This window comes from Streptomyces sp. S.PB5, from assembly GCF_030403745.1.
Lineage (GTDB): Bacteria > Actinomycetota > Actinomycetes > Streptomycetales > Streptomycetaceae > Streptomyces.
Genome location: NZ_JAQMWP010000015.1, coordinates 1 through 113698, shown reverse-complemented (window position 1 = coordinate 113698; position 113698 = coordinate 1). Strand labels below are relative to the sequence as shown.

Below are 113698 nucleotides of genomic sequence, written 5' to 3'. Positions count from 1 at the left end.
CCGTGCCGAGGGGTGCGACATGCGGGGTCAGCTTGCGGCGGATGTCGTCGAGGAGGCCCTCCGTGCGGGCGCCCGCACGGTCGACCTTGTTGACGAAGATCAGCGTGGGCAGCCGCAGCCGGCGCAGGGTGCGCATCAGGACGCGGGTCTGCGCCTGGACGCCCTCCACGGCGGACAGGACCAGGACCGCGCCGTCGAGGACCTCCAGGGCGCGCTCGACCTCGGCGATGAAGTCGGAGTGCCCCGGGGTGTCGATGAGGTTGACGCGGGTGCCGTCGACGGTGAAGGAGGCGACCGCCGAGCGGATGGTGATGCCGCGCTGCCGCTCGATCGCGCCGTCGTCCGTCCGGGTGTCACCGGTGTCGACGCTGCCGAGCTGGTCGATCGCGCCGTGATCGAAGAGCAGTCGCTCGGTGAGGCTGGTCTTACCGGCGTCGACGTGGGCCAGAATGCCGATGTTCAGGGTGTGCATGCGGGGTCGCGTCCTCGAGAACCGTGGGCCTGTGGAAGGGCTGGGGGATTCCGAGGAGTCGGCGCATGCGGGTGATCCTGACGTGAGAGAACACGGACGTCGCCATGATGGCGGACGGCGGGTGCGGGGACGCAAGTGAATTTCGCGGCCGGATTTCGCGCTCAGTAGCATGAGCCGCGCAGCCCGTGATGATCATGCGAGGAGCGGATCGTGCGAGACATCGCCGTGTTCAGCGGTAGCGCCCACCCCGAGCTGGCGGCGGAGGTCTGCGCGCATCTCGGCGTACCCCTCAGTCCGACCCGGGTCAGCCGGTTCGCCAACGACTGTCTGGAGGTGCAGCTCCAGGCCAACTGCCGGGAGCGGGACGTCTTCCTGATCCAGCCCCTGGTCAAACCGGTCCAGGAGAACCTCGTCGAACTGCTGCTGATGTGCGACGCGGCCCGGGGTGCCTCGGCCCGCCGGATCACCGTCGTCATGCCGCACTACTCCTACGCCCGCTCCGACAAGAAGGACGCGCCCCGGATCTCGCTCGGCGGGCGGCTCGTCGCCGACCTGATGGTGGCGGCGGGCGCCGGCCGTGTCCTGGCCATGACGCTGCACTCGCCCCAGGTGCACGGCTTCTTCTCGATTCCCGTCGACCACCTGCACGCGCTGCGTGAACTGGCCGCGCACTTCCACCGGTACGACCTGTCCCGGACCACCGTCGTCTCCCCGGACCTCGGCAACGCCAAGGAGGCGGCCGCGTTCGCCCGGCTCATCGGCGCCCAGGTGGCCGCCGGGGCCAAGCAGCGGTTCGCCGACGACCGGGTCAGCATCAGCGATGTCATCGGCGAGGTCACCGACCGCGATGTCATCGTGCTGGACGACGAGATCGCCAAGGGCAGCACCGTCCTCGAACTCCTCGAAAGGCTCCGGGAGTTGAAGCCGCGCTCGATCCGGATCGCCTGTACGCACGGACTGTTCGCGGCGGGGGCGCTGGGGCGGATCGGGGAGCAGCCCGACGTGCTGGAGATCGTCTGCACCAACACCGTGCCGGTGCCGGAGGAGGAGCGCACCGACAAGCTGCGGATCCTGTCCATCGCCCCGGCACTCGCCGAGGCCGTGCGCCGCATTCACAACGGTGAGTCCGTCAGCGCCCTGTTCGACGCACCCAGGAGCGAATAGACATGGAGGGGCAGCCGGGCCACGCACGGCCCGGCATCACTCAGGTGACCTGGAGGCCCCAGTGGCGAAGGCGAAGTTCGAGCGGACCAAGCCGCATGTGAACATCGGCACCATCGGTCACATCGACCACGGGAAGACGACGCTCACCGCGGCCATCACGAAGGTGCTGCACGACAGGTTTCCCGACCTGAACCCGTTCACGCCCTTCGACCAGATCGACAAGGCGCCCGAGGAGCGGCAGCGCGGCATCACCATCTCGATCGCCCACGTCGAGTACCAGACCGAGCACCGGCACTACGCCCATGTGGACTGCCCCGGGCACGCCGACTACATCAAGAACATGATCACCGGCGCGGCCCAGATGGACGGCGCGATCCTGGTCGTCGCGGCCACCGACGGGCCGATGCCGCAGACCATGAGCATGTCCTGCTCGCCCGGCAGGTCGGGGTGCCGTACATCGTCGTCGCCCTCAACAAGACCGACATGGTCGACGACGAGGAGATCCTGGAGCTCGTCGAGCTGGAGGTGCGCGAGCTGCTCACCGAGTACGAGTTCCCGGGCGACGACGTCCCCGTCGTACAGGTGTCCGCGCTCAAGGCGCTGGAGGGCGACGCGCGGTGGACGCAGTCGGTGCTGGATCTGCTGGAGGCGGTCGACACGGCGGTGCCCGAGCCGCAGCGGGACGTGGACAAGCCGTTCCTGATGCCGATCGAGGACGTCTTCACGATCACCGGGCGCGGGACGGTCGTCACCGGCCGGATCGAGCGCGGTGTGCTGCACGTCAACAAGGAGGTCGAGATCATCGGCATCCATGAGACGAAGACGAAGACGACCGTCACGGGCATCGAGATGTTCCGCAAGCTCCTCGACGAGGGGCGGGCGGGGGAGAACGTCGGACTGCTGCTGCGCGGTATCAAGCGGGAGGACGTGGAGCGCGGGCAGGTCGTGATCCAGCCGGGCACGGTCACCCCGCACAAGGAGTTCGAGGCGCGGGCGTACATCCTGTCCAAGGACGAGGGCGGCCGGCACACGCCGTTCTTCGACAACTACCGCCCGCAGTTCTACTTCCGCACGACCGATGTCACCGGAGTGGTGACCCTGCCCAAGGGCACCGAGATGGTCATGCCGGGCGACAACACGACGATGCTCGTGCAGCTGATCCAGCCCATCGCGATGGAGGAGGGGCTGAAGTTCGCCATCCGTGAGGGCGGGCGGACGGTCGGCGCCGGTCAGGTCACCAAGATCGTCAAGTAGCCGTCCTCAGAGCGAGCCGGACGTGGCCTCGGACTGTCCCAGGGCCGCGTCCAGCGTCGCGTGCGGGGGCAGCAGCCGGTGCAGGCCGGTGACCCGCATGATGCGCAGGGTCAGGGGATGGACGCAGACCAGGTGTAACCGGCCGTCCTGGTCGAGCACCCGGGCCCGGGCCCGGTAGAGCAGGCGCAGTCCGGAGCAGTCGAAGAAGTCGACCTCGCTCAGGTCGATGACGATCCGGGAGCCGGGGCGTCCGGTCACGCGGTCCAGATACGGGACGATCTCCAGCGCCGCCGCGATGTCGATCTCACCGCGGAACTCCAGCACCGTGTGTCCTCGGTCCTGGTGGATACGCAGATGCCGACTGGGCGGTGCAGGTTCCTGCTGCACTACGACATCCCCTCCAACCGGCTCCTCAACTGGCAGGGCTGCAGGTCACCGGGGGCCGGGGTGACATCGTGCTGCGAGCGTACGAGGCGCAGCCGTGTCACCGGGCCCGGAGTGAGAGCAAATCCTTTCCCCGCCCTGCAAGTTACCCTCGATGGAGTGAATTTGAGCATGTTCGATTGACATATGTCTGTGAATTGCGGCCGAGTCCTACGACAGGGCGTGCCAGGCACGGGACAACGCCTGGCGGAACTGCTCCGTCTGGTGCGCCGTGAGATCCCGGACCATGCGCTCCTCCAGCTCGCGCACCGGCCCCTCGTACTGCGCGAGCAGCTCCCGGGCGTCCTCGGTCAGCAGGATCAGCAGCTCCCTGCGGCTGTGCGGATTCCGCTCCCGGCGCACCAGCCCGCGGTTCTCCAGTGACCGCACGAGATCGGCGATGGACTGGGCCGTGACGAAGGAGTCGCGGGCTAGCTGCGCGGCCGACAGCCCGTCGTGCCGCTCCAGGACGGTCAGCGCGGTGTACTGCAGCGCCGTGATCCCGGACGGCTTGACCAGCTCGTCCAGTCGGGAACGGACGACCAGTTCCACTTGTTTGACCATGTAGAGCAGTGACGGAGGTGCCTTGGTCGCCTGGGAGTCCAGCATGGGTTCACCCTAGAGCATTGACAGGAAACCTGTCTGTAATGAGACTTTGAACCAACAGGAATCCTGTTTGTTGAAATCTTGGCGATGGAGCTGAGGAGTGGGGATGACCACCTTCGAGATCGAACCCGGGCAGCTGTTCATCGGGGGCCGCTGGCGCGAGGCGGCCGACGGAGCACGCACCGAGGTGGTCGACCCGTCCCGGGGCGCGGTCGTCACCACCGTCGCGGAGGCGGGCGCCGCCGATGTGGACGCGGCCGTGCGGGCCGCGCGGGAGGCCTACGACGACGGCTCCTGGTCCGGACTGAGCGGCCGGGAGCGCGGCCGCGTCCTCCAGCGCGTCGCCGAACTCATCCGCGAGAACGCCGACGACATAGCCCGCCTGGAGAGTCTTGACGTCGGCAAGCCGATCACGCTGGCGCACGCCGTCGACGTGACCAACGCCGCCAACGACTACGAGCACTTCGCCGCCCTCGCCCACTCCCTGCACGGGTCCAACCGCGACACCCCCATGAACGCCCTCGCCTACACCCGGCGCGAGCCGCTCGGGGTCGTTGCCGCGATCACCCCCTTCAACTTCCCGTTGATCCTGGCCGGCTCGAAGATCGCCCCGGCGCTCGCCGCGGGCAACACGGTGGTGCACAAGCCCGCCGACGAGACCCCGCTCAGCGCGCTCTACATGGCCGAGCTCTTCCGGCGGGCCGGGGTCCCCGACGGCGTGGTGAACGTCGTCACCGGCGCGGGACCCGTCGCCGGCGAGGCACTGCTCCGCCACAGCGGCGTCGACAAGATCGCCTTCACCGGCTCCACCGCGGTCGGCCGGCACGCCGCGAGCGTCGCGGGCGAGGCCCTCAAGCCGGTCACCATGGAGCTGGGCGGCAACGCGGCCCACCTCGTCTTCGAGGACGCCGACCTGGAGGTCGCCGTCGGCGCGATCATCAAGGCCTTCGTCTTCAACTCCGGCCAGTTCTGCATGGGCGGCCCGCGCCTGCTGGTGGCCCGCTCCGTCTACGCCACCCTGCTCGGCATCCTCGAACAGGCCGTCCCCGGCGTGCCGTTGGGCGACCCGCGGCAGCCGGAGACCGTCGTGGGGCCGATGGCGGGGGAGAAGCACCTCAAGAAGGTCGAGGAGTACGTCGAGCTGGCCCGCAAGGAGGGCGGCCGCATCGTCTGCGGCGGCGAACGCCTCGACCTCGACGGCGGCTTCTACTACAAGCCCACGGTCATCGCCGACCTCCCCAATGACTCCCGGGTGATCCAGGAGGAGATCTTCGGCCCGGTCCTCACCGTGCAGCCCTTCGACTCCGAGGAGGAGGCGATCCGGCTCGCCAACTCCACGCCCTACGGCCTGGCTTCGGGCATCCAGACGAGCAACCTCGCCCGCGCCCACCGCATCGCCGACAAGCTCCAGGCGGGCATCGTCTGGGTCAACGACTGGGCGATGCTCGACCCCGCGGTCCCCTTCGGCGGCGTCAAGGACTCCGGGTTCGGGCGCGAGTACGGCCCCGAGGCGCTCGCCTCGTACACCAAGACCAAGTCCGTCGTCGTCTCGCTCGGCTGAACGCGCCCGAAGGCAAAGGGAGTCACCGCGATGCCCATCTCCACCCGTGCCGCCGTCGTCGAGTCCGGCGGAGCCCCGTTCACCCTTGCCGACGTCCAGCTCGACGAGCCCGGTCCGCACGAGGCCGTCGTACGCATGGTGGCCACCGGGTTGTGCCACACGGACCTCGGTGTCGCGAGCGGCGGACTGCCCTTCCCGCTGCCCGGCGTCCTCGGCCACGAAGGCGCCGGGGTCGTCGAGGCCGTCGGTGCGGCCGTCACCGGTGTCGCGCCCGGCGACCATGTCGTGCTGTCGTTCACGTCCTGCGGGGAGTGCGGCAACTGCAACGGCGGCCATCCGGCGTACTGCGCCACCTGGTTGCCGCTGAACCTGATCGGCGGTCGCCGGGCCGACGGCAGCAGCACCATCAGCCGGGACGGCGAGGCGCTGGGCGGGCACTTCTTCGGCCAGTCCTCGTTCGCCGAACGGGCGTTGGTGGACGAGCGCAGCCTCGTCAAGGTCGACCCCGAGGTGCCGCTGGCGTCGATCGCCCCGCTGGGCTGCGGGGTGCAGACCGGCGTCGGCGCGGTCTGGAACGTGCTGAAGCCGGTCACCGGCAGCACGGTCGTGGTCCTCGGCGCCGGAGCCGTCGGTCTCTCCGCGGTCATGGCCGCCGCCCTCACCCCCGCCACGACGATCGTCGCCGTCGACCGGGTCGGCGAACGCCTCGCCCTGGCGCGGGAGTTGGGGGCGACCCAGGTGGTGAACGCCGGTGACGAGGACCTCGGTGAGGCCCTCGCCGCGATCACCGGCGGGCAGGGCGCCGACGGCATCGTCGAGACCACCGGCAACGTCGGCGTGCTCCGCCGGGGCGTGGACGCGCTCGGCGCCCGTGGCACCCTGGTCGTCGTCGGGGCCCCGCCGTTCGGCACCGAGGTCGCCCTGGACGTCAACGGGTTGCTCGGCGGCAAGCGGATCGTCGGCCTCACCCTCGGCGACGCCGAGACGCAGTCCTTCATCCCCGCCCTGGTCGAGCTGGTGAAGGCGGGGCGGCTTCCGCTGGACCGTCTGGTCAGCACCTATCCGTTCGCGGACATCGACCAGGCGGTACGGGACATGGGAGCCGGCAAGGCGATCAAGCCGGTCCTGACCTTCTGACCCGGTCCGTCTCAGACCGACTCAGCCGACCGTGAGGACCAGCTTCCCCGTGGTCCGGCCGGTGTCGCCGAGGGCGTGTGCCTCGGCGGCGTCGGCCAGCGGGAAGGCCCCGGCGATCGTGGGGCGCAGCTTGCCCGCCTCCACCAGGTCGGCGATCGCCCGCAGACCGCTGTGCGAGGCGTCGACCAGCATCCGCAGCGACCGGACACCGAGCCGCTCGGCCTCCTCGAAGAACTCGTTCGAGCCGACCGGCAGGATCGACACCACGATCCCGCCCGGCCGCAGCACCCGCAGCGAGCGCAGGGACGTGTCGCCGCCGATCGTGTCCAGCACGACGTCCACGTCCTTGACGGACTCGGTGAAGTCCGCCTCCCGGTAGTCGATCGCCTCGTCCACGCCCAGCCCGCGCAGGAACTCGTGCTTGCCCGCGCTCGCCGTGCCGATCACATACGCGCCCCGCGCCTTGGCGATCTGCACCGCCACATGCCCGACACCGCCGGCGGCCGCGTGGATCAGCACCCGCTGCCCCGGCTGCACGTCGGCGTACTCCACCAGCGCCTGCCAGGCGGTCAGCGAGACCAGCGGCAGCGCGCCCGCCTCGGTGTGGTCGAGCGAGGCCGGCTTGCGCGCGAACCAGCGTGCCGGGGCGGAGACGTACTCGGCGTGCGAACCGTGGCCCCACGGGTAGGCCAGCATGCCGAAGACCTCGTCGCCGGGCTCGAAGCGGGCGACGCCGATGCCGACGGCCTCGACCACGCCGGAGACGTCCCAGCCCAGGACGAAGGGCGGCTCGCCCAGGAAGCCGCCGCCCGCGCGGTGCTTCCAGTCGGTGGGGTTGATCCCGGCGGCCCGCACCCGGACCAGTACCTCGTTCGCACGCGGCGCGGGCCGCTCCAGCTCCACTTCCTTGAGGACCTCGGGACCGCCGAGAACGTCCTGGCTGATGGCTCGCATCGTGTTCACAGTGCTCATGGTCATTCAGCCTGCCGGGGCCCGCCTCCCCGGGAAATGGCATGATTGCCAACCTTCGATAGAATCGTGCCATGAGTGCGCAGCGGCGGGTCGAACGAGTCGTGGTCCTGGCCCTGGAGGGCGTCTACCCCTTCGAGCTGGGCATCCCCAGCCGGATCTTCGGGGCGGCCGACGGGCACTACGAGGTGCTGACGTGCAGCGTCGACGGACGGCCGGTGCGCAGCAATGCGGACTTCACGATCGGGGTCGAGCACGGCCCGGAGATCCTGGCCACGGCCGACACCGTGGTGGTCGCCCCCATGGCTCACCCCCACGTCCCCGTCGAGCTGCCCGCCGAGGTCGCCGCCGCGCTCGCGCTGATCCGGCCGGACGCCCGCATCGTGTCGATCTGCACGGCGGCCTTCGTGCTCGCGGCGGCGGGCCTCCTGAAGGGCCGCAGGGCCACCACGCACTGGCAGGTGACCGAGCCGTTCCGGCGTCTCCATCCGGACGTCGACCTGGACCCGGACGTCCTGTTCGTCCATGACGGCCGCATCCTCACCTCGGCCGGCGCGGCCTCCGGCGTGGACGTGTGCCTGCACATCGTCCGCACCGACCACGGCAGCGAGCTGGCCAACGCGGTGGCCCGGCGCTGTGTCGTACCGCCCTTCCGGGACGGCGGTCAGGCCCAGTACATCGAGCAGCCCGTGCCGGAGAGCGGGGCGACGAGCACGGCCGCCACCCGCGAGTGGGCCCTGACCCGCCTCGACGAACCCCTCACCCTGACCGACCTCGCCGCCCACGCCCGGATGAGCCTGCGCACCTTCGCCCGCCGCTTCAACGACGAGGTCGGCCTCAGCCCCGGCCGCTGGCTGATCCAGCAGCGCGTGGCCCGCGCCCGGCACCTGCTGGAGTCCAGCGATCTGTCGGTGGACCAGATCGCCGGCCAGGTCGGCTTCGCCACCGGCGCCTCGCTGCGCCAGCATCTGCACGCCGCGATCGGGGTGTCGCCGCAGAACTACCGGCGCACCTTCCAGGCGGCCCACTGAACGTTTCCGGGCCTGCCCGCGTCGGAGGAGGCGAGGACGGCGTTCGGGGACAGGGGGCGGGATGCGCAGGGGCTTCGTGGCACTGACGGCACTGGTGGCCGTCGCGGCCGTCGGGTGCGGGACCGAGACCGGCGGGGACCTGGTCGTCGAGGGGGCGAGCCCGCCGCCGTCGCCCTACAGCGGGCCGCTCCACATCCCGGGCCGGGACTGGGACGAGGAGAAGGACGACCGGTCCGAGCTCATCGACACGGGCGCCGCGGCCCGGGCGCTGGAGTGCGACGGGGAGATCTACGCGGCGGGCGGCGGCGAACCGTGGAGCGAGGGCGACGGGGGCGAGACGCCGGAGGAGGGCCTGAAGGCGTATTTCGAGATCGAGCAGCCCGACAGCCCGCGCGAGGGCTACCGCGTGGAGCGGCAGGAGAGCGACCGCGTCCTGTTCTCCTACGACGTCGAAGGCCGCACCAAGGTGGCGGTCATCGTCGCCAAGGACCAGAAGAACCGGCCCGGTTGGGGACCGGAGACCAGCGCCTCCTGCGACCCGGCCGAGTTCCCGGCGAGCTACACCGACTCCCAGGGCTACGAGGTCTGGACGGACCGGAACGGCAAGCGGGTACCGATCACCGTCATCAGCAGCAACGCCGGACCCTCGCACTGCGACTGGCAGCAGGCGCACTTCCTGGAGCTGGGCGAGGGCAAGGACCGGAGGCTGTACGCCCGTGATCCGGACGGAGTGCTCGGCGACGACATGCTGGAGGCCCCCTACCGCGGGGACGTGACCGTGCCCGCCGGTGCCGAGGACACCGGATACCGGCTGCGGGACTGGCAGTTGTGGCTGACGGACGACAAGGAGACGGCGTACGTGCGCACTTCGGACGGGGTGGAGGCCTGGCCGCAGGTGAAGAAGGGGATGGGCTGCGCGTGAGGCGTCAGCGGCTGGCGTGCAGGGCGACCAGCAACTGCCAGACCTGGTCGGCGATGTCCGCCGGGCCGCCCTCCAGCAGGCCGTGCAGCCAGTCGGCCAGCACGCCCGCGAACGTGGCGGCGACCGCCGAGGCCACGAGGGGAGCGTCGGCGGCGCCCGCGAGTTCCCGCTCGCGCAGGCTGTAGGCCCGCAGGTCCCGGTGCAGGACCCGGCCCAGCGGACCGCCCCCGCCCGGGCTCAGCAGAGCCCGGTACAGCGCCGCGTGCGGGGCGAGCGAGGCGAAGAACTCCGGCAGCGCGGGCGGTGCGTGGACCGGGTCGGGACGCCCGCGCCAGGCGTGCAGCGCCTCCACGGCCTCGCGTACGACGTCGGCGCAGGCGTCTACCGCGAGTGCCTCCAGATCGGCGTAATGCACATAGAACGTGGCGCGCCCGACCCCGGCCCGGCGCACCAGGGCGGCCACGCCGACCTCCGCCAGCGGGCGCTCGGCGCACTCCGCGAGCAGGGCCTCGCGCAGGCGGGCCCGGGTGCGTGCCGCGCGCGGGTCCTCGGCCGCGGCCCGGGTCACCGGGCCAGCAGGACCGCGCCCAGGGCGAGCGCGCCGGGCAGTGCCTGCGCCGCGAGGATGCGGATGTTGGCGGTGACCGCGCCGTAGACGCCGGCGACGATCACACAGGACAGGAAGAAGACCTGGGCGCGGAAGCCGGTCGGATCGGCGGCGATCAGACCCCACACCAGACCCGCCGCGAGAAAGCCGTTGTAGAGCCCCTGGTTGGCGGCCATCGCCGCGGTGGCTCTCGCCATCTCCCGGTCGAAGCCGTGAAAGGACATCCCCGGCTTCTTCTGCCACAGGAACATCTCCATCACCAGGATGTACACGTGCAGCACGGCCACCAGGCCCACCAGCACATTCGCGACCGCTTCCATGATCTCCCTCAGTTTCTTGGACGGGTGTCCACTATACCTGGACAGCTGTCCAGGAAGTCAGAGGGGTGCCCGTCGGTCCGCGGGCATGGTCGAGTCCTTGCGCAGTTGCCGTGCCCGAAGCGCCAGCTGCATCTCGAACTGGGCCGCCGGGTCGTGGAGTTGGCCGCCGAACAGTTCGTCCAGCTGGCGCATGCGGTAGCGCACCGTCTGCGCGTGCACCGCGAGCCGCACCGCGACCTCGCTCGCGTTGTGCCCACAGCTCAGCCAGCTCAGCAGTGTCTCCGCGAGCCGCTCCCGCTGCGGGGGCCGCACCTGCTCCAGGGGGCGCAGCCGCCGTTCCACCAGGGCGTCGACCAGGTCGTCGTCCCGCAGTAGCAGAAGTGTGGCCAAGTGGTCCTGGCAGTGGACCAGTTCGGTGTCCGGCAGGACGCCCCGGCGGATCAGCTCCAGCGCCTCGCACGCCCACCGCAGGGACCGCGCGCCCTCCTGCAGGGGGACGGTCGGCCCCATCGCCGCCCGCAGGCCCTGCAGCGCCCCGGCCACATCCCGAGCCCGCCCCGACCCCTCGGGATCCGGGACCACGATCACCGCCGGCCGCACATCGAACCGGGCGAGGAACTCGGGCGGCACGATGGGGACACGGCCGGGAGGAGACGTGGGCGGACGCGCGGTGGGCCAGGCTCCCGGCGAGGGTGGGACGGGGCCGCGCTCCGGCGGGGGCGCCACCGCTCCGGGGCCGGACGGGGGCGGCGCCGCCCCCGTCCCCGGCGGGGCCGTGACACGCGTGCGCCCCAGCGGGGGACCGTCGGCCGGTGACGTCGTGGCGGGCCCGCTCCCCGGCTGGACCGGGGCCTGTCCGGTCCCCGTCGGCGGCATGCCGGGCTCGCCGCCCCATGAGGGCGCCGCGGGACCACCGGCCGTCGGTGGCGCGGCCGGGGCGCCCAGGTCGACCGTCACCACCGCCATCGCCCGCGGTACCGGCCACCGCGCGCTGTGCGCGAGCTCGGTGATGGCCTCGGCCGACGCCGGCGGGTCGGCGGTGAGGAGGTCGAGCAGCCGGGTTCTTCGTTGCTGGAGTTCGCCGGCGGCGTGCAGACGGGCCTCCGTGTAGCCGGCGGTCGTCGCGGCGGCCATCTCGTCCAGGTGCAGGAACAGGGCCTCGCCGAACGCGCCCAGCACGTTGCGCGGCAGCAGCCCGGCGTCCACCAGGGCGTTCACCCGGCGCCAGGTCATCCGGGCGCCGAGTCTGAGCGCGGACTGGAAGGAGTCGAGGCTGCGTCCCTCCTCCGCCTCCCCGCGCCCGATGCGCTGGTAGGTCGCCTGGACCGGCTCCCAGTCGGTGTCCGGATCGGCCATCCGCTCCAGAAGTCCCCGCAGCGCGTGGTCCACACCCCGGTGCACGGCCTGCATGTAGGTGCCGTCGGCGGGGCGGGCGTACTCGGGGATCTCGGTCCTGATCGCCCGTACGACCTCCTCGGTGATGTCGCTGAAGAACGGCCTGAGGTCGTGGTGCAGACCCGGGGGCAGGGCCTGGAAGGGGCCGCCCCCGTCGTCGGTCACTATCGCGGCTCTCTTCGACACGGCGGCGACGATACCCGTCAGTAATACGTCAGGGCTTATCAACGGCGAACAGGTGTGGGCGGGCCTTTTGTCACCCGCTGATAACGTCCGTTTTCACAACTGTGCTGGTCAGTATGGGGATTTGTCGATGTTCGTTTACTGGCTGAGAGTGACGGAACCCTCACCTCCGCCGGACCAGGCGGTTGATCCTTTCGGGTTCAAACCCGATAAGCTCCCCTCCGGCGCTGCGAGTTGACTCGATCGCAATCGGTCCCTTCGCGGTGCGTTCTGTTCAGTGCGCTTCCCCCTTGCACACCCCCCCTGTTCGATCGTGTTGCTTCGAAGGATGCAGATGGAACTCGCCACTCCGCCCCCGGCGGCGCGGGCCCCTGTCGCCTGGTACAGCTGGTGGTTGATGCCGCTGGCCTTAGGAGGCGGGACGGTTGCCGCCACGTTCATGAGCTCGGAGCGGATAACCGCGGCCGTGGCCGGAGCTGCCGCGACCGCGGCGAGTTCGGTCTGCGTCCGGCTCCTGGTCCGCACCCGCAAGCAGCTGCACCAGGCCGAGAGCGGCTTCCGCGCCTCGCAGGCCGAGCACTCCCAGCAGTGGCAGCAGCATGTGGCCGGTCTGGAACGGAAGTTCGCCGCCGAGCACGCCGCCCAGGACTCCCGGCTCGCCGAACAGTCCGCCGCCTATGAGGCGCAACTGGCCGAGCAGACCTCCGGCTACGAGACGCAGCTCGCCGAGCAGTCCCGGGCGTACGAGGAGCGGCTGGCCGACCAGGCCGCCTCCTACGAGGCCCAGCTCGCCGACCGGACCGCGATCTGGGAGGAGCAGCTGGCCCACCAGCTGTCCGCGGTCGCCCGGCTCGCCGACGAGCAGCTGCCCGAGGCGCTGGAGCAACTGCGCGCCGGTGACGCCATCGACGACCTGCTGCCGGCCGCCAACCAGTGCGCCAAGGTGAGCTCGGAGCTCCAGGCCGAGCTGCGCAAGGTCCTGCGGACCTCGCTGATCGCCGTCGAGCAGGAATTCGACCGGTCCACCTCGGCCGAGCAGGCCGTGATCAGCATCGGCAACCGTATCCACGTGCTGACCAGCAAGCTCCGTGGCCGGCTGCACGAGATGCAGGGCGAGCACGGACGGCTGCCCGCCGTCGCGCGCGGTCTGATGGAGCTCGACCAGGAGATCGGCCCCGCCGACTGTCTCGCCGCCAGCATCGGCGTGCTGGGCGGCTCGGACCGTCCCGGCCGCCAGTGGCAGGAGCCGCAGCGACTGCTCAGCGTGGTCCGCGGCGGCATCGGCCGGATCAAGGACTTCCACCGGGTCGACGTACGCCATCTGCCCGAACTCGGCGTCGACGGCGGTCTGGTGGACCACCTGACGCTGATCTTCGCGCATCTGCTGGACAACGCCGCCCGCTACTCGCCGCCCACCGAACCGGTGGTCGTCTCCGGCAAGGAGGTGCCCAACGGGGTCGGCATCGAGATCCAGGACTCCGGCAAGGGCCTGAGCGAGGAGAAGAAGCGCGAGGCCGAGCACGCCCTCTCCGGCACCGCAGGCGGACCGGGACTCGGCGGCGTCACCGAGGACGCCACCATCGGCCTCAGGGTTGTCGGCATCCTCGCCCGACGCTACGGCATCCGCGTCACCTTCGCGGACTCGCCCTGGCTCGGCACCTCGGTGGTCGTGGTGGTCCCGCACAAGTACTTCAGCCCGCTGCCCACCGCGGCACCGGTGGTGCAGGCGGCCACGACCGCCCCCGTCAGGGAACCGGCTCCGGAGATCCCGGAGACTCCGGAGACCCCGGAGGTGACGATCGAAACTGTGGACACGACCCCCGGCGGACTGCCCCGGCGCCGCAGCAAACGCGGTGAGGAGCACCGGCAGCAGCCGGCCGAGCGGACCACGGAGACCACCGTCGCCGCCGTCCCGCCGGACGCGTCCTTCGCCGGCCTGGCAGCCTTCGCCACCGCCGGACGCGAGTCCGACGAGGCGACCGGCACGTCCGACGGCCGCGAGTCCACCGAGCACCGCACTGAAGAGAGCGACTAGTCCACATGACGCAACAGGGAACCGACGTGAGCTGGGCGCTCCGCGATCTGGTGGAGTCCATCCCGGAGATCCGTTTCGCCCTCGTGGCCTCGAGTGACGGCAAGGCCATCACCTCCTTCGGCGCCGAGGACCCCGACGACGTGGACCGCTTCGCGGCGGTGGTGGCCGGGCTGCAGGCGCTGGCCCAGCCCGTCGCGGAGCAGTTCCCCAAGTACGCGGGGCAGCTGCGCCTGGCGATGATCGAAGTCGACGGCGGTCACCTCTTCGTCGTCCGCGCGGGCGTGGAGACCTACCTCGGTGTGCTCGCCCGCGAGGGCCTCGACCAGGGGCTCCTCGGACACCAGATGCGAGACCTGGCCCGCAGGATGGGCGAGCTCCTCGGCACCACTCCGCGCCTGGAGGAGCACTCTGGATGAGTGCTCCCCGCCGGCCCACGGACCCGTCCGGTCTCGAGCGTTACTACGTCCTCACCGGGGGGCGCAGCGGACCGGGCGGTTCGGCGTCGAGTCTTGACGTGGCGACTCTCATCGTCTCCCTGGCCGCCCCCGTTCCGGGCATGCAGCACGAGCACGAGGACATCCTCCGGCGCTGCCGTGATCCGCTGTCGGTGGCCGAGCTAGGTGCCCATCTCGGACTGCCCTTCAACATTCTCGCGGTGCTGCTCACGGATCTGCTCGAGGCAGGTCGCGTCGAAGCCCGTGACCCCATCCCGGCGCACGGCGCCGGTCGCGGGCCCGACCTCGCGCTCCTTGAGGAGGTACTCAGTGGACTTGAAAGGCTTTGACCAGCCGGGCCGGCCCGGCGGGTCCGGCCCCCGTTCGGTGAAGGTGATGATCGCCGGCGGCTTCGGCACCGGGAAGACCACCCTGGTCCGCTCCGTGAGCGACATCAAGCCGCTGACCACCGAGGAGACCCTCACCCAGGCCAGCGTCGACGTCGACCATCTGATCGGGGTCGCCGAGAAGACCGAGACCACCGTCAGCCTGGACTTCGGCAAGATCAGCCTCAACGACAGCCTGATGCTGTACCTGTTCGGCACCCCGGGCCAGGAGCGGTTCTGGTTCCTGTGGAACGGGCTGTTCAAGGGCGCGCTCGGCGCGATCGTGCTGGTCGACACCCGGCGCCTCGCCTCCAGCTTCCGGGCCATCGAGGAGATGGAGCGGCAGGACGTCCCGTTCGTCGTGGCGCTGAACGTCTTCCCCGACTCCAAGGACTATCCGGTCGAGGAGATCCGCGACGCCCTCGACATCCCCGAGCACATCCCGGTCGTGGCCTGCGACGCCCGCGACCGGGCCTCCAGCCGCGATGTGCTCGTCGCGCTGATACGTCACCTGAAGGACCGCTCTGCCGTCGCACTGGAGTCCCGATGAACGACCAGCCCTTAAACGATCCCGACACCCCGCGCGGCTGCCCGGTCGCCCACGGGGCCGACCTCACGCGGCTGTTCGGTCCCGAGGCGTCGACGGACCCGTACGGCATCTACGAGCGGCTGCGCAAGGAGCACGGGTCCGTGGCGCCGGTGCTGCTCGAGGGCGACGTCCCCGCCTGGCTGGTGCTCGGCTACCGCGACAACCGGCGGGTGCTGGACAATCCGCGCCAGTTCAGCCGGGACGCGCGGATCTGGCGGGACTGGCGGGAGGGACAGATCCCGGAGACGCACCCGCTGATTCCGATGGTCGGCTGGCGGCCCGACTGCGTCTCCCAGGACGGCGAACCGCACCGCCGGCTGCGGGGCGCGGTCACCGACGGGCTGCTCGCGGCGTCCAGCCGTGGTGTGCGGCGGCATGCCACGTTCTTCGCGAACAAGCAGATCGACGCGTTCGCCGACACCGGGCGTGCCGACCTGGTGGCCGAGTACGCCGAGCACCTGCCGATGCTCGTGCTCACCCGGATCCTGGGCCTCCCCTCGGCCGACGGCCAACACCTGGTCGAGGCGTGCGCCCAGGTCTTCAAGGGAGGCGAGGGCGCGCTGGAGGCCAACGGCCAGATCATGCAGATCCTTTCGGAACTCGCCGAGCGCAAGCGGTCCGAGCCGGGCTCCGACTTCACCACGGCCCTGCTGGAGCACCCGGCCGGCCTCGACCACGACGAGGTCGTCAGCCATCTGCGGCTGGTGCTGATCGCCGCGCACACCACCACGAGCAACCTGCTGGCCCGCGTCCTGCAGTCGGTCCTGACCGACACGGGCCGGCTGTCCGGTCTGGTCAGCGGTCAGCTGACCGTCTCCTCGGTGGTGGAGGAGGTCATGTGGGACACCCCGCCGCTGGCCGTGCTGCCGGGCCGGTTCGCGGCCTCCGACCTGGAGCTGGGGGGCCATCACATCCAGGAGGGCGAGATGCTCGTCCTGGGGCTGGCCGCAGGCAACCTCGACCCGGAGGTACGGCCGGACGCGGGCGTCGCCGTACAGGGCAACCAGTCGCACCTGGCGTTCAGTTCCGGACCGCACGAGTGCCCGGGGCAGAGCATCGGCCAGTCCATCATCGAGATCGGCGTGGACGTACTGCTGCACCGGCTGCCGGGCCTGCGTCTGGCCCTGCCGCCGGAGGAACTCTCCTCGACCGCCTCCACCTGGGAGTCCCGGCTGGACAGCCTGCCGGTCGAGTTCGCCGTCTAGCGACCCCAGTGGACCGCTGTCCGGCCGGGATCCCGGCCGGACAGCGGTCCACTTGGGGTGTGCGGTCGGGGCCGGGCCGTCAGCCGTCGAGCCAGTCGCCTTCGACGCCCGTCGGACGGTATCCCGTGGCGTTCCAGAGGAAGTGCGGGTGCGCGCCGGCGAACATGTAGGCGAGCAGTGCGGTGTCCTCGCGCCCGGTCCGCGGGTCGTGCAGGGTGTGGAACTTCTCGGAGCCCACCACACCGGCGTCCTGCTGGACCTCACGAGCGCGGTCCTTCGACGGTGCGGCGCGGGACGCCTCCACGGCGGCGACGTAGGTGCGGCGCAGGATCTCCCACGCGCTGTCGACGTTGCCGTACCAGGGGCCGTGCAGTGCCTCGAAGGCATGGAGCTCGGCGTCGAACAGGGGCCAGGTCTCGGGGAACCGGGCCCGGCACAGCGCGGACAGCTCGGCGGCCCGGGGGCTCAGTGCCGGTACGGCGGCCCGCGGTGCGAGGGTGAGCGTGGTGCCGCTTGTGAGGATGCCGGTGCAGGGGTTGGGCTGCAGGTCGCACAGCGGGCAGTCGTCGGTCGGCGGGAGACCCTGGGTGATGCCGTCGAACCACAGGGCGTGGCGGCCGGTGAGCCCCATCCACACGATGGTGGTCGTCATCAGCCAGGTGTTCCACATCGAGTCGTGCGCCTCGGGCATGCAGCCGTACTTGACGAGGGCTATCGCGCAGGCGGCGTAGAGGGCCTTGGTGTGGGTGGGCATGTCGGCGAGCCAGAAGTTGCTGATCTCACCGGTGAGGGCGTCGGCCCGGACGTCGGTCATGTCGTCGATGACCCGGCACAGCAGCAGGGAGGCGAGGTTCTCCTCCTGCCAGAGTTCGCCGTCGGGTGCGACGTGCCAGAACAGACAGTCCAGCATCTGCAGGATCGAGTAGGTGCTCTGGTCGAGCGGGTTGCTCTGGGGGAGCGTGACGCGGCCCGAGGCGTGCTGCTGGAGCCAGTACTCGTCGACGGCTCGCTTGTGGGCCGCGAACAGGCCGCTGACGAGAGCCCGCGCGCTGTTGGTGCTGAAGTTCTCGGCCAGACGGCCTTCGGCATGCCGGGTGAGGCGCGCGGTGTCGATGGTGTCGATCACGCGTTTGTACTCGTGGAAGACGAGGATGTCGTCCTCGAAGCGGTGACGGTGGCCCAGGTCCCGTTCGAGGTCGTTCATCTGCCGGGTCCAGGACCAGCCGCCGGTCAGCACGCTGTCGAGTTCCCGGCGGTACGGCCAGGTCTTGACGGTGAGGGGACGGCCGGCGCTCTGCCGCCAGCCGTAGTCACCCAGGGTGCGGGCGGGGGGCGTGGGTATTCGGCGGCACAGAGCGCAGTCACAGGCGGCTGACTGCTCCACCTCGGGGGGCGGGGCGAGCGCCCGGCTGCGCCAAGCCCCCTCCAGCATCAGGCAGGTCAGCCGGCACAGCTCGGCGTCGGTGCCGATCTGGGGGAAGGCCGACTCGATCGTCCGCAGGTTGGCGTCGAGGTGCCGCAACCTCGCGTAGCCCTCCTCGTCGGGAGGCAGGAACGCGGGCTGCGCCAGCCGGAAGGCCCCCTCGACACGGAGCGTGGTCCCGGAGCGGCCGGATCGGAGCGCGTCCAGCCGCTGTTCGGCGGCGCTCTGGCAACTTCGGTACTCCTCCGTGATCCCCTTGACACGTTCCAGGAAGAGGCGGGCCAGGATGTGCCCCGCCTCCTCCGTCGGAACACCACTGGCGGCGTGAGTGACGGTGTGAGGCATGTGGTTCCTTTCGGGAAACGGCGCGCAGAACCCCCCACGCACGCACTCGAACTCCGCTTCGGCGTACGAAAGTTGAAGCGAGAAGCGGAACGAGACTTCCCAGAGCGTAAATGATCTACACCGTGACCCGACCGTGATGTCCGTTACTGCTCATGCCTCTTGAGCTGCGTATACTCGCGCGCCCCCCACGTACGTCAGGGCGACGCGGGTCTCCGCGATCGCCTCGGGCGCAATCGCGAACGGATCGCGGTCCAGGACGACGAGATCCGCCAGCGCCCCGGCGCGCACCCGGCCGGTGTCGTCGAGATGGTTCACATAGGCCGAGCCCGCCGTGTACGCGGTCAACGCCTCGGCGAGTCCCAGGCGTTCGGCGGGCAGGAACACCGGCGCGCCGTCGCTGTCCGGTGTCACCCGGTTGACCGCGACATGGATGCCCTCCAGCGGATCGGGGCTGCTCACCGGCCAGTCGCTGCCCGCGGCGAGTGTGGCGCCCGAGCGCAGCAGCGCACCGAACGGGTACTGCCACGAGGCCCGTTCGGGACCCAGGAACGGAATGGTCAGCTCGTCCATCTGGGGCTCGTGCGCGGCCCACAGCGGCTGGATGTTGGCCGTGGCGCCCAACCGGGCGAAACGCGGTACGTCCGCGGGGTGCACGACCTGAAGATGTGCCAGGTGGGGTCGCGTGTCGCTCGGTCCGTTGGCGGTGCGTGCGGCCTCGATCGCGTCCAGCGCGTCGCGTACGGCGCGGTCGCCGAGGGCGTGGAAGTGGCACTGGAAGCCGAGCGCGTCCAACTCGGTGACGTACTTGGGCAGTTGTTCCGGGTCGATGAAGCTCGTGCCCCGGTTGGCGGTGGCGCAGCCGCACTTGTCCAGATACGGGTCGAGCAGCGCGGCCGTACCGGTCTCGGCGACCCCGTCCAGCATCAGCTTCACCGTCCCCGCCCGGAACCGGCCATGGCTGAGCGCGGCCCGCTTCTCCACGAGTTCGGGGATCTGCTCGGCCCCGCGCTCCCGGTCCCACCACAGCGAGCCGACGACGCGCGCGGTGAGCGAGCCGTCCCGGGCGGCCGTCAGATACGCCTGCGACGGGTCGTCCATGCCGAGGAAGGAGCCCACCAGCGCGTCCTGCCAGGCCGTGATGCCGAGCGAGTGCAGATGGCGCTGCGCGTGCAGGAGGGCGGCGAGCCGGTCGGCGGGTGTGGCCGGGGGAGTGAGACGCCCGACGAGCTGCATCGCGCCTTCCTGGAGCGTGCCGCTGGGTGTGCCCGAGCCGTCCCGGTCGATCCGCCCGTCGGCCGGGTCGGGCGTGTCGCGCGTGATGCCGGCGAGTTCCAGGGCGCGGCTGTTCACCCAGGCGCCGTGATGGTCGCGGTTGGGCAGATAGACCGGCCGGCCGGGTACGACGGCGTCCAGCAGCTCCTTGGTCGGCGTACCGCCCTCGAAGGCCTCCATCGACCAGCCGCCGCCGGTGATCCACTCCCGTTCCGGATGCGCGTCGGCGTAGGCGCGCACGGCGGCGAGGGTCTCCCCGGCCGTCCTTGCGCCGGTCAGGTCGCACTGGGTGAGCTCCAGACCGGCGGGCACCGGATGGATGTGCGCGTCCTGGAAACCGGGCAGGAGCAACCGTCCGGCCAGGTCGACGACTTCGGTGCGCGGTCCCGCGAGGTCCAGGACCTCGTCGTGTCCCACTGCGGTGACGCGCTCGCCGGTGACGGCGACCGAGGTGGCCGTACGGCCCTCGGGGGTGAGGACGGGGCCACCGGTGAAGATGAGGTCTGCGTACATGGTCCGTTTCCTGAGGGGTCATCGAGAGGTGGCGAGGAGCTGCGGCGCGTCGGCGTCCGTGCCCTTGCCGGTGCGGAAGTAGGGCGACCTGCGCACCCACCTGGCCCACGCGGCGGCCACGAAGCCCGACGCGATCATCGCCAGCGGGGTGCTCAGCAGGAACCAGCCGTTGTCCGCCCGGAGTTCGAAGTGGTCGGTGGAGGTGTAGAAGGACCAGCCGAGATAGCCGCCGAGCCCGAGCAGCGCGAGCGCACTCAGCGTGGGCAGCACCACGGCCCGGATCCCCTGCCGCCAGTCCTCGCGCAGCAGCGACCGGAAGCGCACGGCCGCCGCGAGGGCCGTCAGGGAGTACGACAGGGCGACCACGATGCCGACCGCGCTCACCGTCGCCATGATCATGTCCGCCAGTCGCGGGATGACCAGGGCGAGCGCCGCGACGGCGGCCGCGAGCGTGCCGATCAGCACGGTTCCGGCGGCGGGAGTCCCGTACCGGGGGCTGACCTTGGACCACACCGGCCCGAGCGTACGGTCCCGGCTCATCGCGAACATCGACCGGGCCGTCGGGATCACCCCGGCCTGCAGCGAGGCGACCGCCGAGAACATCAGCGCCACCAGGGGAAGCGCGGCCAGTGGCTGCGAGGCCAGCCGGTCACCGAAGAAGGCCAGCCCCTCGGCGCCGTGACCGGCCAGCTCCTCCTCGGACAGCACGCGTTGGAAGGCGACCGAGCCGATGAGGAACAGCACCAGCATGGTGATCAGGGTGGTGAGGCCGGCCCGGGAGGCGTCCCGGGGGTCGCGGACCTCCTCCGAGACGCTGAAGGCGCTCTCGAACCCCCAGTAGCAGAACACCGACAGCAGCAGGCCCTGCGCGAGGGCCGTCGCCGAGGGGATCGCGAACGGGTCGAACCAGCTCAGGCTGAAGGGATGCGGGCCGGTGACGATGCCGTAGCCGCAGAAGCCCAGCAGGACGACGTACTCGAAGACCAGCAGTCCGCCCTGGAGCCGGGCCGCGGTCCGCACCCCCGTGACGGCGGTGATCGTGACCGCGACCAGGACGAAGACGCCGAGCGCGGTGGTCTGGGCGGTGGAGCCTGGGTCGAGCGTGAGGCCGCCGAGGCGGTGGAGCCCGGCGTCACCGGCCAGCTGGATCAGGGCGGAGCCGGTGACGGCGGTGGTGTAGGCGAGGAAGGCCACCGTCGCCACGATGTTCACCCAGCCGACCATGAAGCCGAGCCACGGGTTGAGCGAGCGGCCCACCCAGACATAGCCGTTGCCCGCGTTGGGCTCCACGCGGTTGAGGCGGGAGTAGGCGCCCGCGATGCCGAGCACCGGCAGGAACGCCAGCAGCATGATCGCCGGCAGATGCAGGCCCACGACACCGGCGGTCACACCCAGGCCGATGCCGATGCTGGTGGTCGCGGCCGTGCTGGAGGCGGCGATGGCGACGCCGTCCAGGACACCGAGGGACTTGCGCAGGCTGGGCCCTGAAGAGGGAGCGTGGTCGGACATGGGCGGTTCTCCGCTCGCACCTGGGGGCCTGGTCGGCCCCGGTGAGGCGACATGAAACTGTCCTGGGGGTTAACAGGTCAACGGTGTTGTCATAAGGTGCGGCCACCGGGCACCGGCCCCTGGCCCCCGCCACCGGCCCCCCGGCTCCAGGAGGCAGCCTTGACCGACCGTGTCGTCGCACCCGCCGCCCGGCGCCGCAGGCGCCCCACCAAACAGGGCGTCGTGCTCTCCGAGGAACTGATCGTCGAGACGGCCCTGAGGCTGATCGAGGAGCACGGCGCCGACGCCCTCTCGGTCCGGCGGCTGGGCCGCGCGCTCGGCGCCGATCCCAGCTCGCTGTACCGCTACTTCCGGCACACCGACGACCTGATGCTGGCCGTCGCCGACGAGCTCATCGGCCGGACCCTGCGGATCTGGCGGCCCACCGGGGACTGGCGCGCCGATCTGCGCGACCTCGGCCTGCGGATGCACACGGGCGCGCTCGCCCACCCCCGGGCGGCGGTCCTCAGCTCGCACCGGGTCACCGGCCGCGGCCACGAGATCCAGGCCGTGGAGACGATCATCGGCGTCCTGCGCGACGCGGGTTTCCCCGACGCCGACGCGGTGCGGATCTACCACGCCTTCGTCGACCAGGCCCTCGCCTTCGCCGCCCTCGACTCGGCGAGCACCGCGCTGCCGAGACCCGCCCGCGAGGCCGAACGGGCCGTGTGGCGGGCGACGTACGCCCGGCTGCCCGCCGAGACCCATCCGCACATCGCCGCGACGGCCCGCCACCTCGTGGCGGACATGCCGCGCAGCTCCTATCCGGCCGCCCTCGACATGCTGCTCGCCGCGGCGGCGGCGCGGCTCGCGGAGATCCGTGCCTGACGGGACATCGCGAGGTCACACTGGACACAGCCGTCAACACCGCCCCGACAGGAGGCCGTTCACCCATGACCAACCCGCCCGCACGCCCCGCCGAGCAGCGCATGCAGGACACCCTGAACCGTCTGGAGAACGACGCGGACGTCTGGGTCGCCACCGCGAACGCCGAGGGGGGAGTCCCGTTCCTCGTGCCGCTGTCCTTCTTCTGGGACGGCTCCACGCTGCTCCTCGCCACCCCGGCCACCAGCCCCACCGGACGCAATCTCCGGGCCACCGGCAGGACACGGCTCGGGCTCGGGCCGACCCGGGACGTCGTGATGATCGAGGGCACGGTCGAGACGTACACGCCTGCCGAGCTGGGCGAGGAGGAGGCCGACCGGTTCGCGGCCGCCACCGGTTTCGAACCGCGTGAACTCGCCACGCCCTACCTGTACTTCAGGGTCCGGCCGACCAGGGTGCAGGCCTGGCGGGAGGCGAACGAGCTGGCCGGGCGGGAGCTGATGCGGGACGGGAAGTGGCTGGTCGCGGAGTGAAGCGGGCGGTTCGGGATATCCGGGAGGTACAGGGCGGCGGGACAGGAACGTCCCGCGCCCCGGACCGTTCGGAGGAGACATGGCACTGGTGAAAGCGGGCGTCGTGGTGCTCGACTGTGCCGAGCCGGAGCAGCTCGCCGTGTTCTACAAGGAGTTGCTGGAGGCCGAGGAGACCGACGCGAGCGCCAACCGCGTGGAGATCCAGGGCGCCCAGGGAACCCGGCTGGCCTTCCGCCGGGACGTGAACGCGACGCCGCCGAGCTGGCCGCGCCCCGAGAACTCCCTCCAGGCCCACCTCGACTTCGTCGTCGACGACCTGGACGAGGCCGAGCGCAAGGTCGTCGGCCTCGGCGGACGCCCGCTCGACACGAAGGACGCCTCGGGCCCGTTCGAGGAACGCGGCTACGCCGACCCGGCGGGCCACTCCTTCACCCTGCGCCGTGTCCCGTCCACGGCCCCCAAACAGGGCTGAGACTCCGCTCGGACGCCGGTCGGGGGGAGCACCTCCCCCCGACCGGCCGCGCTCTCAGTCCCGGCCGGACTTGTCGTCGGCCGGCCAGACGCCGGTGGAGCGTTCGATGGCCTTCGCACCCGTACGGTCCACCGCGCTGCGCACCACCGCGAAGATGGCACCCTGGACGGCAGCGGCCAGCAGGACCTCGCCCCAGCCGCGGTCCCGGTCCAGCGCGTCGGGTGCGTCGTCCTCGTGCCGTATCACCTTCCACGTCTTCTGGAAGGCGAGCCCCGCCAGCCACCCGCTCGACCAGCCCAGCACGAACCCGACGGGCTTGTAGGCGAGGGGGAGCTTCAGCTTCTTCTTGTTCTTGGCCATGTACGTCTCCTGATCCTGAGTCGGTGCCGTTCAGTTCCGGTCCGGCGGCGGGCCCGGCGGTGTCCCGTCGCCGAACGGCCGGCCGCCCAGCTCCTCGCGGTGATGCGGGGTGAGCCAGCCCGCCAGGTCCGGCCCGAGCGGCACGATGCCGGTCGGATTGATGCCGGAGTGCACCTGGTAGTAGTGCCGTTTGATGTGGTCGAAGTCGACGGTGTCACCGAAGCCGGGCGTCTGATAGAGGTCGCGGACGTACGCCCACAGCACCGGGTTCTCCGTCAGTTTCCAGCGGTTGCACTTGAAGTGGCCGTGGTAGACGGCGTCGAAGCGGACCAGCGTGGTGAAGAGCCGGATGTCCGCCTCGGTGATCGTGTCGCCGACCAGATACCGCTGCCCCGCCAGCCGCGGCGTCAGCAGCTCCAGCCGCCGGAAGACCCCCGCACACGCCTCCTCGTACTCCTCCTGCCCGGTGGCGAACCCCGCCCGGTACACCCCGTTGTTGACGTCCTCGTAGACGTCCGTCATGAGCGCGTCGATCTCGTCGCGCAGCTCCCTCGGATACAGGTCAGGGGCGCCGTCGCGGTGCAGGGCCGTCCACTCGGTGGCGAGGTCCAGGGTGAGCTGCTGGTAGTCGTTGGTGACCAGCCGCCCGCTCGGCACGTCCACGACCGCGGGCACGCTCACCCCGCCGGGATGGCCGGGCTCGCGCCGGTCGTACGCCTCGCTGAGGTAGCGGATGCCGAGGACCGGGTCGCGGCCGTCCGGATCGAGGGTGAAACGCCAGCTGCGGTCGTCCTGGATCGGGTCCGCGACGGCCAGCGACAGGGCGTCCTCCAGGCCGAGCAGCCGCCGGGAGACGAGGGAACGGCTCGCCCATGGACAGGCCCGGCTGACCACCAGCCGGTAGCGTCCCGCCTCCACCGGCCAGCCGTCGCGGCCGTCCGCGGTGATCCGGTCCGTGAAGTGGGCCTTGGACCGGCGGAACGTCTCGTTGCCGTATGCGCGGTTGCCGCCGCTCATGGGTTCCTCCTGTCTGCGCGGGTGTTTGCCCGGCCGCGGTGCCCGGGCCGCGCGGGGCGCGGTCCCGCACACCGGGCGGCGCGGTCCTGCACACCGCGTTCCCAGAATTCGGCGTGTGAGCCGCCTCGCCGGGGGCAGTCGGCGGAGGTGAGCGGGACACCCACGGAGAAGAAGGCGGACCGGCGGACCAGGGTCACCGTGCTGGTGGCGCTCGCGGCCAACCTGGTGATCGCGGTCGCCAAGGCGGTCGGCGGCCTGCTCGCCCACTCGCCGGCCCTGCTGTCGGAGGCGGCCCACTCCGTCGCCGACAGCCTCAACGAGGTCTTCCTCCTCGCCGCGCTGCGCCGCAGCCGCCGCCCCGCCGACAGACGCCATCCGTTCGGATACGGCAAGGAGCGCTACTTCTGGTCGCTGCTGGCCGCGGTCGGCATCTTCGTCATGGGCGGCTGCTTCTCCTTCTTCCAGGGCATCGAGGCGCTGCGAAACGGCGCCGAGGAGGAGCTCAGCGGGTACGTCGCGGGCCTGATCGTGCTCGGGGTCGCCTTCCTCGCGGAGGGTGCGTCCCTGGCGCGGGCCCTCCACCAGATGCGCCGGCAGGGCGGTACCGACGGCGGTCTGCGCGACCCGGCGCTGCGCACGGTGGTCGCCGAGGACGGCACGGCGGTGCTCGGCGTGACCCTCGCCGCGACGGGCATGGCCCTGCACATGGTCACCGGGGAGGTCGTGTGGGAGGCGTCCGCCTCGCTGGCGATCGGGGCACTGCTCGTCTACGTCGCCTACCGGCTGGGCCGCGACGCCCGCGACCAGCTGATCGGCGCGGCCGCAGACCCCCGGACCAGCGGCCGGATCCGGGAGCTGCTGGCGGCACAGCCCGAGATCGACAGCGTGGAGGCGCTGTTCACGATGCAGACCGGGCTGGAGTCGTACCTGGTGGCCGCGCGGGTCGACCTGGTGCCGGGCATCGACAGCGAACGGGTCGAGGAGGTCGCCGTCCGGATCAAGCGGTCCGTCGCCCACACCTTCCCCGAGGCCGACCAGATCTTCCTGGACATCACCGACCGCCCGGCCCGGGAGGCAGAGGAAAGCCCCGCCGCGACGGGGGAGCGCGGCGGGGCCTGAGCCTCAGGTGCCCGGCGGCCGGAGCTTCATGCGTCCCCGGAACAAGATTTTTCCCCGGAGCCGGGAACGCCCGCCCGCACCGGCACCCTCCGGCCGGTCCGGGTCAGTCCCCGTCGACCGGTTCGAGCACGAAGACCGGGATCTCCCGGTCCGTCTTCGTCTGGTAGTCGGCGTACGGCGGGAAGGCGGCGACCGCCCGCTCCCACCACTCGGCCTTCTCCGCGCCGGTGACCTCACGGGCGGTCATGTCCCGCTTCTCCGCGCCGTCCTGGAGCTCCACCCGGGGCTCGGCCTTGACGTTGTGGTACCAGACCGGGTGCTTGGGCGCCCCGCCCAGCGAGGCGACCGCGGCGTACCGGCCGCCGTGCTCCACCCGCATCAGCGGCGTCTTGCGGATCTTGCCGCTCCTGACCCCCAGGGTGGTCAGGACAATGACGGGCATTCCCGTGTCCCGCAGCGTGGTCCCCTCGGTGCCGCCGGAGCTCTCGTACAGCTCCACCTGCTCGCGCACCCACCCCGTCGGACTCGGTTCGTACTCGCCCTCGAGAGGCATGTCATCCGTCCCATCGTCGTCGTACGGCTCACTGACACCGATCGTCAACACCGGGGCGCCCGGGAATCATCCGCTCCGGAGACCGGGACCGGACGGACTCCATGACCCCGGCGATGACCTCGGAGGTAATCGCCGCGGTCCGGCCCTCTCGGGCACGGTGGGAACCGGCCGAAGGAGAGGACGGATCACCGATGACCGCCACCACCGCGACGACGACCCGTGCCGTGATCGAGGAACTGCTGCGCCGGATCGGCCAGGGCGACCCGGAGCGGATCGCCGAGCTCTACGCCGACCACGGCGACTGGAAGCTGAACTGGCCCGAGGACGAACACGGCCGCCCCGCCACGCCATGGATCCGGCACCGCTCCACCCAGGCCGACGCCGCGGCCCACTACCGCGAACTGGCCCTCCAGCACCTCCCCGGCGAGGCGGCCACCGAGATCGAGCGCATCCTCGTCGACGGCGCCGACGCCGTGGTCCTCGGCGAGATCCGGCAGACCGCCCGGGCGACAGGGCGGCCGTATCGCGCCAGGTTTGCCCTGCACTTGACCGTCGAGGACGGTCTGATCGTCCGGCATCACGTGTACGAGGACAGCCTCGCCGTCGCCCGGGCCTTCGCACCGTGACCGTCACGGCGGCAGCATCATCTGCACGGCCAGCCCCGTGATCACACCGCTGGACACCACCGCCGTCACCAGCCGCCCCCGTCTGCCCGTCAGCAGCCGGCCGAGCAGCGCACCGCCCCCGGCCAGCAGCAGCTGCCAGCTCGCGGACGCGACGAACGCCGCCAGGACGAACACGGCCTGGGCCGGCGGCGAGACGGACTCCGTCGTGCGGGTGCCGAGGACCAGGGCCGCGAAGTAGATCACGGTGGTCGGGTTGAGCAGGGTGATCCCGAGCAGTGCCAGATAGGCACGTGCGGGACTCGGAGGCGGTGCATCGGCGCGCGCGGCGAGCCGACGGCCGCGGTAGTGGCGTACGGCCGTGATCGTGCCGTGTGCCGCCAGCACGAGCAGCAGCAGGGCCGAGGTCCAGCGCAGTGGTCCGAGCGCCGGCCGGAGCGCGGCGGCGAGGGCGGAACCGCCGAGCGTGGCCAGCAGGGCGTAGAGCCCGTCGGCCGTGGCCACGCCGAGCGCGGCGCAGACACCGGTGCGCAGGGACGTACGGGCGGTGAGGGAGACGAGATAGGTCCCGACCGCCCCGACGGGCACGGCGATGCCGTACCCCGCGATCAGCCCCGCGACGAGCGCCCCGGTCATGACGTCGGGAGCGTCGGCCTCCACGGTCGGCGGGACTGCTGCTGGAACCGCACCGGAGAGACGGCGGCGGTCGGCGGCAGCAGGGCATCGAAGGTAGACATGGCCGGATTCTGGGGGCGGCAGGGCGAGGGCGACAACCGAATTACCGGTTCGCGGGGCCGGCGGGACTCCCGCACCGGGGTCGATCCCCGGCCAGATCGCGCATCCGGGGGATCTGGCCGAACTTGCGGTCCCAGAACTAGATGCCCGGGGCATCCAATGAGGACAGGCAGAGAACCAGCACGGCACCTTCGTCTGCGAGGTCATCCATGACGGAAACGGAACCCGTCGCCTTCCCCCAGGACCGGACCTGCCCCTACCACCCGCCCACCGCCTACGACCCCCTGCGCGCCGCCCGCCCGCTGACCCGGATCCGGCTCTACGACGGCCGTTCCGCCTGGCTGGTGACCGGACACGCCCTCGCCCGGGCCCTGCTCGCCGACCAGCGCCTGTCCACCGACCGCACCCACCCCGACTTCCCGGCGCCCACCGAACGCTTCGCCGCGGTGAAGGACCGGAAGGCCGCGCTGCTGGGCTACGACGACCCCGAGCACCACGCGCAGCGCCGCCGGATGATCCCCGCCTTCACCCTCAAACGCGCCGCCGGACTGCGCCCGCGGATCCAGCGGATCGTGGACGAGCGGCTGGACGCGATGATCGAACAGGGGCCGCCCGCCGAACTCGTGAGCGCCTTCGCGCTGCCCGTGCCCTCGACGGTGATCTGCGCCCTCCTCGGGGTCCCGTACGCCGACCACGAGTTCTTCGAGGGCCAGTCACGCCGGCTGCTGCGCGGGCCGAAGGCCGCCGACACCCTGGACGCGCGGAACCGGCTGGACGCCTACTTCGAGGACCTGATCGACCGCAAGCGGCGCGACCCGGAGCCCGGCGACGGCGTACTGGACGACCTCGTCCACGACGGCACCCTGGGCCGCGGAGAGCTGATCGCCCTGGCGACCATCCTGCTGGTCGCCGGTCACGAGACCACCGCCAACATGATCTCGCTCGGCACCTACACCCTCCTCCAGCACCCCGACCGGCTGGCCGAGTTGCGGGCGGATCCGGACCTGCTGCCCGCCGCCGTCGAGGAGCTGATGCGGCTGCTGTCGATCGCGGACGGGCTGCTGCGGATGGCCGTCGAGGACATCGAACTCGACGGGACGACGATCCGGGCGGGGGAGGGAGTCGTCTTCTCGACCTCCGTCATCAACCGCGACGAGAGCGTCTACCCCGCCCCCGACACCCTCGACTGGCACCGGTCCGCCCGTCACCACGTCGGGTTCGGCTTCGGCATCCACCAGTGCCTCGGCCAGAACCTGGCCCGCGCCGAGATGGAGATCGCCCTGCGCACCCTCCTGCACCGGCTGCCCGGGCTGCGCCTCGCCGCCCCCGCGCAGGAGATCCCCTTCAAGCCCGGCGACACCATCCAGGGGATGCTGGAACTCCCCGTGACCTGGTAAGAGGCTGAAGGCCATGCACATCGACATCGACAGGGACGTCTGCATCGGGGCCGGGCAGTGCGCGCTGGCCGCCCCGGGAGTGTTCACCCAGGACGACGACGGATTCAGCGAACTCCTGCCGGGGCGGGAGGACGGCGGCGACCCGATGGTCCGCGAGGCGGCGAGGGCCTGCCCGGTGAGCGCGATCAGCGTGGAGTAGCGCTCAGCAGCACCCCGGCCGCGTCCCGTGCCACCCGCGCGGGCTCGGTGCTTCGGGTGATGCCCGCGGTGACCATGGCGCCCTCCGCCAGCAGGAACAGCTGCCCGGCCAGCGCGCCGGGCAGCCCGGCGTCCGCCACCAGAGCGGCGAGGTAGTCCCGGAACGCGGCCTTGTGCGCCTCGACCTGAGCCGTCACCGGTTGCGACGTCGCGCCCAGCTCGCCGTAGGAGTTGATCCACGCGCAGCCGCGGAAGCCGTCCTCGCCGAACCACCCTTCCAGCCAGTCGAAGACGGCGAGGATCCGCTCCGGTGGATCCTCGGTCCGCTCCACCTGCGCGGCGAGCCGTCCGCGCCAGCGCTCGTCGCGCCGCTCCAGATAGGCGACCACCAACTGCTCCTTGGCCGGGAAGAGCTGGTAGAGCCGCTTGAGCGACACCCCCGAGGCGGCCCGGATGTCGTCCATGCCGACGGACTGGATGCCGCGTCCGTAGAACAGCTCCTCCGCGGCGTCGAGTGCCCGGTCCCGGGCGGTCGCGCTGTCCATACGGGTCTCTCCTTGCCTCTCCTTGACGTGAGAACGAGCGTTCTCCTACGGTAGCAGGCAGACGGAGAACGCACGTTCTCCCCTGCTGTTCACGGAGGACCACATGACCGACCGTCCGCCCCTGCCCCCGTTCACCCGTGAGACCGCGGCCCGCAAGGTGCAGGCCGCCGAGGACGCCTGGAACACCCGCGACCCGCACAAGGTGGCGCTCGCCTACTCCGAGGACTCGGTGTGGCGCAACCGCGGCACCTTCGTCACCGGCCGCGCGGAGATCGTCGGGTTCCTCACCGCGAAGTGGGCACGCGAGCAGGAGTACGCCCTGCGCAAGGACCTGTGGGCCTTCGACGGCAACCGCATCGCGGTCCGCTTCCAGTACGAGTGCCGGGACGACGCCGGCCAGTGGTGGCGCAGTTACGGCAACGAGCTCTGGGAGTTCGACGAGCACGGCCTGATGACCCGGCGCGAGGCCAGCATCAACGACGTACCGATCGAGGAGAAGGAGCGCCGGATCCACGGCCCGCGCCCCGAAGCCGAACACGGGCGGAACTCCCCGCTTCAGTAGGGTCGTCGGGTGACAGAACAGGCCGGAAAACCCTTCCTCTACGTCGTCGTCTGCGCCGCCGGGATCGCCGCCGGCGTCGGCGAACTGATCACCGCCGCCCAGGAAGAGGGCTGGGAGGTCGGAGTTATCGCCACGCCCGTGGCGATGAACGGATTCTTCGACACCGCCGCCGTCGAGGGGCAGACCGGCCGCCCGATCCGCTCCGCCTGGCGCACCCCCGCTGACCCGCGGCCCTTCCCGCCGCCGGACGCGGTGGTCGTCGCCCCCGCCACCTTCAACACCGTCAACAAATGGGCGGCCGGGCTGGCCGACACCCTCGCCGTGGGCACCCTGTGCGAGGCGTCCGGGGTCGGCGTCCCCATCGCCGTACTGCCGTGTGTGGCCGACGCGTTGGCCGGTCATCCCGCTTACCAGGACAGCCTGATACGGCTGCGCGGGATGGGGGTGCGGTTCGGGCCGCCCTTCGCGGGGGAGCCGGGGGAGGAGTTCGGGTGGGAGCGGGCGCTGGAGCTGCTCAGACGGTGAGCTGCCACGGGGTGCCGAGGGGCAGCCAGTGCACCGGCGGGCCTTCGGCGAGCAGCTTCTCGGCGGCGGGGCGGCCCTCGCGGAAGTGCGACCAGCCCTCGTAGTGCACGGGCAGCACGGAGTGCGGTCGCAGCAGGCGGCACAGCTCGACCGCCCGGGCCGCGGTCATCGTGTAGCGGACGGGGCCGGTCACCGGGAAACCCACACCGCCCAGGTGGAGCACGGCCGTTCCCACGTCCACGCGACGGGCGACCTCGCGCACCCCGTCGTACAGGACCGTGTCGCCCGAGATCCACAGGGCGCCGTGCGACTGCCCCTCCCAGCGCAGCGCGAACCCCGTCACCTCGCCGACGACCGGACGGAGGAACCGGGGGCCGTGCCGGGCCGGGGTGGCCGTGACCTCGATCGCCGGACGGCCCGGGGACTGCAGGTGCCAGGTCGTCCACGGGTCCAGGCCACGGGAGTTGCCGCCGAGCCGCCGCGCCCCGGACGGTGTCGTCAGTACGACGTCCGCCCTCGGCAGCAGCGCGCGGCCGGCCGTGTCCAGGTTGTCGGCGTGATGGTCATGGGTGAGCAACACCGCGTCCAGCGGCGGGAGTTCGGCCGGGTCCACGGCCGGTCCCGTGGTCTTGCGCGACGAGGTGCCCCAGCCGAAGGAGTAGCGGCGGCCGGGCGCATCGAAGGTCGGGTCGGTCAGCAGCCGCCACCCGCCGACCTCGATCAGCGTGGTGGGACCGCCGATGTGCGTGATGCGGATCTCGGTCATAGACGGTCCCCTCCTGAGGTCCGGGGCGGTGCGCGGCAACCGCCCCGGACTGCGGGCTACTTGGCGTGCGAGACGGCCCAGTCGAGGGCGAAGTCGGCGACCTCCTCCCAGCCGGGCGCCGCGGGCAGCAGATGCGGTCGGCCCGCGTACTCCTTGACCTCGGTGACCGTGTTCGACTTGTAGTGCCGGGCGTTGGACTGCTGCACCTTCGGTGGCATCAGATGGTCCTGCTCACCGGCGACGAACAACAGGGGTGCGCGGTCGTCGTTGTGGTAGTTCACGTAGGTGCTCTGGTGGCCGGGCCGCAAAGTCGCGAGGGCGCTGTCCCAGAAGATGCTCCCCGACGCGGGCACCGCGTACCGCTGGTACAGCGCGCGGGACTCCTCCTCAGGGAAGGTGTTGGTGAAGGCGTAGTGCCACTGCTCGAAGGTCAGACCGACCGCGCGATGCCGGTTGGCCGGATTCTTCAGCACCGGGAACGCCGCCTTGATCTGGGTCAGCGGCACCACCGCGACGCCTTCCGTGGGCGCCGAGTTGAGGGCGACGCCCGCCGCCCCGTACCCCCGGTCGAGCAGGAGCTGGACGAAGACGCCCCCGGCCGAGTGGCCGATCAGGACGGGTGGTCGGTCCAGGCCGCCGACCAACGACTCCAGACTGTCGATGATCTGTCGGACCGTCACCTTCTCGATCGGTGCCGGGTCGGCGTTGAGCGACTCGACCTCCACCTCGAAGCCGGGGTAGGCGGGGGTGAGGACGCGGTAGCCGCGCTTCTCGTAGTGGGCGGACCACTGCTCCCAGCTCCGTGGGGTGACCCAGAAGCCGTGGATGAGGACGATGGTGTCCGGAGCGTTCATGGCTCCTCCTTCGTGGAGATGTCAGCGGATGGCGCGGTGCGCGGCCCGGATCTGCCGGACGACGGCGTCCGGGTGCGACATCATCACGACGTGCGAGGCCCCCTTGACCTCGACGACCCTGCTCCCGGCGCGCTCGGCCATGAACCGCTGCGCCGCGGGCGGGATGACCCGGTCGGCGCCGGCGACGACGTACCAGGACGGCAGTGACTTCCACGCCGGTGCGCCGCTGGGAGCGCCCAACCCGCCGACGCTTCCCGGGCGTTGGGCCACCGCCATCACCCGGGTCAGCGAGCGCGGGAGATCCTGGGCGAAGGCGTCGTGGAACTTCGCCGGGTCGATGTAACCGTCGATGCCGGGCTCGCTGCTGCCGGGGACCGGGTACGCCCGGGTGAGCAGCGCGCCCGGCAACTGGCTGCCGGGGAACCTGCCCGCCAGCTCCAGCGCGGTCTCGCCCTGGTCGGGCGCGAACGCGGCCACGTACACCAGTGCCTTGACGTTCGGGTTGGCGAGCGCCGAGTTGGTGATGACCTCGCCGCCGTAGGAGTGGCCGACCATGATGACCGGGCCGGGGAGCGTGGCGACGACGGATGAGATGTACTGCGCGTCCTGGGCGAGGTCGCGCAGCGGATTGGCCGGGGCGATGACGTCGTGACCCGCCTTGAGCAGCCGGGCGGAGACCTCGTTCCAGCCGGAGGCGTCCGCGAAGACGCCGTGCACGAGGACGACGGTCGCTCTGGTGCCGGAGGGGGCGGAGGCGGCCGAGGCGGGTGTCGCCGCCGTGCCGAGGGCGAGGGCGCCGCCCGCGGCGACGAGGCTGCCGAGGACACGGCGGCGGGACTGGCTTTCGGAGACCATGCCTGGGGAGTTCCTTCCGGGGTCAGGAGTTGAGGAAGTCCAGCAGGTCGGCGTTCAGCTGGTCCTTGTGTGTGTCGGTGATGCCGTGCGGGGCGCCCGCGTAGACCTTCAGCGTGGCGTTCTTGATCCGGGCCGCCGACGCCTTGCCGCCCACCTCGAAGGGCACGACCTGGTCGTCGTCGCCGTGGACCACCAGCGTGGGCACGTCGAAGGCGTCCAGATCGGCGCGGAAGTCGGTCGCGGAGAACGCCCCGATGCACTCGTACGCGCCCCGGTGCCCGGCCTGGAGCCCCTGCCGCCAGAAGGCGTCCCGAGTGCCCTGGGAGACATCGGCGCCGGGCCGGTTGTTGCCGAAGAACGGGCCGTCGGCCAGATCCCGGTACAGCTGCGACCGGTCGGCGAGCGAACCGGCGCGGATCCCGTCGAACACCTCGACCGGCACACCGCCGGGGTTGTCGTCGGTCTTGAGCATGAACGGCGGTACGGCCGAGACCAGCCCCAACTGGGCGAGCCGGCCGGTGCCGTGCCGGCCCACGTAGCGGGCGACCTCGCCGCCGCCGGTGGAGAAGCCGATGAGCGTCGCGTCCCGCAGGTCGAGCGTGTCGATCAGCGTGGCGAGGTCGTCGGCGTAGGTGTTCATCTCGTTGCCGTGCCAGGTCTGCGTGGAACGGCCGTGGCCGCGCCGGTCGTGCGCGATGACACGGAAGCCGTGGGAGGCGAGGAACAGCTGCTGGGCCTCCCAGCTGTCGGAGTTCAGCGGCCAGCCGTGGCTGAGCACCACGGGGCGGCCCTGTCCCCAGTCCTTGTAGAAGATCTCGGCCCCGTCGGCTGCGGTGACGTACGGCATGGGAGCGCTCCCGTCTGCGAGACGTTGTCCGACGCCACCGATCCTCGTCCGGCGGGCGGTGTCCCCGAACCCCGTGAAACGCGTAGTCGTGACCTGTCTCGGGGCCCGGGCGTCTCCCTCAGCTGCCGCCGGGACCGCACATCGAGCTTCCGGAAGATCTTCCGCAGGCGGTGGTCGACGGTGCTCGCGCTGATGAACAGCTGCACGGCGATCTCCGCGAGGAGGGTGAGGGTGGTGAGCCCCATCAGGAACCGGTCCGGCGGCGGTCCGTCGGCGAGCCCGCACGCCCCCGGAGCGCCTTGTGCTGGGCGGCGGGCGGTGCGACCTTCCCGTTGCCGGCGTCACCGCGCAGCAGCACGACCCGGCTCAGCCCATCCCGCGGGGCGGACACCAGAGCTTCGAGCTCTTGCCGTTCCCTGACCCGCCCGTCAGGGATCACGTGAACGCCCTTCAGGAAAGCCCGAGGCGCCGACGGCAGGTTGAACCCTGGGCCCCGGTGACGCCGTACGCTCCTTTACCTACCACCGGGAAAGGCGGGAGCAGCAACGATGCAGTACGTGAAGCTCGGTTCGACCGGCCTGGACGTGTCGCGGATCTGTCTGGGGTGCATGACCTACGGCCTGCCCGACCGCGGCGTCCACGAGTGGACCCTAGACGAGGAGGCCTCGCGTCCCCTGATCCGGCAGGCACTGGACGCCGGCGTCAACTTCTTCGACACGGCGAACGTGTACTCCGACGGCACCAGCGAGGAGATCGTCGGCAAGGCGCTGCGGGACTTCGCGAACCGCGACGAGATCGTCCTCGCGACCAAGGTGAACGGCCGGATGCGCCCCGGCCCCAACGGCGGCGGTCTGTCCCGCAAGGCGATCCTGTCCGAGATCGACCACAGCCTGAGCCGCCTCGGCACGGACTACGTCGACCTCTATCAGATCCACCGCTACGACTCCCACACCCCCGTCGAGGAGACGATGGAGGCTCTGCACGACCTGGTCAAGGCGGGCAAGGTCCGCTACATCGGGGCCAGTTCGATGTACGCCTGGCAGTTCTCCAAGATGCAGTACACGGCGGAGCGGCACGGCTGGACCAAGTTCGTCTCCATGCAGAACCACTACAACCTCCTCTACCGCGAGGAGGAGCGCGAGATGCTGCCCCTGTGCGCGGACCAGGGGGTGAGCGCACTGCCCTGGAGCCCGCTGGCCCGCGGCCGTCTGACCCGTGACTGGGGCACCGTCACCGAACGGAGCGCGGGCGACAACTTCGGCGGCCGCCTCTACCTGGAGAGCGACCGCACCATCGTCGAGGCCGTCACCCGCATCGCGGACGACCGGGGCGTGCCGCGCGCCCAGGTCGCCCTCGCGTGGCTGCTGCGGCAGGACACGGTGGCGGCGCCGATCGTGGGCGCCGCCAAGCCGCATCACATCGAGGACGCGGTGGCCGCGGTGGAGCTGGAGCTCAGCGATAAGGAGGCCGAGGAGCTGGAACAGCCCTACACGGCACGTCCGATCGTGGGGCACTGACCGCTTCCAGCGGGGTCCGTGCGTCTCCAGTGGGGCCCGTGCGTCTCCAGTGGGGCCCGCGCGTCTCCTGTGGGGCCCGCGCGTTTCTAGTGGGGTCCGTGCGGTGCGAACTCCGTACCGCACGGACCCGCGCCTTCGCTCTGAGGCAGTACGACGCGCTCCCCGCGCATGGTCCGCGTCCGGTAGTACTCCCCGATCCGCTCGGCGGAAGCGCCCACGTAGTGGCCGATGAACGACCGCCGGAACCTCCCCTCGGTGCGGTTCGGCTGCGAGCCGTGCACCAGACTCCCGTTGAAGAACAGGACGTCCCCGGGCGTCATGTCCACCGGCACCGTGGCCAGCCCCGCCGGCGGCGGCACGTACTCCCGGGCGAACGACACGCCCTCGTCCGCCTCCTCGGGACAGAACAGATCCATCCGGTGCGTCCCGGGAACGACCTCCAGGCCCCCGTTCTCCCGGTCGATCACATCGCACGCCACCCAGGCCGCCACGCATGTCCCCGGCTCGACCCGCAGATAGAAGTTGTCCTGGTGCAGCGCCTGCCCCCGCGCCCTGGGCGGCTTGAAGTAGAACATGCTCTGCGCGGCCAGCACCTCCTCGCCGAACAGCGTCTCCAGCACCTCCCGCAGCCGCGCGTCGAGCAGCACCTCCCGCGCGAGGGAGTTGATCTCGTGCGGCTGCATCACCCGCGGATACACCCCCAACGGGTCCGTACCGCCCCGCGGCTCGAAGTGCCCGCGCACCGGCCCGGCCGCGTGCAGCGCCGCGAACTCGTCGCACAGCCGGTCGATCTCGTCCTGTCCGAACAGTTCCCGTACGACGGTGAAGCCGTCCTCCCGGAACTGCCGGAGCCGGTCCTCGGTCATGACGGTGGCACTGCCTGTGACTGTCATCCGCTGACTCCTCGCTCGGGTGTCCTTTGTGTGTAACGCTAGGTAGCAGAAGCCATCCGGAGGATGTCCATGACCGCTGACGAACTATCTGGGACTGCTGCACCCGGCATCCCCGCACCTCCGCCGGGCCTCGTGGTGCTCGGCCGCTTCGAGGAGGCGCCGGGATACGACATCAGCCGTCCGCAGGGCTCGGCCAGCTGGCTGTTCACCTGGACCGTGCGAGGCCGGGGGCGACTGCGGCAGGGCGCGAACACCACCCGGGCAGGCGCAGGTGATCTGGTGGTGCTCGGGCCGGGTGTCCCGCACGCGTACGGCGTCGAACCGGGCGCCGGCCACTGGCAGTTCTGGTGGGTGCACTGCCAGGCCCGGCCGTCGTGGCTGCCCTGGCTGGGCCCGTACGACAGCGGCGACGGGATGTACGTCGTCCCCGCGGCCCCGGCCACGCCGCACGACCGGGTCGAGGCGGCGTTTTGCCGGATGCTCGCCGACGCACGCGGGCCGGGCGCCTCGGGATCGCCGGACGCCGGGGAACCGGCGCCCGGCACCGACGACCGGGTCGCCGTGGCGCACGACAGCGCCGCCCGCGAACTCGCCCTGTGCGCACTGGAGGAGATCGTCCTGCTGACGGCCGCAGGCGCCCGGGAGCCGGCGCACCGGCCCGGCCTCGACCCGCGCATCCAGCGGGTGCAGGAACTCCTCGCCGCCGACCCGGGCGCCCCGCACACCGTCGACTCGCTCGCCGCGCAGGTCGCGCTGTCGCCCTCCCGGCTGGCCCATCTCTTCACCCGGCAGCTCGGCCAGTCGCCGATGCGGGCACTGCGCGAGGCACGGCTGCGGCACGCCGCGCGACTGCTCGAAGGCACCGGTCTGTCGGTGGAACGGGTCGCCGTGGCCTCGGGCTTTGTGAGCCCCTTCCATTTCCATCGCGTCTTCCGCGAGCGATTCGGTATGACGCCCGGTGAGTACCGCGCGGGCCGCCCAATGGTTGGGACGTGACGTGCGCGGACGGCCGTATGCGGGGTGGAGTGGTCTTTCAATGGTTTCGGCCATCGCCTGGTGAAAGTGATTCCCAAGAGCCGTGTCGTTAAGGCGTCATGGGCCGCTCCGGGTATTGACGCACCGTCAATATCGGTTGCTGCGCACGCAATGCACAAAACTGAATGATCTCTTGTTACATCTCGCTGACCTGTGCAAAGGTTATGCCTTGTCGGCGTGCGGACAATAGTGGACCTGCCCGCCTTGACCGCTCCCGTACGTCCCCCACGCTTCAAAAGAGCAGCCGTCGGCGGGACCGCATACCCCTTGGTATGGACTTTGTTTGGTATGCCCCCGAGAGGAATGCAGCCGTGAATGTCGACGCGACGGACGAACAACTCAGCGCCGAGCTGAAGAAGTGGACGGGGGCCGCGCCCGCGCTGCACCCCGTCGGTGAACTTCTCGACCGGCACTGGGAAGCGGCCTTCGCGTACGCCCGGCTGTGCACCGACGGACCGCGTTCGGCCGGAATGCTCACGACCGCGGCCTTCACCCGGCTTTTCGGGGAATCCCTGCGGCAGAACGGGCCGACGGCCGCGTGGCGTCCCCAACTGCTGGTCACCGTGCGCCGGATCGCCGCCGAGTGGGACGGCGACCGCAGACGCGAACAGCTCCACCCCGAGCTGCGCTCCGGGATCGAGGACGGCGACCGCGCGGCGGCCCGGTTGCTGCCGCCCGCCGACCGGCTGCTGCTGTCCGGCGCGTTCCAGCGGGTGCCCCAGTCGGCCCGCTGTCTGCTGTGGCACAGCGAGGTCGAGGCCGAGCCACTGGAGGTGCCGGCCGCGCTGTTGGGCCTCGAGGAGGAGGACGCCCGCGTCGAACTCGGCCGCGCCCGCGAGCGGTTGCGCGAGGAATGCCTCCACGTGCACCGCGAACTCGCCCCCGAGCAGGAGTGCCGCAGCTACGTCAGGATGCTCGACGTCACCTACCGCCGCGGTGGCATCGATGTCGACCCCGACCTCCGTGCCCACCTGGACCGCTGCAAGCACTGCCGGCACACCGCCGACCAGCTGCACCGGTTCAACGACCGCCTCGGCACCGCCCTGGCGGAGGCGGTGCTCGGGTGGGGCGGCCGCGCCTACGCGGAGTCCCGCCGCGCCGCCCGGGAGGCGCCGGTGGAGGCGGCACCGCCCCAGCCGCAGCCCGTGGCCATCGTGGGCGAGGCCTTCTTCGACCTGAGCCCGGACACCCTCCCTGACACAGCTCCGAACGCGGCTCCGAATGCGGCTCTGAACACGGCGCCGGACGCGGCTCCGAATGCCCCTGTCAACGCACCCGCCGGCCCCCGCGCCTCCCGCAGATCCTGCCCCACCCGCACGGCCCGCAAGGCCGCCCGCCGCGCCGCCGCCCGGCGCCGCAACCTCACCGCGGCCGTCGTCACCGTCAGCGCGCTCGTCGTTCTCCCGCTGGTGCTGTGGTCCGCCTCGGGAGGCGGGGACGAGAACGCCGCCGACGGCGCGAACGCCTCCGAAGCCCCCGACACCGGCTCGGGCAGATCCTCCACCTCCGACCCGTCCTGGGCCGGAGCCGACGGACAGGCCCAGGGCACGCTCCACGGCCGCCTGCACAACGTCGACTCCGGGCTCTGCCTGGGCGTCGAGGGCGGAAAGGCCGTCAAGGGCGCGGAGACCGAGCTCGCCAAGTGCTCCTCGAAGAGCGACCAGCAGTGGACCTACGAGACCAGCGGGGTGCTGCGCAGCGGCGCGGACCCGGGCCTGTGCCTGGACTCCAGCCTCGGCTACTCGGTGCGGCTGGCCCCGTGCGAGGGCGCCGACGAACCGGGCTCCGAGGACATCCGCTACGACTTCACCCTCCAGGGCAACCTGGTGCCGCGCGGGGACCAGAACCTGGCGCTGGCCCCCGCCGCCACCGACGGCACGGGAGCCCTCGTCCTCAAGACCCGCGACGACGTCGCCGTCCAGCGCTGGGCCTTCGACACCTCACGGACCGACCTCCAGATGGAGGTGGTCAACTGGGCCGCCGAGAGCGACACCACGAAGAGCGACCCCGTCGCCACGCCCACCCCGACCGCGTCCAGGAAGGCCTCACCGACACCGTCCCCGACCCCCACGGCCGCCCCGCCGACGCCCACGGGCTGGTCCCCCGACGACCCGTCCTGCTACTACACCCACAGCTGCTCCTGGGACGGCCAGAACGGCGGCGGCTACGGGGGTGGCGGATACGGCGGCGGCGGTGGCTGGTACGGCGGCGGATACGGCTACGGCGGTGGTTACGGCGGCTATGGGTACGGCGGTTACGGCGGCGGGCGCTGACCGGCCGACCTGCCTGCCCCGTACCTGCCCGCCCCGGACCTTCACGCCCCGACGAGCTGCAGTGACGCCCACAGCGCCAGCGTGGCCGGGACCAGCGCCAGAGGTACGGCGAGCAGACCGAGCCGGGTGAACTCCCCGAGCCCGACGGTCTGGCCGTGCCGCTGGACGATGCGCCGCCACAGCAGGGTCGCCAGCGACCCGGCGTACGTCAGGTTCGGCCCGATGTTCACCCCGATCAGCACGGCGAGCACCGCCCCGGGGCCGGCCGCGGCGGTCAGCGGCAGCAGGACCAGCACCGCGGGCAGGTTGTTGATCAGGTTCGCCAGCACGGCGGCCAGCGCGGCGATGCCGAGCAGCGCCACCAGGCCCGAGCCGCCGGGCAGGACGTGCCGCAGCGCGTCGGCGAGCCCGTTGTCGACGACCGCGCGCACCACCACACCGAGCGCCAGCACGAACGCCAGAAAGCCCGGCGCGGCCGACCGCACCACCGTCAGCGGTGTGGCCTGACGGCGCAGGAGCGCGCGCCCGGCCAGCACCAGCGCACCCACCAGGGCCACCCACGCCGGCTCGACACCGACCGCGGACGCCACGACGAACCCGGCCAGCGTGCACCCCACGGTGACGAGCGCGAACACCGGCAGCTCCGGCGCCGCGCCGGTGTCGGGCGTGCTGACGGCCGCCTTGAGGTCGTCCGCGAAGAAGCGCCGGAAGAGCAGATACTCGGCGCCGATGGCGACCAGCCACGGCAACGCCATCAGCGCCGCGAACCGGGTGAAGCTCAGCCCGCTCGCCTCGAACGCCAGCAGGTTGGTGAGATTGGACACCGGCAGCAGCAGGGACGCGGTGTTCGAAAGGTGCGCGCAGGCGTACAGGTGCGGCCGGGCCCGGACGCCGCTGCGGGCCGCGGTGGCGAGCACCACCGGCGTCAGCAGCACCACCGTCGCGTCCAGGCTGAGCACCGCGGTGATCGCGGAGGCGAGTGCGAACACCGCGGTCAGCAGCCGACCGGGGCGTCCGGCGGACCGCCGGGCCATCCATGCCCCGCAGGCCCGGAACAGCCCCTCGACATCGCAGAAGTGCGCGAGCACCAGCACCGCAGCGAGGAAGCCGACCACTGGTGCGAGCCGCTCGATCTCCTCCCACGCGTGGTCCGGCGAGATCGCCCCCATCGCGATCGCGGCCCCCGCCGCCGGGACGGCGAGGACGGCCTCCGGCAGCCCCTTCGGGCGGATCACGGCCCAGGCGAGCACGGCCACGAGGAGAGCGATGGACAGGGTTTCGGCGAGGGGGGTGTTCAGCGGAGATCCTTCGGGAGCGTGTTCGGGCCGTGCCCCTCCATCAAAACAGGCCCAGGTAAGAGACTCCTCCGCCGGGTCAGGCGCCGGGACCCTCGCCGAGCACGGTGATGAACACCGTCGACTCATTGCCCGACACCGGCACCTCGCCGGCCGACCAGTACACCTTCAGCGGGTCACGCTCGTCCGGCGGTGTCACCAGCAGCGCGTCAGGGTTGGCGGTACGGGCGCCGCTGATCTCCGGGTTGGCGAAGGTGATCCCGGACCAGGCGTTCTGCCCCGGCGCCAGCTTCAGGGTGGTGGCGGTGGCGGGGGTGCGCTCGGGATCGGGGCCCAGCTGCCTGCCGGACGCGTCGACGAACGCGGCACCCGGGTAGCCGTGGACGGTGCAGGTGCGCGACGAGGTGTTCGTCAGGATCACGGGGAAGTTCTCCTGCCCCGCCCCCGGGTCGTTGCGGCCGAGCGTGGCCTCCAGCTCGGAGGTGTGGCAGCGGTCGCTCCGCCGGGCCGTCGTGCTGGTGGCGGGGGAGGGCGTGGGCGCCGTGGTGGTCGGTGCGACCGAGGGGGCGGCCGTCGTCCCGTCGCCGGTGGCCGGAGCGGCGGTACCGGGCAGGGTGCTCGGGGCGGCCGCCGTGTCGCCTCCGCCGTCGCCGCAGGCGGTCAGCAGCCCCAGCAGCGCGACCCCACTCACGAGCAGGGCCGGGCGGTACGTGTTCACCATGGCTCTCCACACTCCTCGTACGGGGCGGTAGTGCCCTGTCACCAAGGTCCGATGCGGGTGCGGCCGGAAAAGTTCGCGGATTCAGCCGTCGACCCGGACCGAGCCGAGGATCCGCCGGACGTCCGAGGGGGCGCCGGCCCGCCGGATCTGCACATACACCTGCGGATGCCCGTTCCCGTCCGGCGGAGTCAGCGCGGCCTCGACGACGGAACCGCCGCCCGGACAGCCGGTCCAGGTGCGCACCCGGCCGTGCCACCCCGCCAGGGTGTGGTCGCGGGCGCCGTCGTCATGGCACCGGGGGTGGACGAGGACGTTCACCAGCGCTGTGACATCGCCGTCCCCGACCACGCCGACGAACATGCCGTTCACGTCCGCGCCGAGGTCCTGCCAGTTCGCCAGGTCGTCCGCGACGACGAACCCGGGCCGGTGCCCGGAGGGCAGCCCCAGCGACCCCGGATCCCACCCCGAGTCGCGCAGCCGGCCGCCCCACTCGACGGGCACGTCGGCCGTGACCCGGCCGGTCCGGTCCTCGACCCGCAGCACGGTCGGCGCGGACCCGTGGTCCAGCAGCGCGAACGCCACCCCGGCCGCAGCCACGGCCACCGCGGCCGCCGCGCCGAGCCACCGGTACCGCCGCCGCGGCCGCGTCCCCGACGCCAGCCGCTCCAGCTCCTGCGCGAAGGCCCGCGCGTCGGGCCAGCGGCGCCCCCGCTCCGGCCGCAGCGCCCGCATCAGGGCCCGCCGCACGCCGGGATCCAGGCCCGGACGCAGCCGGTCCGGCCGGACGACCTTCCCCGGCGGCCCCGGCACCGTGCCGGTGACCAGGTGGTAGCCGACCGCGCCGAGGCTGTAGACATCGGCCCGCTCGTCGATGCCCGCGCCCGGTTCGGCCTGCTCGGGCGGCCGGTACCCCGCCGAACCCGCGGCCAGCGTCAGCCCCGACGCCTCCGCCAGGATCTTGGCCAGGCCCAGGTCGGCGACCAGCACCTCCCGGCCGGCGTCCGGCCCCGTGCGCAGCAGCAGGTTGGACGGCTTGATGTCCCGGTGCACGATCCCCGCCTCGTGCAGCGCGGCCGCGCCCCGCGCCGCCAGCGCGGTGAGCCGCAGCGCCTCCCGCACGGGGAGCGGGCCGTCGTCGAGCAGCTCGGCGAGGGTGCCGCCGTCGGCGTACTCCATCACGAAGTACGGTCGGCCGTCGGGGAGTTCGCCGATGTCGTGGACCTGCACCACCCGTCGTGAACCGGCCCGGCGCAGCAACCGCGCCTCGGACAGGAACCGTTCGCGGACGTCCAGCCGGTGCGACCAGTTGTCGGCGAGGACCTTCACGGCCACCGGCGCCTGAAGCGCGTCGTCGTGTGCGAGCCACACGGTCCCGAACGCGCCCGTGCCCAGGGGGCGTTCGACCCGGTAGCGGCCGATGCGCTCGACGGAGTGCATACGACTATCATGCCTGCCCTGCGATCCACAGCGAGGGGAGCGCCTAGTGCCGGCCTCGACCGAGGAGCTCGCCCTGCGCGCCGCGGCGGGGGACAAGGCCTCGCTGGAGGAGCTGCTCGCGGCGATCGGACCCGAGGTGGTCCGGCGCTGCGGCCGGTTCCTGCCGTGCCGGGAGGACGCGGAGGAGGCGGCGCAGGACGTGTTGCTCCAAGTCGCCCGGAAGATCGGCACGTTCGAGGGGCGCAGCCGCTTCAGCACCTGGTTGTACACGGTCGTCGCCAACTGCTCCCGGCAGAAGTACCGCGAACTGAAGCGCCGTTCGGCCGAGCAGCCCGCCCCGATCGACCCCGCCCGGTACGCCGATCCGCGCACCACCAGCGTCATCGCGGGCTCCCGTGTCGACCTGCTGGAGGCGCTGGAGCGGCTGGAGCGCGAACACCCGCATCTGGTCGCCCCGTTGGTCTACCGGGACATCTGCCGGCTGGACTACGCGGAGGCCGCGGAGCGGGCCGGCATCCCGCTGGGGACGCTCAAGTCACGGCTGCACGAGGCGCGCAGGCAGGTCAGACCGTGGCTGGCGGAGCGGGGCTGAGCGCTCTGGCGGCGCCCGTCAGCCGTCCTCCTCGACCAGACCGATCTCGGCCCAGATCGTCTTGCCCTCGGTGGTGTGCCGGCTGCCCCACCGCTGGGTGAGCTGGGCGACCAGCAGCAGCCCGCGGCCGCCCTCGTCCCAGGTCTTGGCGCGCCGCAGATGCGGGGCCGTGTGGTTGGTGTCGGAGACCTCGCAGATCAGCGTGGTCTCGTCATGGATCAGCCGGAGCCGGATGGGGTGGGCGCCGTACCGGATGGCGTTGGTGACGAGCTCGCTCACCACCAGCTCCGCGGTGAACGACGCCTCCAGCAGGTCCCAGGTGCCGAGCTGGTCGACGACCTGCTTGCGGATCGGGGCGACGAGCGCCGGGTCGGCGGGGATGTGCCAGGTCGAGACCTGGGAGGCGGGCAGCCCCCGGGTGCGGGCCAGCAGCAGGGCGACGTCGTCGGCGGAGCCGCCCGCCGGGAGCAGGGTGTGCAGGACCCGGTCGCAGGTCTCGTCCAGCGAGTACGTGTCCGCGGCGAGGGCGTCGCGCAACAGGTCGTGACCGGCGTCGGCGTCCCGCTCCCGGGACTCGGTCAGACCGTCCGTGAAGAACGCCAGCACGGTGCCCTCGCGCAGGTCCAGCTCGGCCGGCTCGAAGGGCAGCCCGCCCACCCCCAGCGGCGGCCCGGAGGGCAGGTCGACGCGCTGCGGCACACCGCCCGGCGGGATCATCACCGGCGCGGGATGTCCGGCCCGGGCCAGGGTGCAGCGCCGGGACACCGGGTCGTACACCGCGTACAGACAGGTGGCGCCCACCTCGCCCGGGCTGCCCTCGCCGCCGGACTCCGCGGAGAGCCGTACGACCAGGTCGTCGAGGTGGGTGAGGAGCTCGTCGGGGGCGAGGTCGATGTCGGCGAGGGTGCGCACCGCGGTGCGCAGCCGGCCCATCGTCGCCGAGGCCTGGATGCCGTGGCCGACGACGTCACCGACGACCATCGCGACCCGCATCCCGGACAGCGGGATCACGTCGAACCAGTCGCCGCCCACCCCGGCCCGCGCGGCCGGCAGATAGCGCGAGGCCGCCTCCACGGCCGCGGTGCGCGGCAGCGAGCGGGGCAGCAGGCTGCGCTGGAGGGCGAGGGCGGTCTCCCGCTCGCGGGAGAAGCGGCGGGCGTTGTCGATGCAGACGGCCGCGCGGGCCGTGACCTCCTCCGCCAGCAGCATGTCGTCCGGTGTGAACGGGTCCGGCCGCCGGAACCGGGTCAGCACCGCCACGCCGAGGGTCAGACCACGGGCCTGGATCGGCACGGACATCGTGGAGTGGATGCCGTACTCGCGGACCCGCTCGCCGCGCGCCCGGTCCCAGGACAGCCATTCGTCGAGGACGCCGGAGGCCACCGTGGCGACGATCGTGCGGCCCGCCACCAGGGAGTCGGCCTGCGGCGAGGTGTCCGGGTACGCCTCCAGCTGGCCGGGCTTGACGACGGCCTCGGGACTGCCGGGGTTGACCGAGTGGTGCGCGGCGCGGCGCAGTCCGACCGGTGCGGCGAGGACCGGCGGCGGATCGCCGTTCTCCTGCGGGTCCAGCAGGTCGACGCTGACGAAGTCGGCGAGCGCGGGCACACAGACGTCCGCGAGTTCCTGGGCCGTCCGGGTGACGTCGAGGGTGGTGCCGATGCGCACGCTCGCCTCGTTGACCAGCTGCAGCCGCTCCCGGGCGAGGTAGTTCTCGGTGAAGTCGTGCGCCGCCAGGCACACCCCCCGCACCCGCCCCTCGGCATCGGTGACCGGGGCCATCCGGGCCAGCCAGGCATGGGCGACCTTCTCACCGCCGGTGCGCAGATACGTCTGGATGTCCTCGGCCCGCCCCGAGGTGAGCACCCGCAGCAGATGCCGCTCCAGCTCCGCGCTCTCCGGCTTGCCGCCGATCTCCGACAGTCTGAGGCCCCGGATGCGCTCCTCGGGCAGTCCGATCACCTCGGCCATGGCGTCGTTGACCCGGTTCAGCCGCAGCCGCTCGTCGTAGACCGCGACGGCGCAGGGCGACTGGACGAGGGCCGCCGTGGCCAGGGGGTCGTCCGGGGAGCGGTGCCCGGTGCCCTCCAGCGGGGTGACCACGAGCCAGTGTCCGGGGCTGCCGTCCTGGGCGCGCCGGTGATGGGCGAGCAGCCACACGGTCACCGTGCCGCCGTCGTGGTGGCGGAGCGTGACGGTGCCGTCCCAGCGGGGTCCGTCGGGCGCGAAGACGGTGTCCGGACCCCCGCCGGCCAGCAGACTCGCGGCGGGGCGCCCCACGATGTCGGGAGCCGGATGGCCCAGCAGCCGCTCCGCGCCGCCGTTCCACTCCAGTACGGTGCCGAGGTCGTCGATGACAGCCCGTGCCGTTGCGGCATCGTCGAACGGATAGTCCGGGCTCATCGTCGCCACTCCATTGTGGACACTCACAGTGAACAGGCACGTCACTTGAGTTCCAGCCTAGTCCGTCACGCTCGCGTGCGGACGGGAACCCCCTGCGTACCCGGCGGCACGGGCGAGGGGGCGGCCTCCGGCCGTTGTGACGCCCGGGGCTGCCGCAGAGGAAGTGGACGGTGATCCGAGGAAATCGTTTATGTCCGGACTGTTGACGGGGTGTCATGCCTGCAACAAGCTTGGCCGTCGACCGTCTTTTGGGAGCGCTCCCATAAGCGAGCGCCGCCCGTAGCTCACCGAGGAGCCCGGACGTGAAACGACGCAGAACCGCCCTGTTGTCCCTGACGGCCCTGCTGGGCGCGGTCCTTGTGGCCGCCCCCGGCGCCCCGGCCGCCGCCGACGAGGTCGAGCAGCTCAAGAACGGCACCTTCGACACCACCACCGAGCCCTGGTGGGCGACCAGCAACGTCACCGCGGGCCTGTCCGACGGACAGCTCTGCGGGGAGGTGCCGGGCGGCACCGCCAACCGCTGGGACGCTGCCATCGGCCAGAACGACATCACCCTGGTCAAGGGCGAGTCGTACAGGTTCGGCTTCACCGCGAACGGTTCGCCCGCCGATCATGTCGTACGCGCGATCGTCGGTCTCCAAGTCGCCCCGTACGACACCTACTTCGAGGTCAGCCCGCAGCTGAGCGTCTCGGGGAACACGTACTCCTACACCTTCACCTCGCCCGTCGACACCACCCAGGCCCAGGTCGGCTTCCAGGTCGGCGGCAGCGCCGACCCCTGGCGGTTCTGTGTCGACAACGCCTCCCTGCTGGGCGGGGTGCCGCCCGAGGTGTACGAGCCGGACACCGGCCCCCGGGTGCGCGTCAACCAGGTCGCCTATCTGCCCTCCGGTCCGAAGAACGCCACGCTGGTCACCGACGCGACCGCGAAGCTGCCGTGGCAGCTGAAGAACGCCGCGGGCACCGTCGTCGCCCAGGGGGCGACCACACCGCGCGGCACCGACGTCTCCTCCGCGCAGAACGTCCATTCGATCGACTTCAGCGGCTACAGGAAGCAGGGCAAGGACTTCACCCTGGTCGCCGACGGCGAGACCAGCCGGCCCTTCGACATCGGCGCGAGCGCCTATGAGCGGCTGCGCACGGACGCGGCGAAGTACTACTACACCCAGCGCAGCGGCATCGCGATACGCGACGACCTGCGCCCCGGCTACGGCCGCGCCGCCGGACACGTCGACGTCGCGCCCAACCAGGGTGACGGCAACGTCCCCTGCCAGCCCGGCGTCTGCGACTACACGCTCGATGTCAGGGGTGGCTGGTACGACGCCGGCGACCACGGCAAGTACGTCGTCAACGGCGGCATCTCCGTGTGGGAGCTGCTGAGCACGTACGAGCGTTCCCTGCACGCCCGCACCGGACAGCCTGCCAAGCTCGGCGACGGCACGCTCGCCATCCCCGAGAGCGGCAACAGGGTGCCGGACATCCTCGACGAGACCCGCTGGGAGCTGGAGTTCCTGCTGAAGATGCAGGTGCCGGACGGGCAGCCGCTGGCCGGGATGGCCCACCACAAGATCCACGACGAGGCCTGGACGGGCCTGCCGCTGATGCCGAGCGATGACCCGCAGAAGCGTGAGCTGCACCCGGCGAACACCGCGGCGACCCTGAACCTCGCCGCGACGGCCGCGCAGGCGGCCCGTCTGTACAAGCCCTACGACAAGGCCTTCGCGTCCAAGGCCCTCGCGGCCGCCCGCAAGGCCTGGACGGCGGCCCTGGCGCACCCGGACATCTACGCCGACCCCAATGACGGCACCGGTGGCGGCGCCTACCCCGACAGCGATGTGACCGACGAGTTCTACTGGGCTGCGGCCGAGCTGTACCTCACGACGGGGGAGAAGACCTTCGCCGACCACGTGCTGGCCTCACCGGTCCACACCGCCGACATCTTCGGCCCCCTCGGCTACGACTGGGCCCGCACCGCCGCCGCGGCCCGCCTGGACCTGGCGACGGTCCCCCACAGGCTGCCCGGCCGCGACAAGATCCGCCAGTCGGTGGTCAAGGGCGCGGACCGCTACCTCGCCACGCTCAAGTCCCAGGCCTACGGCATGCCCTACGCCCCCGCCGACAACCTCTACGACTGGGGCTCCAACCACCAGATCCTGCACAACGGCATCGTCATCGCCACCGCGTACGACATCACCGGCGCCGCCAAGTACCGTGACGGCGCCGTGCAGAGCATGGACTACATCTTCGGCCGCAACGCGCTGAACATGTCGTACGTGACGGGCTACGGCGAGGTCAACTCCCACAACCAGCACGCCCGTTGGTACGCCCACCAGCTCGACCCGAGCCAGCCCAACCCGCCGAAGGGAACCTTGGCGGGCGGACCGAACTCGAGCATCCAGGACCCCTACGCACAGAGCAAACTCCAGGGCTGCGTGGGCCAGTTCTGCTACATCGACGACATCCAGTCCTGGTCGACCAACGAACACACCATCAACTGGAACTCCGCCCTGACCCGGATGGCGTCCTTCGTGGCGGATCAAGGCTGACGCTCGCGTGCTCCACCAGCTCACCGGGCCGTTCGTGCGCGGTGAGCGTGTGGAGCCGGGCCTGATCGAGCGGCTGGTGCACCTCCACGTACTCGCCGTGCGGCAGCCGCTTGATCACACCGGTCTCCCGACCGTGCAGCACCAGCTCCCTGTCACGGAGTTGGAGCCCCAGACAGATCCGGCGCGTCACCACGAAGACGATCGCCGGGACGACGAACACCCCGATCCGGACCGCCCAGGTCACCGTGTTGATGGACAGGTGGAGGCGGGTGGCCACGATGTCGTTGCCGCCGCCCGCCAGCAGGATCAGATACACGCTGATCCAGGCCGCGCCGATCGCCGTACGGGCGGGCCGGTTGCGGGGCCGGTCCAGGAGGTGGTGCTCGTTCCTGTCACCCGTGATCCTGGCCTCGATGAACGGGTAGACCCCGATGAGGACCAGCAGCAGCGGGAACACCACGATCGGGATCAGCACCCCGAGGACGAGGGTGTGGCCCCCGAGGTCGATCTCCCAGCCGGGCATCACCCGCACCAGCCCCTCCGCGAAGCCCAGGTACCAGTCGGGCTGGGCGCCCGTCGAGACCTGGTCGGCGCGGTAAGGGCCGTAACTCCAGACCGGGTTGATGCTCGCCACGGCCGCGATGACCGTGAGCACCCCGAAGACCAGGAAGAAGAATCCGCCCGCCTTCGCGAGGTACACCGGGAAGAACGGGGCGCCCACGACGTTGCGTTCGGTCCGGCCCGGCCCGGCGAACTGGGTGTGCTTGTGGTAGACGACCAGGATCAGATGCGCCACGACGAGCGCCGCCATGATGCCCGGGATCACCAGGATGTGCAGCGAGTAGAAACGGGCCACGATGTCGTCGCCCGGGAACTCGCCGCCGAAGATGAAGAACGACAGATACGTCCCCACGATCGGCACCGACAGGATCGCCCCGTCGACGAACCTCAGCCCGGTCCCCGACAGCAGGTCGTCCGGCAGCGAGTACCCGAAGAGCCCCTCGAACAGACCGAGGAGCAGCAGGGTCCAGCCGAACAGCCAGTTGACCTCGCGCGGCTTGCGGAACGACCCGGTGAAGAAGTGCCGCATCATGTGCATCAGCATCCCGGCGATGAACACCAGCGCCGCCCAGTGGTGCAGCTGCCGGATCAGCAGCCCGCCGCGCACATCGAAGCTGATGTCCAGGGTGGAGGCGTACGCCTCGGACATGCGCACCCCGTTGAGGGGGACGTAACTGCCCTGGTACGTCACCTCGTTCATCGACGGATGGAAGAACAGCGTCAGCCATACGCCGGTGAGGACCAGTACGACGAAGCTGTACAGGCAGATCTCACCGAGCAGGAAGGACCAGTGGTCCGGGAAGACCTTGCGCAGGTACTTCTTCCCGAAGGAGTGGATGCCGAGCCGGCCGTCGAACCAGTCGGCAACGCGTTCGCCGCTCACTGTTCCTCCTTGTGCACATGGGTGAGCTTCTCGGGGTTGGTCACGATGTAGACGTCGGAGACCCGGTCGCCCTCGGGTGTGAGGTCCATGACCATCACCGCGTACGGCTCGTCGCCCTCGAACAGCACGGCCGCGTCGTCGCCGTTGACGCTGCGGTAGCGCAGGTCGAGGTTCTTCTTCAGGCCCCGGTCCCGGAAGCCGGAGATGAGGCGGACCACCTTGTCCCGGCCGTGCACCGGGCGCAGTCCCGCCGCCTGGCGGTTGCCGCCACCGTCCGTCCACACCGTGACGTCGGGGGCGAGGATCTCCATCAGCGCGGCGATGTCCCCGCCGAGCGTGGCCTCCACGAAACGTTCGGTCGCCTCCCGGCGGACGCGCGGATGGGCCTGGTACAGCGGCCTGCGGGCGTGCACATGTCCGCGCGCCCGGTGCGCGAGCTGCCGTACGGCCGCCGGGGTGCGCTCGATGATGTCCGCGATCTCGGTGTGGGCGTACCCGAACACCTCGTTGAGCACGAACACCGCCCGTTCCAGCGGGGTGAGGGACTCCAGGACCACCAGCATCGCCATCGACACGGACTCGGTGCGCAGCGCGGGATCCTCGGCGCCGCCCTCGGCCACCAGGGGCTCGGGCAGCCAGGGGCCGACATAGGTCTCCCGGCGGCGGCTGATCGCGGCGCGGCGGCTCAGGGCGTGGTTGACCGCGATACGGACGAGGTACGCGCGGGGGTTGGTGATCCCCTCCAGGGGCTCGCCCTGATTGCGGGACGTCCAGGACAGCCAGGTCTCCTGGAGGACGTCCTCCGTGTCGGCGACGCTGCCGAGCATGTTGTAGACCAGGCCGAACAGCAGCTCGCGATGGTCGACGAAGACGTCGGTGGCCTTGTCGGTGGCAGGTGCGGAACTCTCGGACATGCGCGGGCCTCCCCAGTGACGCGTTCACCACTGCGACACCCGGCGGGGGCCCGAATGTGACATGAGGAGGCCCGAATGTGACCTATGCCTCACCGCGTCACGTTCGACGGCCGGCCCCTCCTCTTGAAGGCAGATTCCACACCGAGGAGGGAAGATGATCGACCTCACCGCGATGTACGCCTCCCACGACGCCTTCCGGCGCGATCTGGAGCGCCTCGCCGCCGCGGTCGCCGAAGGGCGCGCGGACACCGCCCCGGTCCGCACCGGCTGGGAGAACTTCACGCATCAGCTCCACATCCACCACACCGCCGAGGACAGTGACCTGTGGCCGCGGGTCCGGGACCGCGCGGCGGGCCGCCCGCGCGATCTCGCCCTCCTCGACGAGATGGAGGCCGAGCACGCCCGCATCGACCCGCTGCTCGCGGCCGTCGACACCGCACTCACCGAACGTGCCGCCGAACTTCCGGACCTGGTACGGGCGTTGAGCGCCACGCTGGACGACCATCTCAAGCACGAGGAGGACAGCGCCCTGCCGCTGATCCAGGACGTCCTCACGCCCGCCGACTGGGGCGCCTTCACCGGCCGGATGCGCGAGGTGCAGGGGCTGCGGGGAGCCGCCGTGTTCGTGCCCTGGGTCACGGACGGCGCCCCGCCCGCGGACCGCGCCCGCTTCTTCGGTTCCATGCCGCCGCCCGTGCGGGTTCTCAACCGGCTGTTCTGGGAGGGGAGTTACCGGAGGAAGGGGCTGTGGGCCCGCCCCTAGGAGGCCCTGGCCGCGCTGGTTGGCGGGCGTTGGGCCTACGACGCGTCGTGGAAGACGAGCCCCAGCGCACGCCGGTGACCCGAGCGCACCGTGCTCACCCCGTGCCGCATCGCCCCGGCCGACCAGCCGCGCTTGGTGCGTACCGGCCGGTCGCGGGTGGTGAACACCAGGCCGTGGCCCTGCCGCAGCACGGTCGAGGTGCCGCGCGACTGGGCCCTGGGCCGCTGCTCGACCATCAGGAACTCACCGCCGGTGTAGTCGGTGCCGTACGCGTCGAGCCCGACCACCACCTGGAGCGGGAAGACCAGTTCGCCGAACACGTCGCGGTGCAGTGCGTTCCAGTCGCCCTCCCCGTAGCGCAGCAGGATCTGCGCCGAACGGTCCTGTCCGGCCGCGTGACACCGCTCCAGCCACTCGTCGAGGGAGTCCGGCCACGGCGCCGGGCGGCCGAGCCGGGCCGCCCAGTCACGGGCGACCGGCAGCAGCCGCGGATAGAGCGCGGCCCGCAGGGCTGCCACCGGGGCGGGCAGGTCGTGGGTGAAGTACCGGTACTCGCCCGCGCCGAAGCGGTGCCGGGCCAGATCGACCGCCGTACGGAACAGCTCCGGCTTCTCGTACAGCGCCGCGAGGTCACGGCATTCGCCGGGCGTCAGCAACTCCTCGGTCGGCGCGCTGCCGTGCGCGTCGAGTCCGGCGGCGAGCGCGTCCCAGTCGGTCCTGGCGACGCGCCGCCGGGCCTGGGTGAGGGTGGGCGTCATGTCGGTACCTCCCTTCAGACGAGTGTCGGCTGCAGCGCACCCTCGTGCGTGAGCAGCCCGACCTTGCGCTCCACCCCGCCCGCGTAACCGCGCATCGAACCGTCGGCGCCGATCACCCGGTGGCAGGGCCGCACGATCAGCAGCGGATTGGCGCCGAGCGCGGCGCCCACCGCCGGGGTGTCGGCCCGTGCCACACCGAGCCGCGCGGCGAGCGTGCCGTAGGTGGTCGTGGTGCCGTACGGGACGGTGTCGAGCTCCCGCCACACGCGCTGCTGGAACTCGGTCCCGCGCACGTCGAAGCGCAGCTCGAAGCGGGTGAGCCGGCCGGCGAAGTAGGCGTCGAGCTGCTCCTCGGCCTCGGTGAAGAGGGTGTCGTCGCGCCGCCACTCCGGACGGACGGCGGGTGCGCCCCGCTGCCCCGGCATCGACAGCGAGGCGAGCCCCGACTCCCCGCCCACCAGGAGCAGTTCGCCGAGCGGGCTGCGGTACGTCGTGTAGGCCGTGTGTGTCGTCATGGGTACGAGTCTGCTGCTCGGGACGGGCCCGTGCTGGCGGGAATCGGACATGGCGTTCTTGTCCCGTGGTACCCCGCGAAGGTCGCTCTGACCAGGAGCTATTTACGAGTAAGTACCTCAGCGGTACCGTGAAGGGCATGCCAGCTCTCAACGTGGAGTTCAGTGACCGCGAGCTAGAGGACCTGCGGCAGATCGCCAAGGAGCGCGGTACGTCGATGAAGGCCCTCGTGCGGGAGGCGGCCGCGGCCGACATCGCACGGCACCGTGCCCTCCAGGAGGGCGCGGAGGCGTTCCGGCGGTTCTTCGCCTCTCACGCCGACGAGTTCGCCGCCGCCTTCCCCGACGACGAACCAGCCGTCAAGGGCGAGGGGCGGGTCGTCTGACCGATGGCTCCCGTCGTCCACATCGACGTGCCCTGGCTGCTCCAGCGTCACGAAGAGGTCCTGCCCGACCAGCCCACGATCAACGACTTCTCCGCGTTAGTGGCCGCCGTCGCGCGCCATCGCGTCGACCCGCCGCGCCTGGGCGTGGACTCCGACCCGGCCTGGCGGGCCGCCGCCCTGCTGCACACCCTCACGCTGCTCAAGCCCCTGCCGTCGGCCAACGCCCGGTTCGCCTGTGCGACGGCCGTGGCGTACATGTTCGTCAGCGACGTCGGCATCGACCCGCCCTACGGCGCCCTCGTCGACCTCGCCCGCGATCTGCTCTCCGGCAAGACGGACGTCTACGGGGCGGCCGACCGGCTGCGCTCCTGGCAGATATAGCGGCTCGGCACAGAGAGCGGCGCCGCACGCTCAGGGCTCCCGCCCCCGGCCGGGCCGGCCCCGTTCCCCCCTCGGGGCCGCCGACCGAGGGCGGGAGGATCGGGGCCGGCGGCCGTTGCGCACAGGAGAGCCGCCGTCCTGTGCGTGGCCTCCGAGGGGCCGGTACCCAGTGCACTACGGGGGAGTGCGCGCCGGGAGCGTGCGCAACGCTCCGGCGCGTGCGCGGGTTTCACACGGGGCGCCTGAAATCGTGAAATCTGGCGCCCGCGACCTGCGCCGCGACCGTTTCTGACTTTCTTTCAACGGTGCGGATGTTGCTCAAGTGCCTTGTTGGTCATGACTGTGTTGTGCAAGGGTGAACTACCCGTGCGGGGGGTAATGGCCGGGTCTTCTTTCGTCCGGTGGGGGACCCGGGCGGACGAGTCGTTGGTGAATTCGTACTCCTCGCGCCTCGCCAAAAAGGTATACACCAATCCCCGGGGCCTTTCCGGCGAGCAGAACTTCTCTGAGTCACCCGTGCGTGGGAAGGAATCCGCTCAGTGCCCACCCCCCACCCCCCTCACCCTCCTTACCCGCCGCCCGGCGGAGTCGCGGGGGAATCCGACGACGATCTGGCCGGCCGGCTCAGGGGGCGTCCGGACGGTGAGGCGGCCCGGTCGGCCGCGCTGCTGATGGCGCGGCACTGGCCGCCCGTCCACGAGTACGCCGTCATCTGTCTCGCCGCCCGTTCCGACGTCGCCTCCATGGTGACCGCGGCCGCCTTCCACCAGGTCCTGGACCGGCTGGCGCTCGGCGAACCGGCCACCGCACTGCGCCCGACGCTTCTGGTGCGCGTTCGCGACATGATCCGCGAGTGGTCCGCTGAGGACCGGATATCCGGCGTTCTGCCGGACCTCGGGAAACCGGCCGGCGGTCGCGGTATGCGGGCCGCGAAGTTCATGACGCCCGAAAACCGGAAACTCGCCGAGCGCTCATTCCAGGCGCTGCCCGGACTCGCCCGCTGTGTGCTCTGGCACACCGAGGTCGAGGCCGAGCCGATTGCCGTCCCCGCCGCTCTGCTCGGCATGGATACCGACACCGCGTCGGCCGCACTCGAACAGGCGCGTGAAAAATTCCGCGAGGGCTGTGTACATGCCCATAGAGAACTCGCGCCCACCAAGGATTGCCGGTTCTACAACCGTCTCCTGGACGTCCCGATACGCCGGGGCGGAGCCCTGCTGCCGGATGTCCAGCAGCATCTGGCCGAGTGCAGCTACTGCCGTTTCGCCGCCGAACAACTGAGTCATTTCGAGGGCGGGCTGGGCGTACTGCTCGCCGAAGCGGTCCTCGGCTGGGGCGCCCGCCGCTACCTCGAATCGCGCTCCGGCCGCACCGAGTCCGGGCCGCGCGCCCGCGGTGGCGCCCGGCACGGCGGCGGACGCCGGGGTCTGCTCTCCCGCATCCCCACCCCCGGCCGCCGTCCGCCGGAGGGACAGCGACCCTCACGTGTACTGCTCACCGGAGTGGGGCTGGCCTCCGCCGGGCTGATCGCCGGCGTGCTGGCCACGAACCTGTGGTCGGACGACGACGGCGCCGAGCCGATCGCCTCCTCCAGCGCCTCCGAGGGCGGCCGGTCGGCCTCGGGAGGCGTGGCCACCTCGCCGCCGGGCACCGCCCAACTCCCCATCATCCCCAGGCAGTCCCGGCTGCGGAACGTGGGCGCCGACCTCTGCCTCGACATCCGGGGTGAGGTGAGGAAGGGCGCCGGCACCGAGCTGGAGGCCTGCTCGGACGCCGAGACCCAGAAGTGGACGTACGAGGTCGACGGACTGCTGCGCAGCGCCGCGGACCCCGATCTGTGCCTCGACTCCCACGTGGACGCCGGTGTGGTGGTCCTCGGCGCCTGTGCGGACGACAAGAACAAGCGCGCCGACGACGTGCGCTACGACATCACCGTGCAGGGCGAGTTGCTCACCCGCTGGGACGAACAGCTCGCCCTGACCTCCACCAACGGGACGGCGGACGCCGACATCGTCGTCAAGGTGCGGGACGGGTCGGACCAGGAGCGCTGGGTGACGGACCGGGTGTCGCCGAGCGCCGGTGCGCTGTCGGTGCCCGAGACCGGGAGGCCCTCGGCCCGGGCCGTCGGGGGACCCGTCTAGGTCACGACGTCGCGGAGCGGCTCGCCCGCCAGGTGGCCGGCCACGTTCCGGACGGCCGCCAGGGCGATCCGCACCAGCGTCTCCCGGGTGACGCCCCCGACGTGCGGCGACAGCACCACGTTCGGGGCGCGCAGCAACCGCAGGGCCGGGGTGGGCGGTTCGGGGTCGAAGACGTCGATCCCCGCCCCGGCCAGGGCGCCCTTCTCCAGGGCGTCGGCGAGGGCGTCCTGGTCGATGAGGGCGCCCCGCGCCGTGTTGATGACGAACGCGGTCGGCCTGAGGAGCGCGAGCCGCTCGGCGTCGAGCAGATGCCGGGTCTCGTCGGTCAGCGGCGCGTGCAGCGAGACGTAGTCGCTCGCCCCCAGCAGCTCGTCCAGCGGGACATGACGGGCCCCGCCGAGCCGCGCCTCGGTCTCCTCCGGCAGCCGGCGCCGCCCGGCGTAGACGACGCTCATGTCGAACGCGACCGCGCGCCGGGCCACTTCACGCCCGATCTGCCCCAGGCCCACGATGCCGAGCGTCTTCCCGGACAGTTCGGTCAGCGAGCGCTGGAGCCTCGGCAGCGCCCAGTCGGCCTCGACCAACGCGCTGTGCGCGGGGACCAGTTGCTTGGCCAGCGCGAGCATGAGGGCGAAGGCCTGCTCGGCCACGTTCTGCGCCTCGGCCCCGCTGGAGCCGATGGTGCACACGGCCGCGCCCCGGGCCCGTGCCGCCGCCACGTCGACATAGTCGAAGCCGTGGCTCGCGCACTGCACCAGCTCCAACTCCGGTGCGGCGGCGATGTGTCCGGCCGTGACCGGGGACAGGGCCGTGATGATCACATGCGCCGACCGCAGCGCCGCCGGATCCTCGTCCGCCTCCTCGACGACCGTCACCCGCGTCCCGTCCGGCAGGAGCGCGGCGAGCCCGGCCCCGGCGGTGCGGCCGCCCACGTGGGGCGCGACGACGGCGAGCACGTTCTTCGCGCCGGTCATACGGCGTCCTCGACCAGGTCCGCGGGGCCGACGGTGGCGGGGGAGGCATGCCCGGACAGGGCGAGGGTGAGGTCCAGTTCGGCGAGCAGACAGCGGATCACATGCTCGACGCCGGGCTGTCCGTCCAGCCCGAGGCCGTACACGTACGGCCGTCCGACGAGCACCGCCCGCGCGCCGAGCGCGAGGGCCTTGAAGATGTCGTCGCCGGTGCGGACGCCGCTGTCGAAGAGGACCGTCAGCCGGTCGCCGACCGCCTCCACGACCCGGGGCAGAGCGTCTGCCGCCGCCACGGAACCGGCCACCTGACGGCCCCCGTGGTTGGACACCACGACCCCGTCCATCCCGGCGTCGGCGGCGGCACGGGCGTCGTCGGGGTGCAGGATGCCCTTGAGGACGATCGGCCCGTCCCAGTTCTCCCGCAGGAACGCCAGGTCCGGCCAGGTCTTGCCGGGGTCGGCGAACATGCCCACGAAGTGCATCACGGCCGCGTTCGGATCCTCGCCCACCGGCTTGGCCAGGCCCGCCTGGAACGCCGGGTCGGAGAAGTAGTTCGCGGTGCCCACCCCGTGCAGGAACGGAAGGTAGGCCTGGTCGAGGTCGCGCGGCCGCCACGCCAGCAGAGGGGTGTCGAGGGTGACGACGAGCGCGGTGAACCCGGCCGCCTTCGCCCGGTTCAGGAAACTCAACGCCACCTCGGGGTCCTTCGGCCAGTACAGCTGGAACCAGCGCTCCGCGTCCCCCATCGCCTGCGCAACCTCTTCCATCGGTGTGCTGGACGCCGAGGACAGGATGTACGGCACGCCCTGCGCGGCGGCGGCCCGGGCGGCGGCGGGCTCCGCGCCCGGATGCATGATCGACAGCACGCCGACCGGCGCCAGGGCCAGCGGCGCGGGCAGGGCGCGGCCCAGCACCTCGACCGACAGATCCCGCTCGTGCACGTCCCGCAGCATCCGTGGCACGATCCGCCGCCGCTCGAGCGCCGCGCGGTTGGCCCGGGCGGTGCTCCCGTCACCGGCGCTGCCCGCCACGTACCCGACCGGCCCGGGCCCGAGCCGCTGCTCGGTCAGCTCCTCCAGCCGGGTCAGATCGGTGGGCAACCGCGGTACGGCGCCCGACATGCCGTTCAGATAGATCTCGTACTGGAAGTCAGCCCAGTGCCTGGCCATGTCGTACGTACCGCCTCTCGTCGCTGAGAACGCGCTGCGCTCCGACGATACTGGCGGGTAAACGCCGGTCAGAACCCCGGGTCAGCTCCCGTTCGCCGCCCCTACGGGCTCCGGCTCGCCCGGCCGCGCACCCGGTCCGGTGACGGGCGGCACCGGGACGTCGACGGTACGGGCGAAGCGCGCGCCCTGCGGTCCGTACACCGCGCGGGGTTCGGGGAAGAGCCGCAGCAGCGCCAGGAACAGCACCGCGGCCACGACCAGGGACAGCGGCAGGCTGATGTCCACGCCGTTCGCGAGGTCACCGAGCGGGCCGACGAACTGGCCCGGGATGTTGGTGAACAGGACGCCGAGCAGCGCCGACACCCACCAGGCCGTCATGCCCCGCCAGTTCCAGCCGTGCGCGAACCAGTAACGGCCGCCGCGCTGACGGCGGTTGAAGACCTGCAGGGCGTCCGGGTCGTACCAGCCGCGGCGGGTCCAGAAGCCCAGCATCATCACGACCATCCACGGCGTGGTGCAGGTGATGATCATCGTGGCGAAGGTCGAGATCGACTGCACGAGGTCCAGGCCGAAGCGGCCGATGAAGAGGAACGCGATCGACAGCACGCCCACGAACAGCGTCGCCTGCACCCGGCTGAGGCGCGGGAACACCGACGAGAAGTCCAGGCCCGTCCCGTACAGCGCTGTCGTACCTGTCGACATGCCGCCGATCAGCGCGATCAGACACACCGGAAGGAAGAACCAGCCCGGCGAGATCGCCAGCAGTCCGCCCACGAAGTCGGGGGCGGCGGGGTCGACGTGGTCCGGGGCCTTCGCCGCGATGATGCTGGCGGTCGACAGACCGAAGAGGAACGGCAGCAGCGTCGCGATCTGCGACAGGAACGCGGCGCCGATCACCTTGCGGCGCGAGGCGCTCGCCGGGATGTAGCGCGACCAGTCACCGAGGAACGCGCCGAACGACACCGGGTTCGACAGCACGATCAGCGCCGCGCCGATGAAGGACGGCCAGAACAGCGAGCGCGTGGCCGCGTCCGCCGTGTCCGTGAAGACGCCCGCGTACGACGGATCGAAGTCGCCGGCGAAGGCGATCGCGCCCAGCAGGAAGAGCACGCTCGCCGCGGCCACCGCGACCTTGTTGACGAACAGCATGAAGCGGAAGCCGTACACGCACACCGCGAGGACCAGTCCGGCGAACAGCGCGTACGCCACGACGTACGACAGGTCGCCGCGCGGAAGGCCGAAGAGCCGGTGCGCGCCGCCGACCAGGGCGTCGCCGGAGCTCCACACCGAGATGGAGAAGAAGGCGACCGCGGTCAGGAGCGACAGGAACGAGCCGACCACCCGGCCGTGCACGCCCAGGTGCGCGGAGGACGACACGGCGTTGTTGGTGTCGTTGACCGGACCGAACACCGCCATCGGGCACAGGATCAGCGCGCCCACGACGACCCCCAGCAGCGTGGCCGCGAGGCCCTGCCAGAAGGAGAGGCCGAACAGGATCGGGAAGGCGCCCAGCACACAGGTGGAGAAGGTGTTGGCGCCGCCGAAGGCGAGCCGGAACAGATCCAGCGGGGTCGCGGTGCGCTCGGCGTCGGGGATGCGGTCGACACCATGGGTCTCGACCTCGGTCAGGGACGGTGGCACGGCGGTGGGGTCGGGCTGCGGGGACAAGGAAGGCTCCAACGAGGGGACCGGCGGTGGAGCGCGTCGTGGCGCGGGCGAGTCGGGTGAGCGTACGGCGCTCGCCTGCGCGGGGGTGTGCGGCGCGAGTGGATGCCGTCCTCTCGGGGGTCTGCCGACGGTAAGGCCGGGGTCGACGGCCGCACCAGAGGACGGTTCATCCATCCTTCGTGCCCCTGGTGTGCGAAACCTCCATCACTCGGTGTCCGTCGGCGTGTCCTCCGGTTCGGTGTCGGGGCCCTGGGCGCGCACCCGCTGGACGTGTTCGAGGGACTCCCGCAGCTCGGTGAGCCAGTCGTCGGTGTGCTTCTGGACCAGGCGCACGCACCAGGCGAGCGCGTCGCTGCGGCTGCGGGCCACCCCGCCCGCGATGAGCGTGTCGAGGACCTGGCGCTCCGGCTGGCGCAGCCGGGTCATGACGGGTGCGGCCACATGGGTGAACAGCGCACGCTCCCCGTCGCACACCACACCCCAGGAGACCTTCCTGCGGAACCGGTGCTCGGCCGCGCGCGCCACCTCGATCCGGGTCTCGCGGGTGCGCTCCCGGAACTCCTGCACACGGCCCTGCACAGCGGCCGCCCGCTCGGTGTCCGAGACATCCTCGGCGAGCCGGGGGGCGGGGATGCGGCCGATCACGGTGATCTCCTCGCGGTCGACCGTCACCTCGGCCAGTTCCTCGAAGAGATCGTCGGGCAGGCGGCCGGTGAACCAGCCGCGCAGCTTCTCCTGCTGCTCTGTCGTAATCATGTAATGACGATTACTCGGCCAGGACATGAACACAAGGGATGCGGCGGGGGTCCGCCGAGAGCTCAACCGGAATGTTTCAGGCCTATTGCGGAGCAGGGGTGAACCGGCCATTCGGTCGGCTGGAACGATCAAGAGGCCCGTGGTTCCGGCGTCGTTGCGTTCGAATTCCGTGACTTCGAGCCACTGATTCAATACGCAAGGTTACTGAAACGCGTGGGGTCGATGTGAGATCCGGCGCCGGACTCGGCAGACTCGCGCTCGCCGCTCCGGCACCGATCGCGCCGGACGCGGCCACACCCCCGTTCCGAGCGGAAGGATGCACACAATGCCGAACACCGCACGCTGGGCAGCGACTCTCACCCTGACGGCCACCGCCGTCTGCGGCCCCCTCACCGGGACCGCCCTCGCCGCCCCCGCCTCGCTCTACGCCCCCTCGGCCCTGGTCCTCACCGTGGCCCACGGCGAGGACGCCGCCCTCGCCACACCCGCCCGCGCGGTCACCCTCACCTGTGCCCCGACCGCTTCCGGCACCCATCCCGCACCGGCCGCCGCCTGCGCCGAACTGCGCGGTGCCGGCGGGGACTTCGATGCGCTCGCCGGCCAGGACGAGGTCATGTGCACCAAGGAGTACGACCCGGTGGTCGTCACCGTCGACGGCGTCTGGCAGGGCAGACGCGTCGCCTACGAGCGCACCTTCGCCAACGAATGCGTGAAGAGCTCCCACGGCGCGAGCCTCTTCACCTTCTAGGGCCGGGGTCGCACGGCCCCCGTGAGCTGGACAGCGGCCCGTGACCGGGGAGAGCGAGCGCTGTCACGGGGTCCTGCGATCTCGTACGGGGGCCGGCCGGGCGGAGTGGGGCCGCCGGGCCGGCCTTCGGGAACCGTGGAGTTCCTTTCGATCAGCCCCGCCGTCCGGGGAGGTCCGGCAGCGGCGGGAAGCGGCCCAGCAGTCCCGCGGCGTGCAGCAGCCGCCGGATGCGCGGGCTCGCGGACACGACCCGGAGCCGGCCGCCGCGCTCGCGGGCGCGGGAGTCCGCCCGGCACAGCACGCGCAGGCCCGAGCCGTCGAAGAAGGCCACCGTGCGCAGGTCGACCAGGACGTCCGGCTCCTGGCCCGCGGTCGCGGCGTCCAGATGCTCGGCGAGGGAGGCCGCGGTCGCCATGTCGATCTCGTCCGCCGCCTCGACGACCGTGAACGGGCCGTGCCGGTACGTGCGGGCATAGGGGTTCGCCGCTGGGGGACCGGCTCCGGAATCCCGTGTCATATCGGCTCCACCTGGACAGGGGCGCGCATTCGATCTCGGTAGTTACCCCGGCGGCGTGGGTCGCATCCCTGAGGAGGGATGGCGCAAGATCTAGTTCACCCGACCTAGTGAATTCCAGCTGCAGTTATTGACTTTTAGTCGAGGTTTCTGCACATCGACGGCCTGTTCAACCGGTCGTCGGCGCCGTAGAGTCGCCGTGCCGCCCCGGCCCCTGGCTGCAATCTCCGTACACCGCAGGAGGGTTGGCCGTGGGTACGCCGGTGCGCACTTCCTCTGACGAGCCTCCGTTGCTCACTCACCGCGGGCTCATGGAGCCCGCGCTGGAGATGGAGTTCACGGCGCACTTCGCCCGCCGGGGCGGGGAGGCCGCCGCCCGCGCCGCGGCGGCCGCCGTGACCGGGGTGATCGAGGCGCCCGCGTGGTTCCTCGCCTCCCTGCTCGACGTCGGTCGGCGGGTCAGCCGCTGCCTGCTGGCCCGGACGGCGGCCGACGTCTGCCGGATCGTCCTGACGGCGGACCGCGGCGGCCTCGCGCTGGCGGGCACGGACGACACCCGGATCACCTTGCACGGCGACCCCGGCAACGGAGCAACGGGCCTTCCCCTGCTGGGAGTCGTCGACGGACTGCACGTCCACCGAGGAGCGCAGGGGCATGTGTGGGTGGTGTGGCGCGGGCCCTGGGCTCCCGCCACCGACGCACAGGACGAGCGCTAGGGCCTGTGGTGGCGGTTCGGTCCGACTGCGAGCGCGGCGCCCGCCGGCCGGCCCGGGCGGAGTCGTCGACTTCGCCGGATCCGCTCAGCTGCGGTCCCGGTGGCTGGTGTCGCACCACGGGTAGCGGCGGCTGCGGCGGCAGGTGCACAGGGCGACCCGGAAGCGGTCGGAGGAGACCGTGGTGCCGTCCGGCAGTTCCACGTCGACGGGGCCGTCCACCAGGACGGGACCCCGGCGCTCGATCCTGACCCGGCGCGGTGACTCAGGGGCGGAGTTCGGCACGGACGACCACCAGCTCTTCCTTCTTCTCGGCGGCGGACAGCAGTCCTCCCTCGCGCAGCCAGTGCTCACGTCCGCGGAGCACCGGACCGAACGGGATCAGCGTCCGCCGGGTCACACCGGCCTCCAGGCCTGCGGCGCGCAGATGCCCGAGGGTCTCCTCCGGGCCGCTGAGCGCGGACTGGACGAGCAGCAGGACACCGCCGGGGCGTAGCAGACGGGGAGCCTCCCGGCAGATCCGGTCCAGGACGAGCCGGCCGTCGCCGCCCGCGTCCCAGGCCCGCACCGGGCGGCGCCCGTCCGGTGCCGGCACGTACGGCGGATTGCTGAGGATGAGGTCGAAGGACCGCCCCTGCACCGGAGCGAAGAGGTCCCCGTAGCGCACGCGCACCCGCAGTCCGGCGAGCCGGGCGTTGAGGCGTGCGGCGCACACCGCCCGCCACGACACGTCCACCCCCGTCACCCGGGTTCCGCGGCGCGCCGCTTCCAGTGCGAGCGCCCCGCTTCCGGTGCCCACGTCCAGGACCTCCGCACCCGGCGGGAGCGGTTCCTCGGAGAGGGCCCCGGCCAGCAGGGCGGTGTCTGCCTGTGGGCTGTAGACGCCCGGTGGTGCCAGTGGATTCACTCCGGCCGGGTACCCCGAGAATCAGGAGGTAACGGATGATTCGGAAGTGAGGGGAGTGCGCAGGGACGAGCGGCCTGCCCGCCAGTCCGTCAGCAGCCGGTCGGCGAGACGGTCCTCCAGACACACGGTGGCGTCGATGCCGAAGGCCACGTCGGGCGCCAGATGCGGTTCCTCGGCGAGCAGCCCGCCGATGACGTCGTGGCGCACCACCTGCTCATGGACCGCGTCGGCCTCGACGTGCTCGTCGTAGAAGTGCGCGGCGGCCGGCCCGGCGCCCGTCCGGCGCAGGGCCTCGGCGAGCCGCCGGGAACCCGGCGACGAGGTGACCTCGACAGCCGCGAAGTGGCCCACGAGGGCGCCCCGCAGCTGCCGGTGCAGACCGAACAGGGACATCAGGTTCACCGTCGCCAGGACCTCGGCGCCGGCCGCGTCCACATAGTGCCCGTACGTCGTCTCCAGGCCCAGGTCCGCCATCAGGTCGGCGAACAGCCGGGCGTGCACCCGGTCGGCGCGGCCGCCGCCGTACTCGTCGAACTCCACCGCCGCCATGGCCGCCTTGGCCCGCCCCCACAGCCGCGGCAGCACCCACGCATGCGGATCGGCCTCCTTGAGGTGGTACAGCGAGCGCTGGGCCGCGTACTCGCGCAGCTGCCACAACGCTCCCTCGTCCCGCAGATAGTGGGTCACCCCGCTGCCGTCGACGGGCTCCACCAGAAGCGGCGCGAGCGCGTCCTCGACTCCGTCGTGGACCTGCGCGTCGGTGCGCAGTGCCGTCAGGAACCGGTGCTCCAGCGCGGCCCGGGTACGCAGCAGCTCCGGGTCCCACTCCAGATCCCGGGGCACGTCCGCGAAGCCGCGGTAGTGCAGTTCGTAGCAGAGGTAGAGGGCGAGCTGGAGATCGTCCCCGTAGACGGCCGCCCGCGCGACCTCGGCGGGGGCGGGGAGCGGCCCGGTGCCCAGCAGATACTCCGACACAGCCGCCGAGACCGCCCCTCGGGCGACCGGCAACCGTGGTTCCACGCGGTCGTGCGTCATACGACCCGGGTACCCGGGCGGGGGCGGGCCATCCGTGCGGGCGGAGGGGGCCCGGGTGTGGTCGCCGGTCCGGCGCGTGGGAGAGGGGCCCGGTCGTGGCCGCAGCTCGCGCGCGTGCGGGAGGGAGCTCGGGCCTGGGTGCCGGTCCGGCGCGCGGGGGAGGTGACCCTCCTGCAGTCGTGGCGTGACCGGGGGCGGAGCGTCGGCCCCGCCTGCTGCACCGACACGCGTGGAGAGGCTCGGCTGTGGTCGCCGCTCGTGCACTCGTGGATCGGTTCAGCCGTGCCCGGCCCGGGCACGCGTCGGGGTTGGCGTCGGCCGACTTGGGCCACACCGGACACGCGGCAGCGGTCCGCCGTGGCCGTTCGCCGGGTTGCCGTCGCGTGAGGCCGGGCCGGGGGCCGTCAGTCGCCCTCGGACTCCTCCTGGGCGCGGACATTGGGGGTGATGGCCTCTCCGGCCTCGCCCCTGCGGCGGCGCTGCTCCTGGGAGTCCGTCGTGCGCCGTTCCGCCTCCTCGGCCTCGCGGAGGACTTCGTCCAGGGCCGTCCTGGGGGTGTGCTCTGCGTTCTTGCCGTTCTTGCCGTTCTTGGCGTTCTTGCCGTGCTCTCCGTGCTCTCCGTGCTCGTGGTGGGTCATGGCAGCTCCTCTCTCAGCTTCCCGCCGTCGCGATGCGCAGCGGCACCGCGTCCCGGTCGGTCCTCTCCTCCTGGGCGCGGCTGATCCCCGCCCACCAGGACGGGCCGTCCTCGATGTGCCGCAGCAGCACTCCCTCGCGGATGGCCCAGGGGCAGACGGTCACGGTCTTGATGCCGGTCAGCTTCAGCGCGGTGTGTCCGACCACCGCCCCGGCCAGGCTCTGTGCGGCGCGCGGCGCGGAGATGCCGGGGAGCCGGGCGCGTTCGGCGGAGGGGAGTCCGGCGAGCAGGATCATCGCCTCGCGCAGGTCCGAGCGGCGCAACCGGCGCTCCACGAACGGCCCGTGCCGTCCCGGCGGGGCCCCGCACAGCCGCCCCAGCTGCTCGAAGGTGCGGGAGGTGACCACCGCCGTACGCGGGCCCTCCCAGCGGATCCGGGCCGCGACGTCCCGCAGTTGATGCCGGACCCGGCGGCGCAGCGCCCGCACCAGCTCCTGCGGCGGCGGATCCTGGCCCTCGAAGAACTCGTGGGTCAGCCGACCCGCGCCCAGCGGCAGCGAGGCCACGAAGTCCGGCACCCGGCCGCGCCCGAAGGCCACTTCGAGGGAGCCCCCGCCGATGTCGAGAAGGGCCAGCGGTCCCGACCGCCACCCCATCCAGCGCCGCGCCCCGAGGAACGTGAGCTCCGCCTCCAGCTCGCCCGGCAGCGTGCACAGCCCGACACCGGTGCGCGAGCGGACCGCACGCAGCACCTCACGGCGGTTCGGGGCGGCGCGCACCACCGCGGTCGCGAAGGCCAGCGGCGCGGCCGCGCCCCATTTCGCGGCGGTCCTGCTCGCCTCGTCCACCGCGGCCACGAGCCGTTCGACGGACTCCTCGGGCACCGGCCCGCCCGGCTCGACGCACTCGGACAGCCTCAGGCGCCACTTCGCGGTGTGCACCGGCAGCGGCACCCCGCCCTCCGTGTCCGCCACCACCAGCCGGACCGTGTTCGACCCCACATCCACCACGCTGATTCGCATGGACCCGTGAGTACCCATTTACCGGGCGGAACAACGCGGTCACTCACCGCGCCAGGGAGTGAGCCGCGGCAACCAGCCAGGCACCGCACGCCGGTACCGCGCGTACCGCGCACCGAACCGGGCGGCGAGCGCGGGCTCCTCGTACCACCGGGCGAACGCCCACATCAGCGCCCAGGCACCGGCGCCGTAGCCGAACAGCACCGGGCGGGCCAGCAGCAGCCCCTGGCCGGCGATCGCCGCGACCACGGCGACGTACATCGGATTGCGCACATGCCGGTACAGCCCGCCCACCACGAGCCGCCCGGTCGGCGCGACCGGCGCCGGGGTGCCGAGCCCCTCCCGGACGAACCGTACGAAGGCCGTCAGCAGGACGGCGGCGCCGAGAAGGAGCGGGACCAGACCGATCAGCCGCACGGGCGGCCACCAGTCACCGGTCCGCCAGCCTGTCAGCCACCACGGCGCCAGCCCGGCGACCGTGCCGGGCGCGAGGGCGAAGAAGACCGCGCTGCCGAGTGCCGCCGCCGGTGTCCGCACACCGTCACCATGACAGCGCGGAGGGGCCGCCGTCTCCCTGCAGACGGCGGCCCCTCGGCCCTGGTGCACTCACCCGTGCACGAGCGATGCGGCTACATGTGGACGACGGGTGCGGCGTCCGGGTCCTGCTCCGGCACCCCGCGCCGGTAGAGCAGGAAGGCGATCACCGCGCCGACGGCGAAGAAGCCCGCCGACCACCAGAAGGCGGTGGTGTAGCTCTCGATCGTGGCCTGCGCCTGGACCAGCTTGTTGCTCGGGTCCTTCCCGGCGAGGTAGTCGGTCGCGGCGCTCGCGGCCAGGGTGTTCAGCAGCGCCGTACCGATCGAACCGCCCACCTGCTGCATGGCGTTGACCGTGGCGGAGGCGACGCCCGCGTCCTCGGCCGCGACCCCGCCGGTGGCCAGTTCCATGGCGGCCGGCATGACCAGGCCGAGGCCGAGGCCGACGATGATCAGCTGGGGCAGCACGGCGGTCACGTAGTCGGAGTCGGTGCCTATCCCGGTCAGCCAGGCCATGCCGGCCACGGAGACCGCGAAGCCCAGCGGGACCACGGCCTTCGGGCCGATCCGCGGCAGCAGCAAGGTCGTACCGAGCTGGGCCGTCACCATCAGCGCGGCCACCATCGGCAGGAACGCCACACCGGTCCTGGTCGGGCTGAAGCCCAGGTTGAGCTGGAGGTAGTAGGTGAGGAAGAGGAAGACGCCGAACATGCCCGCGCCGGAGATCAGCAGCGCGAAGAGCGAGGCCGCGCGGTTGCGGTCGGTCAGGATGCGCAGCGGCAGCAGCGGGTGCGCGGCCTTGGTCTGCCACCATGTGAAGGCGGCCAGCAGCACACCGCCGGCGATCAGGAAGCCCCAGGTCGCGGGCGAGCCCCAGTCGTGCGTCTCGGCGTTGGAGAAGCCGTAGACCACGGCGAACAGACCGGCGGCCACCAGGATCGTGCCGGGCACGTCCAGCTTGGAGTTGGAGGCGTCGCGGTGGTTGTGGAGCAGCAACCAGCCGCCGGCGAAGGCGAACACGGCGATGACGACGTTGACGTAGAGGGTCCAGCGCCAGTCGAGGGCGTCGGTCAGGATGCCGCCGAGCAGCAGACCCACCGCGCCGCCCGCGCCGGCGATGGCGCCGTAGACGCTGAACGCCTTGGCGCGCTCCTTGGCGTCCGTGAACGTCGTGTTCAACAGCGAGAGCGCGGCGGGCGCGAGCAGTGCGCCGAAGACACCCTGGAGAGCGCGGGCGGTGACCAGCATCTCGAAGTTGGTGGCGGCACCGCCGAGTGCGGAGACCGCGGCGAAGCCGACGATACCGACGAGGAAGGCGGTCTTGCGGCCGAAGAGGTCGGCGATCCGGCCGCCGAGCAGCAGGAGGGAGGCGAAGGCCAGCGCGTACGCGGTGACGATCCACTGCCGGTTGCCGTCGGAGAAGCCGAGATCGGCCTGGGCGGAGGGGAGCGCGATGTTCACGATGGTGGCGTCGAGGACCACCATCAGCTGGGCGAGGGCGACGACCGCGAGGATCCACCACCGCTTGTTGGAGGAGGCCTCGGGTGGCGCCTCGGCTGCGCCCGCCTGGGCGTCTTCGGAAAGGGTCTTCTGGGACATGGAAGAACCACTCCAGGGAAGTCGTTCGGATCTTTACCAACGCGTAAACGAAACTGTTTCGTACACGTCGAGGCTAGAGCACTTTTAGCGAAACGGCAAAGTTTCGATGGCGAGAGGGGCTGAGTGTGACCAGCGGCACATTCGAGGTCGGCGGTGCGGGGCTGTACTACGAACTGCGGGGGAGCGGTCCCGCGCTGCTGATGATCAGCGGCGCGGGCGGGGACGCGGGCTACTACACGGGCGTCGCGGCGGACCTCGCCGACGCGTTCACGGTGATCACCTACGACCGGCGCGGCAACTCCCGCAGCACCGGCCGGACCGGCGCGCCGATGGACCTCGCGCAGCAGGCGGCCGACGCCCTTGCGCTGATCGACGGCCTCGCGGACGGACGGGCGCTGGTGTTCGGCAACAGCGGGGGCGCGATCGTCGGCCTGACGCTGGCCGCCCTGCACCCCGAGTGTCTGACGGGCCTGATCGCCCATGAACCGCCCGCCGTGAACGTCCTGCCCGACGGCGACCCCGCCCGTGACTTCTTCGCCGACGTGGCCGACCGCTACGCGCGGGGCGGGGCGCCGGCGGCGGGCCGCAGGTTCGCCGAGACCGTGCGCGGCGAGGGGACGTACCGCTGGCCCGACGACCTGTGGCGACGGTTCCTCGGCAACCAGGACCACCTGTTCGGCGCCGAGTGGCCCGCTTTCGCCGGCTTCCGGCCCGACGAGGGCGCGCTGAAATCGGTGCCGTTCCCGGTCGTCCTGGGGGCCGGTGCCGAGGACCGCGACACCTACTACGCCCGCCCGTCGGTCGAGATCGCCCGCCGGATCGGCGCCCCCTGGGTCGAGTTCCCCGGCATCCACATGGAGTTCCTGCGCCACCCGGACCGCTTCGCGGCGGCGCTGCGGGCGGTGGCGGCCTGGATGGGCGCGGACGACCGGTCAGCCCCACCGCGTATGCCTTGACGGGAATATAACTGCGGAGGCATATTGGAGGCATGTCCGACGCCGCGCTCTGGACCGCCCTCGCCGATCCCCACCGGCGGGCCATCGTCGCGCTGCTCCTGGAGCGGCCGCGGCCCGTCGGGGAGATCGTGGAGGCATGCGGACTGAGCCAGCCCGGCACCTCCAAGCATCTGAAGGTGCTCAGGGAGGCCGGCCTGGTCCGGGTCAGGCAGGACGCACAGAGGCGCGTCTACGCCCTCGACCCGGCCCCCATCGCCGAGCTCGACGCGTGGCTGGCGCCGTACCGCCGCCTGTGGAACAGCAGCCTCGACGCCCTGGGCCGCCGCCTCGACGAGACCGCGCCGGACGACCCCGAGGAACCCACTCCGAAGGACTGATCCACCATGCCCGCAGATCTCACCGGCACCTATCTGACGCTGGACGACGGCCGCCCGGCCGTCCGCTTCACCCGTACCTACGAGCATCCCGTCGCGCGCGTCTGGCAGTTCGTGACCGACGCCGACGAACTCGCCCACTGGTTCCCCGCCCGCGCCGAGATCGACCTGCGCGCCGGCGGGGAGATCAAGTTCAGCGGCGACCCGCACATGGAGGACTCCACGGGCCGGGTCATCGCCGTCGACCCGCCCCGGCATCTGTCGTTCGAGTGGGGCGGCGACGAACTGCGCTTCGACCTGGAGGCACTCGACGACAGCAGCACCCGTTTCACGCTCACCAACGTGCTGAGCGAGGAGAACGCCGCCGCCCGCAACGGCGCCGGCTGGGAGGTCTGCCTGGCCGCCCTCGACGCCCACGCGCGCGGTGAGGACTTCGGCGGGCCGCACGCCGGGGCCGAGGCTCCGTGGAAGGGGTTCTACGACGGCTATGTCGCCGCCGGTGTCCCCTCCGGAGCCGCCGTCCCCGGCCTGGACTGATCACGCCATCTGACGCCGCACCAGCTCGTGCAGCCGCCCGCCCGTGTCCGCGAGCAGCTGCGCGGGCGGGCCCTGCTGGGCCACCTTGCCGTCCTCCATCACGATCACGCGGTCGGCGTCGAGGACCGTCGAGAGGCGGTGCGCGATGACGACTCGGGTGGCGTTGAGGGCCTTGGTGGACTCGATGACCGTACGCTGCGTCTCGTTGTCGAGGGCGCTGGTCGCCTCGTCGAAGAAGAGGATCCGCGGCCGGCGGATCAACGCCTGGGCGATCATGAGCCGTTGACGCTGGCCGCCGGAGACGGCACCGCTGCCCGAGACGATCGTGTGCAGCCCCATCGGCATCCGCTTGATGTCCTCCGCGAGCCCCGCCATCTGTGCCGCCGCCATCACCTCCTCCGGCGTGAACGGCTCCGTCCCGCAGATGACGTCCATGATCGAGCCGTTGAACGGCTGCGCGTGCTGGAGCACCACCCCGCACTGGCGCCGCACCGCCGACTGGTCGAGCGCCGCAAGATCCTGACCGTCGTAGAGCACGCTTCCCGAGACCGGCGGGTCGAAGCCGATCAGCAGCCTGAGCAGGGTCGACTTGCCGCAGCCGCTCGGGCCGACGATCGCCACGAACTCGCCCGGCCGCACCTCGAAGGACACGTCGTCCAGGACCAGAGGGCCGTCGTCGGAGTAGCGGAAGGAGAGCCGGCGCGCCTCGATCCCGCCCGACAGCGGGCCGGGGCGGGTGTTGGCCGTGCGCACCTCGGGCGTGGCGTCCAGGACCGGCCTGATCTCCTCGAACAGCGGCAGCGCGCCCACCGCCGAGACGAAGGAACCGGTCAGCTGGGTCACCGACGTCAGCACCATCGTCACCGAGGTGTTGAAGGTGAGGAACGCCGCCGCCGACATCGACCCGCGCGCGGGCCCCGCCAGCAGCATGAACATCAGCAGGGTGCACACCGGCAGATAGACGGCGCCCATCACCGTGGTGAGGTTCTTGATCCGCCCCAACCGCTGCTGGAGCTCCCTGCTGCGCGCGAACTGAGAGGCCCAGGCCGCGTACGCGTAGTTCTCGGCGGCCGCGACCCGCAGCTTGGGCAGTCCGCGCAGGGTCTGGAAGGCCTGGTTGTTCAGCTTGTTGCCGAGCACCACCAGGCGCCGTTGCCAGCGCACCTGCCACAGCCCGAGCCCGAGGAAGATCCCGGCGATCACCACGAGCATGCCGATCGCCGCGAAGGCCATCGGCACGCTGTACCAGAACAGCAGGCCGAGGTTCATCGCACCGATGGTCACCGACTGGGCGACGACCGGGCCGACTCCCGCCAGCAGCCGGCGGATCGCGCTGATGCCCATCGCCGCACTGGCCAGCTCACCGGTGGAGCGCTCGGTGAAGAACTTCGTCGGCAGCCGCAGCAGCCGGTCCCAGACGGCCGGCTGGAGGGTCGCCTCGATACGGCCCTCCAGACGCAGGATGGTCAGGCCCTGCAGCAGCATGAACGCCGCCGCGACCAGACTGCTGACCATCACCGCGAGACAGACCTGCACGATCAGGTGCGTCTGCGCCTTCGGCACGAACTCGCCGAGCACCTTGCCGGTCGCGATCGGCACGATCGCACCGATCGCGACGGTCACGAGACCGCTCAGGAGCAGGTTCGTCAGGTCCCCGCCCATGCCCTGCATGCTGAACCGCAGCAGCCCGAGCGGACCGAGCCGCCGCTCGGGCAGCGGCCGGTAGAACATGACGGCACGCGGTTCGAACTCCTCCGCGTTGGCCTTCTCGATCGGCGTCTCACGGCCCGTCGCCGGATGCACCGCCACATAGCCGCCACGCCGCCACAGCAGCGCGACCGGCGCCCCGGACAGCGCGCGGTGGCCCACCAGTGGTCCCACGTTGTCCCGCCACCAGCTGCCGTCCAGCCGCACGGCCCGGGCACGTATCCGGGAGGCGAGCGCGATCTGCTCGACCGGATCGAGACGGTCGCTGCCGGTGCCGCTCTGCGCCGGGTCGGCCAGGGTGATCCCGGCGGCCCGCGCGACCAGCTTGCACGCCGCGTAGGAGGCGTCCGCGTCGGCGGCCGTCGTGCGCTTCGAGGAGGACTTGCCGATCGAGGCGAGCAGCGTCCGGTCGGCCTGGGCCCGGACCGCCTCACCGGCCTTGATGCCCTCCGCGGTGCGCGTCTCGTGGGTGCGCTCCAGCTGCTCGATCCAGCGGTCCAGGGTGGTCAGCAGCCGGTACTGCTGGTCGACCATGCTCTGCCAGACCGCGGGGTCCATCAGCAGGTCGGCGGCCGCCTCGGCGCCGTACAGCGATCCGTACTGCACGCTGCCCGGCGGGACCTGCATCCAGAACACGTCGTCGTCGGTGATCTCGGCGGCCCGCTCGTTCGCCATCGGCGCCTGGAAGAGGACCGAGAGGCTGCGGCCGACGCCGAGCGCCAGGGCGTACTCCAAGGGGCTGGTCGTCGGCGGTACGTACTGGGGGTTGCCGTACTCGTCGTAGGACCAGGTCTGGGTGTGGGCGGGCTGGTACAGCTCGCGCAGTCCGATGCGGCGTACCACGCAGTCCCGCAACGGGCGGGCGACCAGCGTGTGTTGAGGGCCGGGGACCGGGCCGAGGATCAGGGAGCCCGCCTCCAGGCGGCCCAAGTGGTGCCAGTGGCCCTGCTGTTCGGCGTCCACCGCGAACAGGTCCACGGCCCCCGACGCCACCAGCCACAGCACCTGCGGCCCTTCGAGATCCAGACGGGTGAATCCGGCGCAGTCGATCGGCGTCCCCATGGTGCCGAGCGCGGTGAGGACGACGTCCCCTTCGTGTGCGGTCGTCATCTCATCGCTCCCTGACCAGTGCCGCGTACGCCCCGCCGTACGCCACCAGCTCCTCGTGCCGTCCGCGTTCCACGATCGTGCCGTGCTCGAGCACGACGATCTCGTCGCTGTCGCGCACGGTGCTCAGCCGGTGGGCGATCACCACACAGGCGCAGCCGCGCCGCCGCAGGTTGTCCATCACGATCTGCTCGGTCTCGGCGTCCAGCGCGCTCGTCACCTCGTCGAGGACGAGGATGCTGGGGCGGCGGACCAACGCCCTGGCGATCTCCAGGCGTTGGCGCTGACCGCCGGAGAAGTTGCGGCCGTCCTGCTCGACCCGGCTCCGGATGCCTCCGGGGCGGCGCATCACGACGTCGTGGAGAGCGGCGTCCTTCAGGGCCTCGACCACCGCTTCGTCCGGAATCGACGGGTCCCACAGCGCCACGTTGTCGCGCACCGAGCCCTCGAAGAGGAAGACGTCCTGGTCGACGAAGGAGACCGAGGAGGCGAGGGCGCCGCGCGGGATGTCCTCCAGGCGCTGTCCGTCGATACGGATCACGCCCTCCCAGGGCGCGTACAGGCCCGAGATCAGCCGGGACACCGTGGACTTGCCGCTGCCCGAGCCGCCGACCAGCGCCACCTGCTGGCCGGGGCCGACCGTCAGGTCGAAGCCGGTCAACAGGGGCTTGTCGAGCGGGTTGTAGCCGAAGCTGATGTTCTGCAGCTCGACATGCCCGTGCAGACGGCGTGTCGACTCGTCGGCGCCGGGGCGGCCGTAGAGCGGGTCGGCCTGGAAGTTCTCGACGTCCTTCAGCCGGGCCACGTCCGCCGCGAAGTCCTGGATGCGGCCCGCGACCCCGTTGAGGCGGGTGATCGGGGCGGTGAAGCGGGTGACCAGCGCCTGGAAGGCCACCAGCAGACCGACCGAGATGCCGCCCTCGACCGCCCGCATGCCCCCGATCCACAGGATCAGCGCGCTGTTGAGCGACGCGAGGGTCGGGGCGACGACACCCAGCCAGGCGCTCGGCACGCCCAGCCGCTGCTGCTCCTCCAGCGTCGTGGCGTGCTGTCCCGCCCACTTGCGGAAGTAGCCGTCCTCACCGCCGGTCGCCTTCATCGTCTCGATCAACTGCAGGCCCGTGTAGGCGGTGTTGGTGAGACGGGCGCTGTCCGCGCGCAGTTTCGCGGTACGGGTGGCCCGCAGCCGGATGACGACCCGCATGGCGACGATGTTGAGGAGCGCGACACCGATGCCGACGAACGTGAGCTGCGGGTCGTAGGTGTACAGCAGGACCGCGTACAGGACGACGACCACCGCGTCCACGCCCGCCGCCGCGAGGTCACGGGCCAGGGTCTCGGCCACCGCGTCGTTCGACTGGAGGCGCTGCACCAGGTCGGCCGGGCTGCGCTGGGAGAAGAACGTCACTGGCAGCCGCAGCAGATGGCGCAGGAAGCGGGCGCTGGAGAGGGTGGAGGAGATGATGCGGCCGCGCAGCAGGTTCGCCTGCTGCAGCCAGGTCAGTACCAGGGTCAGCAGGACGCACGTCCCCATCGACGCGAACAGCACGCCGAGCAGCGAGGTCTGCCCCCCGATGAGGAACATGTCGATGTACGTCCGGCTCAGCGCGGGCACCGCCGCGCCGACCAGCACCAGGAGCAGACTCGCCAGCACCGCGGCCGGCATCGTGCCCGCGGTGCCGCGCAGCCGGGCCGGCATCGCGCCGAGCACGCCCGGCTTGCGGCCGCCCTTGGTGAAGCCGTCGCCCGGCTCCATGATCAGCACGACACCGGTGAAGCTGGAGTCGAAGTCCTCCATGGGCACGAACCGGCGGCCCTTGCCGGGGTCGTTGATGTACACCCCGCGGCGGCCGAAGCGGCGGCCCATGCCGTCGTAGACGACGTAGTGGTTGAACTCCCAGAACAGCACGGCCGGCGTCTTCACCTCGGCGAGGGCGGCCGTGTCCATCTGCATGCCCTTGGCCGTGAGGCCGTAACTGCGGGCCGCCTTCAGGAGGTTGCTCGCGCGGGAGCCGTCGCGCGAGACACCGCACGCGATGCGCAGCTCCTCGAGCGGGACGTGCTTGCCGAAGTGGCCGAGGACCATCGCGAGGGAGGCGGCGCCGCACTCGACGGCCTCCATCTGCAGGACGGTGGGCGTCCGGACGGTCTTGGCCTTGCCCTTGGGCACCGGGCGCTTGGGCGGAGCCGAACGGCGTCTGCTGCGGACTTCCTCTGTGGTGCTCACGGCAGCAGCCAATCGACGGGGCGCTGGTCGGCCAGCCGGATGGAACCCTTGGCGAGGGTCATGGAGGTGAGGGCGAACGGCGGCCCGTCCTTGGACGACCACTTGTAGCCGCTCTTCGTGGCGGACGACCTGTCCAGCTTCACGAGCACGGCGACCGGCCTGCCGTCCTTGGTGAACTGCTCGCCGAGCTGGCCGTCCCCGAGGAACGCGGCGATCTGCTGTGCCGACTGGGCGGAGCGGTCCACCGACTTCACATGGCCGCGCAGCACGCCGTACTCCTGGGTGGGGACCGAGGAGACGGTGAGGTCGACGGCGGCGTTCGCGGGGATGGAGGCCGCGTTCTCGGCGGGCACGTACACGGTGGCGTACAAGGGGTCCTTGGTGTGCGCGACCTTCTCCACGGCGGCCACGTTCGCTCCGGTCTGGATGATCTGCCCGATCGTGGCGGCGAGCGCGGTGACCCGGCCCGCGGCGACCGAGCGGACCACGGCGTCGCCGTCGGCGGTGCGCACCTTCAGCACGGGGGAGTCGGCCGGCAGCCGCTCGCCCTGCTCGGCGAGGACCGCGGTGACCTGTCCGGCGACGGGGCTCTGCAGGATGTAACTGCCCTGCCCGTGGGTGAGGATCGCCGACGCGCTCACGGTGGAGGCGACCGAGCCGGTCACCGCCCACACGGATGCGGCGGCCATGACGACCACGGTGACGGAGAGCGCGAGCCAGCCCTGGGGGCGCGCGAACCGCACCGGAAGGTCCAGCTCCTCGGGCGACTGGAGCTTGGCGAGGGCCTGTTGGCGGAACTGCACGGACTTTCCCTCACCTGAAACGACACCTGAAAACGACAAGGGACCGGCCCGAAGGAGCCGGTTGATTCATGACAGCCGTCTTTCTGACGGCATCCGAGAGTCCCGGAGCCGGGAAACGGCTCCGGGACTCTCGGCACGAGCTGCGATCAGAGACCGGCAACCAGGTTCGTGACCGGGGCCACGGAGAGGCCGGTGGTGCCCTCGACCGTGCCGACGACCGTGTCGACCAGGCCGGAAACCGGGGCGACGCTGTCCACCAGGCCGGTGACGGTGCCCAGGGCGTTCAGCTGCAGGCCGCCGGAGACGTTGTCGAGCTCGGCGTCGGAGATCTCGACGGTCTCAACCTGGGGGGTGGAGTTCATGATGGAACTTCCCTTCATATGGATATTCACAAGGGGGAGCGGTGACCCCTGTGGGGACGGCCGCGACCGCAGGCGCCGGGCGCCGTTGCCGGAGCCCTGTGCGGCCCCTGCGGTGCGATGGATCAAAGCACGCGGCGAGCCCGCGCTTCCAATCAACCAACCGCCCCACCAGGACACTTGAGCCCCAGAAGTGCCCAACGGTGGAGGCCTGCGCACGTCCCGCTGCCGACATCTTCACAGTCGGCACTTCTTCCGTTCATACGCGCTCTTGCGCCCCGGGAAGTGAATCCGACACTCCCGCCCCAATGACATGAGGGGGCGCGCGGGCTTGTGCAGAACCGTCGTCTCCGGTGACTTCGTTGAGCATTGGATGTGCAGATTCCCTGAAGCCAGGATTCGGAGCCGAGTTCGGAACGGACCGCTGTCGATCGATCGCGGACCGTGTCAGGACCGGGTCAGGATCGGTTCAGGACCGGGTCAGGATCGGTTCAGGGCTGGGTCAGCCCAGAAGTGCGTAGACCGTGCTCGCGTGTGCCGCGAGTTCACCCGACTCCTCATCGGTCATCGTGATGTCGGCGAACGCCATGCGCCGGCCCAGTTTGGTGACGACCGCTTCGATCAGGACATCCGAACCGGTCACCGCCCGCTGGAACGACGTCGACTGCTGCACCGTCGTCATGGGTCCGTAAGCCCCTCGCGCCGCCGACACGGCGATCACGGTCGCGGTGTCCGCGGCGGCCATCAGCGCCTGCCCCGACAGCCCTCCGCCCTCCCTCGACAGCCGGTCCGACCAGGGCAGACGCAGGGTGGCGCGGCGGTCGCCCAGGGACTGGACCGACAGACCCAGTTCGAGGACCCAAGGGGCGAAGTTGTCGGCGAGGATCTTGTCGGCTTCGGCGGTCGTCATCGTCATATGGGCGATTGTTCCCGGCGCCGGCCCGCCGGACGCGGACCCTGGCCGATTCGATGCCGTGCAAAGAGATTGCCAGGAAACGGAATTGAACACCCCACGTGACTCCTGCGTACCTCCTGCCATCCAGGCGCCCCGACGAGCCGCCGACGACCGGCGGCACTGACCCCGCCCTTCAGGAGGTCGAGAAGTTTGAGTCACAAGCGAATTCCCAAGCGCAAGGCCGCGATCGCAGCGGGCGGCGTGATGGCGCTCGGAGCAGCCGCGATTCTTCTGCCGCAGGCCAACGCGGGCCAGGACGGCGCCTCCTCGGGGCAGGCCGCCGCCCCCAAGACCCTGAAGGCGTCGGACGCCTCGGACCTCGCCTCGCAGCTCGCCGAACTGCTCGGTGAGGCCTTCGCCGGTTCGTACTACGACGCGGAGCAGCAGCAGCTCGTCGTCAACGTCATATCGGGCGACAACAACAACGTCATCGTGCAGGCGAAGAAGGCCGGCGCGCAGATACGCGAGGTCGACAACAGCCTCGCCGAACTCGCAGCCGGCGCGCAGACCCTGAAGACCGACGCGACCATCCCCGGCACCGCGTGGGCCGTCGACCCCAGGACGAACAAGATCCTGGTCACCGCCGACAGCACGGTCACCGGCGCCAAGTGGGACCAGCTGGAGTCGACCGTCGACACCCTCGGCTCCGGCATGGCGACCATCAAGAAGTCGGCGGGCACCTTCAAGACCTTCCTCTCCGGCGGCGACGCCATCTTCGCCGGCGGCGCCCGCTGCTCCGCGGGGTTCAACGTCGTCGCGGGCGACGGCACCCCGGCCTTCCTGACCGCCGGCCACTGCGGGGTCGCCGCGGCGGAGTGGTCCGACGCGGACGGCGGCGAGCCGATCGCCACCGTCGACCAGGCCACCTTCCCCGGTGACGGCGACTTCGCGCTGGTGAAGTACGACGACCCGGCCACCGTCGCACCCAGCGAGGTCAACGTCGGCGAACAGACCGTCGCGATCTCCCAGGCCGCGGACGCCGAGGTGGGCCTCCAGGTCTTCCGGATGGGCAGCACCACCGGCCTCTCCGACGGCCAGGTCCTCGGACTCGACGCCACCGTGAACTACCCCGAGGGCACCGTCACCGGGCTCATCCAGACCAACGTCTGCGCCGAACCCGGCGACAGCGGCGGCTCCCTGTTCACCCAGGACGGGCTGGCCATCGGCCTGACCTCCGGCGGCAGCGGCGACTGCACCGTCGGCGGCGAGACCTTCTTCCAGCCGGTCACCACGGCCCTGGAGGCGGTCGGCGCGACGCTGGGCGCGGGCGACGCGGCGGGCGGCGGCGCGGAGGCCGGCGCGGGTGACGAGGCCGGCGCCGGTGAGGAAGCCGGAGCCGGCGAAGAGGCGGGCGCGGGCGAGGAAGCCGGCGTCGGTGACGAGGTCGGCGGCCAGGAAGTGGGCGGTGAAGAGGCCGGCGGCCAGGAGGTCGGCGGTGAAGAGGCCGGCGGCCATGACGCCGGTGCGGGCGCGGACGACGGCTCCGGCCTGACCCACCAGTAGCCCCCCTGGCTCCACGGACACGGTCCGGCCCTCCGGCGGGAGGGCCGGACCGTTCGTGCTTCGGCCGGACCGAGGCCGCTCCGGAGCGTGGACGAGGGAGCGGACCGGCTCGGCGGAGAGGCGGTGCGCCGGAACTCCGTGGCGCTGCGGGAGGAGCCGGGACGGGCGCTCAGCCGGTCTCCCGCGCCCGCAACAGCAGCAGCGCCACATCGTCCAGCCGCTCCTGCGTCGCCGTGCCGTCCGCCACCAGATGGTCGGCCAGCTCGTCCAGGGGCGCGTCACCGGCCTCGGCGAGACGGCGGCCCAGGTCGGCGAGGGCGTCCTCGATGTCGACGCCCGGGGACTCGATCAGACCGTCCGTGTAGAGGACGAGGACACTGCCCGGGGCCAGGTCGACCTCGGTGGTGGGGTAGGCCGCCGCCTCGTCGATGCCCAGCAGGGGACCGCCGGCCAGGTCGAGGACGCGCACCCGGCCGTCCGGGCGGCGGAGCAGGGGCGGGGGATGCCCTGCCCGGGCCATCACGGCACGGCCGTGCGCCGGGTCGAGGCGCAGATACAGACAGCTGGCGAAGAGGTCCGAACCCAGGTCGATCAGCAGCCGGTTGGTGCTGCGCATGACCTCCTCCGGGGGCTGGCCCACGGTCGTGTACGCCCGTACCGCCGTGCGGATCTGGCCCATCAGGCCGGCCGCCGTCACGTTGTGCCCCTGGACATCCCCGATCACCGCCGCGGCCACCCCGTGCGAGGGCACCAGATCGTAGAAGTCGCCGCCGATGTCCATGCCCTGAGTGGCCGGCAGATAGCGCGCGGCCGCGTCGACACCGGCCAGGCGGGGCAGGGAGTGGGGGAGCAGCGCCTCCTGGAGGCCGTGCGCGAGGCGGTGCTTGGCGTCGTACAGCATGGCCCTTTCGAGGGCCTGCGCGATCAGGCCGCCCAGGCTCGTCAGCACCGCCCGCTCGTCCGCCGGGAACGGATGCGGTTCGGAGTAGGCGAGCACACAGGTGCCCACCGGGCGCCCGGAGGCGATCAGCGGCAGATACGCCCAGGCCGCGAAGCCGTCGGGGGTCGCGAGCCGCGCCGGGTAGAGGTGCTCCAGCTGGCGGCGCGAGTCGAAGAACGCGGGCACACCGCTCTTCAGGGCCTGCATACCCGGCGTCGACTCGGTCAGCGGCAGCCCGTCGAACCGCTCCACGACCTGCGGGTCCGGATATCCGCGATGCCCCAGCACATGCAGCCGGCCCGCCCGCGAACCGAGGACGACCAGGGCCTGGCCGCCCACCGCCGGGAGGATCTCGTCCGCGACCAGCTGCACCACGTCCTGCACGCCCGCCGCCTCGGTGAGCGCACCCGCCAGGCTCAGCACCTGCGAGATGGTGACCAGCCGGGACGGCGCACCGCCCCCCGCCCGCGGTGCGCCCCGGCTCATCTCCGCCACCGCCCGCGCCCGGCTGACCCGCACACTCAGCCCGGTCGTGCTCGGGTACAGCCGGAACGACAGCCAGTCGGCGGGCGGCCGCAGCGCCACGAACGACGTCGAGTGCTGACTGATCAGCGCGGCCCGGTAACGGTCCTCGTACACGGGGTCGTTGAGCCACGGGACCGACGCCCACAGCTGGGTCCCCAGCAGCCTGCTCACCGGGACTCCGATCAGCTCGGCCGCCGCCGCGTTGGCGAAGGAGATCCGCCCGTGCAGATCGAGCGAGCACAACCCGTACGGCAGCCGCGCCACCATCCGCGCCGCCTCCACCGTGCCGAGCGTGCCGGCCGCCCCGCCCACCGGGGTCCCGGCCAGCAGATCCGGCTCCGGGAACACCGGCCGGCTGTCCTCGGCGGCCCGCTCCAGGCGTACCGCAAGGCGCCCGCAGGCCGCGGTCAGATGGTCCCGCTCCCGGTCGGACAGCTCCGGAGGATGCGAACCCGGCCAGGTCACGAACACCGCGCCGTACGCCGTCGTGCCCGTCGCCACCGGCAACGCGGCCAGCGCGAAGGGGTACGGCAGCACCACCGCGATCCGCGGATAGCGGCGCGCCATGTCCTCCTCGCCGCCCACCCACACAAGGCGTCGCTCCCGGACCGCCTCGGCGACCGGGATCGGGGCGCTGAGCCCCACCCGCTCCCACGGGGCCGCGAACGCCCTGGGCAGCCCGGCCATCACCGCCATCTCCAGCACCGGCTCCTCGGCGGCCAGCAGATAGACCGCGCCGGAGTGGGCGTGCACCTCGTCCATCATCGAGGCCAGCGCCAGCGAGAGCAGCGGCCGGCCGACCCGCGTCCGGGCGGCCGCCGGCGCCTGCGCGGGCCCCTGTCCGTCGGCCACGCCGACCACCTCCTCGCACGGCCGCCGAGATCCAATCTCCTCCCTGGCGGCCGGTCGCGCACGGCGAGCCGCACGGGCCGCCCCGCGCTCCCGGCCCGTCCGTGAAGGGCTCGCGCGTACCCGCTCCGCCCCGGGCCATGCCCCCACAGTCGAAGCGCGGGACGGTGTACGGGCGCCGGATGTGCGCCCCCGCGCACCCTGATGGCCGGTTCTTCGCGCCCCGGAAGAGTGCGGGACGCGAACAATGGGGCACGCGCTCCTCACCACGGAACCGGCGAACGGCGAGGCGAAGGGACGGGCAGTGATCCGGGTGCTTCTGGTGCACGACGAGTGTCTGGTCAGATCGGTCCTGGCGGAGTGGCTGCGCCGGGAGCCGGACCTGGGCGTCTTCGACGCCCCTTGGCACAGCGCACCGGGCCGTCTGCGATCCGTGGCGCCGGACGTCTGCGCGGCCGACCTGGAGTGCGCGGACACGTACGGCCTCCCCCCGCTGCGCGAACTGTGCGCGTGCAGGCCCGGGGCAGCGCCGCCACACCTGCTCGTCCTCGCCAGCGCCAACCGGCCGGGGCTGCTGAAACGAGCCGTCGAGGCGGGAGCCCTCGGCTATGTCGACAAGGAGGGCGCGCCGGAGCACCTGGTGCGCGGGATCCGGCGGGTCGCCGAAGGAAAACGTTTCGTCGACGACTCGCTCGGCTTCGGCTTCCTCAAGGCCGCCGAGATGCCGCTGACCCGGCGGGAGCTGAGCGTGTTATCCCTCGCCGCCGAGGGCGCCTCCGTCGCGGAGATCGCCGGGAGTCTGCACCTGTCCCACGGGACCGTGCGCAACTACATGGCCGCGATCACCCGCAAGACCGGCGCCCGCAACCGCATCGACGCGATCCGGATCTCGCAGGGGGAGGGCTGGCTCTGACGGCGCCCAGCTCCCGACGAGGTCCCGGTAGAGGTCCGAGCACCGCATCAGCTCGCCGTGCGTCCCGTACGCCGTCCGCTGCCCGTCCATGACCAGGACGTGCCCGGCGCGGCGGGCGGAGCTGATGCGGTGCGCGACGACCACGAGCGTGCCGCCGGGCCGCCCGGCGAACGCCCGTTCCGCCCGCTCCTCCGCCCGCGGGTCCAGATGACAGGTCGCCTCGTCGAGCAGGGCGAGCGGGGCGTACGACAGATAGGCCCGCGTCAGGGCGACGAGCTGCCGCTCACCGGCGGAGAGGGCGGCCGGATCGACGACGGCGCCGGGACCGCCGAGCGCGTCCAGCACCGGTGTGAGGCCCACCGCCTCGGCCGCGGCGAGCAGCTCCGCCTCGGGCACGGGGTCGGGCCGCAGATGCCCGAGATTCTCACCGAGGGTTCCGGTGAACACGTACGCCTCCTGCGGGATGAGCACCCGCCGCGCGACGGCCTCCGGCCCCCTCGCCGGGTGTCCGAAGATGCGGATCGTGCCGTGGCCGGGTTCCAGCAGCCCGGCGATCAGTGCGGTGAGCGTGGACTTCCCGATGCCGCTGGGGCCTACGACGGCCAGGTGGGCGCCGGGCCGGAGGGTGAGGTCGAGGCGGTCGAGGACGGGGGCGGCGGTGGGGCCGTAGGCGAAGGTGACGGAGGTGAGGGTGAGGGCGGCGGGGGAGCGGGGCGCCGGGTTCGGCGGTGTGCAGGACTGGGGTGCGGTGCGGGGTGTGCAGTGCGGTGTGGAGTGGGAGTGCCGTGTGGAGTGAGGTGGTGAGTCGGCGGGTCCTGGAGGGCCGCCTGACGGCTTGGCGTGTCCCGCCTGCGGTCGGCCGGACGGCTGGGCGAGTCCCACCGGCGGCCGGCTGGAGGGCGGGCGCGGTCCCTCGGGCGGGTCGCCGATCGCCGGGCGCCTCCCGGCCGGCCCGCCGTCACCCGAAGCCGCCCTCTCACCGGTGTCCCCGGCCCCCGCCGCCGTCTCCCGGACCAGGCGCCGCACCACCACCACCAGGCGTGAGCCGCTCGTGCCCAGACCGTGGATCAGGTTGTGGAGGGCCGGCAGGAGGGACTGGGTGACGTAGGCGAGCGCGCCGACCAGGGCGCCGGTGGTGACGCCCCGGCCGAGCAGCCACGGGGCGGTGGCGAGCAGGAGCAGGACCGGCAGATGGCCGCCGATCGCGAGGGAGGCCACGCGCAGGACGCCCCAGCGGGCCAGGGAGGTCGCGGCCCGGCGCTCGGCGTCGATGCGGAGCCCTGTCTCGCCGGCGACCCTTTCCTCCGCACCGGCCGCCGTGATGTCCCGCAGCCCCGGGCAGACGGCCCCGTACCGCTCCGCCAGCGCCTCGTCGGCGACGAGGAACGCCTCCTGCCGGCGGGCCAGCGGCCGCAGCGTCGCCGCGAACAGCGCAAGCCCCGCCAGCAGCGGCGGCCCCACGACCAGCAGGAGCAGCGGGGCGAGCGAGAAGAGGCCGACGAGCGCGCCGACGGCCGTGAACACGAACGACCGCGACACCATGACGAGCCCGGCGAACGTGTCCCGGGCGATCTCCGCCTGCTGGGTGAGCCCGGACAACGCCCCGGTGTCCCCCTCCCGCACCCCGCGCGCGACGACCCGCACCACCAGCCGGTCCCGGAGCGGCTCCACCAGCGCGGCGACCGCCCCGTACACCCGCACCGTGCCGTACGCCCCGACGAGGACACCGAGGGCGGCCGCCCCGAGCCACGCCAGCCCCGTGCCCGGCCGTCCCGCGAGGAACCCCTCGTCCAGCGCGCGGGCGGGCGCGTACCCGACGAGAAACGTCTGCCCCGTCTCCAGCACCGACCACCCGCCGAGCCGCACGACGACCCGCCACCGGTCCCGCAGGAATCGCAGCCCGCGCCGGTGGACCGCACCGCCCGCGCCCCTCTCACGCCAGGACCGCTCGGCCCGCCCACCGGGCACGCCGCTCATCGCCCTTGCCCGTCCGGTCCGTTCGGCCGTTCTCCGAGCACGCCTGTCGTCTGCGTCTCCGCGCCCGCGAACACCGCCCGGTACCCCGCCGTCGCCCACAGCTCCGTGTGCCGCCCCACCGCCCGCACCCGTCCCCCGTCCAGCCAGGCCACCGCATCCGCCCGTGCCGCCGTGGCCGCCCGATGGGCGATCAGCAGCCGCGTGCCCACCCCGTCGCCCCCCACCAGCGCCCCGGTGATCTGCGCCTCCGTCACCGTGTCCAGGCTGGACAGCGCGTCGTCGAGGACGAGGAGACGGCCGCCGTGGGCGAAGGCCCGGGCGAGGCCCAGACGTTGGGACTCGCCGCCGGAACGGGGGGCGTCGGCGCAGCGGGTGGCGTATCCGGCGGGGAGGCGGTTCACGAAGTCGTCCGCGTGGGCCGTGCGGGCCGCCTCTCGGACACGCGCGGACGAGGGCGACGGCATTCCCAGCCCGATCTCCTCCTCCAGCGTGCCGCCCAGCAGCGCCGGGCGTTCGAAGGCGTGGCCGATGGCCCGGCGCAGCTCGTCGTGGGTCAGGTCCCGCAGCGGTACGCCGTCGAGGAGCACCTGCCCGGCGTCCGGGTCGGCGAGGCGCCCGGCGATCGCGGCGAGCAGTGACTTGCCCGCCCCCGAGCGGCCGACGACGGCCATCGTCGTGCCGCCGGGCACGACGAGGTCCACCCCGTCCAGCACCGTCCGTCCGCCGCGCACCGCCGTCACACCGCGCAGCTCAAGGCGGCCCGGCCCCGGTGGCAGCCGACGCGTCCCGTAGCCGATCGGGGGCTCCGCGAGGGCCTCGTCCACGCGCCCGGCCGCCGCCCGCGCGCGTGAGAGCCCCGCCAGATGCCCCACCAGCACGCCGACCCCCGTGGCCAGCACCGCGTACCGCGAAGCCGCGAGCACCTCGCCCACCGTCAGCCGGTGCCGCGCGAGCAGTACCCCCGCGACGGCGACGACACCGAGCTGGAGGAGCGGGGCCACGGCCACCGACCGGCCGGCCGCCCGGCCCTGCACCCGCCACATGTCGTGGCCGGCCCGGGACAGCTCGGGCAGCGGCCGCAGGATCCGCGCCGCCTCACGGTCCGCCGTACCGGCCGCCCGGATCGTGCGATGCCCGCCGACCGCCTCCGAGAGCGCCCCCGCGATCCGCCCCTGCACTTCCTGGTAGCGGTGCACGCACTCCCGGGTGTCCCGGGCGAAGGCCCGCAGCAGCAGGACCAGCACCGGTGCTCCGGCCACCAGCACGGCCGCGAGCCACGGGTCGATCAGTACGAGGGCCACCAGGCCGCCGACCGGTCCGGCCAGCGCGGCGAGCAGCGCCGCCCGGGCGGTCGGCGCCGTCCCGGCCTGCGCGGCGTTGCCGACGAGCCGTGCGACCAGGTCCCCGGTGCCGAACCGGGCGCCGGCGCGTGGACCGACGGCCAGGACATGCCCGGTGAGCCGGCGGCGCAGCCACGCGGTGGTCCGCGCGTCGACCGTGCCGCCCAGCACGGTCTCGCACGCGTCGAGCACCGCGAGCAACAGCACCAGTGCGGCGCAGTACAGCACCCAGCGGGTCGCGGGCGCCTCGGCCAGCAGCAGATCCAGCGCACGCCCCAGCGCGGCCGGCAGCAGCAGCCCGGCCCCCGTCGCGGCGGTGCTCACCAGACACAGCACCGCACAGCGCGCCGGGTACGGACCGAACGGCCCCGGAAGCGCCCTGACGTCTCCCGCCATTCCTGCCATTCCTGCCATACGGCTGCCGCCCTCACCCCTCGGCGCACGTGGACCCCGGGCGGCCCCTCCCTCGCGGGATCGGGCCGCCCGGAGCCATGGACACACGGTGTTCGTCAGAGACAGAGCGTGATGCTCGCCGCGCTGATGCAGGACAGCACGCTGAGGCTGCTGACTCCGCCGCCGCCCGTGTGCTCTTCGGCCTCCATCGCCTGCAGGTCGAGAAGTGCCATGTCGTCTTCCTTTCCTCGGTGTCGTCCACCCGTGGGGACGGGGTTGGGTCACGGCTCCGTCAGTTCGCGCAGCCGCGCTGTGGGGGCCGCCGAAGCGGCGGCAGGAACGGCAGTCGGATGTCGCCGCCGGTGTCGAGGGCCGCGCCGAGCGCGAGCAGGCACCCTGCCGTTCCGGTGCCCAGGTCCATCGACAGCCGCATCATCTGATGCCCCGGGAAGGCCAGTTGGCCCTGGTAGGACATCGCGAACCAGCCGAGCCCGGCGATCTGCCCGGCGATCCGCTCCTGGCTCGCGCCCGTGCGGGCGAGGTGCAGGATCATCCCGGCGCGCCCCTGGAAGAGCCCGGGCTGTGCGTAGAACCGGAAGCCGGCGGCGGTCAGGATCCCGGCCCGGGCCCTCTCGAACTCCGCCGCCGCATCCGGTACTTGGGCGAGATAGTCGTCCAGGACCATCCCGATCCCGACGCTCCCCTCGCCCAGATAGGGCAGCGTCCGCCACCCTTCGTCGACCTCCAGCGAACCGCCCGGGTGCGTCACACAGCACTCCAGATCCCGCCGCAGCGCCACCCCCGCCGCCGCCAACAGCCGCTCCTCACCGGTCCGTTCGTACTGCCGCAGCAGAAACAGCGCAGGCCCGCTCGCCCCGCGCAACAGCCCGGCCCGCCGCCGAGGCGCCTGCACGGGGGGCTCCGCGAGACGTCGTACGACGATGTCGGCGGCTTCCGCGGCCCGGTCCCGCAGCTCCGGCTCGCCGGTCGCGTCCGCCAACCCGCCCAGGACCAGGCCGAGTCCGGCCAGTCCGCCGTGCAGGTCGAAGGAGAGTTTCTGCCATCGTTCGGCGAGGACCGTCCCGATCAGGTCGAGGGCGCGCTGCCGGTGTCCCAGCCGGTCCAGGACGTGCGCCACGCCCGCGAGACCGTCGTACAGCCCGAGCGGTGTGCCGGGCGGCGGGGTCGCGGTGCGGGCGAGGAGCCAGCGCTCGCCCTCCTCGTACCGCCCGGCGCCGACCGCGTCCAGCGCGTACAGCACTCCGGCCGCACCGTGGGCGAGACCGAGCCCGCCCCCGTCGGAGAACTGCGCGATGTCACCGGGGAAGAGCCGGTCCTCGCGCTCCGGGGTCGCCGAGGCGAGGATCGCCTTGGCCATGGAGTCACGGCTGTAGGGCCAGTCCCCGGGCTCGACGAAGGACGGTGACCGCGCCGGGGTGCCCCGGGTGATCTCCGCCACCGCCTCGTCCAGGAACTCCCGTGGCACGTCCGGGAACTGACGGGTGATCACTTCGGCGAGATGGGCCGCCTTGCCCCGGTCCACCGTGAACAGCGTGGTCACCGGCAGGAACAGGGCGAGCCGCAGACAGGCCAGCGCATAGCGGTCGACATCGATGCCCGTGCGGTCCGGCGGGGCGTGGAAGCCGGGGTGGGCGACGACCTGGCGGCCCTGCTCCGAGACGGGCGCCGCCGCCTCGAAGTCGAGCAGGGACACCGACTCCTCGTCCGGCCCGACCATGATGTTGAAGACGTGCAGGTCGTTGAAGACGATCCCGCGGGCGTGCACCGCCGCCACCGCCCGCTCCACCGCCCGGTGGATCCGCACCGCCCACGCCGTGTACTGCGCCACGGCCCGCGGATCGGGATCAGGGGTGAGCAGCGGATGCCGCTCGGCGAAGAACGAGTTCAGCGGCCGCCCCTGGAGGAAGTCCATCACCAGGAAACGGTGGTCGCCGAGCGTGAACCAGTCCCGGACCTCCGGCACCACACCCGTCCCGGCCACCTGTTCCAGGGCGTACTTCTCGCGCTCCAGACGCGTCACGGCGTCCGCCCCGTCCGCGGCCAGCCCCGCGTGCGGCCGCCCCTCCTTCAGCACGACCCTGCTGCCGTCCCGGGTGTCGGTGCCCGCGTACACCCCGCCGCCGTTGGAGAAGTGCAGCGCCTTCTCGATCCGGTACGGCAGGTCGCCGACGGTCGTGGTGTTCCGTGCCGCCAGATGCGGCTCCAGGAAGGCGGGCAGCTCCACCCACTTTGGGACCTGGAAGGACGGCGCCCGCCGGTCCGGCACGAGGTTCCCCCCGCCGTCCCGTACCGCGGGCACCAGCGTCCCCCGCTCGTCGACCACGAAGGTGCGCGCGAAAGCGCCGTAGCGGACGTAGAGCGGACCGTCGTACCACCGCAGGTCGGTCAGGATGTACGGCCCCTCGAAGCCCTCCAGGAGCCGGCCCAGCTCGCGCAGCACGACATGCAGCCGCTCCTCGTCCGCCGGGAAGACCGTGACGAACTTGCCGCTGGTGTCGCGCCCGGCGTACTTGGTGTTGCGCAGGTGGAGCAGATGCGGTCCGGGGACGAACTTGAACGGGATGCGGCGCGGTACGCAGTAGTCCCACACGATCGCCGCGATCCGGTCCGCGTTCGCCCGGGTGGCCGAGGCGTGGATCTTCCAGCCCTGGGCCGGTCCGGGCTCCGGGGCGCCGTCCGCGCCGAGCGGGGTCAGGCCCAGCCAGTCGCCGATCCGCGCCGCCTCCCAGCCGCCCGGCACCGCGCGCCGCGCCGTTTCGAACAGGGGCGCCCCCTCACCCGCCCCCGCGGACAGCCGGTCCGGCGTCTCGTAGAAGTACGGGTCGGCGAGCGCGTACACCTCGTACCGCTTGTCCATGCGTCCCCCTCCGTCCCCCTCCGTGGCCCGGAATCGAGCTTCCAGCGGGGCGACGGGCACGGACAGTCCCGTCTGTCACGAGATCACCGTGCGGAACGCATGCGTAAAGAATTGTTCGGAGGGTTTCGACCCCTGCCCCCGCAGACACTCCACGGAATGCTCACAGGGGCTGCGCAGGCGCCGTATAAGCGCTGTAATGACGGACGTGGTCAGTGAGGGCGCTGCGGGACGCAGAACGAGAACGCTGCGTGCCGAAGTTGCCCTCAAAGCGCTCACGGACGGTCCCGATTCGCCCGAACGGCTGCGCCGCCTGCTGGAGCAGGCGCTCGTCTTCGCCGGAGCGACCCTCGCCGCCGTGTACGCGCCGGGCGAGGACGCGGACCTGCTGTGCCTCGTCGAGTCCGCCGGCGTGCCCCGGACGGTCTACGGGCTGCGCGACGGCTACCCGCGCTCCGGCGGCTCCCCGCTCGCCGAAGCCCAGCGCACCGGCCGCGCGCTGTTCCTCGGCCCCGAGGAGCTCGCCGGCTGCGCCGAGGCCCGGCGCGCGCCCGCGCGGGACTTCCACCTGGCCGTGCTGCCCGCGCACGGGGACGACGGCCGGGCCTGTCTGGTCGCCGTGGGCGAGGACCCCGGCGGCTTCGACGACGACGACCGCAAGTGTCTGGAACTGATCGCCGACGCCGTCGCCTGTCCGGTCCAGCCCCGGGCCGCCGAGGGCGAGGAGCTCCCCGCCAACTCCTTCAGCCTCGCCATGGACACCGGCCGCATCGAGGTCGGCGCCGACATCCTGGAACTGTTCCGGATGGGCCGCGACGACTTCGACGGCCGCGTCGAGACCCTGCTCGCCCTCACCGTGCCCGAGGACCTGCCCTCGCTGATGTCGGTCGTCGAGGCCGACCACATGTCCATCGGCGACCGCGAGCTGGAGTTCCGCGTCCTGCAGCCCACCGGGCCGCCCAAGTGGCTCAGACTGCGCGGCCGCATCCTGCCCGGCGGCGAAGGCCGGTCCGCCCGCCTCGTCGGCACCGTCGCCGACGCCTCCAAGCTGCGCTCCGACGTCACCGACGTGGCCCGGGTCCAGCGCCTCGCCGCCGCCCTCGCCACCGCCGGCACCGTCCGCGACGTCAGCCAGGCCGTGGTCGCCGCCCTGCGCAAGCCCCTGCTGGCCGACCGCATCGCGCTCGCCGAGCTGGAGGGCGACCGGCTCGTCGTCACCGTCCTCGACCCGCCCGAACCGGAGTCCTGGCCCGAGCTGTGGCGTCTGGAGTGGCGCACCGAGTGGCCCGAGGCACCCGTCCGCGCCATGCCCACCCTCGCCGCCGCCCTGAGCGAGGGCCGCGCCCACATCTGGCCCGCGGGCACCACCCTGGAACCCGCCCTCGCCGACGTCGGCCCCGGCGGCCTCGCCGTCCTGCCGCTGCCCGGCGCGGGCCGCATGGCCGGCGCCTGTCTGATCGGCTGGGACACCCCGCACGACTTCGGCCCCGACGAACGCGCCCTGCTCACCGCCTCCGCCGGCCTCGCCGGGCAGGCCCTGATGCGCGCCCACGCCTTCGACGCCGAGCACGAACTCGTCGGCATGCTCCAGCGCCAGCTCCTGCCCCGCCGCCTGCCCAGACTCCCCGGCGCGGTCGCCGTCGCCCGCTATCTGCCGAGCACCGCAGGGCTGGAACTCGGCGGCGACTGGTACGACGTGATCCCGCTCCCCGACAACCACGTCGCCCTCGTCATCGGCGACGTCCAGGGCCACAGCGCGGGCGCCGCCACCCTCATGGGCCAGATGCGCACCGCCCTGCGCGCCTACGCCGTCGAGGGACACCCCCCGGACGTCGTCGTCTCGCACGCCAACCGGCTCCTCGTGGACATGGAGACCGACCTCTTCGCCACCTGCGCCTATGTCGACGTCGACATGGAGGAGGGCTCCGCCTGGTGCGTGCGCGCGGGACACCTCCCGCCGGTACTGCGTCACCCGGACGGAGCAACGGAGATCGTCGAGGACGAGGGCGGCCCGCCGCTCGGCGTGGTCCTGCAGGCGGACTTCCCGATGACCCCGCTGCGGCTCCAGCCCGGCACCCTGCTCGCCCTGACCACCGACGGCCTCGTCGAGTCCGCCGACTCCGACATCGACGAGGGCATGGACCGCTTCGCCCACGAGCTGTCCGCCTCCGACCCCGCCCACCTCGGACTCGTCGCCGACGCCCTGCTCGGCAACGCCCGCCGCAGCGACGACGTCGCCCTGCTCCTCATGCGCTACGACGGCATGGCCTCCCGCCCGCTGCGCGAGAACTGGACGGTGTGGCGCGTCCCCCAGGCCGTCGGCCACGCCCGCCGCTTCACCCGCCGCACCCTGCGCACCTGGGGCGTCTCCGCCGACACCACCGACACCGTCCTGCTCATCGTCTCCGAACTCGTCACCAACGCCCTCGTGCACACCGACGGCCGGGTCCGCCTCGACCTCACCCTCGTCAACCACCGTCTGCGCGTCGCCGTCGCCGACTCCTCGCCCCGCACCCCCGCCAAGGCCACCAGCATCGGCTGGGAGGCCACCGGCGGCCGCGGCATCCTCCTCGTCGAGGCGATGTCCGACACCTGGGGGACGGTCCCGGTCAGCGGCGGCAAACAGGTGTGGAGCGAGGTCGCGCTGGAGGGGTGACCGTGGCCCGCGCGGGTACCCGGCAGGGAAGCTTTCCGTGGCGCAGAAGGAAGATGAACCGTCGTGACCGCGTACACAGATGACAAACCCGTCGTCCGTCGAGCCGAGACGGGCTGGGCCAGGGCCCGCCGTCTGCGGGACAAGGGCGTGGTGCGGACGTGGGTCCCGGCCGTCGTGGAATCCGACAGCGCGGCTGCCGCGGGCCCGGGTCCGGAGGCCAACATCGTCAGGGGCGAGGACTGACCACTCGTACGAGTGCACCTCAAAAACGATCGGCTTGCCGCGCCCCGGACGAACGGGGCTAAGGTGAACCGGACGGAGGCTCTGCTGAACTGCCGTGGCACGGACAGTGAATGGGAGTTCTCCGTCGTCTTGCGCGACTCCTTGATCCAGGGCGTGGGGCGTATAGAGTCCTCCCTCATCGGCCGTCACGCCGAACCCAGTGCCCACCGCCCAGTGCTCGGAGACCACAGCAAGGTGCAGATCCGTTGAACCTCCTCGTCACCGGTGCCGCCGGCTTCATCGGCTCCCAGTACGTGCGCAGGCTCCTCGCCTCGGAGTCCTCCGACGCGCCGCGGATCACCGTGCTGGACAAGCTCACCTACGCCGGCTCCCTGGACAACCTCGAACTCGACCATCCCCGCCTGGAGTTCGTGCAGGGCGACATCCGTGACGCCGAGCTCGTGGACAAGTTGGTGTCCGAGGCCGACCAAGTCGTGCACTTCGCCGCCGAGTCCCATGTGGACCACTCCATCAGCGGCGCGACCGACTTCGTCCTGACCAACGTGGTCGGCACCCAGACCCTCCTCGACGCGGCCCTCAGACACGGCACCGGCCCCTTCGTGCACGTCTCCACCGACGAGGTCTACGGCTCCATCGACGAGGGCTCCTGGCCCGAGACCCACCCCCTGGCACCGAACTCGCCGTACTCCGCCTCCAAGGCATCCTCCGACCTGCTCGCCCTCGCCTACCATCGCACCCACGGCCTGGACGTCCGCGTCACCCGCTGCTCCAACAACTACGGGCCGCACCAGTTCCCCGAGAAGGTCGTCCCGCTCTTCATCACCAACCTCCTCGACGGCCGGAAGGTCCCCCTCTACGGCGACGGCCGCAACGTCCGCGACTGGCTGCACGTCGACGACCACTGCCAGGGCGTCGACCTCGTCCGCACCGCCGGCCGGCCCGGCGAGGTCTACAACATCGGCGGCGGCACCGAGCTCAGCAACCGGGAACTGACCGGGCTGCTCCTCAAGGCGTGCGGCGCCGGCTGGGACAGGGTCGAGTACGTCGAGGACCGCAAGGGCCACGACCTGCGCTACTGCGTCGACTGGACCAAGATCCGCACCGAGCTCGGCTACCGGCCGCGCCACGACTTCACGGCCGGCCTCGCCGCCACCGTCGCCTGGTACCGGGAGAACCGCGCCTGGTGGGAGCCGCTGAAGCGGCGCGCAGCCCGGGAGCACGGATGAGGCGGCCGGAGCGGCCCGGCCGGCCCCCTGCGAGCACCAAGATCACACCCCTGCGGAGCGCGGACGTGGTGAACCGTATCGCCGCCCTCGGCCCTGGCGTCGGCCAGGGCACGAAGGGTATGTTCCACGCCACCGGCTCCGCCGAGACCACCTGGTACGAACCGGCCCCTGAGGTGTTCCGGCACCCCGGGGCCGACCCCGACCGGGTGCGGCCGGTGGGCAGTGCGGCCTTCCCGAGGCCCGCGCCCCGCCCCGCAACCAGCGCCCTCGCACACGGCAGACGGCAGCAGCTCGCTCCGTCGCCGTCGCGTGGCCGGCGCACCGCCCTGCATGAGGCACTGCCCGAGATTCGCAAGGAGTCCCTCCGTGAAACGCCATGAGTTCCTGCGGGAACTGCACAAGGTCAGCGCGAACCGCAACTACCTGGAGATCGGCGTCAACGACGGCCGCAGTCTCACCTTGTCGCGGGTGCCCAGCATCGCGATCGACCCTGCGTTCAAGGTCGTGAGCGAGATCCGATGTGACGTCCACCTGGTGAAGGCCACCAGCGACGACTTCTTCGCCCGCGACAACCCGCTGGCCCACCTCAAGGGCGGCCGCCACCCGCTGCGCAACCTGCGCCGCGGCCGCAGCCCCATCGGCTACTGGCGGCGCACCACCCTCGACCTGTCGTTCATCGACGGCATGCACCTCTTCGAGTACGCGCTGCGCGACTTCATCAACGTGGAGAAGTACTCGGACTGGGGCAGCGTCATCGTCCTCGACGACATGCTGCCGCGGACCATCGACGAGGCCGCCCGCGACCGGCACACCAACGCCTGGACCGGCGACGTCTACAAGATGATCGAGGTCCTCAACCGGTACCGCCCGGACCTGGTGACCGTCCTGGTCGACACCCAGCCGACCGGCCAGCTGATCGTCTTCGGCGCCGACCCGGACAACACGGTCCTCAAGGACAAGTACGACGAGATCATCGCCGAGTACGTGGTGCCCGACCCGCAGAAGGTGCCCGAGGCGATCCTCGAGCGCGTCAAGGCGGTGAAGCCCGAGGAACTCGTGGGAGCGAGCTTCTGGGGTGCGCTCACCAAGTCCCGCAACGTGGGTGTGGGCCGCTCCCGCGGCTGGGCGCCGCTGCGCAAGGCGCTGGAGCCGCTCGCGACCGGCCGCTGAGCGGTCGGCCGCCGGGCAGTCGTACGCACAGGCGGAGCGGTCCGGGTACCTCCTGGTACCCGGACCGCTCCGCCTTCGACGTGCCGCTACTTCCCGCGCTGCGGGATGCGGGCCTTCGCCGCCCGCAGTACCTTGCCCAGCCCGCGCCGGACCCGACGGGCCAGCCGCCGCGTACCGCCGGGGTTCGGGGCGCGCACCGCACGGACCGTGCCCGCGCGGGCCCGCAGCGCGAACGGCAGCACGAGATGGCGGGGCTCGCCCGCGTCCGGGAACGGGTTCAGTGCCACCCGCCAGGTCGCGCCCCGCAGCTCGGCGAGGGGCAGCTCGGCATCGAGGACCGACCCCTGTCCGGCCGCCGCGGGGGACAGGGTGGCGGGTACGTCGAGGATCGTCGCGGAGCCGAGCCGCAGCACCACCTTGGTGTCATCGGCCACGTGCAGCGGGACGGCGGCACGCAGCTGCCCGCCGGTGACGGTGACCACGGCGGGCGTGACCCGGTCCAGGCCGAGCCGCTCGGGCGTCCGGTCCACCGCGAGGGCGAGGTTGCCGTGCGGACGGGTCCAGTACGGCAGGACGGTGCGGCCGCCCGCGAGCGCGCCCTGCGGGGCGGGCCGGTCGTCGAGCGGGGCCGGACCCAGCCGGCACTCCTTGGTCCAGGCGCCCAGCCGGACCCGTACGAGCGCGTCCCACAGACCGGCGTCCGGAGCGGCCCCGCCCGCCAGCGTGGCTGCGGGGACCGACGCCGTCACCCGCAGCACCAGACGCACCCCGTCCCCGTCCGGGGTCGTCTCGCGGGTGACCGTCACGGGCTGGAAGTGATGGGCGGCGCTGGCGCGGTCGCGCAGCATCAGATCACCCGAGGCCTTCTCGAACCGTGTCACGGAGTCGGCCGCGACCCAGGCGATGGCCTCGGCGGCGTCGAGGGGCGGCTCACCGGTCGCCGGGGCGCCCTCGGCGGGGAACACCAGGGGCTCGCCGCCCGAGGTGAACTCGGCGCGCAGACCGACCCGCAGGGTGCCGTCCTCCCAGGTGACCGCTTCCGGTACGGCCTTGAGCCCGATACCGGCCTCCCACTCGGCGAAGGCGACGACATCGTCGTACCGGTTCGCGGCGATCAGCGCCGCCACGACCCGCTGCGCGGGCGGAAGGCCGGCCGCCACACCCGGGCCGAACCGCTCGACGGCGACCGCGTGGATCTCCGCGAACAGGGAACGCCGGTAGTCGTCCGGGTACTTGGAGAACCTCTTGCCGCGCATCCGCTCGACCATCTCGACGCGCAGCCAGCGCCGGAACAGCCGGTCACGCACCTCGCCGGGCTCGGTGTACTTCTCGACGACGTCGAGGGCCTCGCGCAGATTCCTGAAGTACCCGACCGGATCGAACTGCTGGAAACCGGCGTTGGAGGCGTCGTCCCGGCTCAGGTGGTAGTAGCAGACGTAGTCGCTGAGCACGGAGACGTTCTTCGCGCGCAGATACGCCTCCGCGATGAAGACATGGTCCTCCAGGCGCCGACGGCCCTCGGGGAAGCGCAGCCCGATGTCGTCGAGGAAGGCCCGGCGGATCATCTTGTGGGGCGTGAGGCTGTCGATCAGCGGCGCGTTCTCGACCGACGCGTGCGGCCGGTTGCGGCGGAACAGCTCGATGGGGACGCCGCGCCCCTTGCCCGCCATCTTCCCCACGATCACATCGGCGCCGTTGGCGACGCCGTAGTCGTGCATCCGCTCCAGCGCCTCGTCGCCGAGATAGTCGTCGTTGTCGACGAACATGACGAACTCGCCCTGCGCGGCGGCGATCCCGACGTTGCGGGGCTTGCCCGACCAGCCGGAGTTCTCCTGGTGGATCACCCGCATGCGCGGGTCCTCGGTGGCGAGCTCATCGAGCCGGCCGGGTGTTCCGTCGGTGGAACCGTCGTCGACGAAGATCACTTCGTACTCGTCGGGAGGCAGCGACTGCCTCTTCAGAGACGCGATGCAGTCCTCGATGTAGACCCCGGGGTTGTACACGGGGACGACGACGCTGACCTTGACCGGCATGAGCTCGGTCCCCCTTGGGTCGCTTGTCGTTTGTGTCACGGTGCGGTGCTGGTGGCCAGATGCTAACCCGGCGGGATACGGATCTCGTTCGGAGCAGGGTGTGTATCGCATACCGATCAGGTGAACGTTGACGATCTCGCGCCGATAGTCTGACGGTGTGCGTCTGCTCCTCATCTCCGACACGCATCTGCCGAAGCGCGCGAAGCACCTGCCGGGCCCGCTGCTCGCCGAACTCCCGCGCGCCGACGTGGTGTTCCACGCCGGGGACTGGGTCGACACCGCCACCCTCGACCTGCTGGAGCGCCTCAGCAGCCGCCTGATCGGCGTGTACGGCAACAACGACGGGCCCGAACTGCGCGCCCGGCTCCCGGAGACCGCCTACGCCGAACTCGGCGGCCTGCGCTGGGGAGTGATCCACGAGACCGGCCCCGCACAGGGCCGTGAGACGCGCTGCGCGGCCCGGTTCCCGGACCTCGATGTCCTGGTCTTCGGCCACAGCCACATCCCCTGGGACACCACCGCCCCGAGCGGTCTGCGCCTGCTCAATCCGGGCTCTCCGACGGACCGGCGCCGTCAGCCGTACTGCACCTACATGACGGCGACCGTCGACGACGGCCGGCTCGGGGACGTACGGCTGCACGAGCTGCCGGCGCGGACCGGGTGACGGGACAAGGACCGGGCCGCTCCATGCTCAGGGAAGCGGCCCGGGCGCTGCGAGTGTGCGCTGTCACGGACCTCCTTCCGGCAGAGGTGCCCAAGAGGGCGCGCGGCCCTCTCTTGCGTTGTGCGCCGCCTACCCGACGCCGCGGGTCTCAACCCTCCGATTCGCCGGACGGCCGTGGGGGTGACCCCGCTGAGTTGGGCGGTGTGCCGACCGGCACCGGGCGGGTACGCCGTCTGCCCGTCGCCGGGTTCCCGCAAAGGGCGGACCTCCGCCTCGCCCCGGTTGCGCAGTCCGGCATGGACAACGCCCCCCTTCCGGCTCGGCGAGTGCTAGCGGTGCCGCCACCGCCGCACCCGTGTGAGCACGAGCGCCACGGCCACCAGGGCCGCCGCCGCGAGCGCCGCCCGCTTGGCCACCGGCATCCCCGCCGCACGGAACAGGTCGAGCGGCTCTTCCGCAGGGGCAGCCGGGGCCGTGTCCTCGGGCTTCTCGCCCAGTTGCGCCGCGAGGTTCCGGGCGAACTGGCCGATGATCCGGTCGCCCACCTCCGCCATCACCCCGCGCCCGAACTGTGCCGGACGCCCGGTCACCGTCAGGTCCGTGTGGACCGAGACCGCCGTGTCGCCGTCCCGTTCCACGAGTGTGCCGGTGACGGTGGCGCGGGCGGTGCCCTGGCCGCGGGTCTCGCGGCCGCTCGCGATGAGGACCACGCGGTGGGCGGAGTCGTCCTGCTCCTCGAAGACGGCGGTGCCCTTGTAGGTCACCGTGATCGGGCCGACCTTGACCTTCACCGAGCCGTTCACCGTCTTGCCGTCGTGGTCGGACACGGTCGCCCCCGGCATGCACGGCGCGACGCGCTCGATGTCGAGCAGCGCCCGCCAGGCCTCGTCGACCGGTACGGGCACGGTGAACTCGTGGTGCAGTTCCATGACTTCCTCCGTCAGTGGGGGTGGATGGCTCCTGCGGTCGCGGTCAGCGGCGCGCCCGTGCCGTGCCACCTCAGCGCGACGATCTCGGCGGCGACGGACACGGCCACCTCCTCCGGCGTACGGGCGCCGAGGTCGAGGCCGACGGGCGAGCGCAGCCGGGCCAGTTCACCGTCCGTGAGCCCGGCCTCGACCAGCCGCTTCATCCGGTCGTCGTGGGTGCGGCGGCTGCCCATCGCCCCGATGTACGCGGCGGGCCGGCGCAGCGCCTCCTCCAGCAACGGCACGTCGAACCTGGGGTCGTGGGTGAGGACGCAGATCACCGTGCGCTCGTCGGTGGCGGTGCCCCGGAGACAGCGGTGCGGCCAGTCCACGACCACCTCCACGCCCGGCGGGAAGCGCTTGGCGGTGGCGAAGACCGGGCGGGCGTCGCACACCGTCACCCGGTAGCCCAGGAAGTCACCGATCCGGGCGACCGCGGCCGCGTAGTCGATCGCGCCGAACACCAGCATCCTGGGCGGCGGAGCGAAGGAGTGCAGGAACACGGTGACCGCGTCCTCGCGGCGTTCGCCGTGCGGTCCGTAGTGGCGCAACCCCGTGGCACCCAGGGCGAGTTCGCCGCGCGCGTCGGCCGTGACCGCCACGTCCAGACCTTCCGTGCCGAGCGTGCCCGCGACACGGTCCGGCCAGACGGCGAGCGTGGCCCCGCGTGGCGCCGGACCGTCGGTCACCGTCGCCACGGTCACCGGGCGGCCCGCCGCCACCGACGCGGCGACCTCGCCGAAGGCCGGATCGGTCCCGGCGGTCACGGGCCGCACCAGCACGGTGATCTCGCCGCCGCAGGTCAGCCCGACCGCGAACGCGTCCTCGTCGCTGTACCCGAAGGTCTGCAACCGTGCCTCGCCGCTCGCCACCACCTCCTGCGCGAGCTCGAACACCGCGCCCTCCACACACCCGCCGGACACGCTCCCGACGACCTCGTCACCGGGCCCCACGGCCATCGCCGCCCCGGGATCCCGCGGCGCGCTGCGGCTCACCCCCACCACGGCCGCCAGCCCGAACGGCACACCCGCCGTGTACCAGGCGTTCAGCGCCGGGAGAATCTCACGCACGATCCGCTCCTCTCACGACCGCTGCCAGCCTCTCCAGCGCGGCCAGGCTGTGCCCCTCGACGAACACGTCCACACTCGGCAGCGCCGCCGCCATCCCCGCCGCCAGCGGCGCATAACCGGGGCGTGCCTTGCGCGGATTGGCCCAGATCACCCGGTGGGCCAGCCGCCGCAGCCGCCGCATCTGCCCCGCCAGCACCTCCGGATCCCCCCGCTCCCACCCGTCCGACAACACGACGACGACCGAGCCTCGCGCCATCCCGCGCTGCCCCCAGCGGTCCAGGAACGCGCGCAGCAGCTCCCCCAGCCGCGTACCCCCGCGCCAGTCCGGCACCGCCGCCGCGACCGCCCGCATCGCGAGGTCCGGATCGCGGTGGGAGAGCTCACGCGTCACCCGGGTCAGCCGCGTACCGATCGTGAACACCTCGGTGCGCGGCCCCCGCGCGGCCGCATGCGCGAACCGCAGCAGCGCATCGGCGTACGGCGCCATGGACCCGCTGACATCCACCAACAGCACGACCCGGCGCGGCCGTTCGGTACGTGCGTGCCGACGCGGTCGCGCGGGCTCGCCGCCCCGCCGCAGCATCTCCCGCACGGTCCGGTGCGCATCGACCTCCCCGCGCCGGGCGGGCCGCCGCCGGGCACTGCGCCGGGACTCGCCGTTCAGCGTGAACGCGGCGAGCAGACGCCGGAGTTGATCTCTCTCGGCGCCGGTGACGTCGGCGATGTCACGGTGACGCAGCACCTCGGCGGAACCGGCGAGGGAAGCGGCGGGCTCTCCGGGGTCGTCACCGGCGGACGCGGTACGAGACTCGGCGGCATCCCGGACGACGAGGCGCAACGGGGGCGGTGCGGGTACAGGGGTTGCATGCCCCGCCCGTTCACCCCTACCGAAGTACGCGGCGAACACCCGCTCATAGCGCTCCAGATCATCCCGGTCCCCGCACAGCGTCAGCCGCCCCGCCCAGTACACATCCGCCCGCAGTGCGGGCCCCAGTTCGTTCACGGCCCGCAGAAAGGCGTGCAGCCGGTCCGAGCCGGCGTCAACGCCCGCCAGACGCAGGGCGCGAGCAAAACCGACGAGCACAGCGACGCCGGGAAGGGGCGCGGGGCTGTGTCTGTCTGCGGCTTCGCTGCGGGGCGCGACCAGCCACGACGTACCCGCAGGCGACCAACAACCCATCACTGCACATCCATCGACGAACCCAGCACCACCCCGAAGTCCAACCCCCGGGCCCTTTCCACATCCTCCCGATACTTGAGCACCGCCCCCAACGTCGCCATCGCCAGCTCCGCGTCCACCTCGCTCGCCCCCAACGCGTCCAGCGCCTCGACCCAGTCGATCGTCTCGGCAACTCCCGGCGGCTTCAGCAACTCCCGCTCCCGCAACGCCTGTACCAGCGAGGTCACTTGTTCCGCCAGCCGCGCTGAGACCCCCGGCAACCGCCGCCGCACGATGGCAAGTTCGCGGGCGAAGCCCGGATGGTCGAACCAGTGGTAGAGACACCGCCGCTTCAGCGCGTCGTGCACCTCGCGGGTGCGGTTGGAGGTGAGCACGACCACGGGCGGGTCGGCGGCCCGCAGCGTGCCCAGCTCCGGAATCGTCACCGAGTACTCCGAGAGCAGCTCCAGCAGGAACGCCTCGAACTCGTCGTCGGCGCGGTCGATCTCGTCGACAAGCAGCACCGACGGCTGGGTCTGAAGCGCCCGCAGCAGTGGCCGGGCGACCAGGAAGCGCCGGTCGTACAGTTCGCTCTCCAGCCGGTCGGCGTCGGTGACCCCGGCGGCCTCGGCAGCGCGCAGGTGCAGCAGCTGGCGCGGGAAGTCCCAGTCGTACAGGGCCTGCGAGGCGTCGATGCCCTCGTGGCACTGGAGCCGGATCAGCGGGGCGCCGAGTGCTTCGGCGAGGGCGGACGCGAGCGCCGTCTTGCCGACGCCCGCGTCGCCCTCGCAGAAGATCGGCCGGGCCAGCCGGAGGGCCAGGAAGCAGGCGACGGCCAGCCCGTCGTCGACGAGGTACCCCGTCTCCTCCAGGCGGGCCCGCACCTGTTCCGGGTCGTCGAACGCGGCCTTGGGCAGGCCGTCGGACTCCGTGATCGCCGCTCACCCCATCCCGGCGGCGGCCAGCACCGCCCGCTTGGTGAGCACACGGGCCAGATGCTCCCGGTACTCCGGCGAGCCCGAGAGATCCTGCGCCGGCCGGGTCCCGACGGCCGCCGACTCCGCGGCCCGCCCCACGGCCTCCGCGTCCCCGGCATCGCTCAGGGCCTCCTCGGTGGCCGTGGCGCGCAGCGGGGTCGTGCCCATGTTGGCCAGGCCGACCCGCGCCTCGGCGATCCGCCCGTTGTCGCGGCGGACCAGCGCGGCCACCCCGACGATGGGCCAGGCCTGGGCGACCCGGTGGAACTTCTCGTAGTGGTACCCCCAGCCGTCGGTCTTCGGCACCCGCACCTCGACGAGCAACTCGTCTGCCTCCAGGGTGGTTTGGAGGTAGTCGACGAAGAACTGCCGGGCGGGGACCGTGCGCCGTCCGCGCGGTCCCTGCACGACCAGCTCGCCGTCGAGCGTCAGCACCACCGCGGGCAGATCGGCCGCCGGATCGGCGTGCGCGAGGGAACCGCCGAGGGTGCCCCGATGCCGTACGGCGGGATCCGCGACGGTCGCCGTCGCGGCGGCGAGGAGGCCCGCGTGCCGGCGTACCAGCGGATCGCGGATGACCTCGTGGTGCGTGGTCATCGCGCCGATGACGAGGGTGTCGCCGTCCTCGCGGATGCCGCGCAGCCCGGGGATCCGGCCGACGTCCACGATCACTTCGGGGAAGGCGAGGCGGAGCCTGAGCAGCGGCAGCAGGCTCTGTCCGCCGGCCAGCACCTTGGCGTCCTCGCCGGCCCCGGACAGCACGCGCACCGCCTCGTCGACATCGGCCGGACGGGCGTAGTCGAACACCGGGGGAATCATGCCGTGCCCTCCTCGATCGCTCGCCACACCCGCTCGGGGGTGCAGGGCATCCGTACGTCCGTCACGCCGAGCGGACGCAGGGCGTCGACGATCGCGTTGACGACGGCCGGGGTGGACGCGATCGTCCCGGCCTCGCCGACTCCCTTCACCCCCAGGGGATTCGTGGTCGACGGCGTCTCCGTGCGGTCCGTCACGAAGTCGGGCAGGTCGGCCGCCGACGGCACGAGGTAGTCGGCCATGGTGCCGGAGACGAGGTTGCCCTGGTCGTCGTAGACGGCCTCCTCGTACAGCGCCTGCGCGATGCCCTGCGCGAGCCCGCCGTGCACCTGCCCCTCGACGATCATCGGGTTGATGACCTTGCCGACGTCGTCGACGCAGACGTATGACCGGATCCGGGTCTGTCCGGTCTCGGTGTCGACCTCGACCGCGCACAGGTGGGTGCCGTGCGGGTAGGAGAAGGTGTCCGGGTCGGTGACGTGGCCGGCGTTGATGGTGGGTTCCATGCCGTCGGGCAGGTCGTGCGAGGAGAACGTCTCGAAGGCGAGCTCCTGGATGGTCCTGCGGGCGTCGGGAGAGCCCTTGACGGAGAAGACGCCGCCCGTGAACTCCAGGTCCTGCTCGCTCGCTTCGAGCAGATGCGCGGCGACCTTCCGGGCCTTGTCGACCACTTTCTGCGCCGCGTGGTGAACGGCGGTGCCGCCCACGACGAGGGAGCGCGAGCCGTAGGTGTCCATGCCCTGCGGCGCCGCCCTGGTGTCCCCGTGGACCACCTGGACGTCCTCGAACGGCACGCCCAGCACATCGGCCGCGATCTGGCTCCAGCAGGTCACATGACCCTGGCCGTGCGGGCTGGTCCCGGTGACCACCTCGACCTTGCCGGTGGGCAGCACCCGGATGCTCGCCGCCTCCCAGCCGCCGGCCGCGTACCTGAGGTCCCGCAGCACCCGGCTCGGTGCGAGCCCGCACATCTCGGTGTACGTCGACACCCCGATGCCGAGCCGTACGGAGTCTCCCCGGCGATTGCGGTCGGCCTGCTCGGCGCGGAGCTTGTCGTAGTCGAAGAGGGCGAGCGCCTTCTCGGTCGCGGCCTCGTAGTTGCCGCTGTCGTAGGTGAGGCCCGCGATCGTCGTGTACGGGAACTCCTCGTGCCCGATCCAGTTCCGGCGCCGCAACTCCACCGGATCCAGGCCGAGTTCGGCGGCCAGCTCGTCCATGATCCGCTCGATGGCGTACGTCGCCTCCGGGCGTCCGGCGCCCCGGTAGGCGTCGGTGGGGGTCCTGGTGGTGAAGACGCCGGTGACGCCGAGCTCGTAGGAGTCCATCTTGTAGATCCCCGGGTACATGAACGCGCCCAGGATCGGGATGCCGGGGGTGACGAGCATCAGGTAGGCGCCCATGTCGACCAGCAGGTCCGCCTTGAGGCCCAGCAGTCTGCCGTCGCGGTCCGCGGCGATCTCGATGTCCTGGATCATGCCGCGGCCGTGATGGGTGGCCAGATAGCCCTCGGAGCGGGACTCGGTCCACTTGACCGGGCGGCCGAGGCGGCGCGCGACGGCGAGCGTGATGGCCTCCTCGCCGTACACCTGGAGCTTGGAGCCGAAGCCGCCGCCCACGTCCGGGGCGATCACCCGCAGCTTGTGCTCGGGGACCCCGGTGACCACGGCCAGCATGATCCGCAGGATGTGCGGGATCTGGGTGGAGGAGTACAGGGTGTACTCGCCGGAGGCGGCGAGCGGGGTGACGACGACCCCGCGCGGTTCCATCGCGTTGGGGATCAGCCGCTGGTGGACGTAACGCCGTTTGACGGTCACCTCGGCGCGTTCGCGCACGGCGTCGAAGGGCTCGCCGGTCCTGAGCGGCCAGAGGTAACTGCGGTTGGTGCCCTTGTCGGAGTGGACCAGCGGCGCGTCCTCGGCGAGGGCGGCCTCCAGGTCAAGGACCGGGGGCAGGGGCGTGTAGTCGACCTCGATCGCTTCGAGCGCGTCGGCGGCCGCGTAACGGTCGCGGGCCACGACCACCGCCACCGGGTCACCCGCGTACCGGACCTCGTCGACGGCGATCGGCGGATGGTCGGGCAGCACGATGTCCTCGGTCACCGGCCAGGCACAGGGCAGCGATCCCATCCCCTCCGCGAGGTCGCCGCCGCTGAACGCCGCGATCACGCCGGGCCGTTCGAGCGCGGGGGCGACGTCGACGCGGTCGATGCGGGCGTGCGCCATGGGGCTGCGCAGGATCGCGAGATGCAGCAGCCCGCCCACGTCGATGTTGTCGGTCCAGTTGGTCTGCCCGGTCAGGAGCCGGGCGTCCTCCTTGCGCGGGCGGGAGCGGCCGACCTCGCGCTCTACGGTGTCGCTCATGTCCGCACCTCCTGTGCCGAGGAGGCTTCGGAGGCGTCCAGGACCGCGCGCACGATGTTCTGGTAACCCGTGCAGCGGCACAGATTGCCCTCCAGGGCGTGCCGCACCTCGTCCGACGTGGGGTGAGGGTTGTCCCGCAGCAGATCCCGCGCCGCCATGATCATGCCCGGCGTGCAGTAGCCGCACTGGAGCGCGTGCCGCTCGTGGAAGGCCCGCTGCAGTCCCGTCAGCTCCCCGTTCCCGGAGAGCCCCTGCACGGTGGTCACTTCGCTCCCGTCCGCCTGGACGGCGAGGACCGAGCAGCTCTTGACGCTGACACCGTCCAGGTCGACCGTGCAGGCCCCGCAGTTGGAGGTGTCGCAGCCCACGGGGGTGCCGGTCAGGCCGAGCCGGTCACGCAGGTAGTGGATCAGCAGCAGACGGGGTTCGACCTCGTCCTGGTAGTCCGTGCCGTCCACCTTCACCGAGATACGGGTCATGTGCCCTCCCAGGGAACCGTGCGAGGGGTTGGCGGGGGAAATCAGCCACCTGACGTGATGGGCGTCACTCTAGGACCGGCCCGGGAAGGGGGCGAGGGCTGGGACGTGGCTTTGTCGAGCGTTAATTCGTTGGCCTCCGGTGCGCGGATCTGCTGGACTGCGAGAGACCGGTCGGCGATCAACGAAGGAGCGCAGTAATGCGGGGAGCACGCATGTCCACCCAGGAAGGAATCACCCCCTCTTCTAAGGACATGACGCTTCGTGCACTTGCTCAACCTCGGGATTCTCGCCCATGTAGACGCAGGTAAGACCAGCCTCACCGAGCGGCTTCTGCACTCCGCCGGGGTCATCGACGAGATCGGCAGCGTCGACGCCGGCAACACGCAGACCGATTCCCTCGCGCTGGAGCGGCAGCGCGGTATCACCATCAAGTCCGCCGTCGTCTCCTTCGCGGTCGACGACATCACCGTCAACCTCATCGACACCCCGGGCCACCCGGATTTCATCGCCGAGGTGGAGCGGGTCCTCGGTGTGCTCGACGGCGCGGTGCTCGTCGTCTCCGCCGTCGAGGGCGTCCAGGCGCAGACCCGCGTCCTGATGCGCACGCTCCAGCGGCTGCGGATCCCCACGCTGGTCTTCGTCAACAAGATCGACCGGCGCGGGGCGCGGTACGACGGTGTCCTGCGCGCGCTCTCCGAGCGGCTGACGCCCGCGGTCGTCCCGATGGGGCGGGCCGTCGGACTCGGCACCCGACAGGCGGCGTTCGTGCCGGGTCCGGTGCCCGCCGACGTCCTGGCCGACCAGGACGACGACCTGCTGGCCGCCTACGTGGACGGCACCCTCACCCAGGACCGGGTGCGGGCCGCCCTCGCCGACCGGACCCGGCAGGCCCTCGTCCACCCGGTGTTCTTCGGCTCCGCGGCGACCGGTGCGGGGGTGCCCGAACTGATCGCCGGGATCAAGGAGTTGCTGCCTCCGGCCGACGGTGATCCCGACGGACCGGTCTCCGGGACCGTCTTCAAGGTCGAGCGCGGACCGGCGGGGGAGAAGGTGGCCTACGCGCGGATGTTCTCCGGGACCCTGCGCACCCGCGACCACGTCCTCTTCGGCGAGGCGCGGGAGGAGGGCCGGGTCACCGCGGTCAGCGTCTTCGACCACGGGACGGACGTCCGCGAGGACGCGGTCCCGGCGGGCCGGATCGCCAGGCTCTGGGGTCTCACCGGCATCCGTATCGGCGACGCCGTCGGCGAACCCCGCAAGACCCACGGCCACTTCTTCGCCCCGCCCACCCTGGAGACGGTGGTCGTGCCGGGCCCGGGCACGGACCGCCGGGCCCTGCACCTCGCGCTCACCCAGCTCGCCGAACAGGACCCGCTGATCGGACTGCGCCACGACGAGGTACGGCAGGAGACCTCCGTCTCCCTCTACGGGGAGGTCCAGAAGGAGGTCATCCAGGCCACTCTGGCCGAGGAGTCCGGCCTCTGTGTCGGCTTCCGGGAGACCACGCCGCTGTGCATCGAACGGCCCGCCGGGACGGGGGCGGCGGCCGAGTTCATCAAGAAGGACGCCAATCCGTTCCTCGCGACGGTCGGCCTGCGCGTCGACCCCGCGCCGCCCGGCTCGGGGATCGACTTCCGCCTCGAGGTGGAGCTCGGCGCCATGCCGTACGCCTTCTTCAAGGCCGTCGAGGACACCGTCCGCGAGACCCTCGGCCAGGGCCTGAACGGCTGGCAGGTCACCGACTGCACGGTCACCATGACCCACTCCGGCTACTGGCCCCGCCAGAGCCATGCCCACCAGGGCTTCGACAAGAGCATGTCCACCACCGGAGCGGACTTCCGGGGCCTGACCCCGCTGGTGCTGACCGAGGCGCTGCGCAGGGCGGGCACCCAGGTGTACGAGCCGATGCACCGCTTCCGCATCGAGGCTCCGGCGGACACGCTCGGCGCGCTGCTTCCGGTGCTGGCGGCGCTCCAGGCCGTTCCGCAGACCACGGAGACGCGCGGGGACCGCTGCGTACTTCAGGGCGCGGTGCCGGCCGCCCGGGTGCACGCCCTGGAGCAGCGGCTGCCCGGACTCACCCGGGGTGAGGGCGAGTCGGAGACCGGCTTCGACCACTACGCGCCGGTCCTGCGGGGCGCGGTGCCGGTGCGTCCGCGCACCGACCACAACCCGCTGAACCGCAAGGAGTACCTGTTGAACGTGACGAGGAGAGTGGGGAGTTGAGGTGGCCGATAAGGAACATGCCCGGAAAACCTGAGACTTACTCATAAGTCAGAAGTGTTGACGGTGTCCGGAAATCACCGGACTGTAGTGGACATGCCGAATATCCGGGCACGTCTGCTGACTGTTCTGATCGTCCTCTTCGGGTCCCTGACGGTGGCGGGAGCCGGTCCCGCCACCGCCGTCGCCCCCGACTCCCTCTGGTTCGACGGCACGGCGCTCACCGTGTCGAACGGCCGCTTCGTCGACGGCCAAGGCCGCGAGGTCGTCCTGCGCGGCTACAACGTCTCCGGGGAGACCAAGCTCGACGAGAACCACGGACTCCCGTTCGCCTCGGTCGCCGACGCCAGGAAGTCGGCGACCGCGCTCAGAGCCCTCGGCGGCGGCAACTCCGTCCGCTTCCTGCTGTCCTGGGCGTACGCCGAGCCGGTGCGCGGCCAGGTGGACACGGCCTACCTGGCCGCCGCGACCGCACAGATGGGCGCCTTCCTGGACGCGGGCATCCGCGTCTACCCCGACTTCCACCAGGACCTGTACTCCCGCCACCTCTTCGACCCGGACAGCTGGTACACGGGTGACGGCGCCCCGAAGTGGGCGGTGGACCTCGGCAACTACCCGGACGAGTCCTGCGGGATCTGCTTCCTGTGGGGCCAGAACATCACGCAGAACGGCGCGGTGAAGGCCGCCCAGCACGACTTCTGGCACAACGCCCACGGCCTCCAGGACTCCTTCCTCACCACGGCCCAGAAGACCATGGCGTACATCAAGCAGAACCTCACCACCGAGCAGTTCACGGGCGTCCTCGGCTTCGACCCCTACAACGAGCCCTACGCCGGCAGCTATGACTCGGGCCAGGCCAGCCGCACCTGGGAACGCGACCTGCTGTGGCCGTTCTATGTGAAGTTCCGGGCCCGGATGGACGCGGCCGGCTGGACGGACAAGCCCGCCCTCGTCGAGCCGAACCTCTTCTGGAACGGCAACGTCAGCAAGGAGGAGGGCGGCCTCCTCGACGCGGGGAGCATCGGCTCCCGCTATGTCTTCAACACCCACTTCTACGACCAGAAGGCCATCTCCGGCATCCTCATGTGGGGCAACGCCGCGGACGGCCAGTACACGACCGACTTCGCCACGGTCCGCGACCGGGCCGCGGCGCTCGGCACCACGGCCGTCGTCAGCGAGTTCGGCCATCCGCTGAACGGCTCCACCGCCGGCAAGGCCCCGACCGTCCTCAAGGCGATGTACCAGGCCCTGGACTCCCGGGTGAAGGGCGCCAACTGGTGGTCGGCGCCCGCCGGTTCGGGGCCGGTCCTGTCCGGCTCGCAGTGGCAGTGGGACATCTACCACGGCCGCCACCACGAGCTGATGAACGGCAACCCCGACAAGGTGCAGACCGGCGGCGACGCCTGGAACGACGAGGACCTGTCCGCCGTACGCCTGGACGACTCGGGCACGCCGGTGCTGCGTCAGGACGCACGTCTGCTCGACCGGATCTACCCGAGCGCCACGTCCGGCTCCACGCTCGCCTTCACCTACGAGGACCGCTCCCGGGACGGCTCCACGACCCTGACCTGGAACCCGGTCCCGAGCAGCCTGCCCAACGTGTCCTCGCTGGTCGGCTCCGGTCAGTACGCGCTGCTGGTGTGGCGTTCCGGCAGCGGCTCGGCACCGACCGACCTGCACCTCCCGGCGTCCTTCCCCAACGCCTCCACCGCCGTGGTCTCCGACCTCGGCACGGCGTACGCCCCTCCGGCGTACACCTCGACGACCCCGATCGGCACGGCGGCCGAGCCGGGCGGCACGGGCAGCCGGCGCCTCCTGCTCACCGACTCCGACTCCGGTGTCCTGCACTACGCGCTGGTCACCAGCAGGGCCACCGCGCCCTCGGCCACCGTGCTGAACGCCGCCCGCTCCGAACTGGCGGCATGGACGGCGTCGAAGTTCAGCTGACCGGGCCCGGAACGGACTGATCCGTGCGGCCCCTTCCGGACGCGAACGGCCGAGGCGCTCATCGGCGCCTCGGCCGTGTCGTGCGGCAGCGGGTGAGGAAGACGATCGGGCAGCGGGCGGGACGGGGGTCAGGAGGCCGGGCTCGTCCAGTTCGCCGCGACATGGCCGAGGCGCACCCGCTGGGGGTGGTCGCCGACCGGCACGGACACAGTCTTTTGGCCGGTGGCGAAGTCGATGGCCGTCACCTGGTCAGTGCCGCTCTCGGACACCACGCAGAGCTTGCCGTCGCCGCTGACCGTCGCCCAGTAGGGCTTGGAGGCGGTGATGAGCGGGCCCTCCTGGAGCGTCGCGCGGTTCACGACGGTCGCGTAGTCGTCCATGGTCCCGGCGACACAGAGCTTGCTGCCGTCGGGGCTCACCGAGAGGCCGTGGTGGCGGGAGTCGTTGACGAAGGTGGTGCGGTCGTCGCTGGTCGCCGGGTTCTTCGGGAGGGTCTTGGTACGGGTGATCCGGTCCGTGGCCAGGTCGTACTCGAAGAAGCCGTTGAAGAACGACACCTGGAAGTACAGCTTGGACTCGTCCGGGGTGAACACGGCGGGGCGGACCGCGTCGGAGTGGTCCGTGAGGCCGATCGCGTTGAGCTTCTCCCGCATGTCGATGGTCCTGACCTGCTGGTACGTCGTCGCGTCCACGACCGTGATGTGCCGGTCGCCCTTCGTCCAGTCCAGCCACGGGGCGTCGGTGGCGGTGTTCACGTCGCCGATCGACATGTTGTAGATGTACTTGCCGTCCTTGGTGAAGATGTTCTCGTGCGGCTTGTCGCCGGTGGTGAACTTGCCGAGCTGCTTGCCGGTGCCGATGTCCAGCACGTGCACGGTGTTCGAGATCGAGGCGGAGACCGCCACCCGGGTGCCGTCGGGGGAGACCGCCATGTGGTCCGAGCGGTAACCCGACACGGGGAAGCGCCAGTTGATGGCGCCGGTGGCCAGGTCGATCGACACGACGTCGGCGAAACTCGGCCGGGAGACCACCACCGACGCGCCGTCCGGCGTGGTGTACATGTCGTCGACGAACTGGTCGTGGCCCTCGCCGACGCCGTTGCGGATCGCCATGAAGTAGATCCACTTGATGGGATCGGCGTTGATCTCGGCGATCCGCGCGTCCTTGTCGGGGATGACGTTGATCCGGCCGATCTTCGCCAGGTCACCGGTCGACTTCAGGACGTCGGCCGTGCCCTCCCAGTTGTTGCCGACGAACAGCACCTCGCGCAGGGCGGCGGCGTCCGCGGCGGAGGCGGCGGTCGCCGGGGCGGTGACGGTCAGGACGACGGCGGCGGCCAGGGAACAAAGGTGCCGGGGTCTGAACGCAGGCATGGCGGCTCTCTCCTCTGCGTGGGGCTCATGAGTAGGACATGCCAAGGCGACGGTGGTGAATGTGAACACCGTCGCTTTCAGATTGAACTTACTGAAAAGTAAGGAAGGGGTGCCCTTCTCCACAAGACTGCGTACACGACAAAATTGGCGGGTCAGTGGACGATCGACGGAGGTGACCGTGGCGGGCAGGCTCAAGGCGCCGACCGGCCGCTACGGCGGCAAGACCGCCGAAGAACGACAGGCGGAACGGCGCCGGCGTTTCCTGGACGCCGCGCTCCAGCTGTTCGGCGACACCCCGGGCTACCGCAACACGACGGTCGCCGCGCTGAGCGAGGCCGCGGGCCTGTCGACCCGGCAGTTCTACGAGGAGTTCCGCACCCTGGAGGACGTCCTGGCCGCGCTCCATCTCCAGGTCAACGACTGGGCCGAGCAGGCGGTCGTGGCGGCGGTGGCCCACGCGGACGCGCTCCCGCTCGCCGACCGGGCGTCCGCGATCTTCCGCGCCTACGCGGCCGACGTCACCTCCGACCCGCGCCGTATCCGCATCACCTTCGTCGAGATCATCGGGGTCAGTCCGCGGCTGGAGGAGCAGCGTCTGGCCCGTCGTGCCCGGTGGATCAATCTGGTGTGCGCCGAGGCGGACGCGGCCGTCGCCCGTGGGGAGGCCGCGCCGAGGGACTACCGGCTTCCGGCGGCGGCGTTCATCGGCGCGGTGAACGGGCTGCTGCACGACTGGAGTGCGGGGTGGGTGGACGCCTCGCTGGAGGAGGCGGTGGAGGAGCTGGTGCGGCAGTTGCTTTCTATTTTGCGGCCGGTCGGGTGGGGGGCCGAGGGGTAGAGCCGCAGGGGGCTGTGGGGCTGTGGGGTTGGTGCGGCGTCGTTGGGGCGTTCTGCGCTCAGCGTGTCAGTCTGTTCACCGCGTCCACCACCGGGCCGACCCCGTCCTCTTCGCGAATCCGCGCCCCCAGTGCCCGCGCCCGCTCCCGGTACCCCGGTTCACGCGTGACCCGTACCAGCGCCGACGCCAGCGCGTCCGTGTCCAGGCGTCGCAGCGGTACCGCGCACGATGCCACGCCCAGCCGGACCAGCCGTGCCGACCAGAAGCCCGCGTCGAACTGGACCGGTACCGGCACCGCGGGCACCCCGGCGCGCAGGCCCGCGGCGGTCGTGCCGGCGCCCGCGTGGTGGACGACGGCCGCCATGTGCGGGAAGAGCGCGCAGTGGGCGACCTCGCCGACGGTCAGCATGTCGTCGCCGTCGGCCGCGAGGCCGCTCCACCCCTGCTGGATCACCCCGCGCAGCCCGGCCCGGCGCAGCGCGCGCACGATGTCGGCGCTGAGGCGCTCGGGGTCCGGGACGGTCGCACTGCCCAGACCGACGAAGACCGGGGGAGGGCCGGCGTCGAGGAAGTCCCGCAGTTCGGCGGGGAGTTCGGTGGTGACGTCGTACGGCCACCAGTAGCCGGTCACGTCGAGTCCCGCCCGCCAGTCGCGCGGCCGGGGCACCACCAGCGGGCTGAAGCCGTGGTGCACCGGCCATCTCTGCCGTTCGCGGGCCCGAAGCGCCGCGATCGTGCGCACGCGGGGAAGGCCGAGGCTGCTGCGCATCGTGGGGACGGTCGCGGAGAAGACCTGTTCGACGGCGAGCCCCACGCCGTGGCCCGCGGCGCGGTTGCCGAGCGCCCCCCAGGAGCGGCCGCCGAGCATGGGGGCACCGAACTCCCTCGTCGGGGCGAGGGGTTGGAGATAGACACCCATGCTCGGCAGGGACAGGCCCTCGGCGACGGCGTGCCCCAGGGGTGCCAGCGAGCCGGAGAGCAGCAGCACGTCGCTCCCGCGGGCGGCCGCCAGGACGTCGGCCGCCATCTCCTGGGCCAGGGTCCGCGCCATGGTGACCACCCGCAGCAGCTTTCCGGCGCCGGTCCTGCTGTCGTGCAGTGCCTGTCCGCGCGAGGACTCCAACTCGGCCCGGGGATCCAGCGGCAGGGGGTGGAAGCCGATCCCCGACCCCGCGACGAGTGGTTCGAAGGGGGCGTGGGTGACCAGGGTGACCTCGTGCCCGGCCCGCACGAGGCCATGTCCGAGTCCGGTGAAGGGGGCGACATCGCCCCGGGATCCCGCCGTCATGATCGCTACCCGCACGCCCGTCAGTATGGCGGGAGGGCCGGGCCCACCGGGCGAACGACCCGTGGGAATCGGCTGGTTCACGCCTGCCGCGTCCGTTGACTGCCTTTGCGCCGCCGTCATCGACCACGAGGTCATCAAGCAGCAACGGCCAGAACCACAGAATTGGGCCCGGAGTTGGTCCGCTAGCGGGCCGGACACAGGACGACGACAACGCTGAGGGCTACGGCGCCGCCGAGCAGCCAGCCGGCCAGCAGCCGTCGCCGCAGCCCGCGGTAGGCGGCCTCGTACTCGTCCCGCAGCCTTCCGGCACGCGCCGCCGTGCGCTGCCAGGAGCTGCGGGCGAGGGTGAGGTACTCCGCCTCGAACCGGCGCTCCACCTCCGCCCGTTGGGCGTCCGTGAGCCAGCCGAGCGGCGCGGTGAAGCGCTCGGCGGCCGTACGGCCCTCCTCGCGGGTGGCGGCGAGCAGCAGATGACCCTCGATGTCGTTGAGGAACCGGCTCACAGCGTCGTCAACCCCCTCTCCGGTACGTCGGCGTGGTGCAGGTCGAACGCCGGGGATTCGCTGCGGATCCGCGGCAGGGTGAGGAAGTTGTGCCGCGGTGGCGGGCAGGACGTCGCCCACTCCAGGGAACGGCCGTAGCCCCACGGGTCGTCGACCTCGATCTTCTTGCCGTACTTGGCCGTCTTCCACACGTTGTAGAAGAACGGCAGGAGCGACAGGCCGAGGACGAAGGAGAAGACGCTGGACAGGGTGTTGAGCGGTGTGAGCCCCTCCACGGCCAGATAGTCCGGGATCCGGCGCTGCATACCGTTCACACCCAGCCAGTGCTGGACCAGGAACGTGCCGTGGAAGCCGATGAACAGCGTGCAGAAGGTGATCTTGCCGAGGCGCTCGTCGAGCATCCTGCCCGTGAACTTCGGCCACCAGAAGTGGAAGCCGGAGAACATCGCGAAGACGACGGTGCCGAACACCACGTAGTGGAAGTGCGCCACCACGAAGTAGG

Annotated in this window: 106 protein-coding genes and 4 pseudogenes (1 of these 110 cut by a window edge); 46 read left to right on the top strand and 64 right to left on the bottom strand. The window is 71.8% G+C overall.

The window, feature by feature from the left end:
- Window positions 1-472, bottom strand: partial view of a tetracycline resistance ribosomal protection protein Otr(A) gene (gene otr(A), locus PH203_RS33980; protein ID WP_289925092.1) — the beginning only. The gene continues 1424 nt to the left of window position 1, outside the view; only the first 472 of its 1896 coding nucleotides appear in the window; its start codon is at window positions 470-472; its stop codon lies beyond the left edge, outside the window.
- Window positions 473-682: 210 nt separating this feature from the next.
- Here otr(A) and PH203_RS33975 point away from each other — a divergent pair, with 210 nt between their 5' ends.
- Both PH203_RS33975 and tuf read left to right on the top strand, forming a co-directional pair.
- Complete coding sequence (locus PH203_RS33975) at window positions 683-1636, top strand: ribose-phosphate diphosphokinase (protein ID WP_289925091.1); 954 nt, start codon at window positions 683-685, stop codon at window positions 1634-1636.
- A 61-nt stretch (window positions 1637-1697) separates the two neighbouring features.
- Window positions 1698-2890 (top strand): annotated as a pseudogene (tuf, locus tag PH203_RS33970) (elongation factor Tu).
- A 6-nt stretch (window positions 2891-2896) separates the two neighbouring features.
- On the opposite strand, the gene PH203_RS33965 reads toward tuf, so the two are convergent.
- Both PH203_RS33965 and PH203_RS33960 read right to left on the bottom strand, forming a co-directional pair.
- On the bottom strand, window positions 2897-3277 hold the full coding sequence (locus PH203_RS33965) for an anti-sigma factor antagonist (RefSeq protein WP_289925090.1): 381 nt from the start codon (window positions 3275-3277) through the stop codon (window positions 2897-2899).
- A 207-nt stretch (window positions 3278-3484) separates the two neighbouring features.
- Window positions 3485-3922, bottom strand: coding sequence for a MarR family transcriptional regulator (locus PH203_RS33960; protein ID WP_289925089.1), 438 nt, complete (start codon window positions 3920-3922; stop codon window positions 3485-3487).
- Between the two features lie 103 nt (window positions 3923-4025).
- Here PH203_RS33960 and PH203_RS33955 point away from each other — a divergent pair, with 103 nt between their 5' ends.
- Together PH203_RS33955 and PH203_RS33950 are read left to right on the top strand one after the other, a co-directional pair.
- Window positions 4026-5480 (top strand): aldehyde dehydrogenase family protein, encoded by a 1455-nt coding sequence (locus PH203_RS33955; protein ID WP_289925088.1) that lies wholly within the window; start codon window positions 4026-4028, stop codon window positions 5478-5480.
- Between the two features lie 30 nt (window positions 5481-5510).
- Complete coding sequence (locus PH203_RS33950; RefSeq protein ID WP_289925087.1) at window positions 5511-6617, top strand: NAD(P)-dependent alcohol dehydrogenase; 1107 nt, start codon at window positions 5511-5513, stop codon at window positions 6615-6617.
- Between the two features lie 21 nt (window positions 6618-6638).
- Here the strand turns inward: PH203_RS33950 and PH203_RS33945 are convergent, their stop codons facing one another.
- Complete coding sequence (locus PH203_RS33945) at window positions 6639-7589, bottom strand: NADP-dependent oxidoreductase (RefSeq protein WP_289925086.1); 951 nt, start codon at window positions 7587-7589, stop codon at window positions 6639-6641.
- Window positions 7590-7660: 71 nt separating this feature from the next.
- Between PH203_RS33945 and PH203_RS33940 the strand changes: the two genes are divergently transcribed.
- Entirely contained in the window at window positions 7661-8617 is a 957-nt protein-coding gene (locus PH203_RS33940) for a helix-turn-helix domain-containing protein (protein WP_289925085.1), read from the top strand.
- Between the two features lie 61 nt (window positions 8618-8678).
- The gene (locus tag PH203_RS33935; RefSeq protein WP_289925083.1) at window positions 8679-9539 is read left to right on the top strand and encodes a hypothetical protein; all 861 of its coding nucleotides are present in this window, start codon (window positions 8679-8681) and stop codon (window positions 9537-9539) included.
- 4 nt (window positions 9540-9543) lie between these two features.
- On the opposite strand, the gene PH203_RS33930 is transcribed toward PH203_RS33935, so the two are convergent.
- The 3 genes from PH203_RS33930 to PH203_RS33920 are packed head-to-tail and all read right to left on the bottom strand — an operon-like array spanning window position 9544 to window position 12047.
- Entirely contained in the window at window positions 9544-10107 is a 564-nt protein-coding gene (locus PH203_RS33930; RefSeq protein WP_289925082.1) for a TetR/AcrR family transcriptional regulator, read from the bottom strand.
- Complete coding sequence (locus PH203_RS33925; protein ID WP_289925081.1) at window positions 10104-10466, bottom strand: DUF1304 domain-containing protein; 363 nt, start codon at window positions 10464-10466, stop codon at window positions 10104-10106. Before PH203_RS33925 ends, PH203_RS33930 begins: the two co-directional genes overlap by 4 nt.
- A gap of 57 nt (window positions 10467-10523) precedes the next feature.
- A complete protein-coding gene (locus tag PH203_RS33920; protein ID WP_289925080.1) occupies window positions 10524-12047 on the bottom strand; it encodes a helix-turn-helix domain-containing protein in 1524 nt (507 codons plus the stop codon).
- A gap of 331 nt (window positions 12048-12378) precedes the next feature.
- Between PH203_RS33920 and PH203_RS33915 the strand changes: the two genes are divergently transcribed.
- From PH203_RS33915 to PH203_RS33895, 5 genes are read left to right on the top strand one after another with little or no spacing between them, the layout of a single operon-like run.
- Window positions 12379-14079 (top strand): ATP-binding protein, encoded by a 1701-nt coding sequence (locus tag PH203_RS33915; RefSeq protein WP_289925079.1) that lies wholly within the window; start codon window positions 12379-12381, stop codon window positions 14077-14079.
- Between the two features lie 5 nt (window positions 14080-14084).
- Complete coding sequence (locus tag PH203_RS33910) at window positions 14085-14495, top strand: roadblock/LC7 domain-containing protein (RefSeq protein ID WP_030043913.1); 411 nt, start codon at window positions 14085-14087, stop codon at window positions 14493-14495.
- Entirely contained in the window at window positions 14492-14863 is a 372-nt protein-coding gene (locus PH203_RS33905) for a DUF742 domain-containing protein (RefSeq protein WP_232648597.1), read from the top strand. Before PH203_RS33910 ends, PH203_RS33905 begins: the two co-directional genes overlap by 4 nt.
- Window positions 14844-15449, top strand: a complete 606-nt coding sequence (locus tag PH203_RS33900; protein WP_289925071.1) for an ATP/GTP-binding protein — start codon at window positions 14844-14846, stop codon at window positions 15447-15449. Before PH203_RS33905 ends, PH203_RS33900 begins: the two co-directional genes overlap by 20 nt.
- Window positions 15446-16693, top strand: a complete 1248-nt coding sequence (locus tag PH203_RS33895) for a cytochrome P450 (RefSeq protein WP_289925070.1) — start codon at window positions 15446-15448, stop codon at window positions 16691-16693. Before PH203_RS33900 ends, PH203_RS33895 begins: the two co-directional genes overlap by 4 nt.
- A 79-nt stretch (window positions 16694-16772) precedes the next feature.
- On the opposite strand, the gene PH203_RS33890 is transcribed toward PH203_RS33895, so the two are convergent.
- The 3 genes from PH203_RS33890 to PH203_RS33880 all read right to left on the bottom strand — a co-directional run bounded on the left by PH203_RS33890 (window position 16773) and on the right by PH203_RS33880 (window position 21755).
- Window positions 16773-18461 carry a hypothetical protein gene (locus PH203_RS33890; RefSeq protein WP_289925069.1) on the bottom strand — a complete coding sequence of 563 codons (1689 nt, stop codon included), beginning with the start codon at window positions 18459-18461 and terminating at the stop codon, window positions 16773-16775.
- A 150-nt stretch (window positions 18462-18611) separates the two neighbouring features.
- Window positions 18612-20246 carry an amidohydrolase gene (locus PH203_RS33885; protein ID WP_289925067.1) on the bottom strand — a complete coding sequence of 545 codons (1635 nt, stop codon included), beginning with the start codon at window positions 20244-20246 and terminating at the stop codon, window positions 18612-18614.
- A gap of 18 nt (window positions 20247-20264) precedes the next feature.
- A complete protein-coding gene (locus PH203_RS33880; RefSeq protein WP_289925066.1) occupies window positions 20265-21755 on the bottom strand; it encodes an APC family permease in 1491 nt (496 codons plus the stop codon).
- 159 nt (window positions 21756-21914) lie between these two features.
- Between PH203_RS33880 and PH203_RS33875 the strand changes: the two genes are divergently transcribed.
- The 3 genes from PH203_RS33875 to PH203_RS33865 all read left to right on the top strand — a co-directional run bounded on the left by PH203_RS33875 (window position 21915) and on the right by PH203_RS33865 (window position 23624).
- Window positions 21915-22622: a TetR/AcrR family transcriptional regulator gene (locus PH203_RS33875; protein WP_289925063.1), complete on the top strand. Its 708-nt coding sequence runs from the start codon at window positions 21915-21917 to the stop codon at window positions 22620-22622.
- Window positions 22623-22687: 65 nt separating this feature from the next.
- Entirely contained in the window at window positions 22688-23152 is a 465-nt protein-coding gene (locus PH203_RS33870) for a pyridoxamine 5'-phosphate oxidase family protein (RefSeq protein WP_289925062.1), read from the top strand.
- Between the two features lie 79 nt (window positions 23153-23231).
- Window positions 23232-23624, top strand: a complete 393-nt coding sequence (locus PH203_RS33865) for a VOC family protein (RefSeq protein ID WP_289925061.1) — start codon at window positions 23232-23234, stop codon at window positions 23622-23624.
- A gap of 54 nt (window positions 23625-23678) precedes the next feature.
- Here PH203_RS33865 and PH203_RS33860 read toward each other — a convergent pair whose 3' ends face one another.
- Both PH203_RS33860 and PH203_RS33855 read right to left on the bottom strand, forming a co-directional pair.
- Window positions 23679-23984 carry a DUF4235 domain-containing protein gene (locus tag PH203_RS33860; RefSeq protein WP_289925060.1) on the bottom strand — a complete coding sequence of 102 codons (306 nt, stop codon included), beginning with the start codon at window positions 23982-23984 and terminating at the stop codon, window positions 23679-23681.
- 30 nt (window positions 23985-24014) lie between these two features.
- Window positions 24015-25001: a glutathione S-transferase C-terminal domain-containing protein gene (locus PH203_RS33855; protein ID WP_289925059.1), complete on the bottom strand. Its 987-nt coding sequence runs from the start codon at window positions 24999-25001 to the stop codon at window positions 24015-24017.
- A 147-nt stretch (window positions 25002-25148) separates the two neighbouring features.
- Between PH203_RS33855 and PH203_RS33850 the strand changes: the two genes are divergently transcribed.
- A complete protein-coding gene (locus PH203_RS33850) occupies window positions 25149-26120 on the top strand; it encodes a cation diffusion facilitator family transporter (RefSeq protein ID WP_289925058.1) in 972 nt (323 codons plus the stop codon).
- Between the two features lie 103 nt (window positions 26121-26223).
- Here the strand turns inward: PH203_RS33850 and PH203_RS33845 are convergent, their stop codons facing one another.
- A complete protein-coding gene (locus PH203_RS33845; protein WP_289925055.1) occupies window positions 26224-26673 on the bottom strand; it encodes a nitroreductase family deazaflavin-dependent oxidoreductase in 450 nt (149 codons plus the stop codon).
- A 191-nt stretch (window positions 26674-26864) separates the two neighbouring features.
- On the opposite strand from PH203_RS33845, the gene PH203_RS33840 reads away from it, so the two are divergent.
- Window positions 26865-27299, top strand: coding sequence for a nuclear transport factor 2 family protein (locus tag PH203_RS33840; protein ID WP_289925053.1), 435 nt, complete (start codon window positions 26865-26867; stop codon window positions 27297-27299).
- Window positions 27300-27302: 3 nt separating this feature from the next.
- Here the strand turns inward: PH203_RS33840 and PH203_RS33835 are convergent, their stop codons facing one another.
- A complete protein-coding gene (locus tag PH203_RS33835; protein ID WP_289925316.1) occupies window positions 27303-27932 on the bottom strand; it encodes a LysE family transporter in 630 nt (209 codons plus the stop codon).
- 308 nt (window positions 27933-28240) lie between these two features.
- On the opposite strand from PH203_RS33835, the gene PH203_RS33830 reads away from it, so the two are divergent.
- Together PH203_RS33830 and PH203_RS33825 are read left to right on the top strand one after the other, a co-directional pair.
- The gene (locus PH203_RS33830; RefSeq protein ID WP_289925051.1) at window positions 28241-29428 is read left to right on the top strand and encodes a cytochrome P450; all 1188 of its coding nucleotides are present in this window, start codon (window positions 28241-28243) and stop codon (window positions 29426-29428) included.
- 13 nt (window positions 29429-29441) lie between these two features.
- Window positions 29442-29627: a ferredoxin gene (locus PH203_RS33825; RefSeq protein WP_289925048.1), complete on the top strand. Its 186-nt coding sequence runs from the start codon at window positions 29442-29444 to the stop codon at window positions 29625-29627.
- Here the strand turns inward: PH203_RS33825 and PH203_RS33820 are convergent.
- Window positions 29614-30171 (bottom strand): TetR/AcrR family transcriptional regulator, encoded by a 558-nt coding sequence (locus PH203_RS33820; protein WP_289925047.1) that lies wholly within the window; start codon window positions 30169-30171, stop codon window positions 29614-29616. The genes PH203_RS33825 and PH203_RS33820 overlap by 14 nt on opposite strands.
- A gap of 103 nt (window positions 30172-30274) precedes the next feature.
- Between PH203_RS33820 and PH203_RS33815 the strand changes: the two genes are divergently transcribed.
- Both PH203_RS33815 and PH203_RS33810 read left to right on the top strand, forming a co-directional pair.
- Window positions 30275-30733, top strand: coding sequence for a nuclear transport factor 2 family protein (locus tag PH203_RS33815; protein ID WP_289925046.1), 459 nt, complete (start codon window positions 30275-30277; stop codon window positions 30731-30733).
- A gap of 9 nt (window positions 30734-30742) precedes the next feature.
- Window positions 30743-31258 (top strand): flavoprotein, encoded by a 516-nt coding sequence (locus tag PH203_RS33810; protein ID WP_289925044.1) that lies wholly within the window; start codon window positions 30743-30745, stop codon window positions 31256-31258.
- Here PH203_RS33810 and PH203_RS33805 read toward each other — a convergent pair.
- The 6 genes from PH203_RS33805 to PH203_RS33780 are packed head-to-tail and all read right to left on the bottom strand — an operon-like array spanning window position 31248 to window position 35019.
- Complete coding sequence (locus PH203_RS33805; protein ID WP_289925042.1) at window positions 31248-32024, bottom strand: MBL fold metallo-hydrolase; 777 nt, start codon at window positions 32022-32024, stop codon at window positions 31248-31250. The two genes, PH203_RS33810 and PH203_RS33805, sit on opposite strands and share 11 nt — an antisense overlap.
- 56 nt (window positions 32025-32080) lie before the next feature.
- Entirely contained in the window at window positions 32081-32878 is a 798-nt protein-coding gene (locus PH203_RS33800) for an alpha/beta hydrolase (protein WP_289925041.1), read from the bottom strand.
- Between the two features lie 21 nt (window positions 32879-32899).
- Window positions 32900-33733, bottom strand: coding sequence for an alpha/beta fold hydrolase (locus PH203_RS33795; RefSeq protein ID WP_289925040.1), 834 nt, complete (start codon window positions 33731-33733; stop codon window positions 32900-32902).
- Between the two features lie 22 nt (window positions 33734-33755).
- Window positions 33756-34580: an alpha/beta hydrolase gene (locus PH203_RS33790; protein WP_289925039.1), complete on the bottom strand. Its 825-nt coding sequence runs from the start codon at window positions 34578-34580 to the stop codon at window positions 33756-33758.
- Entirely contained in the window at window positions 34487-34825 is a 339-nt protein-coding gene (locus PH203_RS33785) for a helix-turn-helix transcriptional regulator (protein ID WP_289925036.1), read from the bottom strand. Before PH203_RS33785 ends, PH203_RS33790 begins: the two co-directional genes overlap by 94 nt.
- Window positions 34825-35019 carry a hypothetical protein gene (locus tag PH203_RS33780; RefSeq protein ID WP_289925035.1) on the bottom strand — a complete coding sequence of 65 codons (195 nt, stop codon included), beginning with the start codon at window positions 35017-35019 and terminating at the stop codon, window positions 34825-34827. The genes PH203_RS33785 and PH203_RS33780 overlap by 1 nt, the downstream gene beginning before the upstream one ends.
- A gap of 109 nt (window positions 35020-35128) precedes the next feature.
- Here PH203_RS33780 and PH203_RS33775 point away from each other — a divergent pair, with 109 nt between their 5' ends.
- Window positions 35129-36097, top strand: coding sequence for an aldo/keto reductase (locus tag PH203_RS33775; RefSeq protein WP_289925034.1), 969 nt, complete (start codon window positions 35129-35131; stop codon window positions 36095-36097).
- Between the two features lie 86 nt (window positions 36098-36183).
- Here the strand turns inward: PH203_RS33775 and PH203_RS33770 are convergent, their stop codons facing one another.
- Window positions 36184-36990, bottom strand: coding sequence for a phytanoyl-CoA dioxygenase family protein (locus PH203_RS33770; protein WP_289925033.1), 807 nt, complete (start codon window positions 36988-36990; stop codon window positions 36184-36186).
- Window positions 36991-37059: 69 nt separating this feature from the next.
- Between PH203_RS33770 and PH203_RS33765 the strand changes: the two genes are divergently transcribed.
- Together PH203_RS33765 and PH203_RS33760 are read left to right on the top strand one after the other, a co-directional pair.
- Entirely contained in the window at window positions 37060-37986 is a 927-nt protein-coding gene (locus PH203_RS33765) for a helix-turn-helix domain-containing protein (RefSeq protein WP_289925032.1), read from the top strand.
- 311 nt (window positions 37987-38297) lie between these two features.
- Window positions 38298-40298 (top strand): RICIN domain-containing protein, encoded by a 2001-nt coding sequence (locus PH203_RS33760; protein WP_289925031.1) that lies wholly within the window; start codon window positions 38298-38300, stop codon window positions 40296-40298.
- Between the two features lie 41 nt (window positions 40299-40339).
- On the opposite strand, the gene PH203_RS33755 is transcribed toward PH203_RS33760, so the two are convergent.
- From PH203_RS33755 to PH203_RS33745, 3 genes are all read right to left on the bottom strand, one after another.
- Window positions 40340-41596, bottom strand: coding sequence for an arsenic transporter (locus PH203_RS33755; protein ID WP_289925315.1), 1257 nt, complete (start codon window positions 41594-41596; stop codon window positions 40340-40342).
- A 76-nt stretch (window positions 41597-41672) separates the two neighbouring features.
- Complete coding sequence (locus tag PH203_RS33750) at window positions 41673-42314, bottom strand: DUF4232 domain-containing protein (RefSeq protein ID WP_289925030.1); 642 nt, start codon at window positions 42312-42314, stop codon at window positions 41673-41675.
- Between the two features lie 81 nt (window positions 42315-42395).
- Entirely contained in the window at window positions 42396-43751 is a 1356-nt protein-coding gene (locus PH203_RS33745; RefSeq protein WP_289925029.1) for a serine/threonine-protein kinase, read from the bottom strand.
- Between the two features lie 46 nt (window positions 43752-43797).
- Here PH203_RS33745 and PH203_RS33740 point away from each other — a divergent pair, with 46 nt between their 5' ends.
- Window positions 43798-44343: an RNA polymerase sigma factor gene (locus tag PH203_RS33740; RefSeq protein WP_289925028.1), complete on the top strand. Its 546-nt coding sequence runs from the start codon at window positions 43798-43800 to the stop codon at window positions 44341-44343.
- Between the two features lie 18 nt (window positions 44344-44361).
- Here the strand turns inward: PH203_RS33740 and PH203_RS33735 are convergent, their stop codons facing one another.
- Window positions 44362-46746 carry a SpoIIE family protein phosphatase gene (locus PH203_RS33735; protein WP_289925027.1) on the bottom strand — a complete coding sequence of 795 codons (2385 nt, stop codon included), beginning with the start codon at window positions 46744-46746 and terminating at the stop codon, window positions 44362-44364.
- Window positions 46747-47048: 302 nt separating this feature from the next.
- Here PH203_RS33735 and PH203_RS33730 point away from each other — a divergent pair, with 302 nt between their 5' ends.
- A complete protein-coding gene (locus PH203_RS33730) occupies window positions 47049-49292 on the top strand; it encodes a glycoside hydrolase family 9 protein (RefSeq protein WP_289925025.1) in 2244 nt (747 codons plus the stop codon).
- Here the strand turns inward: PH203_RS33730 and PH203_RS33725 are convergent.
- Together PH203_RS33725 and sigJ are read right to left on the bottom strand one after the other, a co-directional pair.
- Window positions 49237-50736, bottom strand: coding sequence for a cytochrome bc complex cytochrome b subunit (locus PH203_RS33725; protein WP_289925024.1), 1500 nt, complete (start codon window positions 50734-50736; stop codon window positions 49237-49239). The two genes, PH203_RS33730 and PH203_RS33725, sit on opposite strands and share 56 nt — an antisense overlap.
- Entirely contained in the window at window positions 50733-51650 is a 918-nt protein-coding gene (sigJ, locus tag PH203_RS33720; protein WP_289925023.1) for an RNA polymerase sigma factor SigJ, read from the bottom strand. The genes PH203_RS33725 and sigJ overlap by 4 nt, the downstream gene beginning before the upstream one ends.
- Window positions 51651-51804: 154 nt before the next feature.
- On the opposite strand from sigJ, the gene PH203_RS33715 reads away from it, so the two are divergent.
- Window positions 51805-52413, top strand: coding sequence for a hemerythrin domain-containing protein (locus tag PH203_RS33715; RefSeq protein WP_289925022.1), 609 nt, complete (start codon window positions 51805-51807; stop codon window positions 52411-52413).
- Between the two features lie 35 nt (window positions 52414-52448).
- Here PH203_RS33715 and PH203_RS33710 read toward each other — a convergent pair whose 3' ends face one another.
- Together PH203_RS33710 and PH203_RS33705 are read right to left on the bottom strand one after the other, a co-directional pair.
- A complete protein-coding gene (locus tag PH203_RS33710; RefSeq protein ID WP_289925021.1) occupies window positions 52449-53171 on the bottom strand; it encodes a 2OG-Fe(II) oxygenase in 723 nt (240 codons plus the stop codon).
- 14 nt (window positions 53172-53185) lie between these two features.
- A complete protein-coding gene (locus PH203_RS33705; protein WP_289925019.1) occupies window positions 53186-53686 on the bottom strand; it encodes a methylated-DNA--[protein]-cysteine S-methyltransferase in 501 nt (166 codons plus the stop codon).
- A 137-nt stretch (window positions 53687-53823) separates the two neighbouring features.
- Between PH203_RS33705 and PH203_RS33700 the strand changes: the two genes are divergently transcribed.
- From PH203_RS33700 to PH203_RS33690, 3 genes are all read left to right on the top strand, one after another.
- Entirely contained in the window at window positions 53824-54069 is a 246-nt protein-coding gene (locus tag PH203_RS33700; protein WP_266884638.1) for a hypothetical protein, read from the top strand.
- A gap of 3 nt (window positions 54070-54072) precedes the next feature.
- Entirely contained in the window at window positions 54073-54450 is a 378-nt protein-coding gene (locus PH203_RS33695; RefSeq protein WP_289925015.1) for a toxin Doc, read from the top strand.
- A 539-nt stretch (window positions 54451-54989) separates the two neighbouring features.
- Window positions 54990-56591, top strand: a complete 1602-nt coding sequence (locus PH203_RS33690) for a ricin-type beta-trefoil lectin domain protein (protein WP_289925014.1) — start codon at window positions 54990-54992, stop codon at window positions 56589-56591.
- Here the strand turns inward: PH203_RS33690 and PH203_RS33685 are convergent.
- The 4 genes from PH203_RS33685 to PH203_RS33670 all read right to left on the bottom strand — a co-directional run bounded on the left by PH203_RS33685 (window position 56588) and on the right by PH203_RS33670 (window position 61155).
- On the bottom strand, window positions 56588-57565 hold the full coding sequence (locus PH203_RS33685) for an NAD(P)-dependent oxidoreductase (protein ID WP_289925013.1): 978 nt from the start codon (window positions 57563-57565) through the stop codon (window positions 56588-56590). The genes PH203_RS33690 and PH203_RS33685 overlap by 4 nt on opposite strands.
- The gene (locus PH203_RS33680) at window positions 57562-58731 is read right to left on the bottom strand and encodes a lactate 2-monooxygenase (RefSeq protein WP_289925012.1); all 1170 of its coding nucleotides are present in this window, start codon (window positions 58729-58731) and stop codon (window positions 57562-57564) included. Before PH203_RS33680 ends, PH203_RS33685 begins: the two co-directional genes overlap by 4 nt.
- A gap of 81 nt (window positions 58732-58812) precedes the next feature.
- Window positions 58813-60399 carry a cytosine permease gene (locus tag PH203_RS33675; protein ID WP_289925011.1) on the bottom strand — a complete coding sequence of 529 codons (1587 nt, stop codon included), beginning with the start codon at window positions 60397-60399 and terminating at the stop codon, window positions 58813-58815.
- Window positions 60400-60603: 204 nt separating this feature from the next.
- Window positions 60604-61155 carry a hypothetical protein gene (locus PH203_RS33670; protein ID WP_289925010.1) on the bottom strand — a complete coding sequence of 184 codons (552 nt, stop codon included), beginning with the start codon at window positions 61153-61155 and terminating at the stop codon, window positions 60604-60606.
- 325 nt (window positions 61156-61480) lie between these two features.
- Here PH203_RS33670 and PH203_RS33665 point away from each other — a divergent pair, with 325 nt between their 5' ends.
- The gene (locus PH203_RS33665; protein ID WP_289925009.1) at window positions 61481-61903 is read left to right on the top strand and encodes a protease inhibitor; all 423 of its coding nucleotides are present in this window, start codon (window positions 61481-61483) and stop codon (window positions 61901-61903) included.
- A 151-nt stretch (window positions 61904-62054) separates the two neighbouring features.
- On the opposite strand, the gene PH203_RS33660 is transcribed toward PH203_RS33665, so the two are convergent.
- Window positions 62055-62420 (bottom strand): STAS domain-containing protein, encoded by a 366-nt coding sequence (locus PH203_RS33660; protein ID WP_289925008.1) that lies wholly within the window; start codon window positions 62418-62420, stop codon window positions 62055-62057.
- A gap of 308 nt (window positions 62421-62728) precedes the next feature.
- Here PH203_RS33660 and PH203_RS33655 point away from each other — a divergent pair, with 308 nt between their 5' ends.
- Complete coding sequence (locus PH203_RS33655) at window positions 62729-63133, top strand: hypothetical protein (protein WP_289925007.1); 405 nt, start codon at window positions 62729-62731, stop codon at window positions 63131-63133.
- 84 nt (window positions 63134-63217) lie between these two features.
- On the opposite strand, the gene PH203_RS33650 is transcribed toward PH203_RS33655, so the two are convergent.
- The 7 genes from PH203_RS33650 to PH203_RS33620 all read right to left on the bottom strand — a co-directional run bounded on the left by PH203_RS33650 (window position 63218) and on the right by PH203_RS33620 (window position 68863).
- A complete protein-coding gene (locus PH203_RS33650; RefSeq protein WP_289925006.1) occupies window positions 63218-63415 on the bottom strand; it encodes a CDGSH iron-sulfur domain-containing protein in 198 nt (65 codons plus the stop codon).
- Window positions 63396-64037: a HemK2/MTQ2 family protein methyltransferase gene (locus PH203_RS33645; RefSeq protein ID WP_289925005.1), complete on the bottom strand. Its 642-nt coding sequence runs from the start codon at window positions 64035-64037 to the stop codon at window positions 63396-63398. Before PH203_RS33645 ends, PH203_RS33650 begins: the two co-directional genes overlap by 20 nt.
- A gap of 21 nt (window positions 64038-64058) precedes the next feature.
- Entirely contained in the window at window positions 64059-65072 is a 1014-nt protein-coding gene (locus PH203_RS33640) for an iron-containing redox enzyme family protein (RefSeq protein WP_289925004.1), read from the bottom strand.
- A gap of 404 nt (window positions 65073-65476) precedes the next feature.
- Complete coding sequence (locus PH203_RS33635; protein ID WP_289925003.1) at window positions 65477-65710, bottom strand: hypothetical protein; 234 nt, start codon at window positions 65708-65710, stop codon at window positions 65477-65479.
- Window positions 65711-65723: 13 nt separating this feature from the next.
- On the bottom strand, window positions 65724-66731 hold the full coding sequence (locus tag PH203_RS33630) for a Ppx/GppA family phosphatase (protein WP_289925001.1): 1008 nt from the start codon (window positions 66729-66731) through the stop codon (window positions 65724-65726).
- A 39-nt stretch (window positions 66732-66770) separates the two neighbouring features.
- Window positions 66771-67265, bottom strand: a complete 495-nt coding sequence (locus PH203_RS33625; RefSeq protein WP_289925000.1) for an isoprenylcysteine carboxylmethyltransferase family protein — start codon at window positions 67263-67265, stop codon at window positions 66771-66773.
- A 92-nt stretch (window positions 67266-67357) separates the two neighbouring features.
- Window positions 67358-68863 (bottom strand): MFS transporter, encoded by a 1506-nt coding sequence (locus PH203_RS33620; protein WP_289924999.1) that lies wholly within the window; start codon window positions 68861-68863, stop codon window positions 67358-67360.
- Window positions 68864-68988: 125 nt separating this feature from the next.
- On the opposite strand from PH203_RS33620, the gene PH203_RS33615 reads away from it, so the two are divergent.
- Genes PH203_RS33615 through PH203_RS33605 form a run of 3 tightly spaced genes read left to right on the top strand, consistent with a single transcriptional unit; the run spans window position 68989 to window position 70730 of the window.
- Window positions 68989-69819 carry an alpha/beta hydrolase gene (locus tag PH203_RS33615; protein WP_289924997.1) on the top strand — a complete coding sequence of 277 codons (831 nt, stop codon included), beginning with the start codon at window positions 68989-68991 and terminating at the stop codon, window positions 69817-69819.
- A gap of 32 nt (window positions 69820-69851) precedes the next feature.
- Complete coding sequence (locus PH203_RS33610; protein ID WP_289924996.1) at window positions 69852-70196, top strand: metalloregulator ArsR/SmtB family transcription factor; 345 nt, start codon at window positions 69852-69854, stop codon at window positions 70194-70196.
- Between the two features lie 6 nt (window positions 70197-70202).
- Window positions 70203-70730, top strand: coding sequence for an SRPBCC family protein (locus PH203_RS33605; protein ID WP_289924995.1), 528 nt, complete (start codon window positions 70203-70205; stop codon window positions 70728-70730).
- On the opposite strand, the gene PH203_RS33600 is transcribed toward PH203_RS33605, so the two are convergent.
- From PH203_RS33600 to PH203_RS33580, 5 genes are all read right to left on the bottom strand, one after another.
- On the bottom strand, window positions 70731-73547 hold the full coding sequence (locus tag PH203_RS33600) for an NHLP bacteriocin export ABC transporter permease/ATPase subunit (RefSeq protein WP_289924994.1): 2817 nt from the start codon (window positions 73545-73547) through the stop codon (window positions 70731-70733).
- 1 nt (window position 73548) lies between these two features.
- Entirely contained in the window at window positions 73549-75771 is a 2223-nt protein-coding gene (locus PH203_RS33595; RefSeq protein WP_289924993.1) for an NHLP family bacteriocin export ABC transporter peptidase/permease/ATPase subunit, read from the bottom strand.
- Window positions 75768-76574, bottom strand: coding sequence for an HlyD family efflux transporter periplasmic adaptor subunit (locus PH203_RS33590; RefSeq protein WP_289924992.1), 807 nt, complete (start codon window positions 76572-76574; stop codon window positions 75768-75770). The genes PH203_RS33595 and PH203_RS33590 overlap by 4 nt, the downstream gene beginning before the upstream one ends.
- Window positions 76575-76720: 146 nt before the next feature.
- Complete coding sequence (locus PH203_RS33585) at window positions 76721-76936, bottom strand: type A2 lantipeptide (RefSeq protein ID WP_289924990.1); 216 nt, start codon at window positions 76934-76936, stop codon at window positions 76721-76723.
- 499 nt (window positions 76937-77435) lie between these two features.
- Window positions 77436-77849 carry a PaaI family thioesterase gene (locus PH203_RS33580; RefSeq protein ID WP_289924989.1) on the bottom strand — a complete coding sequence of 138 codons (414 nt, stop codon included), beginning with the start codon at window positions 77847-77849 and terminating at the stop codon, window positions 77436-77438.
- Between the two features lie 189 nt (window positions 77850-78038).
- Here PH203_RS33580 and PH203_RS33575 point away from each other — a divergent pair, with 189 nt between their 5' ends.
- Window positions 78039-79391 (top strand): S1 family peptidase, encoded by a 1353-nt coding sequence (locus PH203_RS33575; RefSeq protein ID WP_289924988.1) that lies wholly within the window; start codon window positions 78039-78041, stop codon window positions 79389-79391.
- Between the two features lie 169 nt (window positions 79392-79560).
- On the opposite strand, the gene PH203_RS33570 is transcribed toward PH203_RS33575, so the two are convergent.
- Complete coding sequence (locus tag PH203_RS33570; protein ID WP_289924987.1) at window positions 79561-81717, bottom strand: SpoIIE family protein phosphatase; 2157 nt, start codon at window positions 81715-81717, stop codon at window positions 79561-79563.
- A gap of 235 nt (window positions 81718-81952) precedes the next feature.
- Here PH203_RS33570 and PH203_RS33565 point away from each other — a divergent pair.
- Window positions 81953-82534: pseudogene (locus PH203_RS33565) on the top strand (response regulator transcription factor); the annotation flags it as partial.
- Here PH203_RS33565 and PH203_RS49760 read toward each other — a convergent pair.
- The 4 genes from PH203_RS49760 to lanKC form a co-directional block, all read right to left on the bottom strand.
- A complete protein-coding gene (locus PH203_RS49760) occupies window positions 82457-84595 on the bottom strand; it encodes an ABC transporter ATP-binding protein (RefSeq protein WP_354671287.1) in 2139 nt (712 codons plus the stop codon). The pseudogene PH203_RS33565 and the gene PH203_RS49760 sit on opposite strands and share 78 nt — an antisense overlap.
- Entirely contained in the window at window positions 84592-86331 is a 1740-nt protein-coding gene (locus tag PH203_RS33555; RefSeq protein WP_289924985.1) for an ABC transporter ATP-binding protein, read from the bottom strand. The genes PH203_RS49760 and PH203_RS33555 overlap by 4 nt, the downstream gene beginning before the upstream one ends.
- 113 nt (window positions 86332-86444) lie before the next feature.
- A complete protein-coding gene (locus PH203_RS33550; protein ID WP_289924984.1) occupies window positions 86445-86561 on the bottom strand; it encodes a SapB/AmfS family lanthipeptide in 117 nt (38 codons plus the stop codon).
- Window positions 86562-86620: 59 nt separating this feature from the next.
- On the bottom strand, window positions 86621-89206 hold the full coding sequence (gene lanKC / locus PH203_RS33545; RefSeq protein ID WP_289924983.1) for a class III lanthionine synthetase LanKC: 2586 nt from the start codon (window positions 89204-89206) through the stop codon (window positions 86621-86623).
- Between the two features lie 205 nt (window positions 89207-89411).
- Between lanKC and PH203_RS33540 the strand changes: the two genes are divergently transcribed.
- The 6 genes and pseudogenes from PH203_RS33540 (at window position 89412) to PH203_RS33515 (ending at window position 94498) form a co-directional block, all read left to right on the top strand.
- Window positions 89412-91859, top strand: a complete 2448-nt coding sequence (locus PH203_RS33540; RefSeq protein WP_289925312.1) for a SpoIIE family protein phosphatase — start codon at window positions 89412-89414, stop codon at window positions 91857-91859.
- A gap of 63 nt (window positions 91860-91922) precedes the next feature.
- Window positions 91923-92102, top strand: coding sequence for a hypothetical protein (locus PH203_RS33535; protein ID WP_289924981.1), 180 nt, complete (start codon window positions 91923-91925; stop codon window positions 92100-92102).
- Between the two features lie 87 nt (window positions 92103-92189).
- Window positions 92190-92351 (top strand): annotated as a pseudogene (locus tag PH203_RS33530) (glucose-1-phosphate thymidylyltransferase); the annotation flags it as partial.
- Window positions 92348-93328, top strand: a complete 981-nt coding sequence (gene rfbB, locus PH203_RS33525) for a dTDP-glucose 4,6-dehydratase (RefSeq protein ID WP_289924979.1) — start codon at window positions 92348-92350, stop codon at window positions 93326-93328. The pseudogene PH203_RS33530 and the gene rfbB, both read left to right, overlap by 4 nt.
- 56 nt (window positions 93329-93384) lie before the next feature.
- A pseudogene (locus tag PH203_RS33520) lies at window positions 93385-93708 on the top strand (sugar nucleotide-binding protein); the annotation flags it as partial.
- Window positions 93695-94498 (top strand): class I SAM-dependent methyltransferase, encoded by an 804-nt coding sequence (locus PH203_RS33515; protein WP_289924976.1) that lies wholly within the window; start codon window positions 93695-93697, stop codon window positions 94496-94498. The pseudogene PH203_RS33520 and the gene PH203_RS33515, both read left to right, overlap by 14 nt.
- Window positions 94499-94584: 86 nt before the next feature.
- Here the strand turns inward: PH203_RS33515 and PH203_RS33510 are convergent, their stop codons facing one another.
- Complete coding sequence (locus PH203_RS33510; protein WP_289924974.1) at window positions 94585-96531, bottom strand: glycosyltransferase family A protein; 1947 nt, start codon at window positions 96529-96531, stop codon at window positions 94585-94587.
- 157 nt (window positions 96532-96688) lie between these two features.
- Between PH203_RS33510 and PH203_RS33505 the strand changes: the two genes are divergently transcribed.
- Window positions 96689-97195, top strand: a complete 507-nt coding sequence (locus PH203_RS33505) for a metallophosphoesterase (RefSeq protein WP_289924972.1) — start codon at window positions 96689-96691, stop codon at window positions 97193-97195.
- A 329-nt stretch (window positions 97196-97524) separates the two neighbouring features.
- Here the strand turns inward: PH203_RS33505 and PH203_RS33500 are convergent, their stop codons facing one another.
- From PH203_RS33500 to PH203_RS33470, 7 genes are read right to left on the bottom strand one after another with little or no spacing between them, the layout of a single operon-like run.
- Window positions 97525-98124, bottom strand: a complete 600-nt coding sequence (locus PH203_RS33500; RefSeq protein ID WP_289924971.1) for an SRPBCC family protein — start codon at window positions 98122-98124, stop codon at window positions 97525-97527.
- A gap of 11 nt (window positions 98125-98135) precedes the next feature.
- Window positions 98136-99233 carry an XdhC/CoxI family protein gene (locus PH203_RS33495; RefSeq protein WP_289924970.1) on the bottom strand — a complete coding sequence of 366 codons (1098 nt, stop codon included), beginning with the start codon at window positions 99231-99233 and terminating at the stop codon, window positions 98136-98138.
- On the bottom strand, window positions 99226-100413 hold the full coding sequence (locus PH203_RS33490; protein WP_289924969.1) for a VWA domain-containing protein: 1188 nt from the start codon (window positions 100411-100413) through the stop codon (window positions 99226-99228). The genes PH203_RS33495 and PH203_RS33490 overlap by 8 nt, the downstream gene beginning before the upstream one ends.
- Window positions 100413-101276 carry a MoxR family ATPase gene (locus PH203_RS33485; RefSeq protein ID WP_289924968.1) on the bottom strand — a complete coding sequence of 288 codons (864 nt, stop codon included), beginning with the start codon at window positions 101274-101276 and terminating at the stop codon, window positions 100413-100415. The genes PH203_RS33490 and PH203_RS33485 overlap by 1 nt, the downstream gene beginning before the upstream one ends.
- A 57-nt stretch (window positions 101277-101333) precedes the next feature.
- Window positions 101334-102188 carry a xanthine dehydrogenase family protein subunit M gene (locus PH203_RS33480; protein ID WP_289924967.1) on the bottom strand — a complete coding sequence of 285 codons (855 nt, stop codon included), beginning with the start codon at window positions 102186-102188 and terminating at the stop codon, window positions 101334-101336.
- Window positions 102185-104545 carry a molybdopterin cofactor-binding domain-containing protein gene (locus tag PH203_RS33475; protein WP_289924965.1) on the bottom strand — a complete coding sequence of 787 codons (2361 nt, stop codon included), beginning with the start codon at window positions 104543-104545 and terminating at the stop codon, window positions 102185-102187. The genes PH203_RS33480 and PH203_RS33475 overlap by 4 nt, the downstream gene beginning before the upstream one ends.
- Window positions 104542-105024, bottom strand: a complete 483-nt coding sequence (locus PH203_RS33470; protein ID WP_289924963.1) for a (2Fe-2S)-binding protein — start codon at window positions 105022-105024, stop codon at window positions 104542-104544. The genes PH203_RS33475 and PH203_RS33470 overlap by 4 nt, the downstream gene beginning before the upstream one ends.
- 261 nt (window positions 105025-105285) lie before the next feature.
- Here PH203_RS33470 and PH203_RS33465 point away from each other — a divergent pair, with 261 nt between their 5' ends.
- Together PH203_RS33465 and PH203_RS33460 are read left to right on the top strand one after the other, a co-directional pair.
- The gene (locus PH203_RS33465; RefSeq protein ID WP_289924962.1) at window positions 105286-107250 is read left to right on the top strand and encodes a TetM/TetW/TetO/TetS family tetracycline resistance ribosomal protection protein; all 1965 of its coding nucleotides are present in this window, start codon (window positions 105286-105288) and stop codon (window positions 107248-107250) included.
- 93 nt (window positions 107251-107343) lie between these two features.
- On the top strand, window positions 107344-109194 hold the full coding sequence (locus tag PH203_RS33460) for a cellulase family glycosylhydrolase (protein ID WP_289924961.1): 1851 nt from the start codon (window positions 107344-107346) through the stop codon (window positions 109192-109194).
- Between the two features lie 128 nt (window positions 109195-109322).
- Here PH203_RS33460 and PH203_RS33455 read toward each other — a convergent pair whose 3' ends face one another.
- Window positions 109323-110567 (bottom strand): YncE family protein, encoded by a 1245-nt coding sequence (locus PH203_RS33455; protein ID WP_289924959.1) that lies wholly within the window; start codon window positions 110565-110567, stop codon window positions 109323-109325.
- A gap of 178 nt (window positions 110568-110745) precedes the next feature.
- Here PH203_RS33455 and PH203_RS33450 point away from each other — a divergent pair, with 178 nt between their 5' ends.
- Window positions 110746-111405 (top strand): TetR/AcrR family transcriptional regulator, encoded by a 660-nt coding sequence (locus PH203_RS33450; protein WP_289924957.1) that lies wholly within the window; start codon window positions 110746-110748, stop codon window positions 111403-111405.
- Window positions 111406-111463: 58 nt separating this feature from the next.
- On the opposite strand, the gene PH203_RS33445 is transcribed toward PH203_RS33450, so the two are convergent.
- The 3 genes from PH203_RS33445 to PH203_RS33435 form a co-directional block, all read right to left on the bottom strand.
- The gene (locus PH203_RS33445; RefSeq protein ID WP_289925310.1) at window positions 111464-112693 is read right to left on the bottom strand and encodes a glycosyltransferase; all 1230 of its coding nucleotides are present in this window, start codon (window positions 112691-112693) and stop codon (window positions 111464-111466) included.
- A 182-nt stretch (window positions 112694-112875) separates the two neighbouring features.
- A complete protein-coding gene (locus tag PH203_RS33440; protein ID WP_289924955.1) occupies window positions 112876-113196 on the bottom strand; it encodes a hypothetical protein in 321 nt (106 codons plus the stop codon).
- Window positions 113193-113698: cbb3-type cytochrome c oxidase subunit I (locus PH203_RS33435; protein ID WP_289924953.1), on the bottom strand; the 506-nt coding region annotated here is incomplete at its 5' end. The genes PH203_RS33435 and PH203_RS33440, both read right to left, overlap by 4 nt.

Coding starts and splice junctions, on each gene's coding strand:
- PH203_RS33960 (WP_289925089.1), bottom strand. CDS start 3,922: ATGCTGGACTCCCAGGCGACCAAGGCACCTCCGTCACTGCTCTACATG.
- PH203_RS33955 (WP_289925088.1), top strand. CDS start 4,026: ATGACCACCTTCGAGATCGAACCCGGGCAGCTGTTCATCGGGGGCCGC.
- PH203_RS33950 (WP_289925087.1), top strand. CDS start 5,511: ATGCCCATCTCCACCCGTGCCGCCGTCGTCGAGTCCGGCGGAGCCCCG.
- PH203_RS33945 (WP_289925086.1), bottom strand. CDS start 7,589: ATGAGCACTGTGAACACGATGCGAGCCATCAGCCAGGACGTTCTCGGC.
- PH203_RS33940 (WP_289925085.1), top strand. CDS start 7,661: ATGAGTGCGCAGCGGCGGGTCGAACGAGTCGTGGTCCTGGCCCTGGAG.
- PH203_RS33935 (WP_289925083.1), top strand. CDS start 8,679: ATGCGCAGGGGCTTCGTGGCACTGACGGCACTGGTGGCCGTCGCGGCC.
- PH203_RS33925 (WP_289925081.1), bottom strand. CDS start 10,466: ATGGAAGCGGTCGCGAATGTGCTGGTGGGCCTGGTGGCCGTGCTGCAC.
- PH203_RS33915 (WP_289925079.1), top strand. CDS start 12,379: ATGGAACTCGCCACTCCGCCCCCGGCGGCGCGGGCCCCTGTCGCCTGG.
- PH203_RS33910 (WP_030043913.1), top strand. CDS start 14,085: ATGACGCAACAGGGAACCGACGTGAGCTGGGCGCTCCGCGATCTGGTG.
- PH203_RS33905 (WP_232648597.1), top strand. CDS start 14,492: ATGAGTGCTCCCCGCCGGCCCACGGACCCGTCCGGTCTCGAGCGTTAC.
- PH203_RS33895 (WP_289925070.1), top strand. CDS start 15,446: ATGAACGACCAGCCCTTAAACGATCCCGACACCCCGCGCGGCTGCCCG.
- PH203_RS33890 (WP_289925069.1), bottom strand. CDS start 18,461: ATGCCTCACACCGTCACTCACGCCGCCAGTGGTGTTCCGACGGAGGAG.
- PH203_RS33885 (WP_289925067.1), bottom strand. CDS start 20,246: ATGTACGCAGACCTCATCTTCACCGGTGGCCCCGTCCTCACCCCCGAG.
- PH203_RS33880 (WP_289925066.1), bottom strand. CDS start 21,755: ATGTCCGACCACGCTCCCTCTTCAGGGCCCAGCCTGCGCAAGTCCCTC.
- PH203_RS33870 (WP_289925062.1), top strand. CDS start 22,688: ATGACCAACCCGCCCGCACGCCCCGCCGAGCAGCGCATGCAGGACACC.
- PH203_RS33865 (WP_289925061.1), top strand. CDS start 23,232: ATGGCACTGGTGAAAGCGGGCGTCGTGGTGCTCGACTGTGCCGAGCCG.
- PH203_RS33860 (WP_289925060.1), bottom strand. CDS start 23,984: ATGGCCAAGAACAAGAAGAAGCTGAAGCTCCCCCTCGCCTACAAGCCC.
- PH203_RS33855 (WP_289925059.1), bottom strand. CDS start 25,001: ATGAGCGGCGGCAACCGCGCATACGGCAACGAGACGTTCCGCCGGTCC.
- PH203_RS33845 (WP_289925055.1), bottom strand. CDS start 26,673: ATGCCTCTCGAGGGCGAGTACGAACCGAGTCCGACGGGGTGGGTGCGC.
- PH203_RS33840 (WP_289925053.1), top strand. CDS start 26,865: ATGACCGCCACCACCGCGACGACGACCCGTGCCGTGATCGAGGAACTG.
- PH203_RS33835 (WP_289925316.1), bottom strand. CDS start 27,932: ATGACCGGGGCGCTCGTCGCGGGGCTGATCGCGGGGTACGGCATCGCC.
- PH203_RS33830 (WP_289925051.1), top strand. CDS start 28,241: ATGACGGAAACGGAACCCGTCGCCTTCCCCCAGGACCGGACCTGCCCC.
- PH203_RS33825 (WP_289925048.1), top strand. CDS start 29,442: ATGCACATCGACATCGACAGGGACGTCTGCATCGGGGCCGGGCAGTGC.
- PH203_RS33820 (WP_289925047.1), bottom strand. CDS start 30,171: ATGGACAGCGCGACCGCCCGGGACCGGGCACTCGACGCCGCGGAGGAG.
- PH203_RS33815 (WP_289925046.1), top strand. CDS start 30,275: ATGACCGACCGTCCGCCCCTGCCCCCGTTCACCCGTGAGACCGCGGCC.
- PH203_RS33805 (WP_289925042.1), bottom strand. CDS start 32,024: ATGACCGAGATCCGCATCACGCACATCGGCGGTCCCACCACGCTGATC.
- PH203_RS33800 (WP_289925041.1), bottom strand. CDS start 32,878: ATGAACGCTCCGGACACCATCGTCCTCATCCACGGCTTCTGGGTCACC.
- PH203_RS33795 (WP_289925040.1), bottom strand. CDS start 33,733: ATGGTCTCCGAAAGCCAGTCCCGCCGCCGTGTCCTCGGCAGCCTCGTC.
- PH203_RS33790 (WP_289925039.1), bottom strand. CDS start 34,580: ATGCCGTACGTCACCGCAGCCGACGGGGCCGAGATCTTCTACAAGGAC.
- PH203_RS33785 (WP_289925036.1), bottom strand. CDS start 34,825: ATGGGGCTCACCACCCTCACCCTCCTCGCGGAGATCGCCGTGCAGCTG.
- PH203_RS33775 (WP_289925034.1), top strand. CDS start 35,129: ATGCAGTACGTGAAGCTCGGTTCGACCGGCCTGGACGTGTCGCGGATC.
- PH203_RS33770 (WP_289925033.1), bottom strand. CDS start 36,990: ATGACAGTCACAGGCAGTGCCACCGTCATGACCGAGGACCGGCTCCGG.
- PH203_RS33765 (WP_289925032.1), top strand. CDS start 37,060: ATGACCGCTGACGAACTATCTGGGACTGCTGCACCCGGCATCCCCGCA.
- PH203_RS33760 (WP_289925031.1), top strand. CDS start 38,298: ATGGACTTTGTTTGGTATGCCCCCGAGAGGAATGCAGCCGTGAATGTC.
- PH203_RS33750 (WP_289925030.1), bottom strand. CDS start 42,314: ATGGTGAACACGTACCGCCCGGCCCTGCTCGTGAGTGGGGTCGCGCTG.
- PH203_RS33745 (WP_289925029.1), bottom strand. CDS start 43,751: ATGCACTCCGTCGAGCGCATCGGCCGCTACCGGGTCGAACGCCCCCTG.
- PH203_RS33735 (WP_289925027.1), bottom strand. CDS start 46,746: ATGAGCCCGGACTATCCGTTCGACGATGCCGCAACGGCACGGGCTGTC.
- sigJ (WP_289925023.1), bottom strand. CDS start 51,650: ATGTCCGAGAGTTCCGCACCTGCCACCGACAAGGCCACCGACGTCTTC.
- PH203_RS33715 (WP_289925022.1), top strand. CDS start 51,805: ATGATCGACCTCACCGCGATGTACGCCTCCCACGACGCCTTCCGGCGC.
- PH203_RS33710 (WP_289925021.1), bottom strand. CDS start 53,171: ATGACGCCCACCCTCACCCAGGCCCGGCGGCGCGTCGCCAGGACCGAC.
- PH203_RS33705 (WP_289925019.1), bottom strand. CDS start 53,686: ATGACGACACACACGGCCTACACGACGTACCGCAGCCCGCTCGGCGAA.
- PH203_RS33700 (WP_266884638.1), top strand. CDS start 53,824: ATGCCAGCTCTCAACGTGGAGTTCAGTGACCGCGAGCTAGAGGACCTG.
- PH203_RS33695 (WP_289925015.1), top strand. CDS start 54,073: ATGGCTCCCGTCGTCCACATCGACGTGCCCTGGCTGCTCCAGCGTCAC.
- PH203_RS33685 (WP_289925013.1), bottom strand. CDS start 57,565: ATGACCGGCGCGAAGAACGTGCTCGCCGTCGTCGCGCCCCACGTGGGC.
- PH203_RS33680 (WP_289925012.1), bottom strand. CDS start 58,731: ATGGCCAGGCACTGGGCTGACTTCCAGTACGAGATCTATCTGAACGGC.
- PH203_RS33670 (WP_289925010.1), bottom strand. CDS start 61,155: ATGATTACGACAGAGCAGCAGGAGAAGCTGCGCGGCTGGTTCACCGGC.
- PH203_RS33665 (WP_289925009.1), top strand. CDS start 61,481: ATGCCGAACACCGCACGCTGGGCAGCGACTCTCACCCTGACGGCCACC.
- PH203_RS33660 (WP_289925008.1), bottom strand. CDS start 62,420: ATGACACGGGATTCCGGAGCCGGTCCCCCAGCGGCGAACCCCTATGCC.
- PH203_RS33655 (WP_289925007.1), top strand. CDS start 62,729: ATGGAGCCCGCGCTGGAGATGGAGTTCACGGCGCACTTCGCCCGCCGG.
- PH203_RS33640 (WP_289925004.1), bottom strand. CDS start 65,072: ATGACGCACGACCGCGTGGAACCACGGTTGCCGGTCGCCCGAGGGGCG.
- PH203_RS33635 (WP_289925003.1), bottom strand. CDS start 65,710: ATGACCCACCACGAGCACGGAGAGCACGGAGAGCACGGCAAGAACGCC.
- PH203_RS33630 (WP_289925001.1), bottom strand. CDS start 66,731: ATGCGAATCAGCGTGGTGGATGTGGGGTCGAACACGGTCCGGCTGGTG.
- PH203_RS33620 (WP_289924999.1), bottom strand. CDS start 68,863: ATGTCCCAGAAGACCCTTTCCGAAGACGCCCAGGCGGGCGCAGCCGAG.
- PH203_RS33610 (WP_289924996.1), top strand. CDS start 69,852: ATGTCCGACGCCGCGCTCTGGACCGCCCTCGCCGATCCCCACCGGCGG.
- PH203_RS33605 (WP_289924995.1), top strand. CDS start 70,203: ATGCCCGCAGATCTCACCGGCACCTATCTGACGCTGGACGACGGCCGC.
- PH203_RS33600 (WP_289924994.1), bottom strand. CDS start 73,547: ATGACGACCGCACACGAAGGGGACGTCGTCCTCACCGCGCTCGGCACC.
- PH203_RS33585 (WP_289924990.1), bottom strand. CDS start 76,936: ATGAACTCCACCCCCCAGGTTGAGACCGTCGAGATCTCCGACGCCGAG.
- PH203_RS33580 (WP_289924989.1), bottom strand. CDS start 77,849: ATGACGATGACGACCGCCGAAGCCGACAAGATCCTCGCCGACAACTTC.
- PH203_RS49760 (WP_354671287.1), bottom strand. CDS start 84,595: ATGAGCGGCGTGCCCGGTGGGCGGGCCGAGCGGTCCTGGCGTGAGAGG.
- PH203_RS33555 (WP_289924985.1), bottom strand. CDS start 86,331: ATGGCGGGAGACGTCAGGGCGCTTCCGGGGCCGTTCGGTCCGTACCCG.
- PH203_RS33550 (WP_289924984.1), bottom strand. CDS start 86,561: ATGGCACTTCTCGACCTGCAGGCGATGGAGGCCGAAGAGCACACGGGC.
- lanKC (WP_289924983.1), bottom strand. CDS start 89,206: ATGGACAAGCGGTACGAGGTGTACGCGCTCGCCGACCCGTACTTCTAC.
- PH203_RS33510 (WP_289924974.1), bottom strand. CDS start 96,531: ATGCCGGTCAAGGTCAGCGTCGTCGTCCCCGTGTACAACCCCGGGGTC.
- PH203_RS33500 (WP_289924971.1), bottom strand. CDS start 98,124: ATGGAACTGCACCACGAGTTCACCGTGCCCGTACCGGTCGACGAGGCC.
- PH203_RS33490 (WP_289924969.1), bottom strand. CDS start 100,413: ATGGGTTGTTGGTCGCCTGCGGGTACGTCGTGGCTGGTCGCGCCCCGC.
- PH203_RS33480 (WP_289924967.1), bottom strand. CDS start 102,188: ATGATTCCCCCGGTGTTCGACTACGCCCGTCCGGCCGATGTCGACGAG.
- PH203_RS33475 (WP_289924965.1), bottom strand. CDS start 104,545: ATGAGCGACACCGTAGAGCGCGAGGTCGGCCGCTCCCGCCCGCGCAAG.
- PH203_RS33470 (WP_289924963.1), bottom strand. CDS start 105,024: ATGACCCGTATCTCGGTGAAGGTGGACGGCACGGACTACCAGGACGAG.
- PH203_RS33460 (WP_289924961.1), top strand. CDS start 107,344: ATGCCGAATATCCGGGCACGTCTGCTGACTGTTCTGATCGTCCTCTTC.
- PH203_RS33455 (WP_289924959.1), bottom strand. CDS start 110,567: ATGCCTGCGTTCAGACCCCGGCACCTTTGTTCCCTGGCCGCCGCCGTC.
- PH203_RS33445 (WP_289925310.1), bottom strand. CDS start 112,693: ATGACGGCGGGATCCCGGGGCGATGTCGCCCCCTTCACCGGACTCGGA.